The sequence below is a fragment of the Halorientalis brevis genome (assembly GCF_042678165.1).
GTDB classification, from domain to species: Archaea; Halobacteriota; Halobacteria; order Halobacteriales; family Haloarculaceae; genus Halorientalis; species Halorientalis brevis.
In genome coordinates this window covers 32,458-125,749 of sequence record NZ_JBHUDJ010000002.1, presented here as the reverse complement: position 1 = coordinate 125,749, position 93,292 = coordinate 32,458, and the positions used below count along the sequence as shown (strand labels likewise).

104 protein-coding genes, 1 tRNA gene and 1 pseudogene are annotated in these 93,292 nt (G+C 64.6%); 43 read left to right on the top strand and 63 right to left on the bottom strand.

Annotated elements, in window-relative coordinates:
• The first annotated feature begins 110 nt into the window (after window positions 1–110).
• Entirely contained in the window at window positions 111–368 is a 258-nt protein-coding gene (locus tag ACFR9U_RS04355; protein ID WP_247376372.1) for a hypothetical protein, read from the top strand.
• 29 nt (window positions 369–397) lie between these two features.
• Here the strand turns inward: ACFR9U_RS04355 and ACFR9U_RS04350 are convergent, their stop codons facing one another.
• The 4 genes from ACFR9U_RS04350 to surE form a co-directional block, all read right to left on the bottom strand.
• Entirely contained in the window at window positions 398–613 is a 216-nt protein-coding gene (locus ACFR9U_RS04350) for a YgaP family membrane protein (RefSeq protein WP_247376375.1), read from the bottom strand.
• Between the two features lie 66 nt (window positions 614–679).
• On the bottom strand, window positions 680–1,057 hold the full coding sequence (locus ACFR9U_RS04345; protein WP_247376377.1) for a DUF7322 domain-containing protein: 378 nt from the start codon (window positions 1,055–1,057) through the stop codon (window positions 680–682).
• Window positions 1,058–1,118: 61 nt separating this feature from the next.
• Complete coding sequence (locus ACFR9U_RS04340; protein WP_247376378.1) at window positions 1,119–1,379, bottom strand: YgaP family membrane protein; 261 nt, start codon at window positions 1,377–1,379, stop codon at window positions 1,119–1,121.
• Window positions 1,380–1,447: 68 nt separating this feature from the next.
• A complete protein-coding gene (surE, locus tag ACFR9U_RS04335) occupies window positions 1,448–2,326 on the bottom strand; it encodes a 5'/3'-nucleotidase SurE (RefSeq protein WP_247376381.1) in 879 nt (292 codons plus the stop codon).
• 132 nt (window positions 2,327–2,458) lie between these two features.
• On the opposite strand from surE, the gene ACFR9U_RS04330 reads away from it, so the two are divergent.
• On the top strand, window positions 2,459–3,007 hold the full coding sequence (locus tag ACFR9U_RS04330) for a DUF6789 family protein (RefSeq protein WP_379813839.1): 549 nt from the start codon (window positions 2,459–2,461) through the stop codon (window positions 3,005–3,007).
• Between the two features lie 77 nt (window positions 3,008–3,084).
• On the opposite strand, the gene ACFR9U_RS04325 is transcribed toward ACFR9U_RS04330, so the two are convergent.
• From ACFR9U_RS04325 to ACFR9U_RS04310, 4 genes are all read right to left on the bottom strand, one after another.
• A complete protein-coding gene (locus ACFR9U_RS04325) occupies window positions 3,085–3,756 on the bottom strand; it encodes a helical membrane plugin domain-containing protein (protein WP_247376384.1) in 672 nt (223 codons plus the stop codon).
• 9 nt (window positions 3,757–3,765) lie between these two features.
• Window positions 3,766–4,908, bottom strand: a complete 1,143-nt coding sequence (locus ACFR9U_RS04320) for an NAD(P)/FAD-dependent oxidoreductase (RefSeq protein ID WP_247376386.1) — start codon at window positions 4,906–4,908, stop codon at window positions 3,766–3,768.
• Between the two features lie 61 nt (window positions 4,909–4,969).
• Window positions 4,970–5,212 (bottom strand): sulfurtransferase TusA family protein, encoded by a 243-nt coding sequence (locus tag ACFR9U_RS04315; protein ID WP_247376387.1) that lies wholly within the window; start codon window positions 5,210–5,212, stop codon window positions 4,970–4,972.
• 43 nt (window positions 5,213–5,255) lie between these two features.
• Window positions 5,256–5,654, bottom strand: coding sequence for a DsrE/DsrF/DrsH-like family protein (locus ACFR9U_RS04310; RefSeq protein ID WP_247376389.1), 399 nt, complete (start codon window positions 5,652–5,654; stop codon window positions 5,256–5,258).
• Window positions 5,655–5,795: 141 nt separating this feature from the next.
• On the opposite strand from ACFR9U_RS04310, the gene ACFR9U_RS04305 reads away from it, so the two are divergent.
• The 3 genes from ACFR9U_RS04305 (at window position 5,796) to ACFR9U_RS04295 (ending at window position 8,045) form a co-directional block, all read left to right on the top strand.
• Complete coding sequence (locus ACFR9U_RS04305; protein WP_247376390.1) at window positions 5,796–6,374, top strand: magnesium transporter; 579 nt, start codon at window positions 5,796–5,798, stop codon at window positions 6,372–6,374.
• Window positions 6,374–6,931 carry a magnesium transporter gene (locus ACFR9U_RS04300; RefSeq protein WP_247376392.1) on the top strand — a complete coding sequence of 186 codons (558 nt, stop codon included), beginning with the start codon at window positions 6,374–6,376 and terminating at the stop codon, window positions 6,929–6,931. The genes ACFR9U_RS04305 and ACFR9U_RS04300 overlap by 1 nt, the downstream gene beginning before the upstream one ends.
• 70 nt (window positions 6,932–7,001) lie before the next feature.
• Window positions 7,002–8,045 (top strand): nucleoside recognition protein, encoded by a 1,044-nt coding sequence (locus ACFR9U_RS04295; RefSeq protein WP_247376393.1) that lies wholly within the window; start codon window positions 7,002–7,004, stop codon window positions 8,043–8,045.
• 304 nt (window positions 8,046–8,349) lie between these two features.
• On the opposite strand, the gene ACFR9U_RS04290 is transcribed toward ACFR9U_RS04295, so the two are convergent.
• Together ACFR9U_RS04290 and ACFR9U_RS04285 are read right to left on the bottom strand one after the other, a co-directional pair.
• Window positions 8,350–8,745 (bottom strand): hypothetical protein, encoded by a 396-nt coding sequence (locus ACFR9U_RS04290; protein WP_247376395.1) that lies wholly within the window; start codon window positions 8,743–8,745, stop codon window positions 8,350–8,352.
• 49 nt (window positions 8,746–8,794) lie between these two features.
• On the bottom strand, window positions 8,795–9,703 hold the full coding sequence (locus tag ACFR9U_RS04285; protein ID WP_247376397.1) for a CBS domain-containing protein: 909 nt from the start codon (window positions 9,701–9,703) through the stop codon (window positions 8,795–8,797).
• Between the two features lie 130 nt (window positions 9,704–9,833).
• Here ACFR9U_RS04285 and ACFR9U_RS04280 point away from each other — a divergent pair, with 130 nt between their 5' ends.
• Entirely contained in the window at window positions 9,834–10,751 is a 918-nt protein-coding gene (locus ACFR9U_RS04280; RefSeq protein ID WP_247376399.1) for a lamin tail domain-containing protein, read from the top strand.
• 53 nt (window positions 10,752–10,804) lie between these two features.
• Entirely contained in the window at window positions 10,805–11,872 is a 1,068-nt protein-coding gene (locus ACFR9U_RS04275) for a molybdopterin-dependent oxidoreductase (RefSeq protein ID WP_247376401.1), read from the top strand.
• On the opposite strand, the gene ACFR9U_RS04270 is transcribed toward ACFR9U_RS04275, so the two are convergent.
• The 3 genes from ACFR9U_RS04270 to ACFR9U_RS04260 are packed head-to-tail and all read right to left on the bottom strand — an operon-like array spanning window position 11,864 to window position 13,451.
• Window positions 11,864–12,475 carry an HAD family hydrolase gene (locus tag ACFR9U_RS04270; RefSeq protein WP_247376403.1) on the bottom strand — a complete coding sequence of 204 codons (612 nt, stop codon included), beginning with the start codon at window positions 12,473–12,475 and terminating at the stop codon, window positions 11,864–11,866. The two genes, ACFR9U_RS04275 and ACFR9U_RS04270, sit on opposite strands and share 9 nt — an antisense overlap.
• Entirely contained in the window at window positions 12,472–12,891 is a 420-nt protein-coding gene (locus ACFR9U_RS04265; protein ID WP_247376405.1) for a coaE operon protein, read from the bottom strand. Before ACFR9U_RS04265 ends, ACFR9U_RS04270 begins: the two co-directional genes overlap by 4 nt.
• The gene (locus ACFR9U_RS04260) at window positions 12,888–13,451 is read right to left on the bottom strand and encodes an AAA family ATPase (protein WP_247376407.1); all 564 of its coding nucleotides are present in this window, start codon (window positions 13,449–13,451) and stop codon (window positions 12,888–12,890) included. Before ACFR9U_RS04260 ends, ACFR9U_RS04265 begins: the two co-directional genes overlap by 4 nt.
• A 278-nt stretch (window positions 13,452–13,729) precedes the next feature.
• Here ACFR9U_RS04260 and ACFR9U_RS04255 point away from each other — a divergent pair.
• The 5 genes from ACFR9U_RS04255 to ACFR9U_RS04235 all read left to right on the top strand — a co-directional run bounded on the left by ACFR9U_RS04255 (window position 13,730) and on the right by ACFR9U_RS04235 (window position 17,007).
• A tRNA-Arg gene (locus ACFR9U_RS04255) sits at window positions 13,730–13,804 on the top strand.
• Window positions 13,805–13,987: 183 nt separating this feature from the next.
• On the top strand, window positions 13,988–14,116 hold the full coding sequence (locus tag ACFR9U_RS04250) for a hypothetical protein (RefSeq protein ID WP_282594185.1): 129 nt from the start codon (window positions 13,988–13,990) through the stop codon (window positions 14,114–14,116).
• Window positions 14,113–14,292: a hypothetical protein gene (locus ACFR9U_RS04245; protein ID WP_247376409.1), complete on the top strand. Its 180-nt coding sequence runs from the start codon at window positions 14,113–14,115 to the stop codon at window positions 14,290–14,292. The genes ACFR9U_RS04250 and ACFR9U_RS04245 overlap by 4 nt, the downstream gene beginning before the upstream one ends.
• Window positions 14,289–16,130, top strand: a complete 1,842-nt coding sequence (locus tag ACFR9U_RS04240; RefSeq protein WP_247376411.1) for a DUF8148 domain-containing protein — start codon at window positions 14,289–14,291, stop codon at window positions 16,128–16,130. Before ACFR9U_RS04245 ends, ACFR9U_RS04240 begins: the two co-directional genes overlap by 4 nt.
• An 85-nt stretch (window positions 16,131–16,215) precedes the next feature.
• Complete coding sequence (locus ACFR9U_RS04235) at window positions 16,216–17,007, top strand: hypothetical protein (RefSeq protein ID WP_247376413.1); 792 nt, start codon at window positions 16,216–16,218, stop codon at window positions 17,005–17,007.
• A 24-nt stretch (window positions 17,008–17,031) separates the two neighbouring features.
• Here ACFR9U_RS04235 and ACFR9U_RS04230 read toward each other — a convergent pair whose 3' ends face one another.
• The gene (locus tag ACFR9U_RS04230) at window positions 17,032–18,045 is read right to left on the bottom strand and encodes a DUF7961 domain-containing protein (protein ID WP_247376415.1); all 1,014 of its coding nucleotides are present in this window, start codon (window positions 18,043–18,045) and stop codon (window positions 17,032–17,034) included.
• A 139-nt stretch (window positions 18,046–18,184) separates the two neighbouring features.
• On the opposite strand from ACFR9U_RS04230, the gene ACFR9U_RS04225 reads away from it, so the two are divergent.
• The 7 genes from ACFR9U_RS04225 (at window position 18,185) to ACFR9U_RS04195 (ending at window position 23,786) form a co-directional block, all read left to right on the top strand.
• Window positions 18,185–18,517: a hypothetical protein gene (locus ACFR9U_RS04225; protein WP_247376417.1), complete on the top strand. Its 333-nt coding sequence runs from the start codon at window positions 18,185–18,187 to the stop codon at window positions 18,515–18,517.
• Window positions 18,517–18,915: a hypothetical protein gene (locus ACFR9U_RS04220; protein WP_247376419.1), complete on the top strand. Its 399-nt coding sequence runs from the start codon at window positions 18,517–18,519 to the stop codon at window positions 18,913–18,915. The genes ACFR9U_RS04225 and ACFR9U_RS04220 overlap by 1 nt, the downstream gene beginning before the upstream one ends.
• Window positions 18,912–20,387, top strand: a complete 1,476-nt coding sequence (locus ACFR9U_RS04215) for a hypothetical protein (RefSeq protein ID WP_247376421.1) — start codon at window positions 18,912–18,914, stop codon at window positions 20,385–20,387. Before ACFR9U_RS04220 ends, ACFR9U_RS04215 begins: the two co-directional genes overlap by 4 nt.
• A 42-nt stretch (window positions 20,388–20,429) precedes the next feature.
• Window positions 20,430–20,939 (top strand): hypothetical protein, encoded by a 510-nt coding sequence (locus ACFR9U_RS04210; protein ID WP_379813831.1) that lies wholly within the window; start codon window positions 20,430–20,432, stop codon window positions 20,937–20,939.
• Window positions 20,936–21,775: a DUF8125 domain-containing protein gene (locus ACFR9U_RS04205; RefSeq protein ID WP_247376424.1), complete on the top strand. Its 840-nt coding sequence runs from the start codon at window positions 20,936–20,938 to the stop codon at window positions 21,773–21,775. Before ACFR9U_RS04210 ends, ACFR9U_RS04205 begins: the two co-directional genes overlap by 4 nt.
• Window positions 21,768–22,760, top strand: a complete 993-nt coding sequence (locus ACFR9U_RS04200) for a hypothetical protein (RefSeq protein ID WP_247376426.1) — start codon at window positions 21,768–21,770, stop codon at window positions 22,758–22,760. The genes ACFR9U_RS04205 and ACFR9U_RS04200 overlap by 8 nt, the downstream gene beginning before the upstream one ends.
• Before the next feature lie 105 nt (window positions 22,761–22,865).
• Window positions 22,866–23,786 (top strand): hypothetical protein, encoded by a 921-nt coding sequence (locus ACFR9U_RS04195; protein WP_247376428.1) that lies wholly within the window; start codon window positions 22,866–22,868, stop codon window positions 23,784–23,786.
• 314 nt (window positions 23,787–24,100) lie between these two features.
• Here ACFR9U_RS04195 and ACFR9U_RS04190 read toward each other — a convergent pair whose 3' ends face one another.
• Window positions 24,101–24,400: a hypothetical protein gene (locus ACFR9U_RS04190; RefSeq protein WP_247376430.1), complete on the bottom strand. Its 300-nt coding sequence runs from the start codon at window positions 24,398–24,400 to the stop codon at window positions 24,101–24,103.
• Window positions 24,401–24,928: 528 nt separating this feature from the next.
• Window positions 24,929–25,195, bottom strand: coding sequence for an ArsR family transcriptional regulator (locus tag ACFR9U_RS04185; RefSeq protein WP_247376432.1), 267 nt, complete (start codon window positions 25,193–25,195; stop codon window positions 24,929–24,931).
• Between the two features lie 354 nt (window positions 25,196–25,549).
• On the opposite strand from ACFR9U_RS04185, the gene ACFR9U_RS04180 reads away from it, so the two are divergent.
• Window positions 25,550–26,599 carry a site-specific integrase gene (locus ACFR9U_RS04180; RefSeq protein WP_247376434.1) on the top strand — a complete coding sequence of 350 codons (1,050 nt, stop codon included), beginning with the start codon at window positions 25,550–25,552 and terminating at the stop codon, window positions 26,597–26,599.
• A gap of 251 nt (window positions 26,600–26,850) precedes the next feature.
• On the opposite strand, the gene ACFR9U_RS04175 is transcribed toward ACFR9U_RS04180, so the two are convergent.
• From ACFR9U_RS04175 to thpR, 8 genes are all read right to left on the bottom strand, one after another.
• Window positions 26,851–27,621, bottom strand: coding sequence for a hypothetical protein (locus tag ACFR9U_RS04175; RefSeq protein ID WP_247376436.1), 771 nt, complete (start codon window positions 27,619–27,621; stop codon window positions 26,851–26,853).
• A 114-nt stretch (window positions 27,622–27,735) separates the two neighbouring features.
• Window positions 27,736–27,951 carry a heavy-metal-associated domain-containing protein gene (locus tag ACFR9U_RS04170; RefSeq protein WP_247376437.1) on the bottom strand — a complete coding sequence of 72 codons (216 nt, stop codon included), beginning with the start codon at window positions 27,949–27,951 and terminating at the stop codon, window positions 27,736–27,738.
• A gap of 164 nt (window positions 27,952–28,115) precedes the next feature.
• On the bottom strand, window positions 28,116–28,622 hold the full coding sequence (locus ACFR9U_RS04165; RefSeq protein WP_247376439.1) for a hypothetical protein: 507 nt from the start codon (window positions 28,620–28,622) through the stop codon (window positions 28,116–28,118).
• A 12-nt stretch (window positions 28,623–28,634) separates the two neighbouring features.
• A complete protein-coding gene (locus tag ACFR9U_RS04160; protein ID WP_247376441.1) occupies window positions 28,635–29,300 on the bottom strand; it encodes a translation initiation factor IF-6 in 666 nt (221 codons plus the stop codon).
• 2 nt (window positions 29,301–29,302) lie between these two features.
• Window positions 29,303–29,578 carry a 50S ribosomal protein L31e gene (locus ACFR9U_RS04155; RefSeq protein WP_247376443.1) on the bottom strand — a complete coding sequence of 92 codons (276 nt, stop codon included), beginning with the start codon at window positions 29,576–29,578 and terminating at the stop codon, window positions 29,303–29,305.
• Window positions 29,578–29,730 carry a 50S ribosomal protein L39e gene (locus ACFR9U_RS04150; protein WP_247376445.1) on the bottom strand — a complete coding sequence of 51 codons (153 nt, stop codon included), beginning with the start codon at window positions 29,728–29,730 and terminating at the stop codon, window positions 29,578–29,580. The genes ACFR9U_RS04155 and ACFR9U_RS04150 overlap by 1 nt, the downstream gene beginning before the upstream one ends.
• Window positions 29,731–30,047: 317 nt before the next feature.
• Complete coding sequence (locus ACFR9U_RS04145; RefSeq protein ID WP_247376447.1) at window positions 30,048–30,857, bottom strand: ZIP family metal transporter; 810 nt, start codon at window positions 30,855–30,857, stop codon at window positions 30,048–30,050.
• 113 nt (window positions 30,858–30,970) lie between these two features.
• Window positions 30,971–31,528: an RNA 2',3'-cyclic phosphodiesterase gene (gene thpR / locus ACFR9U_RS04140; protein ID WP_247376448.1), complete on the bottom strand. Its 558-nt coding sequence runs from the start codon at window positions 31,526–31,528 to the stop codon at window positions 30,971–30,973.
• Between the two features lie 150 nt (window positions 31,529–31,678).
• Between thpR and ACFR9U_RS04135 the strand changes: the two are divergent.
• From ACFR9U_RS04135 to ACFR9U_RS04120, 4 genes and pseudogenes are all read left to right on the top strand, one after another.
• Window positions 31,679–32,416 (top strand): annotated as a pseudogene (locus ACFR9U_RS04135) (tetratricopeptide repeat protein); the annotation flags it as partial.
• Complete coding sequence (locus ACFR9U_RS04130) at window positions 32,416–32,706, top strand: DUF424 domain-containing protein (RefSeq protein ID WP_247376452.1); 291 nt, start codon at window positions 32,416–32,418, stop codon at window positions 32,704–32,706. The pseudogene ACFR9U_RS04135 and the gene ACFR9U_RS04130, both read left to right, overlap by 1 nt.
• Window positions 32,707–32,774: 68 nt before the next feature.
• Window positions 32,775–33,872 carry a mandelate racemase/muconate lactonizing enzyme family protein gene (locus ACFR9U_RS04125; protein ID WP_247376454.1) on the top strand — a complete coding sequence of 366 codons (1,098 nt, stop codon included), beginning with the start codon at window positions 32,775–32,777 and terminating at the stop codon, window positions 33,870–33,872.
• Between the two features lie 54 nt (window positions 33,873–33,926).
• Window positions 33,927–34,334, top strand: coding sequence for an acyl-CoA thioesterase (locus ACFR9U_RS04120; protein WP_247376456.1), 408 nt, complete (start codon window positions 33,927–33,929; stop codon window positions 34,332–34,334).
• 36 nt (window positions 34,335–34,370) lie between these two features.
• On the opposite strand, the gene ACFR9U_RS04115 is transcribed toward ACFR9U_RS04120, so the two are convergent.
• A complete protein-coding gene (locus tag ACFR9U_RS04115; RefSeq protein WP_247376458.1) occupies window positions 34,371–35,030 on the bottom strand; it encodes a helix-turn-helix domain-containing protein in 660 nt (219 codons plus the stop codon).
• Window positions 35,031–35,295: 265 nt separating this feature from the next.
• On the opposite strand from ACFR9U_RS04115, the gene ACFR9U_RS04110 reads away from it, so the two are divergent.
• Window positions 35,296–36,540 carry an aminotransferase class V-fold PLP-dependent enzyme gene (locus tag ACFR9U_RS04110; protein ID WP_247376460.1) on the top strand — a complete coding sequence of 415 codons (1,245 nt, stop codon included), beginning with the start codon at window positions 35,296–35,298 and terminating at the stop codon, window positions 36,538–36,540.
• 170 nt (window positions 36,541–36,710) lie between these two features.
• Window positions 36,711–36,887, top strand: a complete 177-nt coding sequence (locus tag ACFR9U_RS04105) for a hypothetical protein (protein WP_247376462.1) — start codon at window positions 36,711–36,713, stop codon at window positions 36,885–36,887.
• A 2-nt stretch (window positions 36,888–36,889) separates the two neighbouring features.
• Here ACFR9U_RS04105 and ACFR9U_RS04100 read toward each other — a convergent pair whose 3' ends face one another.
• From ACFR9U_RS04100 to ACFR9U_RS04090, 3 genes are read right to left on the bottom strand one after another with little or no spacing between them, the layout of a single operon-like run.
• Complete coding sequence (locus ACFR9U_RS04100) at window positions 36,890–37,237, bottom strand: AzlD domain-containing protein (protein ID WP_247376463.1); 348 nt, start codon at window positions 37,235–37,237, stop codon at window positions 36,890–36,892.
• Entirely contained in the window at window positions 37,227–37,925 is a 699-nt protein-coding gene (locus ACFR9U_RS04095; protein WP_247376465.1) for an AzlC family ABC transporter permease, read from the bottom strand. Before ACFR9U_RS04095 ends, ACFR9U_RS04100 begins: the two co-directional genes overlap by 11 nt.
• Before the next feature lie 59 nt (window positions 37,926–37,984).
• Window positions 37,985–38,182 carry a hypothetical protein gene (locus ACFR9U_RS04090; protein WP_247376467.1) on the bottom strand — a complete coding sequence of 66 codons (198 nt, stop codon included), beginning with the start codon at window positions 38,180–38,182 and terminating at the stop codon, window positions 37,985–37,987.
• A 105-nt stretch (window positions 38,183–38,287) separates the two neighbouring features.
• Here ACFR9U_RS04090 and sufU point away from each other — a divergent pair, with 105 nt between their 5' ends.
• Window positions 38,288–38,713, top strand: a complete 426-nt coding sequence (sufU, locus tag ACFR9U_RS04085) for a Fe-S cluster assembly sulfur transfer protein SufU (protein WP_247376468.1) — start codon at window positions 38,288–38,290, stop codon at window positions 38,711–38,713.
• Between the two features lie 521 nt (window positions 38,714–39,234).
• Here sufU and radA read toward each other — a convergent pair.
• From radA to ACFR9U_RS04060, 5 genes are all read right to left on the bottom strand, one after another.
• On the bottom strand, window positions 39,235–40,284 hold the full coding sequence (radA, locus tag ACFR9U_RS04080) for a DNA repair and recombination protein RadA (protein ID WP_247376470.1): 1,050 nt from the start codon (window positions 40,282–40,284) through the stop codon (window positions 39,235–39,237).
• A gap of 110 nt (window positions 40,285–40,394) precedes the next feature.
• The gene (gene pspAB, locus ACFR9U_RS04075; RefSeq protein WP_247376473.1) at window positions 40,395–41,042 is read right to left on the bottom strand and encodes a PspA-associated protein PspAB; all 648 of its coding nucleotides are present in this window, start codon (window positions 41,040–41,042) and stop codon (window positions 40,395–40,397) included.
• A 25-nt stretch (window positions 41,043–41,067) separates the two neighbouring features.
• Complete coding sequence (locus ACFR9U_RS04070) at window positions 41,068–41,964, bottom strand: M48 family metalloprotease (protein WP_247376475.1); 897 nt, start codon at window positions 41,962–41,964, stop codon at window positions 41,068–41,070.
• A 36-nt stretch (window positions 41,965–42,000) separates the two neighbouring features.
• Complete coding sequence (gene htpX, locus ACFR9U_RS04065; RefSeq protein ID WP_247376476.1) at window positions 42,001–42,879, bottom strand: zinc metalloprotease HtpX; 879 nt, start codon at window positions 42,877–42,879, stop codon at window positions 42,001–42,003.
• A 92-nt stretch (window positions 42,880–42,971) separates the two neighbouring features.
• Window positions 42,972–44,009 (bottom strand): NAD(P)-dependent alcohol dehydrogenase, encoded by a 1,038-nt coding sequence (locus tag ACFR9U_RS04060; protein WP_247376477.1) that lies wholly within the window; start codon window positions 44,007–44,009, stop codon window positions 42,972–42,974.
• Window positions 44,010–44,148: 139 nt separating this feature from the next.
• Between ACFR9U_RS04060 and ACFR9U_RS04055 the strand changes: the two genes are divergently transcribed.
• Both ACFR9U_RS04055 and ACFR9U_RS04050 read left to right on the top strand, forming a co-directional pair.
• A complete protein-coding gene (locus tag ACFR9U_RS04055) occupies window positions 44,149–45,276 on the top strand; it encodes a 60S ribosomal export protein NMD3 (protein ID WP_247376479.1) in 1,128 nt (375 codons plus the stop codon).
• A complete protein-coding gene (locus ACFR9U_RS04050; RefSeq protein WP_247376481.1) occupies window positions 45,269–46,312 on the top strand; it encodes a class I SAM-dependent methyltransferase in 1,044 nt (347 codons plus the stop codon). The genes ACFR9U_RS04055 and ACFR9U_RS04050 overlap by 8 nt, the downstream gene beginning before the upstream one ends.
• 12 nt (window positions 46,313–46,324) lie before the next feature.
• On the opposite strand, the gene ACFR9U_RS04045 is transcribed toward ACFR9U_RS04050, so the two are convergent.
• From ACFR9U_RS04045 to ACFR9U_RS04025, 5 genes are all read right to left on the bottom strand, one after another.
• The gene (locus tag ACFR9U_RS04045; RefSeq protein WP_247376482.1) at window positions 46,325–46,528 is read right to left on the bottom strand and encodes a hypothetical protein; all 204 of its coding nucleotides are present in this window, start codon (window positions 46,526–46,528) and stop codon (window positions 46,325–46,327) included.
• Window positions 46,529–46,944: 416 nt separating this feature from the next.
• A complete protein-coding gene (locus tag ACFR9U_RS04040) occupies window positions 46,945–48,684 on the bottom strand; it encodes a helicase C-terminal domain-containing protein (RefSeq protein ID WP_247376484.1) in 1,740 nt (579 codons plus the stop codon).
• Window positions 48,685–48,755: 71 nt separating this feature from the next.
• Entirely contained in the window at window positions 48,756–48,971 is a 216-nt protein-coding gene (locus tag ACFR9U_RS04035) for a DUF7561 family protein (RefSeq protein ID WP_247376485.1), read from the bottom strand.
• A gap of 42 nt (window positions 48,972–49,013) precedes the next feature.
• Window positions 49,014–49,757 carry a MinD/ParA family ATP-binding protein gene (locus ACFR9U_RS04030; RefSeq protein WP_247376487.1) on the bottom strand — a complete coding sequence of 248 codons (744 nt, stop codon included), beginning with the start codon at window positions 49,755–49,757 and terminating at the stop codon, window positions 49,014–49,016.
• Window positions 49,758–49,815: 58 nt separating this feature from the next.
• The gene (locus ACFR9U_RS04025; protein ID WP_247376489.1) at window positions 49,816–50,241 is read right to left on the bottom strand and encodes an HIT family protein; all 426 of its coding nucleotides are present in this window, start codon (window positions 50,239–50,241) and stop codon (window positions 49,816–49,818) included.
• A gap of 78 nt (window positions 50,242–50,319) precedes the next feature.
• On the opposite strand from ACFR9U_RS04025, the gene ACFR9U_RS04020 reads away from it, so the two are divergent.
• The gene (locus ACFR9U_RS04020; protein WP_247376490.1) at window positions 50,320–51,159 is read left to right on the top strand and encodes an amidohydrolase family protein; all 840 of its coding nucleotides are present in this window, start codon (window positions 50,320–50,322) and stop codon (window positions 51,157–51,159) included.
• On the opposite strand, the gene ACFR9U_RS04015 is transcribed toward ACFR9U_RS04020, so the two are convergent.
• Window positions 51,156–51,536, bottom strand: a complete 381-nt coding sequence (locus ACFR9U_RS04015; RefSeq protein WP_247376492.1) for a DUF5658 family protein — start codon at window positions 51,534–51,536, stop codon at window positions 51,156–51,158. The two genes, ACFR9U_RS04020 and ACFR9U_RS04015, sit on opposite strands and share 4 nt — an antisense overlap.
• Window positions 51,537–51,716: 180 nt before the next feature.
• Between ACFR9U_RS04015 and ACFR9U_RS04010 the strand changes: the two genes are divergently transcribed.
• From ACFR9U_RS04010 to ACFR9U_RS03995, 4 genes are all read left to right on the top strand, one after another.
• Window positions 51,717–52,139 (top strand): hypothetical protein, encoded by a 423-nt coding sequence (locus ACFR9U_RS04010; RefSeq protein ID WP_247376493.1) that lies wholly within the window; start codon window positions 51,717–51,719, stop codon window positions 52,137–52,139.
• 1 nt (window position 52,140) lies between these two features.
• Window positions 52,141–52,794 carry a hypothetical protein gene (locus tag ACFR9U_RS04005; protein ID WP_247376495.1) on the top strand — a complete coding sequence of 218 codons (654 nt, stop codon included), beginning with the start codon at window positions 52,141–52,143 and terminating at the stop codon, window positions 52,792–52,794.
• A 146-nt stretch (window positions 52,795–52,940) separates the two neighbouring features.
• On the top strand, window positions 52,941–54,092 hold the full coding sequence (locus ACFR9U_RS04000; RefSeq protein ID WP_247376497.1) for a thiolase family protein: 1,152 nt from the start codon (window positions 52,941–52,943) through the stop codon (window positions 54,090–54,092).
• 257 nt (window positions 54,093–54,349) lie between these two features.
• A complete protein-coding gene (locus ACFR9U_RS03995; protein WP_247376499.1) occupies window positions 54,350–55,132 on the top strand; it encodes a hypothetical protein in 783 nt (260 codons plus the stop codon).
• A 92-nt stretch (window positions 55,133–55,224) separates the two neighbouring features.
• Here ACFR9U_RS03995 and ACFR9U_RS03990 read toward each other — a convergent pair whose 3' ends face one another.
• The 5 genes from ACFR9U_RS03990 to ACFR9U_RS03970 form a co-directional block, all read right to left on the bottom strand.
• The gene (locus tag ACFR9U_RS03990; protein ID WP_247376500.1) at window positions 55,225–57,036 is read right to left on the bottom strand and encodes an LEA/WHy family protein; all 1,812 of its coding nucleotides are present in this window, start codon (window positions 57,034–57,036) and stop codon (window positions 55,225–55,227) included.
• Window positions 57,037–57,123: 87 nt separating this feature from the next.
• Entirely contained in the window at window positions 57,124–57,957 is an 834-nt protein-coding gene (locus tag ACFR9U_RS03985) for a ZIP family metal transporter (protein ID WP_247376501.1), read from the bottom strand.
• Between the two features lie 45 nt (window positions 57,958–58,002).
• Window positions 58,003–59,181, bottom strand: coding sequence for a DUF7344 domain-containing protein (locus tag ACFR9U_RS03980; protein ID WP_247376502.1), 1,179 nt, complete (start codon window positions 59,179–59,181; stop codon window positions 58,003–58,005).
• Between the two features lie 83 nt (window positions 59,182–59,264).
• Window positions 59,265–64,670, bottom strand: a complete 5,406-nt coding sequence (locus ACFR9U_RS03975) for a PAS domain S-box protein (RefSeq protein WP_247376504.1) — start codon at window positions 64,668–64,670, stop codon at window positions 59,265–59,267.
• 165 nt (window positions 64,671–64,835) lie between these two features.
• Window positions 64,836–65,474: a uracil-DNA glycosylase gene (locus ACFR9U_RS03970; protein WP_247376506.1), complete on the bottom strand. Its 639-nt coding sequence runs from the start codon at window positions 65,472–65,474 to the stop codon at window positions 64,836–64,838.
• Window positions 65,475–65,863: 389 nt separating this feature from the next.
• Here ACFR9U_RS03970 and ACFR9U_RS03965 point away from each other — a divergent pair, with 389 nt between their 5' ends.
• From ACFR9U_RS03965 to ACFR9U_RS03950, 4 genes are all read left to right on the top strand, one after another.
• Complete coding sequence (locus ACFR9U_RS03965; protein ID WP_247376508.1) at window positions 65,864–66,904, top strand: hypothetical protein; 1,041 nt, start codon at window positions 65,864–65,866, stop codon at window positions 66,902–66,904.
• Between the two features lie 223 nt (window positions 66,905–67,127).
• The gene (ileS, locus tag ACFR9U_RS03960; protein ID WP_247376510.1) at window positions 67,128–70,325 is read left to right on the top strand and encodes an isoleucine--tRNA ligase; all 3,198 of its coding nucleotides are present in this window, start codon (window positions 67,128–67,130) and stop codon (window positions 70,323–70,325) included.
• A 294-nt stretch (window positions 70,326–70,619) separates the two neighbouring features.
• Window positions 70,620–71,552: a DUF726 domain-containing protein gene (locus tag ACFR9U_RS03955; protein ID WP_247376512.1), complete on the top strand. Its 933-nt coding sequence runs from the start codon at window positions 70,620–70,622 to the stop codon at window positions 71,550–71,552.
• Between the two features lie 279 nt (window positions 71,553–71,831).
• The gene (locus ACFR9U_RS03950; protein ID WP_247376514.1) at window positions 71,832–72,662 is read left to right on the top strand and encodes a DUF726 domain-containing protein; all 831 of its coding nucleotides are present in this window, start codon (window positions 71,832–71,834) and stop codon (window positions 72,660–72,662) included.
• Between the two features lie 35 nt (window positions 72,663–72,697).
• Here ACFR9U_RS03950 and ACFR9U_RS03945 read toward each other — a convergent pair whose 3' ends face one another.
• The 16 genes from ACFR9U_RS03945 to hemB all read right to left on the bottom strand — a co-directional run bounded on the left by ACFR9U_RS03945 (window position 72,698) and on the right by hemB (window position 86,179).
• The gene (locus ACFR9U_RS03945; RefSeq protein ID WP_247376516.1) at window positions 72,698–73,132 is read right to left on the bottom strand and encodes a hypothetical protein; all 435 of its coding nucleotides are present in this window, start codon (window positions 73,130–73,132) and stop codon (window positions 72,698–72,700) included.
• Window positions 73,133–73,186: 54 nt separating this feature from the next.
• Window positions 73,187–74,035 (bottom strand): ribose-phosphate diphosphokinase, encoded by an 849-nt coding sequence (locus ACFR9U_RS03940; RefSeq protein ID WP_247376517.1) that lies wholly within the window; start codon window positions 74,033–74,035, stop codon window positions 73,187–73,189.
• Window positions 74,036–74,120: 85 nt separating this feature from the next.
• Window positions 74,121–74,921 carry an HVO_0234 family beta-propeller protein gene (locus ACFR9U_RS03935; protein ID WP_247376519.1) on the bottom strand — a complete coding sequence of 267 codons (801 nt, stop codon included), beginning with the start codon at window positions 74,919–74,921 and terminating at the stop codon, window positions 74,121–74,123.
• Between the two features lie 41 nt (window positions 74,922–74,962).
• Window positions 74,963–75,667 carry a hypothetical protein gene (locus ACFR9U_RS03930; RefSeq protein ID WP_247376520.1) on the bottom strand — a complete coding sequence of 235 codons (705 nt, stop codon included), beginning with the start codon at window positions 75,665–75,667 and terminating at the stop codon, window positions 74,963–74,965.
• A 21-nt stretch (window positions 75,668–75,688) separates the two neighbouring features.
• The gene (locus ACFR9U_RS03925) at window positions 75,689–76,546 is read right to left on the bottom strand and encodes an ABC transporter permease (protein ID WP_247376522.1); all 858 of its coding nucleotides are present in this window, start codon (window positions 76,544–76,546) and stop codon (window positions 75,689–75,691) included.
• A complete protein-coding gene (locus ACFR9U_RS03920; RefSeq protein WP_247376524.1) occupies window positions 76,543–77,493 on the bottom strand; it encodes an ABC transporter ATP-binding protein in 951 nt (316 codons plus the stop codon). The genes ACFR9U_RS03925 and ACFR9U_RS03920 overlap by 4 nt, the downstream gene beginning before the upstream one ends.
• Window positions 77,494–77,647: 154 nt before the next feature.
• On the bottom strand, window positions 77,648–78,988 hold the full coding sequence (hemL, locus tag ACFR9U_RS03915) for a glutamate-1-semialdehyde 2,1-aminomutase (protein ID WP_247376525.1): 1,341 nt from the start codon (window positions 78,986–78,988) through the stop codon (window positions 77,648–77,650).
• A gap of 53 nt (window positions 78,989–79,041) precedes the next feature.
• Entirely contained in the window at window positions 79,042–79,167 is a 126-nt protein-coding gene (locus ACFR9U_RS03910; protein WP_282594193.1) for a hypothetical protein, read from the bottom strand.
• A gap of 255 nt (window positions 79,168–79,422) precedes the next feature.
• The gene (gene lrp, locus ACFR9U_RS03905) at window positions 79,423–79,890 is read right to left on the bottom strand and encodes an HTH-type transcriptional regulator Lrp (protein WP_247376527.1); all 468 of its coding nucleotides are present in this window, start codon (window positions 79,888–79,890) and stop codon (window positions 79,423–79,425) included.
• Between the two features lie 10 nt (window positions 79,891–79,900).
• Window positions 79,901–80,254, bottom strand: a complete 354-nt coding sequence (locus ACFR9U_RS03900) for a P-II family nitrogen regulator (protein WP_282594194.1) — start codon at window positions 80,252–80,254, stop codon at window positions 79,901–79,903.
• Window positions 80,251–81,660 (bottom strand): ammonium transporter, encoded by a 1,410-nt coding sequence (locus ACFR9U_RS03895; RefSeq protein ID WP_247376529.1) that lies wholly within the window; start codon window positions 81,658–81,660, stop codon window positions 80,251–80,253. The genes ACFR9U_RS03900 and ACFR9U_RS03895 overlap by 4 nt, the downstream gene beginning before the upstream one ends.
• Window positions 81,661–82,137: 477 nt before the next feature.
• Entirely contained in the window at window positions 82,138–82,635 is a 498-nt protein-coding gene (locus ACFR9U_RS03890; protein WP_247376530.1) for a DUF7519 family protein, read from the bottom strand.
• The gene (locus ACFR9U_RS03885) at window positions 82,632–83,915 is read right to left on the bottom strand and encodes a DUF58 domain-containing protein (protein ID WP_247376532.1); all 1,284 of its coding nucleotides are present in this window, start codon (window positions 83,913–83,915) and stop codon (window positions 82,632–82,634) included. The genes ACFR9U_RS03890 and ACFR9U_RS03885 overlap by 4 nt, the downstream gene beginning before the upstream one ends.
• Window positions 83,912–84,457: a DUF7269 family protein gene (locus ACFR9U_RS03880; protein ID WP_247376534.1), complete on the bottom strand. Its 546-nt coding sequence runs from the start codon at window positions 84,455–84,457 to the stop codon at window positions 83,912–83,914. The genes ACFR9U_RS03885 and ACFR9U_RS03880 overlap by 4 nt, the downstream gene beginning before the upstream one ends.
• Window positions 84,458–85,120 (bottom strand): DUF4129 domain-containing protein, encoded by a 663-nt coding sequence (locus ACFR9U_RS03875; protein WP_247376536.1) that lies wholly within the window; start codon window positions 85,118–85,120, stop codon window positions 84,458–84,460.
• 78 nt (window positions 85,121–85,198) lie between these two features.
• Entirely contained in the window at window positions 85,199–86,179 is a 981-nt protein-coding gene (gene hemB, locus ACFR9U_RS03870; protein WP_247376537.1) for a porphobilinogen synthase, read from the bottom strand.
• Window positions 86,180–86,276: 97 nt separating this feature from the next.
• Here hemB and ACFR9U_RS03865 point away from each other — a divergent pair, with 97 nt between their 5' ends.
• The 4 genes from ACFR9U_RS03865 (at window position 86,277) to ACFR9U_RS03850 (ending at window position 88,440) form a co-directional block, all read left to right on the top strand.
• Entirely contained in the window at window positions 86,277–86,909 is a 633-nt protein-coding gene (locus tag ACFR9U_RS03865; protein WP_247376539.1) for a DedA family protein, read from the top strand.
• 69 nt (window positions 86,910–86,978) lie between these two features.
• On the top strand, window positions 86,979–87,644 hold the full coding sequence (locus tag ACFR9U_RS03860; protein WP_247376540.1) for a helix-turn-helix domain-containing protein: 666 nt from the start codon (window positions 86,979–86,981) through the stop codon (window positions 87,642–87,644).
• A 124-nt stretch (window positions 87,645–87,768) separates the two neighbouring features.
• Complete coding sequence (locus tag ACFR9U_RS03855) at window positions 87,769–88,152, top strand: DUF7344 domain-containing protein (RefSeq protein WP_247376541.1); 384 nt, start codon at window positions 87,769–87,771, stop codon at window positions 88,150–88,152.
• Window positions 88,153–88,155: 3 nt separating this feature from the next.
• Window positions 88,156–88,440: a HalOD1 output domain-containing protein gene (locus ACFR9U_RS03850; RefSeq protein WP_247376542.1), complete on the top strand. Its 285-nt coding sequence runs from the start codon at window positions 88,156–88,158 to the stop codon at window positions 88,438–88,440.
• Between the two features lie 44 nt (window positions 88,441–88,484).
• On the opposite strand, the gene ACFR9U_RS03845 is transcribed toward ACFR9U_RS03850, so the two are convergent.
• From ACFR9U_RS03845 to ACFR9U_RS03835, 3 genes are all read right to left on the bottom strand, one after another.
• Window positions 88,485–88,631, bottom strand: a complete 147-nt coding sequence (locus ACFR9U_RS03845) for a hypothetical protein (RefSeq protein ID WP_379813807.1) — start codon at window positions 88,629–88,631, stop codon at window positions 88,485–88,487.
• Entirely contained in the window at window positions 88,618–90,135 is a 1,518-nt protein-coding gene (locus ACFR9U_RS03840; protein WP_247376543.1) for a hypothetical protein, read from the bottom strand. Before ACFR9U_RS03840 ends, ACFR9U_RS03845 begins: the two co-directional genes overlap by 14 nt.
• A 114-nt stretch (window positions 90,136–90,249) precedes the next feature.
• On the bottom strand, window positions 90,250–92,448 hold the full coding sequence (locus ACFR9U_RS03835; RefSeq protein WP_247376544.1) for a heterodisulfide reductase-related iron-sulfur binding cluster: 2,199 nt from the start codon (window positions 92,446–92,448) through the stop codon (window positions 90,250–90,252).
• A 163-nt stretch (window positions 92,449–92,611) separates the two neighbouring features.
• Here ACFR9U_RS03835 and ACFR9U_RS03830 point away from each other — a divergent pair, with 163 nt between their 5' ends.
• Window positions 92,612–93,214, top strand: coding sequence for a conditioned medium-induced protein 4 (locus ACFR9U_RS03830; protein WP_247376545.1), 603 nt, complete (start codon window positions 92,612–92,614; stop codon window positions 93,212–93,214).
• Window positions 93,215–93,292: the final 78 nt, after the last annotated feature.

Below are 93,292 nucleotides of genomic sequence, written 5' to 3'. Positions count from 1 at the left end.
CGCGCCGCAGGCGCGCGGATGCTAACCCCGTTTGGTGTCCACAGAACGCGACCGCAATCTTCCACCTTTGATTCCCAGCCCCTTTTCGCGTTCGAACGGCTACGGAACGTATGGTCAGCTCTCGGACGGCCACTGCAATCGCGGGACTCGTCGGTAGTGTGCTGCTGAGCGTCGTACTCTGGTGGTACTTCGACACCTTTGCGTTCTTCCTGTTCCTGCCGTTCGTCCCGTTTCTGTTTCGTCGGTCAGAGCAAGCGTCGCGCGAGGAGCGGCTTCGGACTTGTCCGACGTGCGGGTTCCAGACGCGCAACGACGCCTACGACTACTGTCCCCGCGACGGGACGCGATTGGAACGGCCCAAGCGATAATTTCTCGAAAAATCAGCAGTGCTGTCTGCTTACTCGTCGCTCGTCGTGTCGATGCCGAGTGCCTCGTTCAGGCCACAGAAGCACACGGTCGCGTTGAAGCCGAACCCGAGCGCGGCGACGCCCGCGACGAGGCCGGTCGAACGTTTCCCCTTTCGGAGTGCCGTGACCGCGACGACGGTCAGGACGGCTGCGAGCAGTGCACGGCCGATGCGGTCGATACCCCCGACGTTCTTGTCGAGTCCCATGGGTCGTCGTTACACGTTCTCTCCCTTAGATTTCACCCCTCCGGCAGCCTGGAACAATACGCGTTCTCACAGGTCTCTGAGGAGGTCCCGATACACCAGGTATCGGTGTGCGGCGTACGTACAGGCGACGACGCCGATGCCGGTGATGAGCTGTCCGTAGAACCAGTCACCGCGCAGGAACATCAGCATCGGGCCGAGTGCGAGCGCGAACAGGCCGATCCGAACGACGCCGAGGAGCGCGAACATCGCGGTCTGTATCCCGGGCGGGACAGCCGTGTCGGCCGTGTCCTCGGTGCGCTCGTCCGGTTGGTCCGGGCGTCCGGACTCACCGTACTCCGGAAACGGGTCCCGATACTCCGGATACGGGTCGGCGTACTCCGCGAACGCGTTCCGGTACTCCGGGAACGGCTCGGTCGGTTCGTCGGGCCACGACTCTCCGAACATGTCCTGACAGATGCTACCGAGTGTCAAAACTGTTCAGCAGCGATCGGGTCAGGGGTCGCCGCTACGGTGGCACTTTTTTCCGGAGCGTTTCCGTCGAGGTGTCGGGCGCTGCTCGCTGGCAGGTGTCTCGTCCGAGGAGTTCGTTCAGCGGGCAGTACCTCGTGAACACCGTAAACAGGATGGGGACGGCTGCGAACCAGATGACCGTCCCGCGCGTGCCCTGCCCTCGTTCCAGTGCTCTGACTGCGACCACGGCCAGGACCACTCCGACGATGGCTCGGAGCTTGCGGTCGGCGCCGCCGACGTTGCTCGGAAGTGCCATGGTCGTACGTACGGAACCAGCCAGTTAACGTCACGACTGGCGCACTCAAGGCGTTTATACGGTCACCCTCAGAGGCCTTCCTCGGTCGCACGCTCGCGGGCCGCTTCGCTGTCGTTGAACCCGGCGACGAGTTCCTCGACGGCCGCCGTTTCCACTGCAGCGGCCGGGGCGGTCAGCGGCGAGACCGACACTTCGCCCTCGATGAGCGCTCGCCGATCCGTGCCCACCGGGTAGCGCTCGCGGACCTCGTCGTCGGCGGGGAACGGGTTCTCCCAGCCGATTGTGTTGGGCCAGACCACGTCCCGGATGGCGATGTCGCCGTCGCGTGGTTTCCCGAGGTCGACCTCGTCGCGGTCGGTGACGTCGTGTTCGACGTGGATGTCGTAGTCGTGATGAGGCTCGGTCAGTCGCATGTCAGACTCCGGAACGTCGACGGGGGCGTTGACGTTGAGCATGTCGACCGTGTCGAAGATGTCTCCGGAGAGCGACCGAACGAGGAGTTCGCGGGTGACGCGTGCCGGCCGCCCGAAGTCGTACTCCTCGGGCGGGTGGACGAAGAAATCCCGGTTGTGATACGCCGAGATGGCGATGCCGGGCGTATCGAGGAAGGCGGCCTCGATGCAGGCGCCGACGGTCCCCGAGCGGCCGACGACGTAGTTGCCGGCGTTGGGGCCGTGGTTACAGCCCGACACCACGAGGTCGACGTCCCCGTCGAGGCCGCGGAGGCCGTAGGCCACGCAGTCGGCCGGGGTGCCGTCGATGGCGTACCCCCACGGATGCTCTTCGCGGGCGGTCCGGTGGGTGCGGGTTCGGCCGGTGCCGCTCTGGTTGTCCATCGGCGCGACGACCGTCACCTCGGCCGCACCGGTGAGTTCCTCGTAGAGTGCCGCCAGACCGGGCGCGTCGATACCGTCGTCGTTAGTCAACAGGACGTGGGGCTTGCTCATCCAGTTGTGGGTGCATTCGCGTCCGAATGCGTGAGTCTTTCGACGCACTGTCGGACGGTACCACGAGACAGTATCGGGCGCGCGTCAGTCCAGCAACGGACGAAGATCGGTGTGTAAGCGGTGAGAACGGCTATGTCTGGGACTAGCATCAGTTCACGTAGGAGATTCTCGATGGCACAATCGACGACACAACGGAGAGTTCAGAAATACACGACAACTGGTCGCTGGTCGGCGGCGTTTACCGGTGGGCTCCTCGCCGGGCTCGTAATGGGTTTGCTCATGCAGTTCCTCGCAGAGATGATGCCGATGGTCGGTGCGCTCTACGGCATGCCGACCGCGACGGCCGGCTGGATCGCACACATCTTCCACAGCGTGGTCCTGGCGCTGGTGTTCGCCGCGATCGTCACCAGTCCCCCGCTCAACCGCTACGCGAGGAGTTCCCGAGGGATCGTCGGCCTCGGACTGGCGTACGGTGCGGTCATCTGGTTCGCCCTGGCCGGGTTCCTCATGCCGGTCTGGCTCGGTGCGGTCGGCGTCCCGGACGTGCCGGTCCCGAACCTGGCGGCGACGTCGCTCGTCTTCCACCTCGCGTACGGCGCCATCCTGGGGATCGTCTACGCTATCGCTCGCGCACCCACTATGCGGCGCATAGCGGACAAGACTAGTCCCGACGCCCAATAGAACAGAGTCCGCTTTTCTTTTCGACTGCACGCAGCAGCCCTGTGCTCACCACGGGCGGCGAGCGCGGGCCGGTGCGGTTACGATTCATCGTCGATCTCGGCGCCGAGCGCCTGGGCGAGCGCGAGCAGGAAGCCCAGGCCGCGCTTGGTGTCGGGGTCGCGCAGTGCGTTGGCCATGCCGACCAGGCCTGGCGTCTCGCCCGATTGCTCGCTGGCCTCGCCGACGGCGGTGAGCATCGACTCCAGGCCGCCGGCGACGTCGTCGTCGGCGGCCGTGTCGGCGAGTTCGCCCAGGCGGCTGCCCGTCGCGGTGAGGTTCATCACCATCTCGTCGTCCATCGCGGCCGTGACGAGCGAGAGCGTGTCGGTCAGCGCCAGCACGTCGTCGAGCGTGCCCGAGCGTTGGAGTCGCGCGAGCGTCTCGATGGCGTCGGCGAGGTCGTCCGCGTTCTCGCCGGCGGCTTCCCCGAGGTTCGCCAGTTCGGGCGTCGCCATGCCGTCGGCGGCGGCCCCGAGGTTGTTCGCGGTGCCCGCGAGCGAGGTGACCATCTCGTCGTCCATCGCCGAGGTGGCGACGGCGGTCCCGTCCAGCAGGTCGTTCACCTCGCCGAGGTGGTCGAGGAAGCGCGCGACCTCCTCGGGGTTGTCGGCGATGGCCTCCTTGACGTCCGGCGGGAGGTCCGCGTCGTCGGACTCTTCGGGGGCTGTCTCGCCGTTTCCGGTCGTCTCGTCTGTGTCTGATTCGGACATACTAACACCTCACAGGAGTCCCCGGGCGGTGAGCCAGTAGGACTCGTTGTAGCCGAGTTTCGCCCAGTGGACGGGTTTCGAGGGTTCCCGTACCGTGGGCTGGGTGCCGTACTCGAAGTCCACGAACGTCGCCTCGTCCATGCCTGCTTCGATGAAGCAGATGGTCTTGCCCTGGTAGGTCGCGGTCGGGGTCTGGCCCCGGACCTGGCTGGCCAGGCGGTCGGCGACGGCGCCGGCCTCGTAGTGGGCGACGCTGCCGGCCTTGCTCGTCGGCACGTCCGCGACGTCGCCGATGGCGTAGACGTCCTCGGCTTCGGTGGCTTCGAGCGTGTGTTTGTCCACGTCGACCCAGCCGTCCTCGGAGAGCCCGGCGTCGATCACCAGGTCGCTGCCGTGGTGGGGCGGGATGCCGACCAGCAGGTCGTAGTCGAGTTCCTTCCCTTCCATCGAGTGGAGGACGCCCTCGTCGGGATCGACTTCGTCGGCGTTGAAGAACGTCTCCAGGTTGATGTCGCGTTCCTCGAACTCCGCGCTGGCCCAGTCGGCGATGTTCTGGATCGCGTGGGCGCGCTGGATCGGATAGGTGTAGGTGATCTCGACGTCGTCGCGCAGGCCCCGCTCGCGGAACCAGGCGTCGGCCATGAGGACGAACTCGACGGGTGCGGCGGGACACATGTGCGGGGTCCCGATGACCGACAGCACGAGGTGGCCCTCGGTGAAGTCGGCGAGTTCGTCGCGGAGGCGCTCGGCACCCTCCGGACCGTAGAAGTGGTGCCCGCCCTCGGCGAGGCCGTCCAACTCGTCCGGCACGAGCTGGGCGCCCAGACCGAGCACGAGGTAGTCGTAGCGCATGGGCCGGCCGTCGCGGAGCGTGAGCCGCTTGCCGTCGGTGTCGATCTCCTCGACGCGGTCGTTGCGGACGTCGATGCGTCTGTCGACGAGGTCGGCGAGGGGCCGCCTGGCGTCGTCGACCGTCTTCTTGCCGAAGGGAACGTAGAGGAAGGTCGGCTTGTAAACGTGATCCTCTCCGTCAGAGAGGAGCACGACCTCTACGTCCCCGGATTCGAGTTCCGGTTTCAGTTCGTCGGCCAGACGGTTGGCGAGCACGGTGCCGCCCGTCCCCCCGCCGACGATTGCGATAGTTTGTGTCATTGTCCTGGTGAATGGTGTGGTGATCCGGTACGATGCGCGGGTGGGGCGACGGCGCGACCGGTCACGTCGTCTTGACGTACATGCTCCAGTAGTCGCCGTTGTCGACGGTCTCGAGCATCTCGTGGCCGGCTTCGTCGATCCACTCGGGCACGTCGCCCTTCGAGCCGCTGTCGGACGTCTGGAGTTCGATCACGGTGCCTGCGTCGACTTCCTTGACCTTGCCGATGAGGTCCATTAGCGGACCGGGGCAGGTCGAACCGCGGGAGTCGATCGTCACGTCGGGGTCGTAGTTTGATTCGCTCATTTGTCTCTCTCCTGTGTGTGGTGTGTTCGCTCGTGGCTGTTCTTCAGACGAAGACGACCTGCTTGTCCTGGGCTCGGTTGAGGAACCCGGCGACGCCGAGTTTCTCCTCGAAGACGTCGACGTAGTCGTCGAGCGTCGTGTCGAGCAGGTCCATCGCCATCTCGCAGGCGTACAGGTTCAGCGGGCCGATCTCCTGGGCCTGCTGGAACTGCTCGGTGAACAGCGGGACGTCCGCGTCCTCGGATTCGAGCATCGCCTGCCCGACGGGTCCGACGTCGAAGTCGCCAGTCTCGACGACCTCCTTGTCGAACGCGAGCAGGCCGTCCATCGTCACGAACACCTCGACGGGGACGTCGGATGCGGCCGCCACCGAGCCGATCGTGCCTACCGCCTGTACGCGTGCGAGCTCGTTCGACGCCAGCACGATTGCGTATCCAGTCATGATCCTCTCACACCTATTACTTCGATGTCACCCTATATAATATTGTGCAGCAATTCCAATACACTGGGAATCGAGGGTGAGAACGACACCCGTGGGCTGTCGCGGGCGTTTTTTGGTCCCCGGGGTCGTTGCACCGGCCACATGACCGTCCGCGAGGTGGCCACGGAGGCCTACCGGGAGGGACTTCCCGCGCTCAGTGCCAGTCTCGTCGGCGGTCTCATCGCGGGGGTCGTCCTCGGCGGGATGCGCGGCGAGTTCCGCGCCGTGCCCGGTCTGCTGGTGCTCGTTCCTGCACTCCTGGCGACCCGCGGGAACGTCTACGGGTCGCTCGGGGCGCGCATCGCGACGGCGCTCCACCAGGGGTTAGTCGAGCCACGGCTGCGGACCGACGACGACCGCCTCCAGCGAGCGGTCGCAGCCGCCATCGCGAACGGGTTGATCGCGAGTACGTTCGCCGCCGTCGTCGCCTACGTCATCCTCGTCGGGCTGGGGTCCCAGCACGCGCCGCTGGTGACGCTCGTCTCCATCGCGGTCCTGGCGGGCCTGCTGTCGGGGATCACCCTGTCGCTGATCGTCGTCGGCGTCGTGTTCGCGGGCTACCGACGCGGGTACAATCCGGACACGCTCGTCGGCCCCATCGTCACGACGGCCGGTGACGTCTTCGGTATCGCCTTCCTGTTGCTCGCGGTGCGCGTCGTCCTACGGCTGGGAGGAACCTGATGCCCACGGACTGGACTGTCAGGGCGATCATGCGCGCAGGGCTGCCGGTGTTGCTCGTTCTCACGCTCGTCGAGATCGGCAGCGGGCTCGTCCTCGGGAGCTTCCAGGCGTCGCTCCTGCGATACCCGACGTTGCTCGTGCTGGTGCCCGTCACGATCGGGACCGCGGGCAACCTCGGCAGCATCCTCGCAGCGCGGCTCTCGACGGTGTTTCACCTCGGTCTTCTCTCCTTCGAACCGGACGACGAGTTCCTGCTGGGGAACGCGCTGGCGACGATCGGGCTGGCACTCACGCTGTTCCCGGTCGTCGGCGCTGGCGCGTGGGTGCTGCAGGCCATCGTCGGCGGGACGACGCTCCCGTTCGGCACCGTCGTCGTCGTCGCGTTCACGAGCGGTGCGATCCTCGCCGTGTTGGCCGTCGTGGTCACGTTTGTGACGACGTACGCCGCCTACCGGTTCGGGCTCGATCCTGACGACGTCGTCGTCCCCGTCGTCACCAACGTGTGTGACGTCCTAGGCGTCGTCGTGCTCGTGCTGGTCGTCGGACTGCTGGTGTGACCACCACCCGCCGGACGTGTCAGCGCCGATAGTCAAGGCTTTCCCGGCCAGGTCCGTAGCGGGGACAGACATGGCCACGCCGGTCGAGACGCTGCTCGTTGACGTCCTCTTTCGGGTGGCGAAGATCACCGTCTTCCTCGGCGTCGGCGTCGGCCTGGCCAACGTCGCCATCCAGTTCGGCGCCGTCGAGTACGTGACGGCGCTCGCCAAACCGCTCACGCGCCCCGCGAACCTCCCGTCGGAGGTCGGGACGGCGATCCTGGCGACGACGGCCTCGCCGACCGCCGGCTACGGGATGCTCGCCGAGTATCGTGAGTCCGGCCTGCTGGACGACCGGGCGACGCTCGTCGCCGTCACGATGAACACGTTCTTCGGGTTCGCCCAGCACATCTTCACGTTCTACGCGCCCGTCCTCATCCCGATCCTCGGGCTGCAGGTCGGGCTGCTGTACGTCGGTGCCCGGGCGCTCATCGCGCTGGCGATCACCCTGACCGGCGTCGCTGCCGGGGCGCTGTTGCTCTCGGAGACCAACGTCGACACCACGGTCGATCACGATGCGGCGGACCCGGAACTGACTGACGGCGGTCCCGCGAGTGGGACCTCGTCGGGCGGCCAGCCCGACGGCGGGGAACGCCAGAGTCGGTCAGCGAAACTCCGAGCGGCGGGCGAGGAAACCGTCTCGAAGATCAGGGAGATCGTCCCGCGCCTGCTGGGCGTCTATCTCGTCGTCGTGATTCTGGTCGACCGTTACGAGCAGATCGCGAGCGCGCTCTCGCTCCCCGACGTCGCCGGCGCCGTCGAACCGCTGACGAGTGCACTCGGCTTGCCCAGTGCCGCAGTGCCGACGATCGCCGTGTTCGCCATCGACACCACGAACGGCGCCATCTTCATCGCTCCCTTCGTCGAGAACGGGACGTTCACCGCCCGGCAGGCCGTCGCGACGATGCTCGTCGGCGGGATCGTCTCCTTCGCCGTCTCGACGTTCAAGCGTTCGATCCCCTTCCAGTACGGGATCTGGGGCGCGGAGTTCGGCTCGAAGGTGATCCTCGTCAACACGGCCCTGAAGGTCGTGTTCATCGCCGTGGCGCTGGTGCTGTTGCTGGTGCCGATGTGAGGGTCGCCCGTGCAATCGCGCGGGCCTGAAAACTGAGACGTGAACTCCCGGTCGCTTAGAGGGCGTGGCCGGCCACTGGCTGTTTCTTCTCGATCTCGGTCGCGTGGCAGACCTCGCACGTGTACTCGTTCAGCTTCGTGGTCTCGTCGTTCAGTGCCATCCGCGAGCCACAACGGGGGCAATACATTATAACTGTATAAGGGATGGACACCACCTTAATTCTTTGTATCTGATAGGTGTGACAGGGTCTCGCATGGTTGTTCATTACAAATGTCGGCAAACGGACATAGGGTTTGTTCCGCAGCTATCGGCCGTTGTGAACGATTGTCAGGTACGCAAGCAGGAGGCAGATCGGGAACAGTCCCGTCCAAGTGAGTATCTGCGTGGACGGATCTGGTGGGCTAACCAGTGCGCCGATGAGAAACGAGACCACCCCCGCACTCGCCCAGGTCGCCGCCCAGCGCTCACGGTGGGTCGGTGGCCGAGATCGCGGGCTGAGTTGTCGGCGCTTGTAGAGGTAGTACGGGAGGCCGATGGGCGTGAACACCGCGGCAACTGCCCACGTTCTGGGCTGGGCACTCCCGCGCGCTGCGGCGTCGGCGGCCACCCAGGAGGCCAGACTGACGGCCATCGACAGCCAGAGCGCTCCCAGGGCTATCGGGAGGACCAGGGCAAGGACCGCTGGCGGGGACACTGCCATCGTCTGTTGGGACCGTCGCGAAAACGGCGGGTAAGTCTTCCGCTCGTTCTCAGGCGGTGTCGGGGATGTCGTCGGCGAGGACGACGGCTTCGCCGTCGATGACCTGTTGACCGTCCTCGCGGGTGACGGCGGTGGTGAGCCGATAGCGGTCGTTGCCGAGGTCTTCGACGACTTCGCAGACGGCGGTGACGCGGTCACCGACGTCGACGGGACCGAGATAGCTCACTTCCTGGGAGAGGTAGACGATGAGGCCGGGCAGGCGAGCGAGCGCGGCGCTGATCGTGCCGGCGACGAGCGTCCCGTGGACGATGGGGTGGCCAAAGCGCGTGCCCGCCGCGTACTCGGCGTCGAGGTGGAGGCGGTTGGTGTCGCCGCTGGCGTCGGCGAACGCCTGGACGTCGTCCGCCGAGAGCGTCTTCGAGAACTTCACCACGTCACCCAGGTCGATGTGGGTTTCGCGCTCGCCGAAGCTCTCGAAGGACCACGCCTCGTTCTCGTAGGCCGTGTCGACTCGGGTCCGGTTGCGCCGTCCCGCGGTCGCGTCGGTCGGCGGCGGCCGCTCGGTCGCTTTCCGGGTGAGATGTGGCAGATAGTACGAGAGATCGGTCGTCGTCACGATGCCGGCCAGCTCGTCGCCGTCCATGACGGGCAGTTTCTTCACGTTGTACTCGCGGAACTGCTCGACGGCGAGTTCGAGCGCGTCGTCGACCCCGACGGTGATGGGCGGCGCCGACATGCATTCGGCGGCCGTCAGCGAGGTCGCGTCCTTCTGCCGGGCGAGCAGCCGAACCACGTCCGATTCGGTGAGGATGCCGACCGGGTTGCCGTCGCGGACGACGACCACCGAGCCGATGTCCTCCTCGTACAGCAGCTGTGCCGCCTCGATCACCGGGAGATCGGGAGGGATGGTCTCGACGGTCGGGTTCATGACCTCGCGGATCGTGACGGGTGCCAACATCGGTTGGTGGGTCTGTGGCTCGGCGTGGTTCTATCGTTTGGGGTGTGTCATCGCTTCTATGCTTCAGTCCGCGCTCTCGAGCGGTGATCGCGGCCCGGGTTCTGAAGTAGCCCGGGTGCACATGCCGTGTATGGTTCGCGGATCGGTCGTCGCTATCGCTGCGCTGGTCGTCCTGAGCGGGTGTACTGGTTTCGTCCCGAGCGACGAGCCGGCGACCACGTCGGCGGTCCTCGGCGAGACACACGTCGTCACCGTCACGTCGGTCGTCGACGGCGACACCATCAAAGTGCGCTTCTCGAACGGGACGCTCGATACGGTCCGGCTGCTCGGGGTCGACACGCCCGAAACGCAGAGCGCGACCAGCCCCGACGAGTTCGAGGGCGTCCCCGAGACCGACGCGGGACGCGCCTGCCTCCGCGAGGCCGGCCACGACGCGACGCGGTTCATGACCCGTCGCCTCCTCGGCGAGACGGTTCGGATCAGCACCGACGGAATCGCCGACGCCCGCGGCTACTACGGCCGCCTCCTCGCTTACGTTTCACACGAAGGCACGAACGTCAACTACCGACTCGTCGCCAGCGGCCGTGCCCGCGTGTACGACAGCACGTTCTCGAAGTCAGACCGGTTCTACGCCGCCGAACGGCGCGCGCAGGCCAACGGCACTGGCGTCTGGACCTGTGCCGACGATCCCAGCGTCGCCGCTGACGGTGGCGACGGTGGACTCGTCGTCGCCGAGATCCACGCCGACGCGGACGGTGACGACCGCGAGAACCTCGCCGACGAGTACGTGGTCCTCGCGAACCGGGGTGAGTCCACCCTCGATCTCTCGGGCTGGTCGATCAGCGACGAGTCGGGAGCGACCTACACCTTCTCCGACGGCACCGAACTGCCTCCGGATACGGCGCTGACCCTCCGAACGGGCGCTGGGACGGACACGAGCGGAGAATACTACTGGGGCAGTGCCCGGCCGGTCTGGAACAACGCCGGTGACACCGTCACGATCAGGGCCGCTAACGGGACCGTGATGACGCAGCGAACCTACGGCTAGTTGGCACTGGGCCGACCGTGCCAATCAAGCACACGCAGCCCCTTCGCCAAGCTATGGGACCGGGACTGTTGCCCCGGCTGGAACCGCCACCGCGGCTCGTCGATTTCGCCATCCTGGTCGTGGTCTGTTTCGAGGTGTCGTCGGGGATCGTGAGCCTCACCGTCGGTCGACCGGCCGGGGCGTGGCTGTTCGACCTCCACGCAGTCGCCGGCTTCTCGCTCGTCGTTCTGCTCGCCTGGAAGTTCCGACGCGTCCGCGTTCGCGTGACCGACCGCACGCTGTGGGACGGCGGAACGCCGGTGTCGATCCTGCTCGGCACGCTCGCCGTCGCAGCACTCGTCTCCGGCGTCGGCTGGGCAGTCACCGGTCCGGTTCGCGTCGCTGCCTGGCCGCTCCTGATGATCCACATGGGCCTCGGACTGCTCGTCGTCCCCGTGCTCCTGTGGCATCTCCGTCGCCGATTCCGGCTGCCCTCGAAGGAATCTGCGAGTCGGCGAACCGCGCTCCAGTACACTGCCCTCCTGGCGGGCGGTGCGCTGGCCTGGCGCCTGCAGTCGGTCGGCTCGTCGGCGCTCGGACTGGCGGGCGCGGATCGGCGGTTCACCGGCTCGAAGGCCGACGGAAGCGGCGCGGGCAACGACTTCCCCGTCACGAGTTGGGTCGCGGACGATCCCGACCCGATCGATCCCAGCGACTGGACGCTCACCGTCACCGGCCGCGTCGAGCGGGACCTGCGGTTGACGGACGCTGACCTCTCGCCCGGCGACGAACAGCGGGCAGTCCTCGACTGCACGAGCGGCTGGTACTCCGACCACGACTGGCAGGGCGTCCGGGTGGGCGACCTGCTCGAGAAGGCGGGGCCGACGGACGACGGCCGCTGGGTCCGCTTCCGGTCGGTCACCGGCTATCGATGGAGTCTCCCCATCGAGGAGGCTCGGCATGCCCTGCTGGCGACGCACGTCGACGGTGACAGGCTCGCCCACGGCCACGGGTTCCCGCTCCGGCTGGTCGCGCCCGGGCGCCGCGGCTTCCAGTGGGTCAAGTGGGTGACGAGCGTCGAAGTGACCAGCCAGCAGGACCTCGGGCAGTGGCTCGCGATCTTCGTCAGCGGTCTAGACTAGGGCGTTGAGCGTCTGCCAGAAGTCCGGCCCCTCCCGCTCGAACCGCACGGGGACGAACCCCGCCGCGCGAGCGCCCTCGACGTCTCGCTCGTAGTCGTCGCCGACGAGCACGTACTCGTCGGCGGGCAGGCGCTCGCGGGCCAGCTCGAAGGGCGCGCCGTCCGGTTTGTGGGTGCCGGCCTCGTAGGACGCGACGACGGCGTCGAACTGCTCGGTCAGGTCGTGATGGGCGAGTTGCCGGTCGACCCAGTCCCGGGGGCCGTCGGTCAGGACCCCCAGGTCGTTGTTCGCGGCCAGCTTCCGGAGGCTTGTGCGTGCGTCGTCGCTCACGGTCGTCGTCGCGAGCAATTCCTCGGTTAGCGTCGCGGTCAGCCGCGTCGGGTCGGCGTCCAGGTCGAACGCTTCACACACGTCGGCCAGTGCCCGCTCGCGCGGGTTGTCGACGAGGTCGCCGAAGTACGTCTCGACCTGCTCGTCGTAGTGGTCGAGCCAGGCCTGCTCGACCGCGTCGAGTTCAGTCTCGAAGACGGTTCGGAGCGGCCGGCTGTCGGCTGTGCGCTGGAGAAGCGTCCCGTCGAGTTCGAAAAAGATCGCGGTGGTCATTCCTGGTCGTCGGGGCGAACCGGCTTGCCTTCCTCGGTCGGCGGGGCGATGTGGTCGACGTACGCCTCGACCGAGGGGTCGTTCACGCGGACGCGCACGTGGATGTCGCCGAGTTCGCTCGGGTTCCCGACGGCGAACGTGACGGTGTCCTCGAACGCCGGCTGTTTCTTCAGGTCGAAGCTGAAGGTGTCGCCGCGGCGGTTCTCGAAGAACACCTTGCGGGCGGCGTCGAGGATCTCACGCCGGTGGAGGTGCTCGGAGAACGTCTCGAGACTGTGGGTCTCGCCGACGAGTTCCCCCGGCTGTTCCTCGACGGTCGCGTTCGGGAACACGTTCAGGATGGCGTCCGCGACGCGGTCGGTCACTTCGGTGTCGTTGACGGGCGCCGTGATCTGGACGTCGACGCTGTAGATCATTGTTCCTGGTACTGCTGGGGACCGTCTTCGATGATCGTCCGGATCTGTTCGCGGAACGCGTCGAGCGTGTCCGTGTTCTCGATGGTGACGTCCGCTCGCTCCATCACCTCGCCCATTCCGAAGCCGAGTTCGCGCTCGTCGCGCTCTTTCAGGCTCTCGCCGTCGTCACCGGTCTCGTCACGGCCGCGGTCGGTGATGCGCTCTTCGCGGACCTCGAAAGGCGCTTCGATGCTGACGAGGAAGAAGTCGTCGCCGAACCGCTCGCGGAAGGCGTCGAGCTCCACGTCCGACCGCAGGCCGTCCACGAGGACGGTGTCGGTCTCTTCGAGGCGGGATTCGAGCATCGGCAGCGACCGCTCGGCGATGGCCGCCGGCCCGTTCTCCTCGCGGAGCGTCTGGGCGATCGTCCCGTGGCTGGTCGCGGGATCGAGCCCCCGATCGCGGCACTCCTGCCGGATGACGTCGCCCATCGTCACGACTGGCACGCCGAGGTCCCGTGCGACTTCGGCCGCTTCGCCTTTGCCGCTGCCGGGGAGCCCGACGGTCCCGATTACAGTCATTGCCTCCCGGTAGTCGAGAAGCGCGCATAAGCGCTGTGGACTCCACTTTTTTACGTCACCGGGTTTCCTCACGCGCCGGAGGCGCGTTGCGGGAACCCGGATCGTAAAAACCTGGACTAAAAACTCGCTCCGCACTCGGCTCGAGAGCCTCGTGCGGAGTGAACCGACTCACGCCGCTCGTCGGATGCGTATTTGAACACTCAACGGTCTGTGAACCGCCCCGCTCTGCTAACGGAAACCCGATTCTTTTTGCTGGAGAACGTTTTACGTCGGCGCGAGGGCACGTAGCTCAGTCTGGAAAGAGCGTCGGACTTCTAATCCGACGGCCGTGGGTTCAAATCCCATCGTGCCCGTCCCGAAACCGTCGGTTTAGGACTTCTATCCAGAAGTCCGTCTGAGCGTTTTTCCGGGCGATATTCGACAGAAAGAGGATTTACCGTTCGCTCTCGGATTTCGAAGTTCGTTCAGCACCTGAACGGCCCCCGCTGCCTGCTGTCGATTTCCATTGTCGGATCTGAGCGCCGAGGTGGTTCGGCGTGATCGAAGCCGACGACGTTCCCTGGCCGGTCAGGTTTGTCCGTGCGTCCCAGCTCGTCGATGACGGCGCGACCGACCAGGAGGTACGCCACGCCATCGAGCGCGTCGAGGATGGTGATCAGGCGTGACGGACTTCACGCAGTACCGCTGGTATCGCTGTCACGTCTGCCACGAACCTTGTATCAATCACGTCGATGAGTCTCGGACCCAGGACACCGAGTGCGCCGACTGCTACGCGATCCCGGCGCTCGAACAGGCTCCCGAACTGGGCAGTGACGATCGACAGGTTCAGTCTGCGGAATGAGTGTCGTCGACGAGCCGGGGTATCTGTCTCCGCTCGATCTCGCGGACAGATGTAACACTCCCGTCTTAGCGGACCTCCTCGACGACCGCGATCTCCTCGGCCACGGTCCACTGATCGACGGAACCCTCACATCACGCGACGAAGACCGCGTACGGATAGCGAAGTTCATCGCGTCGAAACCAGAGGGTACGCCGCTCTCTCACGTCGTTTCCTACGCAGTCAAAGGAGTGTCCCCAGATGCCTGCGAGCGTGTCGAAGGCTCCGACGCAGATTACCAGTTTGCCTACCGGTTCGTCGACGATCTCGTAGCCCCGGAAGACCCCTACGTGCGGAAATCCCGGTCTTCAGGGGCTCTCATGGTCACGCCGACTTTGCGCCTTCTTGACTTGATTTCAGAAGGCATTACTCAAACAACCGCCGGCTCAGACGAGGTGACCTATGATCGCCAATTCGTCCGCAACTACCTCGCACGTGTCGATTCCATCCAGGAGAGCCACCGCGAAATGCTCGTGGAGAGTTTTACATCCTACCTGAACCGGATCAAAGACTACCGGCTGCTGTTCGACGTTCACATGGTCGGACGCACCGGCGGCGAGACCACCCGCCGGATGACCAAGAGCTACAAAACCCGTTTCAACGACTCCGGCCGTATTTCCAAGCAGTTCGCCCGTTTCAATGACGCCCTCGAATACGCCTACGAACACGCCGACAACGCAGTTTTAGCTACCTTCACCACCGACCCGAAACGCCAGTCGTCCCTGCTCGACGGGATCGACTCGATCAACGAGAACTTCAACCGGCTGCTCTCCTACTTCGACTCCGACCCTTCGACGAAAGCAGACACCCGGGATTCCGACGTTCCTGGCTGGCGATCCGAACTCAATAGCGACGTTACCGGACGTCCTCGCTGCCGCCCGGACTATATCAAGGCCCTGGAGTTTACCGAAAAGGGTTATCCGCACCTGCACGTGCTGTTTTTCGACGTACCAACCCGCGAATCTGATGGGCTCCCCTGGCTCTGCGACAAAGCCGAAGTGGCCAAGAAGTGGGCCGACTACGGCCAGGGCGAGATCGTCGACATGTACCCGCTCGTCTATCGCGACGACCTGGACGACCTCGACCCCGACTTCCAGAGCGACGAAGGCTTCGTCGACTGGTACCGCTTCGGTGACCACGATCACGGCGAAGAGTGGGTACGCGATCGAACCCGCGCACACGAGCTGATCGAGTTCAACGACGACACTAACGCGATGGAGTCAACAGCCGGCGCGTACCTCGGCAAGTACCTCAGCGCCACGTTCGGCTCGTTGCTCGACGCCACCGAGTCATTCGAGAAAGACGACGACGAACGCGACAGCTACGCCGACAAAGCCGCGACGTGGAAACTGGCGCTCTACTGGGCCACTAACCGCCGGTTCTGGTCCTGCTCCGAGTCGATCACGAAGGGAATCGACCCGAACGACCACTTGGAAGAACCCGACGTTCGTGAAGCAGTCCGGTGGTGTTCGCTCGACTCGGTACGAGCTGCCTGCGAGACTTCTATCCGTGACGATCTCGCTCGACTCCGGTGGGACAATCTCGACGACCTGGATGCCGCAATTGATCGGGCGATCTCCGACGTAGAAAATCCAACAGTCCGCTCTACGCTCCCTGATGAAGCCTCTTTTCGGTGTGTTGTCGACTATATTGGAGCGTATGCATACTGGGACATCCCGAGTGGCGAAGTAGCCGATCAGTCTTGCAATCTTGAAGCTGTGGAAGAATTCATTAATTCTGATTATGATACTGCGGAGATACACAAAGAAAATGATCCACCGATCACGGACGTATGGGCCTAACTTGATCAGATGATGCTTAGAAAGGTATCTCTGTATTCCCAACGCTATAGTTTCAAGAACAATCCGCTCATACAGATTGTATAGAATGACAACATCTGGTAGCGCATTTGGACAACTTTCGTACGGGGTTTTCTATGTCCCTTCTATCGTATTTGGCTATCTTCTTTCAAATCCACAAGATCCAGCGATTGACTTTCTACCTACTATTGGATTTATGTCCCTGTCTCGCCTAGATATTCTGAGTATTCTAGCTATCGTGTCATTTCTTGGAGCCATTCAAGGGCATGGAATTGCCCGAGCTGTATATGGTCCAGATGGGCCTGTTTATAGGCCTAAGCAGGGGTCTATCCAATTACAACATACCCTTGCAATTATTCTTAATGTGAAGCCAGATAGAATCCCAATTGTTCTTTGCCGCGTTCCTCAAAATGGTTATTTAATAGAAATGCTGGGATATGTTGACAATCTAAGCCGCAAATTTCTCTACAATTCCTCCAAAGGTGAAGTCCCACTAGATATTGACCCACCCTTACCAAAACACCGTTTGGAAATAGCTTATGAACAGTTGTTTGATGTGTTTGGTCTAATGTCTATTTGGAAAGTACCGCGAATTATATTTTTTCTCCCTGCTGGACTTCAAAAGATAACTGGATGGATCGCTTTTCTGCTAATGTCTGCTTCTCTATATTTCAACGGCATTAGATATGTGCCAATGTTTCTTGGGGGTGTTCTGTTTCTGCTTTTGTTCAGGGCAAAGCTTTGGGGTCCGATCCCTGACATTGCTGACCCTGATGCACTGAAAGATCGGTTCACTCCAGAGTACAAAATGCATTTGGACGATAATAGATCCAGAAAAAGGATAAACCGCAACAAATGAAGCCATCTCCTACATTTGAACCGGTTAGTCTAATTCTGTAAATTCGATTTCGTCAATAGAGTAGCTATATGTCGAAATACTCTCTTCTTTACAGTGTATTCCGAGATTGCTCGGCTCGATCTGCCTATCGAGCTGTCCTTTGTATACGACACTGACTTCACCACTCCCATCAGCGACCTCGACGACAACTGCGGTATCGGGATCGTCGTGAGATGATTTGATGACGTAATCACCGACGGTGTACGGATTCTCTGCAAATCGCAGGTTCTCGTGCTTGTACGTGTATAGTTTGATGTCCTGGTCGTCACAGTACGACGAGAGAAGTGCCGGATCGATGTCTCGCCAGTCTCCAGGTCCTTCGTCGAGTGAGCTGGGGAATGCAACCCGGACACCCTCACCGTCGAGTTCCTGGCCGTACAGTTCGACCTGGGTCTCCGGCGGCAGTACCTCGACGACGACCGCGACTGAAGCATCATCATCTTCTCGCTTCTCGACTCGATCTCCTGGCTGAAACGGATTCTCCGGCGTCTGGTTCATGTGAGCCGTGTTCGGTCCCAGATTGAGTAGATCGTTCATCGGTCGCGTCGCGAGGTGTTCCAACTTCTCGGGTGAGTCTCCGGAATACTGGTTCTCCGTCTCGACCTTCGATTTGAGCGTTTCAACCCGCTCCCACCCGAGTAGAATTAGACTGTCCTCTCGATCTCGGTGCCATACCATGACGATAATATCGTCGTCGGCATCCTTCTCGATCAGTGCCTTCGGGTGGAAGGCCGACACGTCACGGGAGGTCTTCACGTCGACCTCGTAGCCGAAGATCTCGAAGTCGTGTCCCGAGTAACTCTCGGGATTACACCGCCGCATCGCTTCCTCGTTCTCCCACTCCCACATCTCCGTCGGCAGATACTCACGGCAGAACTGCTCGAAGGCGATCTCGCCGAGATTCCCGATTCGCTTAACATCCACATCTTCAGCGTCTTGCTTCACTGCTTGGTGGTGGGCACGGCTTTGGTCGATCTCATCAGGGCTGAACTGGTACACTCGTTGTACTGCTCAGCCAATCGACAAATATATTTCCAATATATCAGCCATATACACCCCCCCAAAATCGCTAGACTGGACTACTTTCACCGAGGCTCAAATCCCGTTTAAAACACCTACATCTAGTTTATTCTAGCGCATGGCTACAGATGATGCCCCTGCGGACCTCGACTCGTTCGAAGAACCGACTGTTGACAACGACAATTCGGAAGGTATCGACCTCGAACCCGGCGACCACTACATCGGCCAGATCACCGGCTTCAAGCCGTGGGTCGGTGACTACGGCCTTCTGCTGATCGACGGCGAACCGGTCTACCTCAACCAGACGCTGCGCGACCAGTTGGTGAGTGGCTGCGTCGTCGGCTCGCAGATCATGTACGCGAAAAGCGAAGACGAGGAGTCGTTCACCGACGGCGACGGCGAAGAGGTCACGTACAACCCGCGTTCGTTCCGCTTCCAGGGTGATGACTGATGGCGACGGCACGCAAGAGCGTCATGCAGATCGTCGGTGATCGCGCCCAACTCCGAACCATTCCGGCACTGCTCTCGCTGCTGTTCGCACTGTCGTCGCTGTTCCAGTTCGGCGGCCTCGCAGCGCCGAAGTTCCTCTGGCTGAACTACACCATGACCCCGCTGCACGCGACCGCTGTCAGTGCCGCTGCCTACTTCGTCGCGTTCATGTCGTCCGAAACCCGCCAGTGGGAGAACTACGCCAAAGGCGAACAGGCGTTGATCGCGATCTCTGGCGGCGTGATCTTGGGCCAGCAGTTCGTCCCGATCGTGAGTAACACGATTTCCTCTGCTGGTGCAGCTGGTGGGATCTTCGCCTGGATGCTCTCGCTGATCGGTTGGGGTGTTGCCATCCGATGAGAGAGTCAGCCCGGCGAGTCGCCTCGATCTCCCTGGCGCTCCTGGTCCTGTCCTCGGCTGGCCTGAGTCCAGTCGGTACAGCGGCCGCATCCCACAACTGCGGGTCTGTCGACCTGACGGCAGGGCTCGCGATCACTGCAGGCGGTGAAACCGCTGAAGCGCTCGGTCTCGGGAACAACAAGGACTTTGATGGTGACCTGCTGCCTGGCTGTGACCTTCTTCACGGGTCAACTGACACAGGTGCTCTCAAAGATGTCGACAAAGCCCAGGCTCGCAGTGAAATCAAGACCGCCGCAGCTACTGCTGCACAGCACGCCCGCGACGAGCTGAAATGGTGGAACAACGGGCTTCAGGGCCTGCCGATGCAGGCCCGCAACGACGCCCTCGCTGCGTACGGCCGTGCGCTCGATAACGGTACTTCGCAGGCCGCTGCCCAGGTCGAGGCCAACGAGACCGTCGACGAGTTCTACAGCGCCCAGGTGACGAACTTCGTCGCTGACTGGAACAAGATGATCCTGTCCTGGGACGACTACGATAAAAAAGAGACCAACGAGAGCCTGGCAATTGACTACGTTGGTCGTCTCCGTCCAGACGGCGAAACCCGTAAATCTACCACCATTGAGGCCACTGAAAGCGTATCACTGTCTAACGGCAGTACTGCTGATGCTTACCGCATCAATCAGTATGGCCTGGTCAGTGAAACCGGGAACGTGACGCTGATGGTCAACAGGACTATCGAGTCACCGACCTCCTGGGAGTGGCGTCAGGTCCTGGAGAAGATGCGCCAGCAGCGCCAACAGACGAAGGCCGAGGTCAAGACCTGGATCGATCAGACCTACTCGAAAGTCGAGTCTGGTGATCTCACCTGGTCGCAGGCCGTCGGTGCTTCGACAGTTGCCCGCAACTTCGCTGCCGAAGGTGACTTCCAGTCGTGGGCTGCGGTGCGCCTCGCAAACATGAAAGGCGTCTCTATGCCCGAGAACATGTCGCAGGTCGGGTACTGGAACATCACCCACGGTCACCACACGACCAAGGGCATCCTGGCCTCAGACGGCAACCCGCCGAGCGGTGCGTTCGAGGCCGGGAAAACGTACAACGGTAGTGAGCTACCCGGCCCGCAGTACCTGATCTCCGACTCGGGCGTTACCAAACTGGACGGTCAGTTCACCATCGAGGACATCACCAACTCCGACGGTGAGAAGGTGAACAAGACCGTCATCAAGGAGGTCCACTACGAGACCGCGAACGTCTCGAACCTGAAAGCGATTCTCGAACGACAGCAGAAGCGGCGAGCCGAGCTTGAAGCTCGCGAGCAGAAGTTACTGAATCGCTCTCAAGGAGGGAGCAGTGGCCTCCTTCCCGAATCGCTACCGTTCGGAGGTGCCGGCGTCGCGGCAGGTGTCGCGATCTTCCTGCTCCTCGCGATCGTCGCATCGAGGAACCCTGCTGGTCCTGCCGCCTACAGAAAGTAACTCACAACTATGCGCTTTTTCGTGAAAGCAACCCTGATAGTCGTGCTGCTCAGTAGTATCGCCGGTCCTGCGGCTGCAGCGAACAATTCGACAGCGACGTCTTCGAATAGTTCCGCTGCTCCGCCAGGGACCTACATCAGTGAGAACGTTCGCCTCCTCGACTCAGGCTACAACCAGTCGAGTGGTGAGGCGTTCGTCGAACTGCGCTCGACCAAGACCATGGCGGTGACGATCTCCGACGGCGGAGCGTTATCGACTGGTTCTGGTGAAATTGCCTCTCGGACGTTCGTGCTCGATGCCGGTGAAACCACTCGTGTCGTCCTCCCGGTGACGAAGACAGGCGGCCGGGTCGCCGTGGTGATCGACACGCCAGGAGTCCTGTACGGTCACATCATCAAAACCAGCGACTCGATCGTCGGTCCTGGCGGTTTCACCGCTCGCGACGCTCAGATCACTGCCGCCAGCGGTGCCCTCGTCGTGGCGATCGTCTCGATCGTGATGGTCGTCCGCTACCTGGCTGGGACCAACGACGCTCCGGAGCGGATAGCATGAGATACGACGATTATCACGAGCGACGGCCTGAGACACTGACTGAATGGACGCTCTGGTTCGTGAAAGAGCGATTCCTGAGTATCATCGCGGTGATCGTCCTGGTCGGTCTCGCGTTCGTGCTGGTCGGCGTCGATCTCGGTATACCCCGATGGCTACGCCTTTCGGGACTAACCATGATCGTGCTGAGTCCGTTCGCGTACCTCGTCGGCTCCTCGATCACCGGCATGCTGCCGGACCCGCCCGGTGAGATTCTCGTCGATATTGACGCTCGGAAAATGGACGGTGCCGTGTTCTGGTTCCCGACCGACGATTTCCGTCAGCTGACCGTCACCGAAGGCGAACTGAACCAAGTCGCTCCCTCGCTGTACTTCGGGAAGCAGGTCGATCTCGATGAGATGACCGCGATCGGCACCTGGCGCGGGACACTCTCTGATCGGCAACTGCTACGCGGTCTCCAGAAAGTCTACGAATGTCGTGGCCAGCTCGAGGACGACGCGAAGAAAGGCTTCGTCCTGGAAACCCAGGCGTTCACGCTGCTCCGAAATGCAGTGCGTGAAACTACCGCTGTCGTCGTCGAGACGTTCCAGCGTGGGACGCTCCCCGACGAAGGTGAAGGACTGGACCACCAGATAGAGCAGGCGCTCGAACAGTTCGATCTCGATGATCGCATCGATGACGAACTGAGCGACCTGGACGACCTCGATGCAGACGAGGCCCTACTCGATCCGGACGGCGACCGTGACCTCGACGAACAGGCTGCTGAACAAGTCGGCGACCGCGTCGATCACGACGCAGCTCGTGCCGACGCTGCCCAGGAGGTTCCCAGCGATGACTGATATTGACGAAAAACTGCTGACTGCTGCCAAACTTCGCGAGCAAGTCCGTGGCGATCTCGATGGCGGTGATCCGCGTCTCCTTCCCCATACTGGAATGGTCACGAACGAGCGAGATCGAGCGGTTCTTTCGTTCCTCGAAACCGCTGACGTGCCTGGATCTGCTGACCTCAAGGGATGCAATAGCTTCGCTGAAACGGACCTCGGCGACACGGTGACCTCGAAAGTTCTCACCGACGAACTCTCAAAGGCCGTCGTCGACGGGAATGCCTCGATGCTTGCCTACGCTGTCGGTGTCACTGAACAAGATCTCGACGGCTCTGCACTGCGACTCCCGATGATGCTGAACGACCAGCTGCACAACAACGATGCTCCAGCATTCATTCTTGGTGCTGGCAACCCCAACACTGGGAAGACGAACACCATGTCGCTCCTTGCAGAACTCCGCAGCTATGCCCTCGATGACTACCTCGTTCTCTCGAACAGTCGATCGTGGGATCTAACCGACGTGGTGGTTACTTCTGCCCACGATCTCGCCGTCGCGCTGCTCGAACACCGCGACGTGCCGAAGTTCCTGATGATCGACGAAGCCTCGACGCACTTCGACGCCCGGACTCATCGGCGCGAGGTCGCAACCCAGTGGACTCCACTGGCAAAGCGGTTCGCCAAGATCGGTGTCGATGCCTGCGGGCTAGTCGTTCATACCGGTAAAGACTGTCACCCCGAGGCGAAGCGACTTGCGACGCTGGCGTACTATAAGACGCAGAAAGACGTTGTGGAATTCTATGAACGGTGGCCTGCTGACGGTGACTTTCCCGCCGACCAACTGTTTAATGGCTCCATTGAGGATCTGGAACCGACTAGTGTCCACTACGATCCCGACGACGCCGCACCGTGGGACTGGAACCTTGAATCAGAGTTGTTTACTCTTGACTTATCCTGGTCCAAGATCCTTGATAGGTTGTCTAATGATGGCGAATATGACTAATGGATTAATATTAAATTGCTGCAAACTCCAAAAAACGCAGGTTGATTGAATTAGATACCGGTCTTTCCCAAAGGAGTTTAATTTCATGGCTACCAACACTATCTCATGTTTGATTTCCTACCCTGGAGTAAACGAAATAGCGAACCTGAACAACGCATACATGAAGAAATAACACCTCCTGCCAGAAAACGGATCGCGCATTCTCTCCGTTTCGTAGAAAAAGAAGACATCTCCTCGGCATATGACACGTTAGTAGAACTGACTGGAAATGATCCACATTGGTTTGAGTACTCCCATAAAAGAAAACAGGAGCAATATAATTTCATCCTAAATGTAGATGATCAAGACATTTTGTTAGACTATTTAGAATTTCTGTTAAACACCATCTGGCGAAGCAGGGGGTCATATAGTACGCCTACTTATAGCACGAATGATTTGATTGAGGCCTGTCTGAAGGTTGAGATGGCATTAATTGAAGAAGGAATTTTAATTCAAATGAAACCCTCCCCTTCTGAGGAAATGATAAAAGATGAATGGAATCGAAATGACTATCATAAAATCATCTTTCAACAATTGTCTGATGAAACTATAATAGAATCGGACCAAGAACTTCGCGTCTTAGCACTTGGTGATACTTGGAAAGAACCTCTTGAAGGCTACAATGAAGCTTGGCAATTGTACAAGGAAGGAACATTCACGTATGTAATTCCAGAAAAACTCTATAATAGTCTTGAAGCAGTTTGTGAAAGAATTTGTATTGACAATGAAGAGTGGTTGGATGAGAGTGCTGGACTCGGTGATTGCATTTCCGAACTTCGGGAACAAGGTCTATTTAAACCAAATGATGAGATGGTAGCAGAATGGCAGAAAATAGCTTCCGGGATACAAGTTGGCGTTCAGAGAGCTGGTGGAGACCGAAAACGACATGAAAAAATTGATCAAGATTACTTAATATTGTTACTTCATCAGGTATCATCATTCTTGACATTTGTCATAAAGAGATACGAAAAGGAAATTCGAGAATAGAGGCTTAGAAAATTGCATTTATCGATCAATATGGGTAGATGGTTCCCTCTGATTCCTAACGGTTCAATCTCCCAGCTCGTTGTATGCCTCAATCAAGCCGCATCCACCAACCACCGAGCGACCCACCCAAACTGTCGGTCGGCTCGACGCGATCTCGATACACTCGAAATTGAATGAAAGGTTACTCTGAATTCCTCAGCAATCTATGGGAGGCCTGGAACCGTCTGTGCCCCCCTCACATGGGGGGTACACACGGAAGCCCGGCCGTTTTGAGGGACCGAAGGGACCGATATCATCGGCTGTGACAAAATCTGTTAAGAAGCTTTTCTATTGTCCTTGGTCTTTGTGCCTTCAGTAATTTCGTATTTTACACCGGTTTTTGAAGATTCTGTTACAATAATGTCTGCGTTTTTATATTCTAACGATTCGCTCATTTTATTGATCCTCTGAAGCCCTACATAAAGACTCCCGACTAGTACTATTAAAACAACACCCATGATCACAATAAAGAAGTCGCTTTTCCCATTAAGAGACCAAGTTGCAATAAACCCGCCAGATGCTCCACTCATGATATCTCTGAATGCTCGTTCAAACTGCTCTTCTTTGTTTATCATAATTTGGTCAATGTATCTTCATTAGTTAAGTGCTATATTACTATTTGTGCATAGAGTATGATTCTTTGACATCTATAGTACAAGTACAACAGTTAAGTCCCAATATTCCATAGATCTCCTGGCCCATTCTCCATGGAAGCTTAAACCGACATCTTTGTGTACGAAATCTGGCAAACTCCGACTCGCCAATTTAATATTAATTTGAACTCATCCGCTGTATAACTGTTCCAAAACCCGCGGATGGCGCGGTCGTGGATACAGCTCAACGTCGATCTCACCATCGAGATATTGCTGACCTCTTGTCGTCAACTCGACTAAATCCATGTCGTCGGTCAGGAATCCGACGAGATCTGCGTCTGCGAGGACTCGACAGCGCTCTTGAATCTGTGACTCAGTCGCGTGGAAGCCCGCTATTTTCGACATTAAACTTGGCGTCGACATATCTTCATCTCGGAGGTGTTCCAGGATTCGGTCATCCAGTGCTTCTTGCCAACTTGCGGTCCTGCGAATCGTCATGATGGAGGGTCGTTATACGTCGTTCGTCTCTTGTTCCGATGCGATACCTTCGCTGTTTACTCCGTTTTCGTCGATATAGACGCCTTCCTCCGCGTCGTATCGTTCTTCGAGATACGCTTCTCCTTCCTCGGTGATCACGTAGGCTCCGTTCCCGACGTGCTTGAGAAGCCCATGTTCGGACAACTTCTTCATGCGCCGTCCGATCTGAGTCCGCGACACTCTGATCAGACCGCTGTCGTGGATCTCTTTCGGTGTCCCTGTCCCCTCGTTTTCTCGCATCCACTCCAGTATCCGGTCATCCCAGACACTTTGCCACGAACCAGATAGACGCATTGGAGATGTCTATACATCCGCGCCCACCTAATTCACTCTTTATACAATCTTGTGCCCGCTCTAGTACTATTTGGTTGTTCGATACATTTATGCACTCTACGACTAATTGTGATTCTGCGGGCCACTGGCTGGTGGCTCAGTGTCGCCAGAAAAGGCCGTGCTGGAACACGGCCCGAAGGTGGTCCGTCCCTCGACCATGAACGACGGAACCTTGCAGGGGCGTACGCCCCACGAGAGCGTAGTCGCATCATCCGATAAAAACAGTTGGACTACCAGCTGTCGCGCTCGCGGGGGTGAGAGATGACCGACCTCGACCCGATCTCTCCCGTCGACGCTGTGGCGATGTACCACGATGCCATGCGCGACGAACACGCTGAATCCACACGCAAGAGCGCGAAGCACCGCCTTCGTGCTTTCATCCAGTTCTGCGACGAGGAAGAGATCGAGAACCTGAACGAACTCTCCGGCCGCGATCTCTACAAGTATCGGACTTGGCGACGCGAAGGCCAAGGAGATGGTCGCGACCCGATCAAGCTCGTCACGCTCAAAGGACAACTCGCGACGCTTCGCCGGTTCCTCCGTTTCGCGTCGAACATCGACGCCGTCCCGCCGGAGCTGTACGAGCAGGTCACCCTGCCGGTGATGAAAAATGGCGAGGACGTGTCAGATACGACGCTGAAACCTGCGCGGGCGATCGACATTCTCGACTATCTCGAAAACGCGCAACCCGCTTCTCGCGACCACCTGATCGTGCTGCTGCTCTGGGAAACCGGTGCGCGTACCGGCGCGATCCGCGGCCTCGACCTCGGCGATCTCGATCTCGACGGCTCCCACCCGCGACTCTCCGGACCTGCGGTTCACTTCGTCCACCGCCCGGACACCGGGACGCCACTCAAGAACCAGGAGAAAGGAACTCGGTGGAACCGGATCAGCGAGAAAGCCGCCCACTTCATCGCGGACTACATCGAGTACCACCGGCCCGACGTGACCGACGAGTACGGTCGCGACCCGCTGATCACGACTCAGTACGGTCGTCCGTCGGGCAATACGTTTCGGACCACTCTCTATCGCGTCACCCGCCCGTGCTGGCGCGGTGCCGAGTGCCCGCACGATCGCGACATCGACGACTGTGAAGCGACTCACCTGGACAAAGCGAGCCGGTGTCCCTCGGCTCGATCACCCCACGACGTGCGTAGCGGTCGGGTGACCTACTATCGTCGAGAAGACGTGCCCCGTCGAGTCGTCAAAGATCGACTCAACGCGAGCGAGGATATTCTCGATCGGCACTACGACCGTCGGAGCGACCGCGAACAGGCCGAACAGCGCAGCAACCACCTTCCTGACCTGTGAAAATGATGTGTGCTAACATTCCAGTCTCACAATCCCGAAAGTCCTGCTCCCATCGTGCCCGTCCACCTTTTTTCTCGTCGGGTTCGCCTGCGGCGAACCGCTCCTCGCAAAAACGTGGGCGAAAAAGGGCTGCTGGCTCCCGCTGGTCGCCAGCAGTGAAACGCCTCGCTTCGCTCGGCGTATGCTCTGTGATCAACGGAGACTTCTAGAGTAACAATATACTGTCGTACCACTGTCTAAACTACTCTCCGTTAGGATTCGCCGAGTTTCATCCGCTCGGGAACCACCGTCCCGTCGGCCCTGCCGAGTTCGATCAGGCCGGACGTGAGGAGGACGCCACCGATGCCGGCGACGAGGAGCGCACTGGCGGCCGGTGGGAGCAGGTCTGTGCCCGCGGTGCCGACGACCGCGCCGGTGGCGAAGCCGAGTTGTGGGGCGGTCACGCCGACGAGTCCCCAGCCACGGCTGGCCGTTGCGTAGAGGCCGCCGACGGCGACGGTCTCGACGACGGCGTGGCCAGTCAACAGCGCGACGGCGGCGAGACCGAGGCCAGCGTCCGCTGTGTAGACCCCGGCGACCAGCACGCCTTCGACGGTTCGGTGGGTGAGGATCGCGCCGAACGTGCTGTCCGCACAGGGACCACAGTCCGTGAGGGCTCTGTTCCGGACGAGCCAGGCGAGGCTGATACCGGCGACGCCGCCGACGACGGCGTATCGCCCCCGATCGACTCCCGCCGCGACCAGCCCGAGGGCGCCCAGAGCGACGACGAGCCACACGATCCACTGGGGCTGGGACGGGGACGGGGTCTGTGCGGGACGCGCCCGCCGACGGGTGACGACTCCGAGGCCGACGAGGAAACTGACGAGCACCGAGAGGGAGACGACGACGCCGAACGCGACCGGTGACTGGGCGGACGACGTCCCAGGGTCGTGACCACTGGCGACTCCCGGGACTCGCGTCATCGCGAGCAGAACGCCGATCGCCACGCCGAGGCCGCTCGGTCTGAGTCTCTCAGCACACATGTGTCCTCCCTCCGCTGTCGTCCGCCCGTCGGCTGGCACGCCGATGACGGGGGAAGCCACACCTTCTCCTCGCCGATCGACGTGGGTGCTGTGGGGTCACACCGACGCCGGTACTTACCGGTTCGCAGAGAACCCGAGTTCGTTGATCTCATCCACGAGCGCGTCCACGTCCAGATCGTCGTCGCCCTCTACCTCGACGGTCCCTTCGATGTAGTTGGCACTGACCCGCTTGACACCCGGCTTGTGGCGGAGTTCGTCCTGTATCGTGTCTTCACACCCGTTGCATTTCATGTCCGAGACGTTGATCTGGTGGGTCGAAATCGAAGCCATGTGTCACAGTACCTAACGCACTACCGCTCAAAAGCCGTTGTTCCGATATTGATGCGCCTGTGGACGGACTGATCGGCTGTTTCTCACCGATCGAAGCTCCTTGGAACCGAATACATCTCGGAGTTCTTCCCCTCCCCTCTCCGCGAACTCGCCACCGCGTATCGCTAGCCCGTCGCGTTGATCGGGTTCGGGAGCGGGTAGAGGTTCGCCGTGGTTTCCTCCTGATCGACGGTGCGAACGGGGCGGCCGTTCATCGTGACCACGAAATCCGGGTCCGGCAGGTCCGTCGCGACGTTGACCGTCGTCGCTGCCCGGCAGCTCTCGTTCTCGAATTTCAGGCTGTTTGACTGGACCGTTTCGAGGGCGATCTCGTAGTCGCCGGTCTGTCGCTGGGAGACATCGACGGTGACGTCCGTCCCACGCGGGTGGACGACGGTCGCGTTCAGCGTCGTCGTCCATCGCTCGCCGCTCGCGATGACGTGAAGCCAGCCGGCGTTCGCTCGCGGGCCGTCGTAACAGGACGGGCCGCCGCTACTGACGCTGGTCGGGAGCGTCGAGTCGTCCAGGGGCGCCGAGTTCGCGCCGCTAACGACGATTCCACCCACGAACCCGATCAGCAGGCCGGCAGCGAGAACGAAGAGAAGAGAACTGGCAGCAGCACTGTCGCGCATCGAAACGGGCTCTCAGTCGATGTAGTCGAGCGCGGACTCGATACGCCCCAGTTCCGGTCCGGTGGTGTCCTGGCCGACGACGTAGCCGGACTCGTTCGCGAGCAGTCCCGACCCGACGAGGGGACCACCGTAGTTGATGGTCCCGATGTCGGCGGGGACGTCGAGTAGCTCCTCGAGGAAGTCGAGTTCCTCGTCGGTCGATTTCGGGTGGCAGAGTACGCCGCGGTCGGTCGCGACGGCTGCGGTCCCGACGGTGCGGACGCCGGCGAGCGTCCCGCGTTCGACGGGCACGTCGAGGCCGTCTTTGACGGCCTGCACGGCCTCTCGCGGGAGGTCCGGGTGGACGTACGCGCCGCTGTTGTTGGCGAGGACGACGTTCCCGGCGGCGTTGATCCGGCCCGGGAGCTCGGTGATGGGTCGCTCGTACTGCTCGGCGATCCGCTCGCGCTCCATCTCGGAGATGCGGCTACTGACCAGCAGGCCGCTGTCGTTCCCGGTGGCGAGGGCGCCGACCGTTCCCGAGCCGCCGACGGTCGTCGGGATCGCCGGCACGTCGAGTTCCTCGGCGACGTCCTCGCGGACCTGCTCGTCGATGTCCGGCCGGATCAGGAGACAGTCGTCCGTGGCCCGGGCGAAGACGCCGACGTACGCCGAACCGGCGAAGGCCGCGCGAAGCAAAGCTATGCCGTCTCTGCCTCGACGACGCTCTCGCCCTCTTCCTCGAAGCGAGCGGCGCGCACCCGAAGCTTGCTCGGGGGCTTTTTCTGGCCCTGCGACCAGACGTCCTCGTTGATCGAGGCGTCGAGGCGGACGTCGTCTTCGTCGACGTTGAAGTGCTTCGCGAGGTGCTCGCGGATGATCGTCATCGCTCGGCCTGCACGCTCGTGTTTCGGTACCGCGTTGACGTCACGGAGCGGGACGGTGATGACCCGCTCTTCGAAATCACTTGCGCTCATTATTCGTCAGTGTCGCTGCTGCGCCAGTTGCGGCGCTTGGGGTTTCGCGAAACGTCGCGATCCGTCTTCATCATGATCCAGGCAGGCACACGGCTGTTCTGCCGGTCCTTCTTGGCGAGGCGCTTTTTCTTGGCCTTCGACTTCTTACCCATAGTGCGCTCTTCTTCCTCGCCACCGCTTAAATTTGTGTTCTTTCGAACCCACGTTTTTCTTCGTCACCAGAACGCCCGCGTTCTGGTTGGCTCACGAGAACTTTGTTCTCGTGAACGTCGGGTGTCCTCGCGAGCTAAAGCTCGCTGCGGGACCTGCGTGGCGGCTTCGCCGCCACGTTTTGAGGTTGCGGGCCAGCGGCCCGCAACCCACTCCTCGAAAAACGTGGGCGAAAAACTGCTGCTGACTCGGCCTTTGGCCTCGCCAGCAGTGAACCGGCGGCCAGCGGCCGTCGGATGCTATCAGCGACGGTTCTTGATCAGATGAACGCCAGCGGCACCATCACGAGGACGCCCACGACGAGTCCCGAGATGAGTTCCCGGTGACCGCGATTCGGGAGTCCGGCCCCGTGTTCGAGGGCCTCGGGGATGAACTCCGAGAGCACCAGATACACCATCGCGCCGGCGGCGAAGCCAAAGCCCGCGGGCAGGAACTCCTTGGCGATGCGGACGAAGTAGAAGGCGAGCACCGCCCCGATAGGCTGGGGGAGGCTGGAGAAGACAGCCCACCACACCATCTTCCAGTTCGAGATGCCCATCGACCGCAGCGGGATGGAGATGGCCAGTCCCTCCGGGATGTTGTGGATGGAGATGGCCACGGTCATGAAGATCGCGAGGAGCGGGACGACGAACGGCCCGAACGTGAGTCCGCCCGCGAGGTTCAACTCGGCGAACGAGACGCCGACGGCGACTCCCTCGGGGAAGCTGTGGACCGTCAGGATTCCGAGAATGAGCACGAGCTTCTGGAAGTCGGCTTGCTCGAAGTCCTTCGAGTCGAAGTGGTGATCCGAAATGACTCTGTTTGCGACGATGACGAGGACGACGCCGGCAAGCAATCCGCCGATCATCAGGTACACGTCGAACTGGCCGTCGGCTTCTGCCAGGCCCTCCATGACGAGCCCGAACAGCGACGCGGAGACCATGATGCCCGACGCCAGTCCCCAGAGCCCGACCTGCAGTCGCTCGCTGACGTCGTCGAGGAAGAAAAACGGGAACGCACCGATCCCCGTCGCCAGTGCCGTGATCAACCCCGCAACGAAGACTAACACCAGATTCGCCAGCAGTCCCATACTCGTCCTCGACTTGCCCCTCACGCGGCTTAAGAATTATCACTAATGTGATTGTTTTGGGTGGCCTAAACCGGGGGACGCGCGCTGGCCGTCTCGCCAATCGGTCAGCTGATTTATAACTCGAACCGTTCGAGCGTCGCGTACTCGGGACCGTCCGCAGTGAGGACGCTCTCGGTCAGTCGGACCTCCTCGACGTGCATCGTCCCGACGGTCGGTTCTGCCTCCCTGACTGTCTGTTGCACCAGTTCTTTTCCGCCAGCGTGTTCCATGCGTGCGAGCGTGACGTGGGGCGTGAACTCGTGGTCCTCCTCGTCGAATCCCAGGTCGACCAGTCGCGGTTCGATGGCCGACTGGAGGGTCACCATCTCGTCGCTCCCGGCATCGACGCCGAGCCACACGACGCTGATGTAATCCAGTGAGGGAAAGACGCCGAGGCCGCCGAACTCGGCCGTGAACGGTCCGACGCTCGCGTCAGCGACGGCGGCGTCGAGCGCGTCGACGATCGCGTCGACGCGGTGGGACGGGGTGTCGCCGAGGAACTTCATCGTGACGTGGGCCTGCCCGGGGTCGGTGAAGTTCAGGCCGGGTGCGTCGGAGAACAGGTCCTGCACGGTGGCGACCTCGTCTTCGAGCCCGTCGAGGTCGATGCTCACGAACAGTCGCTTGCCCATGGCGTCCACTACAGTCGATTCGTGCTTGAACCCACCGGCGATTTGTCAGATCGCCGCGGGTGGTCCCAGTGAGTCGGCGCGACCGTCACGTCCGAGCGCCGGCCGGTCGGGGACGTAGCCCTTAACCGGCTCCCCGCCCAAACCGGGCACATGACCGACAGAGACTCCGAGGAGCACGACTTCTCGGAGGGGCAGGGTTTCGACGACCCCTACGAGGAGTTCGATCTCGATCCGCCGGAACTGGCGGTCGACCCGGACAAGGTCGACCCCGTCGACTCGCGTGTCCTCGCCGACATGCTCGACGACCGCAACCTCGCCAGCGAGGAAGTCGACGCCGAACAGCTGCTGGAGGTCGGCCTGGAGTACATGCACATCAACCGCTTCGAGCAGGCCGCCGACGCCCTCGAACGCACAGCACGGTACGCCGAGGACGACCGCATCGCACAGGAGGCCTGGACCAACAAAGGCGCCGCTCACGCCCAGCTCGAAGAGTACGACATGGCGATCGGCGCGTACAAGGAGGCCATCGACATCGACGCTTCCAGCGATCACACCGCGACCGCCGAGACCAACCTCGCATACGCGCTCTGGGAGTCCGGCCGCTCCGAACAGGCCTTAGAGCACGCCGAGCGCGCCGTCGAGATCGACGAGCGGTTCGCCGAAGCGTGGTACAACCGTGGCTTCTTCCTGCTGGAGCGCGGCCTCGCCGAGGACGCCCTGAACTGCTTCGACAACGCCATTCGCCTGGGCCACCGCAACACCCAGGTCCTCGAAGAGAAAGCGATGGCGCTGGAGGAGATGGGCGAGTACGACGAGGCCGAGGAGGTCGCCGCGGAGGCCGAAGAGATGCGCGAACGGGCCGAACAGGACCTCGTCCAACAGCGAGAATGATCCTCAACGAACGCGACACGGACGAAGGACTGCTGGTGTCGGTCTGTGACCCCGACGTGCTCGGGGAGACCTTCGAGGATGGGCCGATCTCGCTGACGGTCGACGAGGAGTTCTACGACGGGGACCCAGTCGACGAGGACGCCGTCGTCAACAGCCTCGCGAAGTGCGCGGTCGCCAACCTCGTCGGCACCGAAGCGGTGGGCGTCGCCATCGAGCACGGCTTCGTCGACGAGGCGAACGTCCTCGACATCGAGGACACCCGCCACGCCCAGATGCTGCGGATGTGAGCGGTTCCTTTTGAAAGCCTCGTAACACCGGCTGAATACTTATTGAGATACCCGTTGGGGTACGTGACATGCAGATAACGGGTGTCAATCAGTACAACCTCGAACACCAGGCCGAGGGCGCGTTCGAGCCGACCTGGATTCCGGAGTATCCGCAGGGGACACACGAGGTGGCGCTGTTCGAGATCGAGACCGACGCAGGGATCACGGGGTACGGCGCGATGCCGAGTTTCGCCGGCGGCATGGACTTTGCCGAGCCGCTCTCGCTGTTCTTGCTCGGCGAAGACCCGCACGACGTGGAGGGTATCCTGGGGAAATTAGAGAGCGTCAACCTCATCGGGCCGCGCCCGTGGGGCGTCGAGATCGCGCTCTGGGACGTCATCGGCAAGGACGCAGGCAAGCCCATCTACGAACTGCTCGGCGGGAGCGCGAGCGAGATCCCGATCTACGCCTCGACGGGAGAGGTCATGCCCGCAGACGAGCGCATCGAGTACGTCGAGGACCGGCTCGACGAGGGCGTCGAGGCCGTCAAACTGCGGGTGACCGAGGTCGAACACCTCGACATCGTTCGCAAAGTGCGGGAGGCGTTCCCGGACCTGACGCTGATGGTCGACGCAAACAAGGGGTGGGCCGTCCGGGTCATGGACGACGAAGTCGCGTGGTCCTACGGCGATGCCCTCGAATTCGCGCGCGGCCTCGACGAAATCGGCGGCGTCGAGTGGCTCGAAGAGCCCCTACCGCGGCACGACTACGCGCAGTACGCACGCCTGCGCGACGCGGTCGACGTGCCCATCGCCGGCGGCGAGTTCAACAACGGCATCCACCACTTCCGCGAGTTCGTCGAGCACGGGTCGCTGGACGTGCTCCAGCCGGACGCTGCCCTGGCGACGGGGATCAAGCGTGCCAACGAGGTGGCGGCGATGGCGCGCCAGCACGGCCTCCGGTACGTTCCCCACACCTGGACGAACGGGATCGGGTTCGTCGCGAACCTCCACGTCATGGTCGCCAACGACTCGCCGTGGTGTGAGTTCCCCATGGAGCCGCCGTGGGACCCCGAGGTACGCGACTTCCTGCTGACCGAGACCCTGGATCACGAGGACGGCTTCGTCACGCCGCCGGACGGTCCCGGACTCGGCGTCGAGATCGAGCCGGACCTTCTCGCGGAGTAGTCGATCCTGCAGCGAACCGTAAGGGGGACAACCGCGCACCTCTCGGTTCCGGTAATGACAGACGCCGCATTCGAGTTCGTGACGGAGATGGAGATTCGCTATCGGGACCTCGATCCCTGGGACCACGTCAACAACGTCGTCTACGGGACGTATCTCGAACAGGCCCGCATCGAGTACATGGACGCCGTCATCGACGAACCGCTGGAGGACCGGGACTTCGTGCTCGCCCACCTCGAACTGGACTACCACCAGTCGGTCGAGTACCGCCACGACCTGACCGTCGCGGTCCGAGCCAGCGACATGGGCACGTCGAGCCTCTCCTTCGCCTACGAGGTGCGCGCCGACGGTGACGTCGCTGCGACCGGCGAGACCACGCAGGTCCACATGGGCGCGGACGGCCCAGCGCCGTTGCCCGAGTCCTGGCGGGAGACGATCGAGCGCTTCGAGCCGGCACTCGACTGATACCTGGCTGCCGACGGCTACAACCGACGGGTGTGGTCACGCTGGATCGTTCATGAGGCGACCCTCGACGAGGTGCTGTTCGATGAGCCGTTGCTGGGCGCGTTTCAGCCGCTCGGACAGCGACGGCGGGGAGATGCCGAGGGCGCCTGCGACGTCTGCCTGCGTGGCTCCTTTCGGAACGTCGAAGTAGCCCATCTCGTAGGCCGTGATGAGCGCCTCGAACTGTTCGTCGGTGAGGCCGTCGTCCGGGTTGGCTTCCGTGGCGTCCTGGAGGCGGACGACTTCCATCGCCATGTCCTGGTCGGTGATGAACTCGCGGGTTCTGATGAGCTCCTCGCGGTCGGCGAGATAGCCGGTCACGTAGATGCCGTCGGGTTCGATGCGGACGTGGCTGATGACGCCGTTGACCGACGAGTTCTCCGGCAGGTGCGTGAGCGTCGAGTCCAACCGCACTCGGTAGAGACGTGCCGTCTGGCACTCGGAGACGATGTCGGTGCCTCTGCTGTTTGGCAGGTCAGCGAACGCCGCTTCGAGGTCGTCGAACTGGTCGCCCTCGGCGCGGACGAACAAGCAGAGCACGTGTTCGGATTCGATGCGCCAGCGCTCGACGGTGAGGCGCATTTCGGGCACCGTCGCCGCGACCTCCGTGATGTACAGTCCTTCTCCCCACTGCCGGTACTCCACGATGAGGCCCATACCCTACTCACCTCAGACTGCGTTCCGTTCCCTGACCACGGTCTTCGTACTGATCTCTGACGCTGTGCGCTCCCCACCCACACTCATGCTCACCCCTTTTCATTCTCGTGAGATAATTGTTTGGATATGACACGCTTGGCGTGGTTCCACACACGACGGGCGAACGGTACCGTTCGTGCCAGTCCGAGCCCACCGTCGTGGGTACTTCCGGCGGGACTCAGTTGGACCGAAGAACAGTTCTGTCCCCAACTCTTAGGCGCACCTAATGGAAACTCCGCAGACCGAACCGCTCGACGTCGAGCGCATCCGTCGGGACTTCCCCGTCCTGGAGCGGGAGTTCGACGGGACGCCGCTCGTGTATCTCGACAACGCGGCGACCAGCCAGACGCCCGAACCGGTCATCGATTCGATCACCGACTATTACCGCCGCTACAACGCCAACGTCCACCGCGGACTCCACCAGCTCTCCCAGGAAGCCTCGATCGCCTACGAGGAGGCCCACGACCGCGTGGCCGAGTTCATCGGCGCGTCCGGTGGTCGCGAGGAAATCGTCTTCACCAAGAACACGACCGAGTCGATGAACACCGTCGCGTACGCCTGGGGTCTGGCGAACCTGGAGCCGGGCGACGAGGTCGTCCTCACGGAGATGGAACACCACGCGTCGCTCGTGACCTGGCAGCAACTCGCCAAGAAGACCGGTGCCGAGGTGAAGTACATTCAGGTCGACGACGAGGGCTACCTCGACATGGACCACGCCCGCGAGCTGATCACCGACGACACCGCGATGGTCAGCGTCGTCCACGTCTCGAACACGCTCGGGACGATCAATCCCGTCTCGGACCTCGCCGATCTCGCCCACGACCACGACTCGCTGATCTTCGTCGACGGCGCCCAGTCGGTCCCGCACATGTCCGTCGACGTGGAGGCGATCGACGCCGACTTCTTCGCGTTCTCGGGCCACAAGATGTGCGGCCCGACCGGCGTCGGCGTTCTCTACGGGAAGCGCCACCTCCTCGAAGAGATGCAGCCCTACCTCTACGGCGGGATGATGATCTCGAAGGTGACCTTCGAGGACTCGACCTGGCACGACCTCCCCTGGAAGTTCGAGGCCGGCACGCCGGTCATCTCCCAGGGCATCGCGCTCGCCGAGGCGTGCGATTACCTCGACGAGATCGGCATGGACCGGGTCGAACAGCACGGCGAGCGACTGGCGGAGTACGCCTACGAGCGCCTCAGCGAGTTCGACGACGTCGACATCCTCGGGCCGCCGGGCGACGACCGCGCTGCCCTCGTCTCGTTCAATCTCGATACCGTCCACGCCCACGACGTGTCGGAGATCCTCAACAGCCACGGGGTCGCCGTCCGGGCCGGCGACCACTGCACCCAGCCGCTCCACGACAAACTCGGCATCCCGGCCTCGACGCGTGCGTCCTTCTACATCTACAACACGCAGGAGGAAGTCGACGTAATGGTCGAGGCACTGGCGGACGCCCGCGAGTTGTTCGCGTAACTGCGAGCGAACGGAGTGAGCGAGCGATTTTTTGGTCCAGCTTTTTGCACGAGTGATTCGTGAGCGGTGCGAACGAATCCGAGTGGAAAAAGGTGGTCTCTACCGAGTGACCTCTCGACGTGTCGTCGGGTCCGTAGCTTCTACTAGGGGGCTGTGGTACGGTGTATCGTATGGCACTCTGTCCGCACTGCGACGCCGACGTCACCGAGTGGGCACAGCGACTCGAACAGGCACCGGCGGCGAACACGCCGAAGGTGTGGACCTGTCCCGAGTGTGAAACCATCCTCGGGATCTCGGACTGGGGGACGACGGAACGGGACCAGCGACCGCAACAGCCGACGCAGTAGTTCTAGAGGGCTGGCAGCACGAGAAACCGGACGATCCAGAGCGCACCCATGCCGGCGGCCATCGTGGCGAACACGTTCTCGGTGCGCCAGGCGACCGCCCCAGCGGCGCCACCGGCGAGGAGCTTGTCGAGGGCCAGGTCGCCGGACCCTGGGTGCACGGTGACGAACGCGGGCAGGACGAGCGCTGCGAGAACCGCCGCTGGGACGTACCGAAGGGCGCGTTCGAGTCCCGTGGGAATCTCGTCGAGGCGGCCGAACAGCGCGATGAAGGAGAGCCGGATGGCGTACGTGAGGACGCCGATGACGACGATGACGCCCCAGATCGTCGGGTCGGTGTAGCTAGTGGCCATCGCTCACCTCCACGTCCATGCGGGTCTCGGCGGCGAGCCCGACGACGATGCCGACCGTCGCGCCGACGAGGAGGCCGAGGTTGAGCGGCAGTCCCGCGCCCGCGACGGCGACGCCGCCGCCAGCGATCGCGGCGACGGTCGTCGGACCGTCCTCCATGGCGGGCACCAGCAGCGCCAGGAAGACGAGCGGGACGGCGAACTCCAACCCCCAGGCGTCGGGGACACCGCTGCCGAGGACGACGCCGGCGGCGGTCGTGAGCTGCCAGACCACCCAGAGCGTGAACGCGACGCCCAGATAGTACGCTTTCCGGTCGAACGAGCGCTCGGAGCGATAGCTGGCGACCGAGAGGGCGTACGCCTGGTCGGTGAGGAGATAGGCCAGCCCGCTTTTCCACTTCGCGGAGAGGTCCCGGAGGTAGGGGGCGATCGACGCCGAGTACATCAGCATGCGGAGGTTGATGACGGCGGCGGTGACGACGACGACCGACAGCGGTGCGTCACTGCCGAGGAGGTCGAGCGCAGCGAGCTGGGAGGCGCCCGCGAACACGACCACGGACATGCCGAGCGCCTGCGACAGGTCCAGACCCGCGTTCACGGCAGCGATGCCCGCCACGAGACCGAACGGGGCGACGCCGAGCAAGAGCGGGGAGACGTCCCGGACGCCGCGACGGAAGTCGGCGGAGTTCATGTTCGGTCCTCGCAGTCCAAGCGGTCTAAACGTAGCTATTCCGCTTCGAACCGCCCGCTTCAGTCGCCGCGTCTGCCCTGAGTCAACGCCCAGAGGACGATCGCGAGCCCCTCGATCCGTGCGGCAGTGTACACCCACGGACGCAGTTCGAAGTCGCTCTCGGGCGTGACCGCACGGTCCATCCAGAAGTCGACGACGCGTCGCGGAACGAGTAGTTCGAGGAGGCCGAGTGCCACGAACAGCGGTCGGAATCGCATAGGTGACGTTGGGGCTCTCACTGAATATCGTTTCCCCCGGCACAGCACGTGCGAACGTCTCCCTCGGAACGCTTATCCGCGACACGCCTCTATGAATGGCTAACAATGGTCGGCGGCTCCGATATGTACCGACAGCAGATCCTCGACCACTACAAGAGCCCCCGCAACTACGGGGAACTCGAGGATCCCACGTTCACCCACGTCGGCGAGAACCCGATGTGCGGTGACACTATCGAGATGCAGGTCAAGCTCGACGACGACGAGGAGACCATCGAGTACGTCGCGTTCCAGGGCGACGGCTGTGCGATCTCCCAGGCCTCCGCGTCGATGCTCTCCGAGAAGTTACAGGGCATGGACGTCGACGAACTCCAGGAGATGGACCGCGACGACGTCACCGACATGCTCGGCGTCGACATCTCGCCGATGCGCGTCAAGTGTGCAGTCCTCGCCGAGAAGGTCGCCCAGGACGGCGCCGACATCTACTTCGGCGAACTCGACGTCGACAAGACGACGACCGAAGACGACGACTGAGACTGATTTTATCCACGTCGGATTTTCTGCTGATAGTATCTATAGTCTCACGGCTGCTCTCAAATGTGAATCACTCTCTAATTCCCATTATTGCGGCGGCTACAGTAGATTCCTGTCAGAGAGGTCTGCAACCTTAATATGTTAGTGTGACTATCATTTGTATGCATGGATGCTATCGGTGAAACTCTTGGCGTAGTGGTCGCTCTCCTTCTACTCATTGCGATTTTGGGTGTTCTGTGGCCACTTCTCCCCGAAACGGGGTCGTTCAGCGGCTTCAAAAATTCCTTGCGAACAGTAGTACAACTGCTTCCTCTGCTTGTACCGACGGGTGTTGGGATAATATTATTGTACCTAAAGAATTTCTGACCTGTTGAACAAGCATCCGCGCGAGCGGAGCGAGCGTGGTTCACTCCAGGCGACCAACGGGAGCCTGGAGCAGTTTTTAGTCCAGGTTTTTGCGAGAGGGGTGCCCGCAGGCCCCTTCGAGGCCGAGGACACCCCTCGAAGTAAAAAAGTGGTTCTTATTCGTCCATCAGACCGCCTTCCTCGACGCGCATGACCCCCTCGCCGTCAGGCAGGTTCGGGGCGTCGACGAGCTTGACGATCCGCTTGTCGCCCTTGGACTTGCGCAGGTAGATCCGGAAGGTCGAGGTGTGACCCAGGATGTTGCCACCGATGGGCTGGGTCGGGTCGCCGAAGAACGAATCGGGATTGGAGGCGACCTGGTTCGTGACGACGACGGCGGTGTTGTTGAGGTCGCCGACGCGCATCAGATCGTGGAGGTGTTTGTTGAGCTTCTGCTGGCGCTCGGCGAGTTCGCCACGACCGACGTACTCGGCGCGGAAGTGCGCGGTCAGGGAGTCAACCGCGAGCAGGCGGACGGGGAACTCGTCGTCCTGGCTCTCGCTGGCCAGGTCCTTGGCCTTCTCGGCCAGCAGGATCTGGTGGTTGGAGTTGAACGCCTTCGCGACGTGGATGTTGTCGAGCATGACGTCGACGAGTTCCTCCAGCAGCGCCTCGTCGGTGGGATCTGCGTCCTCGTCCTCGCCGACGAGCCCGTGGAGCTCCATCGTGTCGGCGATGACTTCGTCGTCCTGGCCGCGAACCATCTGATCGATCCGTTCCGGACGGAACGTGTCCTCGGAGTCGACGAAGATCGCGCTGCCTTCGAGGCCGCCGTGTTCCTTGGGGAGCTGGACGTTGACCGACAGCTGGTGGGTGACCTGGGACTTGCCGGCCCCGAACTCACCGTACACCTCGGTGATGGACTGGGTCTCGACGCCGCCGCCGAGGAGTTCGTCGACCTCCTCAACGCCCCAGGTGAGCTTGCCGATCTGCTCGCGGCGCTCCAGGACCGTTGCACCCGTCTCGAACCCGCCGATGTCGGCGGCTTCGCGAGCCGCCTGAATGATGTCCGAGGCGCTGGACTCGCCGATGTCGGCAGTGTTGGAGAGTTCGCCGGGGCTCGCGACGGCGATGCCCTGGTAGGAGTCGAAGCCGTTGTCTTTGAGCTTCTCTGCTGTCGCCGGACCGACGCCCGGCAGGTCCTCGAGATTTTCCGTTGTTGCCATACAACCGGCTTGTCCCCCCTATCACATAAAGGCTCGTTAACAGCAGAGTGAAAGTGAAACTGCCGGACTGCACAGTGGTCGGTCGTTGACCCGTCCAAACGTTTAGATAGTTATTCCCAGGGATGGGTACCTGGCCGGTCGGGCCAGAGCGGGTACCAGTACTCCTTGTCCGGTTCGAGGTCGAGTTCGCCGTCGAGGACACTCTCGAGTTTGAACTCCGCGCTGCTGTCGCGCTCGTGCCCGCCCGTGGGCGCGAACGGGTAGTACGACCCCCGACGGAACGAGTACACCCAGTAGACCGGCTGGTGGTCCTCGGCGGTTTCACCGCCTCGATTTCGATGGCTCTGCGAGCCATCGCGGAACGCGAACAGCGCCGCGAGCAGTCGCGACCCGAAGCCCGTCTCCACGAGGGTGTCGGCGGCGAAGTGGACGCTGGTGACGAGGTCTTCGACGTCGTCGTCTTCGAGCACGACCCAGTCGTAGCCGTGGTCGTCCTTGACGAACCTGGCGCTGGTGCCGGTTTCGACCTCGCCGGCGTCGAGGATGGCCTCGACCTCGGCGACGGCGTCCTCGAAGTCGGTGCTGTCGACCGCGGAGAAACAGAGGGCGGCCTCGCCCGCCGGCTCGTAGCCCAGGTCGGCCTCCATCGTCACGTAGGCCGTGCTCATCCCGAACAGGTCCTCGGGGTCGGCGTCGCGGGTGGCGTCGGCTTCGGCACGGAGGCCGAGGACGGATTTGATGCCGTCGAGCAGTCCCATGGTTTCCAGTCGGTACGCTGGCCCCTTAGCTTCCGTCGTCCGGCGGGGCGGTCCCCTCTAACTCGGCGGCGAGGTGGCGGAGGCGGCGCATCCGGCGGTGTGTCGGCGGGTGCGTCCACGGGACGAGCAGGCGACCGCGAGGCGGGACGATGCAGAACGCGTTCAGGCCGGCGACTCGCCGGAGGTCGGTCTCGGGTTTCGGGTCCGCACAGTGGATCTTTCCGAGTGCCAGCGAGAGCGCAGTGGGGTTCCCGGTGATCGCGACGGCGCCCCGGTCGGCGGCGTACTCGCGGTACCGCGAGAGGACGAGCGTTCCGGGCAGCGAGACGACGAGCAGCGGAATCCCCAGCAACACGAGGTAGATCGCTGCACCGGCATACCCGAGCAACAACGCCCTGCTACCGAGATTCCGAATGCCGCCGTTGACGAGCGTAACGGCCACAGTCGCTGGGAAGTTGGCGGTCGTTAGCACCGCCGAGTCGCCGTTTTTGAGATGTGCGAATTCGTGGGCGAGCACTGCCTCCAGTTCTTCGTCGTCGAGCGTCTTCAGCAGGCCGAGCGTGACGCAGATGACGGTCCGGTCGCCGATGCCCGCCGACAGTGCGTTCGGGTCGTCGGTCGGGATGACGGCGACGGCGGGGCGGGCCACGTCGGCCTGTCGTGCCAGTCGCGCCGTCGTCTCGAACAGCTTCGGGTAGTCGTTGTGGGAGATGGCGATCGCTTTCGTGATGAGATAGGCCAGTCTGTCCGCTTCACGGGCCAGGACGAGGACGAAGAGCAGGACGACGCCGGCGACGACGAGCCCCAGTTCCAAGCCGAGGACCCAGAACACCGGGCCGAGGAGGCCGGCCCAGCTTACGACCGTCAGCGCGAGGGCGAGGACCATCCGGCGTTGCAGCCGTCGGTCGCGGTGCCACTCCATACGTTCCCTTTGACTGGTTAGCTCAAAAACAGTTCGTCAGAACCGCTCCAGTTCGCGCTCCATCTCGCGAAGCCGCTCGACGCGCTTCTCCGTCGAGGGGTGCGTGCGGGCGATCTTCCCGATGAAGCCGCTCTTGATGGGGATGATGAAGAACGCGTTCATCTCGGCCTGCTCGCGGAAGTCCTCCTTGGGGACCTTGTCCATCCGGCCGTCGATTTTCATGAGCGCGGAGGCCAGCGCCGAGGGACGGCCGGTGATGAGCGCGCCGCCGCGGTCGGCTGCGAACTCCCGGTAGCGACTCAGCGCCCGGATCAGGACGAACGAGACGACCCACACCAAAAGCGAGACGACGATGGCGACGACGACGCCGCCGCCCTGGCGGTCGCCGCCGCGGTTGCCGCCGAACAGCCAGCCCCACCGGACGATGAGGAAGGCGATCGTCGAGAGGAACGACGCGATGGTCATCACCATCACGTCGCGGTTCTTGACGTGGGCGAGTTCGTGAGCCAGCACGCCCTCCAGTTCCTCCTGGTCGAGGGTATCGAGGATGCCGCTGGTCACGGCGACGGTCGCGTTCTGCTGGGATCGCCCGGTCGCAAAGGCGTTGGGCACCCGGGTGTCCGCGACGGCGATCGTCGGCTTCGGCAGGTCGGCCTGCTGGGCGAGGCGTCCGACCGTCCGATGGAGGTCGGGGTACTCGTTCTCGCTGACCTCCTTTGCTCCCATACTCCGGAGCGCGAGCTTGTCGCTGAAGAAAAACTGGGCGAACGAGAACAGCCCCATGACGACGGCGACGAGCAGCAGGCTCTCGAAGTAGAGGCTCAGGACGCCGATGAACACGAGATAGAGGGCTGCGAGCAGGAACATGGTCAGGCCCATGCGCGCTCGCAGTCCCCAGTCCGCTTGCCACTGCATGGCCGCACCTAGGTGACGACGGCAATTAAGTTCGCTGTCGGCCCATTCGCCGGCGAAAGGGCCCGAACGTCGGTCCGGGCTCTCGTCCGTGCTCAGGGTTTGATTACCGCTCGTCCCTCGATCTCCCGGTCTTCCAGCCGCTCGGCGACCGCGTTGATCTCCGAGAGGTCGTACTCTGACGTTTCGAGGTGGATCTCGCCCTGTTCGACCAGCGCGACGAGTTCCTGGAGTTCGGTGTACTCGCCGACGAGCGTGCCCCGGAAACTCATCTCGCCGTCGACCAGCGTCTGCGTGGGTTCGTGGATGTGCCCGCCGTACCCGACGACGTGGTGGTCGCCGCCGGCTGCCAGCAGGTCGGGACCCATCTCGGTCGTCCCGTCGCTCCCGACGAAGTCCAGCGTCTGTCGAGCGCCGACGCCGTCGGTGATGGCGTCGACGGCCTCGACGACGTCCTCGTCGGCCGAGTTGACGGTGTGGTCGGCACCCAGCCGTTCGGCCAGGGAGAGCGCCTCGTCTTTGACGTCGACGGCGATGGTCTGAGCGGCGCTCATCGCGTCGACCGCCTGGAGGCCGATGTGGCCCAGGCCGCCGATGCCGACGAGGACGGCGTAGTCGCCGGGGACGAGTTCTGCCACGGCCTTCTTGGCCGCGTGGTAGGCCGTGATCCCGGCGTCGGCGTGGGGCGCGATCTCGACCGGATCGACGCCTTCCAGCGGGATGACAGCCCGCTCGTTCGTCAGGAGGTACTCGGCGAACCCGCCGTCGGTCGTCAGCCCCGGGAACGCCAGTTCGTCGCAGTACATGTCGTCACCGAGCCGGCAGGCCCGACACGTCCCGCAGGTCATCACGGGATGGCAGATGACCTGGTCTCCTTCTTCGACGACCGTCACTTCCGGGCCGACTTCGGCGACGGTGCCCGCGTTCTCGTGGCCCAGCGTCTGCGGGAGTTCGGTCGGTGCGTACTGCTGCCACATGCCCTCGATGATGTGGTTGTCCGTCTGGCACCAGCCGGCCCCTTCGATCTCGACGAGGACTTCGTCCGAGCGGGTGATCTCCGGGCGGTCGATCTCGTCGATCGACAACGCCTCGCTCATGTCGTCCGTGAACTCGTGGAGTCGCGCAGCGCGCATACCTCCCCTATCGGGCCGCGACGCTCGTCAATCCTTGCCGTGTGGTTTCGATTCACACATGTCCGGTCGCTGGATCTCACGGGGAGAGGGCGCGGACGGGAACGCGCCATTTAACCGATGCAGCGGCATATCACGGACAATGACTGAGTCACGCGAGTTCTGTCCGCGGTGCGGGGACGCCGTGGCAGCGCGGCCGGAACCACGGCCTGGCGAGCCGCGGGACCCGGACCGCGTGCTCTGTAACGACTGCTACTTCGAGGAGTTCGACCTCGTGGACGCCCCCGACCGCATCGAAGTGCGGACCTGTTCGCAGTGCGGGGCCGTCCACCGCGGCAATCGCTGGGTCGACGTCGGGGCCCAGGACTACACCGACATCGCCATCGAGGAGGTCAGCGAGGCGCTGGCCGTCCACGTCGACGCCCACGACGTCGACTGGCAGGTGATGCCCGAACAGGTCGATCAGACGACGATCCGCATGCACTGCCAGTTCACGGGTCTCGTCCGCGGGTCCCAGCTCGTCGAGGAGGTCGTCGTTCCCGTCAAGATCGCCAAGCAGACCTGCAACCGCTGTGGCCGCATCGCCGGGGACTACTACTCCAGCATCGTTCAGGTCCGGGCCACCGAGCGCACGCCCACCGCCGAGGAGATCGAGGGCGCCGAGGAGATCGCCCGCGAGATCGTCGCCGAGATGGAGGAGACCGGCGACCGCAACGCCTTCGTCACGGAGGTCGGCGAGACCGACGAGGGCCTGAACATGAAGCTCTCGACCAACAAGATCGGCAAGAAGGTCGCCCAGCGCATCGTCCAGGCCTACGGGGGATCGTTCTCCAGCGCCGAGACCCTCGTCACCGAGGACGAGGACGGTAACGAGGTCTACAGAGTGACCTTCGCCGTCCGGCTCCCGCGCTACCGCCAGGGCGAGATCATCGACCCCGAGGACGACGACGATGGCCCGGTGCTCGTCCGGAGCGTCCGCGGCAACCTCAAGGGGACCCGGCTCACCACCGGCGAGGACTACGAGGCGTCCCACGAGGTGGGGGACGCCCCCGACGCGGATCGGCTCGGCACGATCGAGGACGGCGAGGAGACGACGCTGGTCGCCGTCGAGGACGAGCGAGCAGTGCAGGTGCTCGATCCCGAAACCTTCGAGGCCAAGACCATCGCCCGCCCGGACTACATGGACCCCGACGCGGATACCGTGCCCGTGTTGAAGAGCCGTGCCGGCCTGCACGTCCTTCCCGAGGCCGACGAACCCGACGATGAGTGACGACGACTCGCTCCCCGGGCCACTGGACACGGCCGAGCAACCCCTGGCGGCCGTCGTCCCGAAACCGGACACGGAGGACGCCATTGCCGACCTGCGAGCGGAGGGCGTCTACGACGACGACCGACGCATCCGGGAGTTCGGCGCCGACGCCGTCGCCCTGCCCGTGACGGAGCCACCGCAGCGGACCCAGGTCCGGGAGGTCGTCCGCCAGGAACCGGCTCGACGGCTCCGCACGCTCGACGACCACCTCCGCGAGCAGGGCTGGTCCGAGGACGAACTCGACCGGGCGCCCGGCTCCTGGGCCGTCATCGGCACCGTCGTCCTCGTGGACGTCGGCGACGCGCCGCGACCCGCGGAGGTGGGCGAGGCACTGCTGGCCCTGCACGCCAACGCCGACACCGTCCTCGCTCGCCACGGCATCGACGGTCAGCACCGCGAACCCGACGTCGAGTTGCTCGCCGGCAGCGGCGACACCGAAACCGTCCACACCGAACACGGGACCAAGTACGCGCTGGACCTCGCCCAGGTGATGTTCTCGCCGGGCAACAAGGCCGAACGCGCCCACATGGGCGACGTTGTCGACGCGGACGACCGCGTGTTCGACATGTTCGCCGGCGTCGGCTACTTCACGCTCCCGATGGCCCGAGCGGGCGCGCACGTCACCGCCACCGAGCACAATCCGACGGCCTTCCGCTACCTGCTGGAGAACGCCAAGCTCAACGACGTCCACGACCGGGTGGACATCTACCGGGCGGACTGCCGGGACGTGGCCGACGGGGTCGAGGCCGACCGCGTCGTGATGGGGTTCTACGACGCGTACGAGTATCTGGACGCGGCACTGGCAGCCCTCGAACCCGGTGGTATCCTCCACATGCACGAGGCGACGCCCGAGGGACTCGTGTTCGACCGCCCCATCGACCGCATCGAGGATGCGGCGGCCGCGGTCGATCGGACGGTCGAGGTGCTCGACACGCGGCGCGTCAAAGGCTACAGCGAAGGGGTCGCCCACGTCGTCGTGGACGCTCGCATCGAGTGAGTCGGCGGCCAGTCACTCCACGTACCCGAGCTCACTGAGTCGCTCCCACAGCTCCGAATCCTCGTCGGCGACTTCCTCCAACTGAGTGAGGTCGCTCTGTTGCACTTCCACTAACTGCAACGCCGTCCTGAGCTTGTAGTGCACCTCGGCGTCCTCGGTCTCGTCCAACAGGGATTCGAGTACCGTCCGTATCGTCTCGAGTGTTTCTCCGCTCATACTCTCAGATGTGAATATTCGCCGAATATAATTTACGATCGGAAGCTAATTTGCGTATTTTTACACATAACGTGAATATAACGTTGATATGGGTTACATATGGGTGATGCGTATCGGATAGCTGGGCAGACGTCGGGGTGTCTCGGTCTCGCTTATCGCGTCGCACAGCCGGGTGACTACGTGGAGCGAATGGTCTCGGCACGCGGACACTCGGATGCGATCGGCTCGGGTCGCTACCTGGGTGGTGAGAAATCCGGGCCGATGGGCGAGGGCTCGGGACGGCGGAGTCTGTCCGCTCGAAAGGCATAATTGAGTGGGCGGCTGAATGCGGGTATGGATCGCCAACAGATCATCGCACTCATCTTCGTGTTGCTGATGGTCCTCTCTCCCGTCGCGTACGCAGCCTACTCGGCCTTCTAGCTGTCCCAGACGTCGGAGAGGGGGTGGGAGTCGTCCGACGCGGACGACCGCCGACGTGACCGGGACCGCGAGCGACCGGTGTTCCCGCCGCCGTCACCGACCGCCGCCGCCGGATCGAACACGGGGAGTTCGGGCTCGGTCATCCGGTCGACCTGGGCGGCGAACCAGTCGGGCATGTCCGTCCGGGCGCGCTCGAACAGGTCGAGCAACGAGGAGTCTCCGAGGTAGGTCGCGCCGTGGTCGTCGGGGGCGCGGACGACCCGACCACACGCCTGGATGACCGTTCGCAGCGCCGCCCGGTAGTACCAGCCCCACTGTCCGTCCTCCAGGCGGCGGGCCACCCGCGAATCGCGGGTGTTGGGATACGGCGCTTTGCACAGGAGCTGCCAGCGCGCCAGATCGCCCTCCAGGTCCAGCGCTTCCTCCATCTTGACCGAGAGGAACACGTCAGCGCCGTCGCTGCGCTTCCAGGTCGAGAGGACGGCGTCGCGGTTGTCCTTGGTGTGCTGGCGCACGCGAGCGTCGACGCCCATGTCCGCGAGCTGATCGTACAGCCGTTCCTGGATGCCGTAGGAGTGGCAGTGAACGATCCCCTTCTCGTCGGGATGGGCCTGCATGAGGCGGACGAGCGTGCGGGCGATGGCGGGCAGCGTCTCGTCGCGGTGTTCGTAGGTCATCTTCCCCTGGGTCACGTCGTACAGCGGCCGGTTCTCCACGGGGAACGTGTGAGGCACCTCGACGAGCGCCACGCGGTCGGGGGCCAGCCCTGCGCCAGCACAGAAGGCGTCCTTGTTGAGAATCGTCGCAGAGAGGAGCGCGAACTTGTTGCCCCGGTCCCAGACGGTGTGTTTGAGGTAGCGCTCGGGTGCCATCGGCTTGATGGTGACTGCACTCCCCTCGCCGTCGGGCTGGTCGACCACCCACGTCGTCCCGCTGTCGGGGTCGCGGTAGTCTTCGAGGAACCACTGCAGCTCCGAGATGAGTTCGGTCAGTCGGTCGCGTTCGGCGACCTCGTCCGGCGTGAGTTCGGCGTTCCCCCGGAGCTCTTCCTGCCGACGCGAACAGACTGTCATCACGCGGTCGGCGTACTTTGCGGCCGCGTCGAGGTCGTCGCCGATGGCCGGGGGCTGGACGTCGTTCCAGACGGGCACCCGACCTGGCGAGAGGTCGATCGTCGCGTACATCTCGGCCCATTCGGAGAGCCCGTGGGCCTCGTCGACGACGACCACGTCGCGTTTCCCGAACACGTCGGAGCCGGCGGTCTGCATGAAGTAGGCGAGCGTCATCGCGGCGATGTTGCGGTTGGAGGCGATCGACCGGTCCGAGAAGTACGGACAGCGGTGTTTCACCTGACAGTCGAACATTCGCTCGCGGGCACACGGCGCCTGGTTGACCGGCGTGTCCGTCTCGCCGGGGAGGATACAGGAGTAGTTGTTCTTCCCGCGGATGATGTTTAGATCCTCCAGCAGTGCGTCCGAGGCCACGTCGTCGAGTTGGGAGACCTGCGGCGTGGTGTAGTACGCGCCGATGGTCTCGTGGGCCTCCGCTTCCCCTGCACGGCGGGCGCAGCCGGCGATCGCTCTCGCCAGGAGGGATTTCCCGCTCCCGGTCGGTGCGCGCACCAGCACGACGTCCTTGCCGGCCTCGAAGGCGGCGCGGATGTCGTCGAGCGCCTGCTCCTGAGCACCACGGTAGGAGGGCGCCGGGAAGGCGTCGTGGATCCGGGCGGGGTTCACGTTCCGGGAAACAAACTCGGATAGCCTAAAGTCATCGGCTTCGGCTGGTTCGGGAGCCCCGCGAGCGGCGGCTAGCCGTCGCCGGGCAACTCCCGGACGTCCGCCGCGGTGACGTCGCGGTCATCCGGCAACTGCTCGATGCAGTCGTTGCACAGAAACCACTCCGAACCGTCGGCGAGTTCGAGCAGCAATCCCTCCGTCTTGTCCCGCGAGAGCGACCAGAAATCGCTGATCCCCCCTGCGATCGTGACGGTGCGACCACACCCGTCACAGGACTCCTTCGCCATACTCCCACTACTGGCAGCGGACGATAAAGGGGTTTCCCGGCGTCACCGGTACGTCCCGAGGAACCCGTCGTCCGGGAACGTCAGGTCGAGCGTCGTCGCCAGCGCCGTCTCGACGGCATCGGCGACCGCCGGCGCGAACGCCGCGTCCGGGTCGGCACAGACCGGCAACTCCCCCACGGCAGCCACGTCGCTCTCCGGGACGGTCGCATCCACGCCCTCGACGGTCTCGTCGGGTGCAACGCGGTTCGCGACGGTGGCGTGGGCGGGCGCGCCCACGTCGTGCAGTCGGTCGCGCATCGTCGGTAACCGGTCGAACCCGCGCTCGGTCGCCGGGACCACCGGGACGACGCGATCGGCCGTCGTCACTGCCGCGACCGCCTGGTTGCTCGCGATCGGCGGGACGTCGAGGAGCACGTAGTCGAACGATCGGCTGGCCGCCGCGACGCGGTCCTCGAACTGGCGGGCGGCCTCGGGCGTCTTGGCTCGCGCCAGGCGCTCGAACGGGGCCCGTGCCGGACAGACCGCCAGTCGACCCGGGAGGTCGACGGGGTACTCGAACAGGCCGGCGTCGAGGGCCACGTCGCTGGCGTCGGTCACGAGGCTGGTCACGTCGGGTTCGATCCGTCCGGGGACGTGGGTGGCGAGTCCCTGCGTCGCGAAGGCGGCGTCGACGAGCGCCACGTCCGCCCCCGCCCGGGCGAGCGTCGCGCCGAACTCCACTGTCAGTCGCGTCGTTCCCGCACCCCCCGTCACCCCGACGAGTGCGAGCGTCTCACTGCTGGTCACAGGCCCGAGTCCCTCGTTCTCCGGGAAAAACCTACGGTTCTTCGAGTGACAGGTTGCGCTACTGGTTGGCCGCGACGTCCTCGGCGATCGCTGCGAGTTCGTCGTCGTCTAAGTCCGGCGGGGAGCCGCCGACGGCGTGGATGGGGTGGCCGCCGTCGTCCTCGAACCGCGGGATGATGTGGCCGTGAACGTGCGGGACCTCCTGACCGCTGGCTTCGCCGTTGTTGAAGCCGACGTTGCTCGCGGGGGCGTCCACGGCGTCCTCGACGGCGGGGATCAACTCGTGGAGCGCCTCGTAGAGGTCGTCGGCCAGGTCCGCCGGGAGGTCGTTCAGGCGCTCGTGGTGGTCCTTCGGGATGACGAGCGTGTGGCCCGGCGCCAGCGGGTTGACGTCGAGGAACGCGAACACCTCGTCGTCCTCGTAGACGGTGTTGCTCGGGATCTCTCCGGCGACGATCTGACAGAAGATGCAGTCCTCGGGCATGGGCGAGACCTCGACCGCCCGCCCCAAGAAGGTTTCCCGGCCTGCGGATTTATTGGGCGGGTCGCCGTGGGTCCGGGTATGTCCGAGGGCCAGTTCGCGCCGGCGACCGACGCCCACGTCCACCTCATGCCCGAACGCCTGCTCGCGGCGATTCGCGAGGCCCTCTCGGCCGAAGCCGAGTGGTCGTTCGACCATCCCACGTCGCAGGCGGCGATCGAGACCCGCCTGCGAGACGCCGGCGTCGACCGGTACTTCGCGCTCCCGTACGCCCACGAAGCCGGCGTAGCCGCCGAGTTGAACGAGTGGGTGGTAGATCGGGCGGCCGACTCCGACATGGCGGTCCCCTTCGCGACGGTTCACGGGGAGGACCCGGTCGAACAGGTCGTCCGCGACGCGTTCGAGGCGGGGGCGCGCGGTCTGAAGTTCCAGTGTCCGGTCCAGGGGTGTGGCCCGGCCGACCCGCGCCTCGATCCCGCCTTCGAACTGGCCGCGGAGTACGACCGTCCGATCCTGTTCCACGCGGGGACGGCGCCGATGTTCGAGGACAGCCCGCACGTCGGCGCCGACCAGTTCGCACAGTTCGTCGCGTCCTACCCCGAGGTTCGGGCCTGCGCTGCACACATGGGGACGTACGAGGTCGACCGGTTCCTCGAGTTCGCTCGCGAACACGACCAGGTCTTCCTGGACACGACGATGGCGATGTCGCCACGGTCGCCCGAGGCCATCGGGTTCGATCCCTCGACCATCGCCGACGAAACGCTGGTCGAACTCTCCGAGTCGATCATGTACGGGTCGGACTTCCCGAACATCCCGTACGCCTACGAGCAAGAGCGTGCGGGGCTGCTCGCCCGCGACCTGCCGCAGTCGGCGCTGCGGGACCTGTTCTGGCGGTCGGCGACGCAGTTCCTCGGTGATTAAGCGAGGATCGCGACGACGTTGATCAGCGACGTGGCGGCCCACGGGAGCGCGAGCCCTAACGGGACGACGATGCGGTTCGGACGGGGCGTGACGACCCAGGCCGAGAACGCGAAACACACGGTGGCGAGCTTTAGCGTGGTGAACGCGACGAACCCACCGTCCGCGAGGACCGACCGAACGATCGGGTTCCCTTCGGTCAGTCCGTGGTGGACCCCGTGGTACGTCGACAGCAGGTCGGCACAGAACACCGCTGCGACGAGTCCCCACAGGCTGCGCTCGTGGCGTGCGATCCGGCTCCAGGCTGATCCGAACCGTGTGCTGCTCGTGGTCGGCTGGCGATTCGACGGACGGTCGGTTTCCAGGGCATCAGATGGCATTGCGAACGGAACGGGGTCTCTCGACGCTGCTGGCCTCCCCACCGAGCCCAGTAGCGCGAACGTAGCAGGTGACTTAATTTAAAACTGTAGCGTATTGAATAATTTGTGGTTACAGAGTTGTTACGACGGGCCTGAAGCGTGCAAACAGTTATTACTGACTCGCCTGAATCTCTCATGAGAATGGCACGTACTGTTGGCAGGCTGGCACGTAATCTCGGCCTAACGGTGTGTCTCGTCTGCGTCGGAAGCGTCGCGTTCACCACGCCGGCGCTCGCTCAGACCGGAGCGAGCGGAACGGAGGAGCCCGGACTGTGGTACGCGACGAGTCTCATCGCGCAAGTAATGCTCTCTATCGGCGCCGTCGGGTTCGTCGTCCAGGCTGCACGCGCCTACGGTGGCGAGATCGGCAAGGCCCTCTACGTCGCCGGCGGCGGCGTGATCGTCTTCGCCGTCTGGCGCCTGCTCGACGGGGCCACGCAGATCCTGAGCCTGGAGCGACCGCCGGGCAGCGTCGAGAGCGCGGTCTACCTCGTCGCGACCGCGCTGCTGCTGGCGGGGTTCTACATGCTGTGGGAGACGATGAGCAGTCACTCCACGGCCTAGGATGAGTAGCTACGAGCGCCTCGCCGAACGACTGATCGAGACCCAGCGGACGATGCTCGGCAAACGGGCCGTCGACATCGCCCGCTCGGTCGAGGGCATCGAGGTGACCGACGACGGACAGGTGGCGAACGTCGTCGACGACGACCGCGCGACCGTCGGCGCTCTCGTCGACTCCTACGTCGACGTCATGGGCGTCACCGCTCAGAGCCGCCTCACCGAGGTCGCACAGGAGTACGAGGACCTGGTCCTCCCGGCGAACCTCGGCGGCCCCGGCCCCGACGACGAGGACGCGGCCGACGCCGAGACCGACTCGGCGGTCGTGACGAACATCTGGGGCGAGGAGTACGCAGCGGACAGCACGGACCCCGACAGTGCGAATCCGATCGACGTCGTCGAGACCGATCTGAACGCGATCTACGTCGCCGTCGACGACGGGACCGGCTCGGCGGCGCGAGTCCCGCTGAGTCAGGCGATCGTCGACACCGTCGTGGCCGAGACGGACCTCGAACGGGACCAGTTGGACGAGCCCGGCACGTACGTCGACGCGATCCAGGTCGTCCGCCTGGTCGACGCCGATCCCGGAACGTATCTCTCCTTTACCGTCGAAGAGCAGGAGCTCCACCTCCATCAGGACGGAACCATCACCGTCGAGTAGCGTCCGACGCGGCCTCTAGTTCGTCGTTCGTTAACCCTCTCTCGCGCTCGCTGGAATCCTGGCAACTCCACTTTCGTTTCTATGAAGTTTGTTAAGGGATCGAAGAAACACTGATACTCCTCGCGCCTGTATGACAGTTCACAACCATGCGTAACGCAGTGATCGTCGACGCGGTACGGACTCCGTTCGGCAAGCAGAACGGCTCGTTCCGGGACACGCACCCGCAGGACCTGGCGGCTGAACCCCTCAAAGCGCTGGAAGACCGCAACGGCTTCGACGCGCCGAACACGATCGAAGACGTCATCTACGGCTGTGTGACGCCGATCGACGAGCAGGGACTCAACATCGCCCGGCTCGCACCGATGGTGGCCGGGTGGGGCGACGACGTGCCCGGCGTCCAGCTGAACCGGATGTGCGGCTCCGGCCAGCAGGCGATCAACTTCGCTGCCAGCATGGTCATGGCGGGCCAGCACGACGTGCTCATCGGCGGCGGCGTCGAGCACATGACCCGCGTGCCGATGGGCTCGGACGGTAACAGCGTCACGGACACCTACTTCGAGCACTTCGACGAGGTGACCACCCAGGGCGAGGGTGCAGAGCGCATCGCCGAGGAGTACGGCTTTACCCGCGAGGAACTCGACGAGATCGCCGTCGATTCCCAGCAGCGCTGGGGTGAGGCCTGGGAAGCCGGTCACTACGACGACCAGATCGTCCCGGTCGAGACGGAACTCGACGGCGAGACGGTCACCGTCGAGCAGGACGAACACCCGCGGCCCGACACCGACGTGGAGACGCTGTCGAACCTCCCGCTGTCCTTCCGCGAGGAGGGCAACGGCGTCCAGCACGCCGGCAACTCCTCGGGGATCGTCGACGGCTCCTCGGCCGTGCTCGTCGCCAGCGAGGAAGCCGCCGCGGAACACGGCTGGGACCCGATGGCCCGCATCGTCCAGACGGAGGTCGTCGGCGTCGACCCCCTCACGATGCTCAAAGGCCCCATCCCGGCCACCGAGCAGGTCCTCGACAAAGCCGACATGGACGTCAGCGACATCGACCTCTTCGAGGTCAACGAGGCGTTCGCCGCGGTCGTCGCCGCCTGGCTCGAAGAGACCGGCGCGTCCTGGGAGGACACCAACGTCAACGGCGGCGCGATCGCTCACGGCCACCCGCTGGGCGCCACCGGCTCGATGCTCCTGACGAAACTCGCTCACGAACTCCAGCGCACCGGACAGGACTACGCGCTCTCGACGATGTGCATCGGCTTCGGTCAGGGCATCGCGACGATAATCGAACGGATGTAATCCGCGGCGAGACCGCCGACTGCTGGACGTCGGGCCGACGATCAGTGCGCTCGGAACGGACCCGCTTCCGCGACCGAAATCTTCCGTTTGCGAACGCTCACACGTCAGTCCCGGAACATAATACGCGTCTACTGCGCCTCGATCGCTTCGTTTTTCGGCCACAGCGGCCCGCTCCGGGTGGCCGGTGGACTGGTACGCAAACAAACTGGTAACGAGGCGACTGGTTTTGACGGCGGCTGGTGGACGTGTGGCGTGTTATGGACGATGGGATGACGCGACGGCGGTATCTCTTGACAGTCAGCACGGCCGGCGTGGTCGGTCTCGCCGGCTGCGGACAGAACGATGGCACCGACGACGCGAAGACAGCCGCGAACGACGACAGTTCTGGCGACGGCGGGCCATCGCCCGCGGACGGGGGCGACGATGACGACGACGAGGAAGCCGCCGAGCGCGACCGCAGTACGACCGACCGAGACGACGCAACCGAGACCGCCGGCGACCCAGAGGACGGCGGCGAGACGACCGCGACCGAGGAAGGCACTGCTGACGGCGGGGAGACGACCGAAAGCGGGGACGACGACGGGGACGCGAGCGGTGACGGAGCGGAGACCGACGACGGCACCGACGAATCGGGCGGCATCGTGACGCCGATCGCGCAGTTCGCGTTCTCGTACACGCCCGACGGAACCGGTGGATCGGGGACGCTGACGATCACGCACGACGGCGGTGACGCGATCCAGGCCGCGGAACTGTCCGTCCGCGGCAGCGGCTTCGGTGGCTCCAGTTCGAGCACCGGAACTGCGTCCTCCGCTTCGGCGGTCACGAGCGCTGACACGACGTGGCAGGCGGCAACCGACGCCGGCGCCGCCACCGCGACCGGGACGAAAAACGGCGAGACGGCGGTCGTCTCCGGCGACCAGCTCACGGCCGCGGTGTCTGCGGACTACGAGATCCGCGTGGTCTGGGAGTCCTCCGAGGGCAAGAGCTCCGCCACGCTCGGGTCGGACACGGGGTCGAAAACCACGGAAACCACCCCCTGATCGGCGCCACCGAGCGACGGGTCAGACGGACGCCGGACGTGCCGGCCGCGACTCGACGACCGGCCGGAACCGCCGGAGAGAGGGATGCGCCGTCAGTTCCCGTTCGAATCGAGCACGTCCGTCTCGATGGTCGTCGACTGGCCCAGCGAGTCGAGTTCCTGGGTCGCGCTGCCGGCCCGTGAGTCGACGGTCACGACGACCGAGACGTCCAGCGACGACTGTTCGTCGTTCCGGACGTGCGTGACCCACCACTCGTCCATCTGCTGGTTGTCGAGCGCCATCGTCAGCGAGACGGTGCCGGTGGACTCCGCTCCGATCGCGTCCACGTTCCGGGTCGTCTTGTCGGCCAGCACCACGTCGTTCAGCGACACCGTGTACTCGACTTTGCTGACCTCGACGCGCGTCGGGAGGTCGTTCTCGACGGTCGCTTCGACGTCGATCGGTGCGGTCTGGGCGGTCGCCTCGCCCCACTCGGACTGGACGCTGCGGACGGTCAGCGCGTCCTGCCCGCTGATGGTGACTTTCTCGTTGCGGTCGCCGTTCATGCCCGCCAGCAGGTCGGTCTCGACGGTGCTCTCCCGGTCGTTCATGGTCACGTCGAACTTCGTGAAGCCGACGTCGGCGAGCGCGGTCGGCGTCGTCCGCACCGTCGATCGCTCGCCGCGGTTGAGGTGGCGCGCCCACCAGGTCGGGACCTCGCCGTTGTCCATCTCGGCCGTCAGTTCGACCTGGTTCGCGCCGGCCGAGAGGGCAGAAACCCGCTGGGAGCCGCTGGCGACAGTCACGTCGTTGATGGTCGTCTCCTGGCTGAACGCGAGCGTCAGCACGTCGGTCATGTCGTTGTCGGGGGCGTCGATGGTCGACGTCGACTCGATCTCGGTCGTGGCGTCGGTGACGGTGCCCCACTCGCGGCTCGTCTCGGTGACCTCGGGCCACGCGACCGCCGGGGCGCGTGGGCTGCCGACGTTCGTGACGTTCGTACCGCTCCCGCCGAGCATGTCGGTTTCGAGCCGGAGCGTCTCGTCGAACAGGCGGATGGGAATCCGTTTCTGCTCGCCGTTCTGCTCGACGATGCCGTACATCGCGACGGTGAGGTCGCTCGTCTCGTCGTCCCTGACGTGTTCGGCCCACCAGTCCGCCATCTTCGGGGTGTCGAGCGCGACCGTCACGTCGAGGTCGTCCCGCTGCCCGGGTTCGATGGCGACGCCCGTCGTCTTCCGGTCGCGGCCGAGTTCGACGCCGTTCATCGTGACGACGTACTCGACGCCGTCGAGCGTGACTGGGTAGTCGTGGGCGTTCTCGATCGTGGACGCGAAGGTGATCGGCGTCCGCTCCGCGGTGGCCTCGCCCCACGCGGCCGACTGGTCGCTGACGCGGAGGAACGTGTCGTTCTGGACCGTGACCGTGCGCTCGCCCTGCTGGGTGAATCCGCCGAGAATGTCGGTCTCGATGCGCTCTTCCTTGGCGGGGATCTGCTTGGAGAACCCGGGGGCAGCGACGGTCGCGTCGATCCTCAGCGTCGATTCCTCGCCGCCGTTGACGTGGCTGACCCACCAGGCGGCGATGCGCTCGTTTCGCATCTCCGCGGTGAGGTCGATGGTGTTCGTCCCGGTGCCGAACCCGACGCCGGATCGCTGTCCCGTCGCGAGGGTCACGTCGTTCAGCGTCGCGGTGTACGAGACGTCGACGATGCCCGGCAGTCCGACCGGGTTGGGGTTGTTCACGACGACCGTGGTGTCGATTTCGGTCGTCGCGTCGGTCACCTCGCCCCAGGCGTACTCCGACCCTTCGACCGTCGGTCGCTCGAAGGTCGTCACCGCGACGCCGACGCCGACGACTGCCACCAGCACGACCACGCCGAGCACTGCCCCGCCGAGTTTCAGCCAGCCACTGCGCGTTCCCATTTGCCGTTTCAATGGGTCCCGTTACCAAGAAGATTCAGGCTGGTTTCGCGTTTCGTGCGTCGAGAAAAACGGTGTACGGGGTCGCGACTACCCGAGACTCACGTCGAGATACAGCATGACGACGACGCCGGCCATGGTGCCCAGCGTCGCGATGCGCTCGTGGCCCCTGGTGTGGGTCTCGGGGACGATCTCGTCTGAGATGACGAACAGCATCGCGCCGGCGGCGAACCCCATCGCGTAGGGCAACAGTGGGCGGGCGACCTGGACGGCCAGCGCGCCGAACAGCGCCAGCGGAATCTCGACGATCCCCGAGCGCAGGCCCGCGAACATCGCGTAGAACTTCCGGTCGAGCCCCGCGTTGATGGCCGCCACGGAGACGGCCAGTCCCTCGGGGATGTTCTGGATGCCGATGGCGAGCATCAGCGGGATGGCCGTTTCGACGTTGCCCGAGCCGAAGCCGACCCCCACGGCGAGCCCTTCGGGCATGTTGTGGAGCGTGATCGCGAGGATGAACAGGACGACCGGCGTGACCCGCTCGCTTTCGAGCGGAACCGATTCGCTGGGGTTCGCGGCGTCCGTTCGCTTGGATCCGGTCAGCAGGTAGTGGGCGTGTGGCACCACCACGTCTGCGCGGTCGAGAAAGAGGACGCCGAGGACGACCCCGACAAGTACCGGGATCGGATCGCCGCCCGAGTACTGCTCGATGCCGGGGATGATGAGGCTCGTGAACGCCGCCGCGAGCATCACGCCGGCGGCGAAGCCCAGCGCGCCGTCGAGCGCGCGCTCCGAGGGGTCGCGCCAGACGAGGACGAGCGACGCACCGAACAGGTTGAGCGCTGCGATGACGATGCCACCGACCAGCCCCTGGACGACCGGATCCGTTCCTGCGACCTGCTGAAACAGGTCGACGACCGACACCATGTACTGACCAGTTGTCGGGCTGGCGAGTTAACGCTCCCGGCGCGGTTACGGCGACGCCGGTGACTGATGGTCGGGCTGCCGGTTGCCGCCGGCGTCGAGTCGCGAGTCGACCAGTTTGCGGACTGCCGTCACCAGGCCGTTGTCTCGTCCGTCGCCAGTGACGGCCGTTTCGGACGCCACCCGGTTCCGATCGATCGTCGCCAGCATGGCCGCCCGGGTGTCGGCGACGACCAGCCGACTCAGTCGGCCTTCCCCGCCGAGCGACGGGAGGTGCCACTGCTGCTGTGGGTTCCAGACTGTTGCCTCGGGGACCGCTGCGTCGATCCGGTCGCGCACGGCCGCGTGCGGTGTCCCGATGGCGACGTCGACGCCGCGCTCTGTCGCCACTCGCAGGTGGATGAGACAGCCGGGCGTCAACAGCCCCTCCGCCGCGAGGACGACGACGAGTTCGTCGTCCGCGTGGTCGGCCAGTGCCCGCATCCGCTCGACGACGTCCTCGTGGGCGTCGATGCTCCAGACGTTCTCGTCGGCCGCTGCTGAGGCGTCGTGGCCGCCGTCACTCGCCACCGAGCTGAGCGGTTCGGTTTCGGTGAGCCACGCCGAGCCGATGCGCTCGATTCCCTCGTCGGCGATCGTCCGCGTCTCGGCGTCGTACTCGACGAATCTGGCCTCGTCCAGTTTCGGGAGGTGGACGTGGTGGAGCGTCGTCTGGACTTCTTCCAGCGTCGACTGATCGATCCGCGTGAGGTCAGCGTCTTGCTCGACGGTCGCCACGGCGACGGCGAGGCCGGTCAGCGTCACGCGTTCGTGGGGCGTGCGCGCGAGGACCGACGCGACGGTGCGCCGTCGGTCGGAGTTCATTACTGACAGGAGTGCGTCCCCGTCGACGTCCGGTGGGATGGCGTCTTCGACGGTTCTGACCGCCGCGATCCCTTCGTCAGTCGCGGTTGCAGTGTCGCCGTCGTATTCGATCAGGTCGCTGGCCGCGAGCCGGGGGAGCTCGCCGTGCACGAGGTCGATTCGGTGCTGCCGTATCGCTCGTTCGCTGACCGCGGCCGGCGCTCCGGCGTGGTCCTCGACGGCACGAACCACAGCCAGGGCCGCCGGTGAGAGGGGCGCTGACTGGGCGGCGAGGAGACGGACCAGGCGCCGTGACTGGGCCGACGAGAGCGGCTCGTACTGCCTGAGCACAGTTGCTGCCGGGGGAGTTTCCGCTGTTCTCATCTACCGCAAACGGACCCGCTATGGTGGCAAAAGGGGATTCCCTAAACGGTTAGGATCGACTGCCTGAAACGCTGGACGGGGCGCTACGCGGTGGTGTCTCCCTCGATGATCGTGTTCAGGAGGCGTCGTTCGGCGCCCCGCAGGTGCTGGTGGAACGTGGGCGCTGAGATGTCGAGCGCGTCGGCCACGTCCTCGCCGGTGCTCTCGCGGGGCCACTCGAAAAAGCCCGCGAAGTAGGCGGCCTCCAGGGCGGCGAACTGCCGCTCGGTCAGGAGGTCGGCGAGGTCGAACTGGTGTCGGCTGACGATTTCCCTGTCGGCGGCCGTCCGGCGCTGGGCGAGCAGTTCCGTGGCCGGGTACGCGTTTTTGACCGTCTCGACGACCTCGCGAACGGGTGCGTTCGGCGGGAGTTCGGCCGTCATCCGGTAGTCGCCGTCGGCGAACGTCGCAGACGGGATGTGGCCACCGTGGGCGGTGATGATGCTCAGCGCCGGTGGCTCCGCGAGCTTCAGCTCGAATCGGCGGGTGCCCTCGGCTTCCTCACTGATGAACGACACGTCCGCCCAGGCTGACAGCTGTTCGACGAGTCGCTTCAGCGTCTCGGCGCCGTCTGCGCTGGCGGTTCCGTAGGCGAGATACCCTCGGCTGGTGGGGATGGTCTGTGCGATGGAGAACTTCCCTTCGGGGGTCCCTTCGAGGCCGAGTTCCTCGAACATGTCGCGGATTCGGAACTCCACCTCGACGACTTCGTCGCTCATCAACAGCCGCTTTCGCTCGATGGCGTTGATAGCGTGGCCCATTACCTCGCCGAGTTGCTCGACGACGGCGCGCTCTTCACCGCTGAAGGCGTACGGCCGTTTCGCGTAGACGTTCAACACCCCGTAGGTGGTGTTCTCGTAGATGATGGGGATGGCCACCGACGAGCGATAGCCGTGTTCGAGCGCCCGGTCGCGCCACTGTTCGTACGCCGGGTCCTCCGTCACGTCTTGACAGACCTGGACCTCGCCGGCTTTGATCGCCCGACCCGTCGGGCCCTGGCTGTCCGAGCTGTCGTCGACGGTGATCGTGATGTCCTCGAGATAGCCCTCGACGCCGGCCTCGGCTCGGACGACCACTTCGTCGGTGTTGGTGTCGACGTCGCCAGTCCACGCGAACGCGTAGGAGTCCGAGTCGGCCAGCCGCTCACAGACCAACTCCTCGATGTCCTCGCGCGTGGACTGCTGGATAAGGACGCTGATGATGTCCCTGATGATGCCGTTGAGGTTGTTGAGCGCGGCCAGGCGCTCGCGCTGGCGCTCGATCTGTTGTTCGTGTTCGATGCGGTCGATGGCCGTCGTGAGGATGTTCGCGACCGACTGGACGAAGTTGACGTCCTGGTCGCTGATCGCTCGCTTCTCCGTGTCGTGGATGCCGAGCACCCCCCACGGCTCCTCCGGCGGGCCGATGACGACGCTGATGCCGCTCGCCACGTCGTGGCTGGTGAGTAGCTCCGGGCCGGAAAAGCGGGTCTCGGCGTCCATGTCGGGGACGACCACGGGCTCCTCGGAGGCGAGCGTGTAGCCGGCCTGGGACTGGCGGTCGGTCGGGACGCGTGCCGACCCGACGAGCCCGTCACGCCAGCCGACCCCAGAGCGGAGCAGCAGGCGGTCACTGTCCGGTTCCAGTTCGAGGACCTTGCAGTAGTCGTTGTCGAGGGTCTCGGCGACGAACTCGACCGCCTCGTCGAACAGGTCGTCGAGGTCGTCCGCCGCGAGTGCGCGCTGGCCGAGCTGAGTGACGACCTGCTGCTGGCGGACGCGTCCCTGCAGTTCCGATTCGCGCTGGCGCAGTTCCGTGACGTCCTGGGACATCGCCAGCCCGGCGATGACGGCGCCGTCGTCGTCTCTGACGGGGACCGTGTGGAGCTTCCGGATCTGGTCACCGACTTCGAGCTCCACGGTGCTCGCTTCGCCGTCCAACGCGGTCTCGAACAGCGGCCGCAGCTCCTCGGAGAGCGATTCCGGCAGCACCTCGTCCATCAGCCTGCCTTCGAGTTCCGACGCTGTCCTGCCGACGTCGGTCGGCATTTCGCCGCCGAGAACGAGATAGCGCAGTTCCTCGTCGAACAGCGTGACGCCGCCGTTCGGGAAGTTGTCGACCAGCGTCCGGAGCCGCCGCTGTGACTCTTTGAGTTCACGCTCGCGGTCGAGGCGGTCGAGCGCGCTCTCGGCGTTCGTGGCCAGCAGCTCCACCAGTTGCTCGGTTTCGGTGTCGAACGCGTCGACTTCGCGCGAGCCGACGATCGCGATGCCGTGATCGCCCAGCGGGACGAAGACCCCGGCACGCATGTCCGTCTCGTCGGCATTGAGGTGCGGTGAGTTCCGCACGTCAGCCAGGCGGACCGACTCCCCGCTGGCGTAGACGTGTCCGGTGAGGCTGGACTCGTCTGGGGGTACGCGCGGCAACGACTGGCCGCGCATGAACGCCGCCTCGCTCGACACGGCGGCGGGATACAGCTCGTCGCGCTCTCTGTCGTAGAGATACACGGCGACCCCGGAGAGGTCGAGCACTTCCGTCGCCGCGTCGACGATCCGCTCGCTCACCGCCTCGTCACTGGTCGCCTCGTAGAGGTCGCGCGTCGTGCTGTGGAGCGCCTGGACCGTCTCTTCGAACTCCTTGCGTTCGGTGATGTCGCGGACGACGCCGACGCGACCGACCCGGCCGTCGTCGAGTTCCATGACGGAGAGCGTCCCCTCTGCCATGAACTCGGTCCCGTCGGCCCGCTGCATGGGTCCCTCGACGGTGAGCGTCTCCTGGTCGCTGGTCCGTACCGTCTCGTAGGCGTCCTCGACCCGGTCGGCGGTCTCCTGGCCGACGACCCTCGCGGCCGGGGCACCGATGAGTTCCGCCCGGGTGTACCCGGTCATCTCCGCGTACGCCTCGTTGACGAAGACGAACTCGCTCGCTTCGTCGATCACGTAGACGCCGTCGTCGATCGTCTCCATCACCTGCTCGTACTCTTCGAGTTCGCGCTCGCGCTGTTTTCGACCGAGTTCGTAGCCGATCCACTGCGAGAGCAACGTCATGACCGTCCGGTCGAGTTCGGTGATCTCCCGGTCACGCGGGTCCGGACTGGCGAAACTCAGCGTCCCGTACAACTCGCCGTTGACGTGGACCGGCACGCCGAGGTACGACTCCAGCTCGAACTCCCGATAGCAAGGATGGCTGGTCAGGTCCGCGTCGGAGGCGGACGCGAACCCGAGGGGCTGGGTCTGCTGGAGGGTCACTTCGCAGTACGTGTCGGCGAGCGAGTAGGTGTCGCCGACGCCGATATTTCCGGTTTCGTCGCTCACATGCCGTACGTGGTAGTCGTCGCCGTCGATCTCCGAGAGGATTCCGACGTCGAAATCGAGGAACTCGCGCCCGGAGGCGAGCAGTCGCTCGACCTTCTCCTCGAAGTCGACGTCGGCCCGCGTCGAGGTGTGATAGAACTGGTTCAGGTAGTCGCTGTAGCGCTGGAGGCGCTCCTCGCGGTGGATCCGCTCGGTGATGTCCGTCCCGGCGCTCAGGACGCTCGCGTCCCCGTCGGCTCTCAGGACGGTGTTGTTCCACTTGATGAGCCGCTCGTTCCCGTCGGCGGTGACGACCGTTCCGACGCGGGTGTCGGCCTCGTCCGAACCGGCGAGTACGTTCTCGAAGACGTCCCGAACGTCGTCTCTGTGACGCGCTGGGATGCAGGTCTCGAACCAGTCCGCGCCGAGCAGTTCGTCCTTCTCGTAGCCCAGCAGTTCGCACCCGCGCTGATTGACGTAGGACACCGTGCCGTCCGGGTCGATGATGACCATCACCGACCCTGCGAGTTCGAGGATCGTCTGCGCGCGGTTGCGTTGCTGACGCACTTCGGTTGCCCGCTCCTTGCGGTCGGTGACGTCCCGGAAGTACACCGACAGCCCGCTCTCCGAGGGATACGCGTTTATCGCGAACCAGGTGTCGAGCGGGGCCAGGTACTGCTCGAAGCTCACCGGCTCCTGGGCCACCATCGCGCGCTCGAACTGTTCCTGAAACGTCGAGCCGACGGTTTCGGGGAACACGTCCCAGATGGTCGCTCCGAGTAGCTCCGATTTCGACGCGTCGAGCAACTGCTCTGCCTGCGCGTTGACGTAGGTGAACTGCCAGTCGTCGTCGAGTCCGAAGAAGGCGTCCGTCACGCGCTCGAACACGTCCGTCATCTCCGACTCCAGGGTGTCGCGCTCGTGCTGGAGCTGTTGTTCGTACTCGCGGCGCTCGGTCATGTCTCGCGTGACCTTCGTGTACCCCTGGAGCGTGCCGTCGTCGTCGCGGACGGCGGTGATGGTGACTTTCGCCCAGAAGCGCGACCCGTCGCTCCGGACGCGCCACCCCTCGGTCTCGAGGCGCCCCTCGCTGGCTGCGTCGGCGAGGTTCTGGTCCGGACGGCCGGCCTCCCGGTCCTCCTCGGTGTAGAACGTCGCGATGTGCTCGCCGACGACCTGGTCTCGCTCGTAGCCTTTGAGTCGCTTTGCGCCCTCGTTCCAGGTGACGACCCGTCCGGCGGGGTCGAGCATGAAGATCGCGTAGTCCTCGATGGCGTCGACCATCTGCTGGAACTGCTCGTCGTGTTGCCACCGCGTGTACCCCGCGTGTAACTCCTGGAGCACCTCCCCGAGCTGATCGACCATCGTCGTGAGGAGGTCGATCATCTGCTCGTCGACGGCCTCGTGCGCTGGCAACAGGAACGTCAGCACGGCGATGACGCCCGCGTCGGCGACGACGGGGACGCCGAGCGCCGTCGTGAGCCCGCTCTCACGAGCGGCGGCCGCTCTGTGGAACTGCGCGTCCGCGTCCGTCACGTCCCGGATCCACTCCGCCTCGCCGCTCTCGTACACCCGTCCCACGAGTCCCTCTCCCGGCTCGAACGTCGTGGCGCTCGACGCTGCAGCGAACTCCGCGTCCGCGTCCCGGACGTCGGCGCTCGAAACGAGCGCCAGTTCCCCGGACGCCGTCGGCATCCACGCGTCGCCGTAGACCCATCGCGTCTCCCGACAGATGCGTCTGAGCGCCCTGGAGAGACTCTCCTCGAACGAACCCACGCTCGCTTCCCGGGGAGACGAGGACTTGAAATCAGAGCCAGTGGGTGCGGTGGGCTGGTTCGGACGGAGCACGCCGATCGTGGCGCCCCCGTCCTCGCTATCAGCCGTCCCGACCCGGAGGGTACAGGGTACCGCGTCGTCGGTTGCGGTCGTGACCTGCACGTCGATCGCCTCGACGCCCCGGTCGTCTCCGCTCAGCAGCCGCCTGATCGCCAACTCGGCCCGAGCGAACGCATCGGGTTCGAACAGCACGGAAACGTGCTCACCGAGCAGTTCTCGCCGGGAATATCCCGTCACCTCGACGAGCGCGTCGTTGACCGCGGTGACGTGCCGGTCACCGTCGAGTCGATACACGCCGTCCCGGATCGCGTTCGCGAGCCCGGAACACCAGCCGTCGTCCACTGCGTCCCCTGTTTGTCGGTGACTAACGGACCGACCCTCCCCCTGGTCCCCAGACTCTCTCGACATGGTACCACAGTTATCCCATCAACGGTGATAAGCACCGCGACGAATGAATGTTATCTGATGGTTTTAGGAAGCGGTTAAAACCATAATAGAGTCCTTAATTCAGACGTTTCTGGTGACTCTGCCTATCTCCTTGACATACTCGTCGCGGTCGTATCCGAGTCTGCCGAGCCAGACCGCCTGGTAACTCGGGTGGAGGAGCGGCAGCACGGTCGTCTCGAGCGGCGGGCAGTCGATCGGCTCCAGTACCAGATCAAGGAACCCGTCGACGTCGCTGCCCGTGAACGCGAGCACTGACCGTGTCGCGTGCTTGCCGGTCGTGACGACGGCGTCCGGGTCGACAGTCTCGATCTCCGCTCGGAGGTACGATCGGCAGTGGTCCCGTTCGCCGGGCGTCGGCGCCCGGTTCGTCGGCGCGTCCGCGTCGGGGTTCTCGGCGGGGAAACACTTCACCGCGTTCGTGAAGTAACAGCGTTCCAGCCCGTAGCCTGCGTCGGCGAGCAACTCGCGGACGCGTCGCCCGGAGTGACGCGAAGTGTAGGCCATCCCCGTCCAGTTGCCGCCCTGCCACCGGGTCGCGTCGGGGTCGCCTGCCGCGGGGGCTTCACCGACGACGACCAGGTCGGCGTCGAGCGGACCGTTTCCCCAGGCGATGCACTCCCGGGCGTCGACGAGCGCGGGACAGCGCTGACAGTCGTCGGCGAGGACGTGCTGGCTGTCGGGGTCGGGAAACGGGGGCATCGGTCGCTCGTTCGTGCCCGGGGGGTTTGAGCGGTTCGCCGCCGGCCGAACCGCGGACCGTCCAGCTGCGAACGGTTGCTTTCGCGAGCCGTTCCGGATGGTCGAACACTGCATCCAGCGTCTGGTTCAGTTGCTCACGCGGCATAAGCGACGATTGTTCACTCCGGCGTCGGCTACGGGCGCGTTCTGTTCCGGTCACTTGCGGCACGGCTGTCGGTTCATCCACGCTATTCTACGCGCTCACCGACCCATTACCCGAGTAAGCTGTCCTAGTGGCGAGATTCCGGAGCCAGATAACCAAACGGGTGGACGGACTGCATCCCACTGCATGCCAGTGCTGACCCGGTCGGCAGCGACCGAGACTGATCGGACGTGCAATCACGAAAACTATGACTGAGAAATCAACGGAGTCTACGGACGGCGGTACGCTCGACGACCTGCCACTGGAAAACACCCGACGGACGCTCCTTCGCGCCCTCGGCGGCGCTGCTGCCGTCGGCGGCATCTCCGGCGTCGCAGCCGGCGTCGACGACGAGGGTGAGGAGAACAAGGACGACGACGAGGGAGAATGGAACGACGGCCCCGGTGAGGATGACGAGGACGAACGAGACGACGGCGGCGGAGACGACAACGGAAACACCGGATCCGGACAGCGCCTCTCCTTTACGCTGCTCGACCTGTTCGACGTGAACGGGTTGGCGGTCACCGACGAGGCGATCTCGGCCCGGGAAGTGACCCTCGAGGTCTCGAACGGTGGGTCCGCGATCGAACTGGTGACCGCTTCGGGCGTCCGGATGAACGTCGTGGGCGACGCCATCGCCGGAACCAGCGTCGACTCCATCGACCTCCACAACCTGCTCGAACCCGAGGTCGAAAGCGCGATCGCGACGCTCGCGAACGGCGACACGCCCGAGGAGGTAAACGCGCTGCCCGACCCCCTCTCTGAGCAGGTCGAATCGACCGACAGGTCCGTGTACAAGGAGATCGACGCGCGGACGAACGGCTCGCGGTCGGTCTCTGACGTGGCCGAGAACGAGCTGTCGACCGCTGGGAACGACAGGCACAGGAGCGACCCGCTCATCGTGGTGATCGTGATCATCATCGCGATCATCCTGTCCTTCGGGGGCGGTCTCCCGCGACTCGACGTCGGCTCGGGCGCCTCCAGCGACTCGGCTGGGGCTGGCGACTCGGATGAATCCGGCGAAGCCGGTGGGGCCGAGGAAGCCGGTGGAGCCGACGAATCGGAGGAAGCGGACGAAACTAGCGGAGCCGGTGGATCGAGCGGATCTGGCGAGGCTGGCGACGCAGGCGGCATCGTCGAAGACGACGAAGACGAGGAAGACGAGGAAGGGACCGTCGGATCGGACGGCATCGGCGAAGACGGTGGCGAACTCGACGATTCCGAGGAGCCTGGCGCAGGAATGGATTGATCTGCAAATCTGGGACCTCCAATACGTCGATCTCCCGATTCTTTTCCGTGCTCGGTTTTCACCGCTGCTCGTCTCGGACCGTCCCGTGACGGCCGCGTTTCGACGGCGCGCCTGCACAGTCCGACGGGTGTTCGTGGGATATGTTCGGATTGCCGTCGCGTCGCAGTACTGACGCCGTTGTCGGACCGATTTGCCTTTAGTCCCGGCCCCAATTGGAGGACACATGAGCAGGTTCGATCCGGTGGACGACCAGTACGACCCTCATTCGGTCGAGGAGGAGATCTTCGACTACTGGGACGCGGTCGACGCCTACGAGCAGACCAAAGACCACAGGGCCGACGGGGAGACGTACTTCTTCGTCGACGGCCCGCCGTACACCTCCGGGTCGGCGCACATGGGGACGACCTGGAACAAGACGCTCAAAGACGTCTACATCCGCTTTCTCCGCATGCAGGGCTACGACGTCACCGACCGCCCCGGCTACGACATGCACGGGCTCCCCATCGAGACGAAAGTCGAGGAACGGCTGGGCTTCGAGAACAAGAAGGACATCGAGGAGTTCGGCGAGGACGCCTTCATCGAAGAGTGCAAGGAGTTCGCCGAGGAGCAACTGGAGGGACTCCAGGACGACTTCAAGTCCTTCGGCGTCTGGATGGACTGGGACGATCCCTACAAGACGGTCGACCCCGAGTACATGGAGGCCGCCTGGTGGGGGTTCCAGCAGGCTCACGAGCGGGGCCTCGTCGAGCAGGGGCAGCGATCTATCTCCCAGTGTCCCCGGTGTGAGACGGCGATCGCCAACAACGAGGTCGAGTACGACCACGTCCAGGACCCGTCTATCTACGTGAAGTTCCCCCTCAGCGACCGCGACGGCTCGCTCGTCATCTGGACCACTACTCCCTGGACGATCCCGGCCAACACCTTCGTCGCCGTCGACGGCGAGGCGACCTACCAGGCCGTCCGCGCCGAGCAGGGTGACGACGAGGAGGTCCTCTACCTCCACGAGGAGTGCGTCGAGGACGCCCTGGAACAGGGCGGCTACGACGACTACGAGATCGTCGAGGAAGTCTCGGGCGAGGAGATGGTCGGCTGGGAGTACGACCACCCGCTCCGCGAGGAAGTACCCGACGCACCCGACTTCGACGGCGCATTGCAGGTCTACACCGCCGACTACGTCGAAGCCGACCGGACGGGCCTGGTCCACAGCGCTCCCGGGCACGGTGAAGTCGACTTCCAACGCGGCCGCGAACTCGGCCTGGACGTCTTCTGTCCGGTCGGTCCCGACGGTACCTACGAGGACGCCGCGGGCAAGTACGCCGGCGAGTTCGTCAAGGACGCCGACGAGCGCATCATGGACGACCTCGACGCCGAGGGACACCTCCTCGCCCGGGGTACCGTCCACCACGACTACGGCCACTGCTGGCGGTGTGACACGGGCATCATCCAGATCGTCACCGACCAGTGGTTCATCACGGTCACGGACATCAAAGAGGAACTGCTCGACAACATCCAGGACAGCGAGTGGTACCCGCAGGAAGCTCGGGACAACCGCTTCACGTCGTTCGTCGAGGACTCGCCGGACTGGAACGTCTCGCGCCAGCGCTACTGGGGCATCCCGATCCCGATCTGGACGCCCGAGGACTGGAGCGGAGAGATGCAGGAGGCCATCGTCGTCGGTACTCGCGAGGAACTCGCAGAGCGCGTCGATCAGGACGTCGACCCCGAGACGGTGGACATCCACAAGGGGACCGTCGACGACCTGACGATCACCGAGGACGGCACCACGTACACCCGCGTCGGCGACGTGTTCGACGTGTGGCTGGACTCCTCGGTCGCCACGTGGGGCACCATCGGCTTCCCCAGCGACGAGGAGACCTTCGAGGAACTGTGGCCCGCCGACCTCATCATGGAAGCCCACGACCAGACCCGCGGCTGGTTCTGGTCGCAACTCGGCATGGGCACCGCCGCGATGGGCGAGGTGCCATACGACCAAGTGCTGATGCACGGCTGGGCACTCGACGAGGACGGCCGGAAGATGTCCAAGTCGCTGGGCAACATCGTCGAACCCGGCGAGGCCATCGACCGTCACGGCCGGGACCCGATGCGACTCTTCCTGCTGTCGGTCAACCCGCAGGGGGACGACATGAAGTTCTCCTGGGACGAGATGGCCGAGATGAAGCGCCGGCTCAACATCCTCTGGAACGTGTTCCGGTTCCCGCTGCCGTACATGCGGATGGACGAGTTCGATCCCGACGCGGTCGACGTCGAAGACGCGGAGACGGAACTCGTCGACGAGTGGGTGCTCTCGCGCCTCCAGAGCGTGACCGAGGAGATGACCGAACACATGGAGGACTTCGAGCAGCACAAAGCGCTGGACGCGCTGCTCGAGCTCGTCGTCGAGGACGTCTCGCGGTTCTACGTCCAGACCGTCCGCGACCGGCTGTGGGAGGAAGACGACAGCAGCTCGAAGGAAGCGGCGTACGCCACGCTGTATCACGTCCTCGAACAGGTCGTGACGCTGTTCGCGCCGTTCTCGCCCTTCGTCGCCGAGGAGATCTATCAGAATCTCACCGGCGACGCCGGCTTCGACACGGTGCACATGCGCGACTGGCCCGACCGCGACGAGTTCTGGCACGACGAGGCTCTCGAAGCCGACGTCGAAGCGGTCCGCGCTGCAGAGGAAGCCGGCTCGAACGCCCGCCAGCAGGCCGAACGGAGCCTTCGCTGGCCGGTCACGCAGGTCATCGTCGACGTGACGACCGGCGAGGACCTCACTGCCTCGCTGGAGAGCCAGACCGATATCCTCGCCGAGCGACTGAACGCCCGCGACGTCGAGGTCGTCGATCCCGACGAGGACTGGGGCGAGATCACCTTCTCCGCCGAGGCGGACATGAGCCTGCTCGGGCCGGAGTTCGGCGACGAGGCCGGCCGCGTGATGAACGCGCTGAACGAGGCTCGGGTCACCGAGCAGTCCCTCGACGCGCTCGAAGCGGCCGTCGAAGACGAACTCGGCCGTGACGTCGACCTCACGGAGGAGATGGTCGAGTTCGTTCGCCACACGCCCGACGACATCAGCGGCTCGGGCTTCGAGGCGCTGGACGGCTCGGGCGTCGTCTACGTCGACACCGAACTCACCGAGGACATCGAGAGCGAGGGCTACGCTCGCGAGGTCATCCGCCGCGTTCAGGAGATGCGCAAGGACCTCGACCTGGACATCGAGGAGCGCATCCAGGTCGAGTTCGACATCGACGACGACCGGATCGCCGACCTCGTCCGCGAACACGAGGCCCTCATCGCCGAGGAAGTCCGCGCCGACGAGTTCGGTGGCGTCGAAGACGGCCACCGGAAAGAGTGGGCGGTCGAGGACGTGGCGCTGACGATCGCGGTCGAACCGTTGGCTGCTGCTGAAGCGTCGGACTAGATCGCTGTTCGGACCCGAGCGAAGCGAGGGTCCGTTTTTCGAGGTGCAGGCTGTAGGTGCCATTCGTGCCTTCGAAGGAATAATTACCGCTCGAGGTTGCGTGGCTCCGCTCCGCGTTCAGTGAACGGGGTTTGACTAGTTGCTGAATCGTCACTCTCGCGTCCTGTACTCATTTAAGTCACCTCATATTCGGGCCTATTTATAAACACGCCGCTAGTTTCAACCTATAGTATAAAAATTAAAAATATATAGCTAGCGAAAAATTACAATAGCTACCCTGTTGCTTGCAAGGACGTGAATCGCTCACACGAATCACGGGCTGGGAGCACAGACAACGATCAGAGCGCGACCGGTCGTCGCGGCTTCCTCAGGGGTGCCGCCACGGTGGGGACTACACTCGTCGGGTTCGGTGCCGCGACGGGTACTGCCGCGGCCGGCGGGAGCGACGGTGACTACGAGGCGCCACACGACTATCCGCTCATCAGTACGCGGGACCATTATGCGATCAACTGGTACGGCGACCCGTATCTGACGGACGGACACACCGCGACCGACTACGATACCGTCGGCGACTGGGACAAGTACGACGACGCCACCGAGATCTGCGTGTTCGTCCACGGCTGGAACGCCGACGACGGCAACGACGACGACATCGACTCGGCGTACACGTGCGAACTCGCCCTCGACCAGAACGGATACGACGCTTTCAACGTCGGATTCTCGTGGGATTCGGACAAGGGCGGCGGCATCGACCAGGGCTGGTACGAGGCCAAGGAGATCGCCCGGAACAACGGGCCGAAACTGGCGAACTGGATCACCGACACCGACCGTCCGGTCAGGCTCATCGGCCACTCGCTGGGGGCTCGCGTCGTCGGCAGCGCGCTGGAGACGTTAAACGAGTGGGGACGTCACGACGCCGTGCGGTCCGCCACCCTGCTCGGCGGTGCGATCGACGACGAAGACGTCGAACTGGACGACGAATACGGCACGGACATCAGGGACGTGGCCGGGCAGTTCGACAACTACTACAAAACCGACGACGACGTCCTCGCCTGGGCCTACTCGCTCGGTGAGTTCAACAGCGCCGTCGGCCGATACGGCATCCAGGACGAGGCGGACGCACCGGCCAACTACGAGGACCACGACGTGACGGACGTGGTCCCCGACCACGGCTCCTACTACGAACCGGGTGACGGCTGCATCCCGCAGGTGGTCTCGGAGTTCTAACAGCGGCCGCGCGGTTTGCAGCCGCTGGCCTTCGGCCAGGAGGACTCGCGTCCTCCGCGGTCCCGGCTGCTGCCATGACTCGAGATGATCCAACGCCCAGAAAACATAACATACTTTTATTATATATAGCTAGCGAAAAATTACATTTGGTTGCTTGTTACACGGTATCCTGTGACGCGAGACAGTCACACATCGGTTGGGGGAATTGGACGGGAAACTGCGGATTCGCTCAGCAGACGGCGGTTCTTGCGGGGGGCGTCGGTCGCCGTGGTGGGCACGATGGGGGTCGTGTCCGCCAGCGGCACTGCGGCTGCGGGTTCGTCGACCGCGAACGCGGACGCACCGAGCGACTATCCGCGGGTGACCACGCGAGACCACTTCGACGACGACGCGAATCTCGCCGACGGGGAGACGGCGTTCTCCTATCAGAAAGCCGGTGACTTCGCCGGAATCGGCGACGAGCCGCTGACGTTGTTCGTTCACGGCTGGATGAACAGCGAGGACGACGCGCTCGACGGCGCCTACGAGTGTCAGCTGGCGCTCGAAGCGAACGGCTACGGGGGCGACACCGCGGCGTTCTCCTGGGACTCCGACCAGGGCGACAGCCTCGATCTCGGCTGGGCCGACGCGAAGGACATCGCCGAGAAGAACGGGCCGAAACTGGCCAACTTCGTCACGGACTGGAACGCGAACGTCGGGACCGACGTCCGGCTGGTCGCACACTCGCTCGGGGCGCGCGTGACGATCTTCGCGATGGAGTCACTGGAGACCGACTTTGGTGCCGCCGACGCCGTCACCTCGGCGACGCTGCTGGGAGGTGCCGTCGCCGAGGACGCCGTGTCGCTCGACGCCGGCTGGTTCGACAGCGAGTACGGCGACCACATCGAGTACGCCGCCGAGCAGTTCGACAACTTCCACGACGACGGCGACCCGATTCTGGAGTACGTCTACGAGACGCGCGAGTGGGAGGACGCCGTCGGCGAGAAGGGCTGTGACGGACCGGAGCCGGACAACTACACCGACTTCGACGTGACGGACCAGGTCGACGCCCACGGCGACTACTACAAGCGTGACGTCGGCGTCGCCGATCAGATCGTCGCCCAGTGGTGACCACGCCACTGCGACGCCGCGGTCGCGAACGATCGCTAGCTGCGGAAGCTGACGGGCAAGGGCGACACGCCCCCCGCCCGGTAGACCACGTAGTACGCGATCGGATAGGACGAGAGAACGATCGTCGCTCGGGCGAGAGCGGTCAGGTCATCGCCGTTGGCTGCTGCAACCACCAGTAGCCCGAGCAGGGTGACGACGATCTGGACCAGCGCCGCGACGATGACGAAATCGGCCAGGCGGCTGATCGAACCGCCCTGGCGGACGAACGTCCGGGCCGTCGGTGCGGCCAGCAGCATCGACCCGACGACGATGACCGCAAGTGACGGCAGCGTCACCGACAGCAACACCCGCGCACACACGACCGACGGCTGGCCGTACACCAACAGGAACGCGGCGAACGCGAGCAGCAACTCACGACGCGGTGACTCCGGAATCGTCCGGCCCGCGATTCCCGCGGGATCCATGTCCATGGGAACGACTAACGCGCCCGATCGTCTTATAACGATGCTGCGCTCTCGCGGTGGTCAGAGCGCGTCGGCGACGACGGGGGCGACGCTCACCGCGCTGACGGGTCGTTCGATGGTGTCGGTGCCGTAGATGGTCTCGACGCCGGCCCGGGCGAGTTTCGTGTGCGCGTTGGCCGCCAGCATGGGGTGAACGCAGGTGACGAACACGCGGGCAGCACCGCGCTCGTCGAGGACGGCGACGGACTCGCTCATCGTCGAGCCGGTGGCGATGATGTCGTCGGTCAGAACGACGTCCCGGCCCGCCACGTCCGTGTCGCTGGGTTCGATCTCGACCTCGCTGCCCGACAGCCGCGTCTTCTCGAAGTAGTCCGTCTCGCCGCTTCCGTAGGCGTCCCGGACGGTGGCAGCGATGTCGATCGCGCCCTCGTCGGGCGAGCAGAAGACGGGATCGGTCAGGTCCGCAGGGAGCGGATCGGCCAGTCGCCCGGCGGCGTCGACGGTCTCGGCCGGGACGGTGAAGTGCTCGGTCACGTCCGGCTCGTGGGGGTTCACGGTGAGGACCCGATCCGTGCCGGTGCTGATGGCGCGGGCCATCGCACGGACCGACACCGGTTCACCTGGCTCGAAGGCGGCGTCCTGGCGGGCGTAGCCCATGTACGGCAGGACGGTGACGACCTCCTCGGCGCCGGCCTCGCGGACGGCGTCCTGAAGCTGGAGCAGCTCGACGTGTGCGTCGCTGGAGTCGGTCGACGCGACGACGACGGCCCGGTCGGCCGAGAAGTCCGGTACTTTCCCCATCAGTTCGCCGTCGGGGAACCGCTCGAACTCGACGTGCGCAAGCGGCTCGCCGGTCGCCTCGGCGAGCGCCGCCGCCAGCGACTGTGACGTGGACCCACTGACAATCATATCTGAGCCGTCTACACCCGGGGTAAAACCACTTTTTCTTCGCTCCGCGGTACGTAGCTCCCGCGAGACACCGCGCGCTGGCCCCTCAGGGCGCGACGGCCAGCCCTGCGACGTCGCGCAGTCCCAGCGCCCGATCGCGCCAGCCGTCGCCCACGTCCACCAGCACCGTTCCGTTCTCGGTGAGCGCGTAAGTGCCGGGTCCGTGCGCCAGTGCGACGACTGGCCCGTCTCGCGGAACCTCCCGCTCGGTCCACTCGCCGTCGACCTGTTCGTAGAGTGCGTCCACGGTCGCGGCGTGTGCCTGCGACTCGTCGCGGTCGACGGTCGTGAAGTCGCCGTCCCGCGCCTTCGCCCAGCCGGGACCCAGATAGTACAGGCCGTCGCCGGTCGCGGCTACCGGCGTCCCGCTCGTCGTCACGTCGCGCACGTCGTCTAGGCCGACGTGACTGAGTCCGTCGTCGTCGAGCCGGAACGCGCCGTCGCTGGCCGCGACCAGGTCGCCGTCGATCGCGCGGACCTCGCCGACCGTCCCCAGCTCCGTCCACTCGCCGTCGTCGTAGCGGGCGACGCGGCCGTCGTCGTCGCCGGCCAGGAGTGCGCCGTCGGTCAGTGCGACGGCACTCGCCGGGCCGAAGCCGGTCTCCCGGAACGTCTGGTCCGTCCGGTCCGCGACGAGTACGTCCTCGTCGGTGGCGACGACCAGGCGGTCGGCGTCGGTGGCGACGTCGGTGGCCGTACAGCGCCGGACCAGCGAGAACTCGCCGACGATGTCGTCCGACACCGAGACGACCGCCAGCCCGAGGCCGGTCGCGACGTACAGCTCTGTCACGCCCGATTTCGCGGCGTAGACGCGCTTCTCGTCGATGCTGATGTCCTCGTCGCTCATACTCGAAGCCCGGGCGGCCGCCGAGGAAAGGGTACCGACTCCTACGGTCGCGAGGTGAGATAGCCGCCGACGCCGATCGCGAGGACGCCCACGACGACCGAGAGGAGTCGCACGAGGTTCGACGAGGCGGTCAGCGGCGGCGGGCCGGTCCGCGTCTCCATCAGGTCGTAGCGCTCGATCTCTCGTCGCTGTTCCGCCAGTTGTTCCTGCCGTTCCTCGCTGGAGGGCGTCGGTTCGGTGGCCGGCGTCGCGGTCTCGTTACCGGCCGTGGCGGTGCCGTCTGCGGGCGTCGCTTCGGCCTGTTTGCGTTCGGCGCGCTCCTGGGCGCGTTCTGCCCGCTCACGGGCTTCCTCGGCGTGGTAGCTGGGTTCGTCGGCCGGCGGCAGGTCGGCGTCCGGCGGTCGTTCGATGGCGATCGTGCCGGGCCGTCGTTCGCTGGGGCCAGCGTCATCGTCCGAGTCCTGGTTCGTCACGTAATGGAAATCGTCGGGTGCACCCTGACCGAGCGGGACGGCGTACTGGCCGTGGTTTCTGAGTGCCCTGACGTACAGTTCCTGACCGCGCTCCGAGAGGTTCTCGTAGGCGACGACTCTGACGCCGTGTTCTTCGAGCTCCGTGCCGTTTGCGGTCGTTCCGGCGCCCGTGTTGTGGAAGTGCATGGCCTGGACCGGGGCCAGCGCGGGAGCGATGAGCAGGACGATACCGATGGCGACCAGCACGCGGGAAACCGAGATGTGTTGGATCATGGTTGGAGTGGAGTGGGCGGGTTATTCGAGATCGGTACGGTCGAATCGCAGGTAGCCGACGACGAGCGGGACCACCAGCCAGGCGGCGAAGACCAGCAGCGCGAACTCGTCGGAGAGGTACACCGGGAGATCGGTGGCTGTGTCCTCGCTGGCCCGCATGAACACCTGGCGCTGGAACGCCTCGGGAAACACGAGGTTCTGCGCCTTCCGGAAGGCGATGTACGGACTGGTGTAGGTGACGGCGTTGTAGAGGTCGGGGTTCGTCTCCATCCCAAGCATCGTGTGGTGGACCCACTGGACCAGCGTGCCGATCCGGATCGTCGGTACCACGTACAGTACGACCAGCACGAAGTACGAGCCGACGGCCGCGCCGATGGCTCGACTCCGCGACCCGATCGCCGCCGAGAGCGCGACGGCGACGCAGACGAACACCGCGCCGTACAGCAGCGACACGGCGAACAAGCCGAGCACGGTCCCGATCGGGAGCGTCCCGTGTCTGGTGACCGCGACGGACGTGGCCGCCACGAACACCAGCACCAGGCCGCTGCTGACGAGGGCGAGTCGACTGAGCAACTTCCCGAGGAAGACGTCGCGGCGCGTGTTCGGGAACCCCAGCAGGAACTTGATCCCGCCGCTCTCGCGCTGACCGGCGATCGACATGTAGCTGGCGACCAGGGCGATGATCGGCAACAGAATCCCCAGGACCATCCCGAGCGTCCTGAACAGGTTCTGGACCTGTTCTGCAGGCGGGAGCCGGTACCCCTGCGTGCCGAAGGCGATCAACGCGGCGAGCAGCGTGAACAGCGTCGCGGCCGTCCAGAGCGCCCGCGACCGACGAGCGCTCTTGAAGTCCTGTTTGGCGACGGTGAGGACGCTCATCGCGCCACCTCCGTCGCCGCCTCCTCGTTGCCTGCCGTCGAGCCGTCACGACCGCCGCCAGTGAGGTCGTTGAACAGCGATTCCAGGGAAACCGACTCAGAGAGGACGTCGCGCACCTGCGTCCGGGCTGCGACGTGCGTGACGACGTCGGCTTTCACGCTCGGGTCGGTGCAGGTGACCGTCAGCGTCCGGTCCTCGACGGTGACGTCGGTGACGCCGTCGAGGTCGGCGACGCCCAGCTCGGTCGGCGGCGTCGCACAGTCGAGCGTGATGGTCGCGGGGCCGCCGGCGTTCTCCCGGAGGCCCTCGATGGTGTCGACCGCTTCGAGCCTGCCGCCTTTCATCACGGCGACGCGGTCGCACACCGCTTCGACTTCGGCGAGGTGATGACTGGAGAAGAAGACGGTCGTGCCGTCGCTGGCCTGCTCGCGAATGATCTCGCGCATGTTCTGGATGCCGTTCGGGTCCAGCCCGGTCGAGGGTTCGTCGAGGATCAGCAGGTCGGGGTCGTCGACGAGCGCCATCGCGAACGCCAGGCGCTGTTGCATCCCTTTCGAGTAGTCGGCGGCCATCCGGTCGGCGTCGCCGGCCAACCCGACCAGTTCGAGCAACTCGTCGGGATCGTCGTCGGCGTTTTTCGACTCGATGGCCCAGTCGAGGTACTCCCGGCCGAGCAGCGGGTCCTCGAACCCGAAGCCTTCGGGCAGGACGCCGACGCGCCGGCGCACTGCGGCGGGATTCTCCTGGGCGTCGACGCCGAGCACCTCGATGTGCCCGCTCGTCGGCCGGATGAAATCCAGGAGCATGTTGATCGTCGTCGACTTCCCGGCGCCGTTCGGGCCGAGGAAGCCGAAAATCTCGCCTTCCTGCACCGAGAGGTCCAGATCCTCGACGGCGTGGAAGTCGCCGAACGTCTTCGTGAGGCCGGTGATGTCGATCGTCGCCACGGTCAGACCACCTCCGCTCTGCGAGTAGACTGGCAGTGGCTCAAGAGCGATGCTCGTCGGGGAGGGGCGGTGGACAGGGGACCGTCCATACCCAACCCCTCATACTCCGTACCGATTAGTTTTCTGATTAGTACTCGGGCGGGGAAGGAAGGCGCTACAGCGCGTTTTTGTACGCTTCGAGCGTCTCCTCGACGTCGTCTTCGGTGTGTGCGTACGTGACGAACTGGGACTCGTACTGGTTCTGTGAGAGGAACACGCCCTCCTCCTTCATCTTCGGCCAGAAGACCCGCCGCCAGCGGTCTGTCTCTCCCGCGGCCACGTCGCTCGCGTTCTTGGGACACAGTTCGTAGCGCGGACAGTCTTCGCGTTGCTCGCAGCCGCCCTCGCAGTGGTCATCGAAGGTGTCCGGACTCTCCCGCGTGAACACGAGCTTGAACATCCCCTCGGTGCCGGTGACGGTGTACTCGGGGGCCTGGTCCTGGACGATCTCCTGCAGGCCGGTCCGGAGCTGCTCGCCCAGGCCGTTGATGTGGTCGTACACGTCGTGTTCGGCGGCGTAGCGCAGGGATTCGAGCCCGGCGGCCATCGTCACGGGGTGGCCGGAGAAGGTGCCGGCCTGGAACACGTCGCCGGAGGGCGTGAACTGCTCCATGAGCCTGGCGGGCCCGCCGATCGCTCCCACGGGGAAGCCGCCGCCGATGAGCTTGCCGAACGTGGTCAGGTCCGGTTCGATGCCGAACTTGCCCTGGGCGCACTGGAGGCCGCCGACGCGGAAGCCGGTGATGACCTCGTCGAAGATCAACAGCGAGCCGTGGTCATCGGTGAGGTCGCGCAGCGTCTCGTGGTAGCCGTCGACGGGCCGGACGATGCCGTAGTTGGCGAGGATCGGCTCGACGAGGACGGCGGCGATCTCGTCGCCGTAGTCCTCGAACACCCTGTGCGCGGCCTCTTTGTCGTTGAACGGGATGGCGAGCGTCTCGTCGGCAAAGGACTGGGGAATGCCCGGACTCGACGGACTGGTGTCGTCGTACTCGCCGTCGACGAGGGTGGTCTCCTGGGCACCGTGGTAACCGCCCTGCATGACGACGATCTTGTCGCGACCCGTGTGCGCACGGGCCAGCCGGCAGGCCGAAACGGTCGCCTCGGTGCCGGAGTTGACGAACCGGACCATCTCGACGCTGGGGACGTGTCGGGCGACGAACTCGGCGTGTTCGACCTCGATCTCGGTGGGCATCCCGAACATCGGCCCGTCGGTGGCGCGGGACTGGATGGCCGCTTCGACGGGCTGTGGCAGGTCGTGGCCGTACAGCAGCGGGCCGAGGCCCATCACCCAGTCGACGTAGCGGTTGCCGTCGGCGTCGATGACGTGCCCGCCGTCACCGCGCTGGACGAACTGGGGATACGGTTCGATCGCGGCGCGGACCGCGGAGTTGACGCCACCGGGCATGACCGAGAGCGCTCGGTCGTACAGATCTCGCGACTGCTCGTGGTTCATACGCCGGCGTTGGAACCCCCTGCTAAAAGAACTGCCTCACTTCGCCCCCGCAGCTATTGCTCGCGCGCGATCGACGACAGGTAGTGGTCGGGGGCCAACAACTGCATTCCGTACACGTACTGCTGGTTGAACCGCCGCTCGATCTCCAGTTCGGTGACGTCGGGCACTTCGATCGGCATGACTGTACCGTCGTGAACGCACTCGTCGCTTATTTGTATGCGGCGTATTCTCGGAAACAACGTCGTCCAGTGCCAGAAACGGTCGACTTTTCAGTGGCGTGGCGCTCGGCCGTGTCGGCCAGCGAGCGCGGCTGTTCCCCGGTAGTGAGGTCCTACTCTCGTTCGACGAGTAGCCGGCGTCCGGTCGCTTCTACAAACTGGGACGACGGCCGAAAAACGCGGGCCGCTGGGGTCGCTGAACCGACCTCGCGGGCGTCAGGCTTCGCCGTTTTCGAGGTCGAGGGGGAACTGCTCGTACTCCCGGACGGTTTCCAGGACGACGTTGGTGTTCGTCGCCGTGATCTTGGGGTTCGTGAGCAGGTCTTTGATCTCGGTGTTCAGTTCGTCGGTGCTATCGAACTTCCCGATGGCGATGACGTCGTGGCTCCCGGTCACTTCGTAGACGCCGACCATCTGGTCGTGGTCGCGGAGGCGGTCGACGACGGGTGCGAGGCCGCTCCCCTTGACGCCGAGTCGGAACACGGCCGTCACGTCGTATCCGAGCGCGTCGTAGTCGACGGCCGGATGGTACGAGTCGACGATGCCGCGGTCTTCGAGCGCCGAGAGGCGTTTGGTGACTGTCGTCGCCGCGACGCCGGCTTCGGCGGCGATGTCGCGGGAACTGGCGCGGCCGTCTTTCAGTAGCGCATTCACGATACGCCGATCGGTGTCGTCGACGGTCATCGGCGGCTGGTCAGACCGCCTCGGGGCCGGTCTTGCCGGTCCGGATCTGGATGGCGTCGTCGACGTCGAGGACGAAGATCTTGCCGTCACCGGCGTCGCCCGTGTGGGCGGCCTCCTGGATCGCGTCGATCACGTCGTCGGCGGGGACGTCCGCGACGACGCACTCGACTTTGACCTTCTCGTGGAGGTCCACGACGTACTCCTCCCCGCGCCACTGCCCTTTCTTGACCGGCTGGCTGCCGCGACCGCGGACGTTGTTCACCGTCAGCGAGGGCGCGCCGACTTCCGCGAGCGCCTTCTTGACGGCGGTTAGCTTGCCCGGCCGGATGTACGCGACGACCATCTTGATCTCGTCGTCGCTCATTTCTCTTCACCTCCCAGCACGCGACCGCCGTCGGAACGGAGTTCCGACGAGGGTTGCCCTTCCGGCACGAAACCGCCGTCCGTGCTGACGCTGCTGTCGGGCACCGTCATCTCGTCGCCGTCGCTGAACTCGGGGTAGGTCTCGACGCCGTGCTCGGAGATGTCGAGGCCTTCGCGCTCGTGTTCGGGCGTGACCCGCATCTGGCCGAGGGCCTTCAGGACGCCGAACACCGTGGCCGTCGCGACGACCGTCCAGCCCGTGATGAGGGCGACGCCGGCGACCTGTGCGACGATCGCGCTCGTGCTGATCGCTCCGACCGAGAGGAACGGGTACGCGAGTGCACCGAGCATCCCGGCGCTGCCGTGGACGGGGAAGACGGCACACACGTCGTCGATCTTCAGGCGCTTCTCGACGAAGCCGAACACGATCGGGAGCTGGCCACCGGCCAGCAGGCCGACGACCATCGCGCCCCACCACGTCGCCGTGTCGGGGAACGCCGTGATGCCGACCAGGCCCGCGAGCAGGCCGTTTGCGACGTACAGCGTGTCGACTTTCCCGGTCTGGAGCAGCGACATCGCGCTCGCCCCGATGGCGCCCATCGCCATCGCGAGGGTCGTCGCCATGGCGACGCGGCCGACGTAGCTAAAGGCGCCGAGTTCGACGACGCCGGCGTCCGTGATCGTCAGCACCGAGGCCGCCGTCCCGACGTTGAACCCGTACCAGCCGAACGCCAGCACGAGGGTGCCCAGCACCGCGAAGGTGATCGAGTGGCCCGGGATGACGTTCGCCGAGCCGTCGGCGTTGTAGCGCTCCAGGCGGGGACCGAGCATCCACGCGGCCGTGAGGCCGGCGACGCCGCCCATGCCGTGGACGATCATGCCGCCCGCGAAGTCGTGGAAGCCGACGCCGGCGACGCTCGCCAGGAACCCACCGGCCCACGTCAGGCCGGTCACGACCGGGTAGATCACTGCCGCCAGCAGGATGGTGTAGGTCATGTACGCGCGGAGTTTCGCGCGGCCGGCGACCGCACCGGAGACGATGGTCGCCGCGGTCATCGCGAACACCGCACCGAACAGCCAGGACACCCAGCCGGCAGAGCCGGCCGTCAGCGCCCCGACGAGGCTGTACTCGCCGCCACCGCCGGTTATCGACCCGACCATACTGGAGACGCCGGCGCCGATGAGGAAGAACATCGTCACGCCGACGCTCCAGGTCAGCAGGTTCTTGGTCAACTGGTTCGCGACGTTCTTCGAGCGCACCTGCCCGGCTTCGAGCATCGCGAACCCGGCGTGCATGAAGAAGATCAGGAACGTCACGACCAGGACCCACAGCAGGTTGATCCCTTCGACCATCGCCTGAATCTCGGCGTCACTCAGCTGCAGGGGGACGAGGAACTCACCTACCATCCTGGGTCACCCCGTTCAGTTTTCGCGAACTCACCTGGGTGTTTGTACGTAATACAACCGAATTCTGAACCATTCGTTTGGTAGCTCACGGGAATAGGTCATGGAATACCACTACATAAGTGTTTGCTTGACATCCGTCATATTTTCAAGGATGGGGTAGACGATCGTCCAGATTACAATAGACTATTATCGATATAAGGTTGTATTCCGTCCAGTCTCTGGGCGTTCGTCAGGCCGTGTTTCGGACGTTTGTCTACCGGGGTCCGGCGTAATTTCCGAGAATCCTCTACTGCGCGCGGAAGCGTGCGTGTCTGGGCACTTATGGGCTGATCTAGATAGAATTCCGCTTCTAAATGCCGGAAACTGGTTGAACATCGGAAAAATATAGGGTGCTTTTTGACGCCTTGCCGGTTCGAGCGGAGGCCAGTTTGACAGTGTCGCATGGCGTCGCGAGATTCCCTGGGGGTCGATAACCGCTCAGGCACCGTCGGTTCGGGTCGAGCCGAGCAACTGGGCAGTCAACACTACGGCACCGCCGAGGACGAGCGTCGTCCCGAGTGGCGAAGGATCGACGGTGATTGCCCTGGGGACCAGCGCGATCCCGACGACACCGGTTCCGACGAGGGTCGTCCCGGCGACGTGGACCAGTTCGAGTCGGCGTGTGCGCGTCCCGCCGTCGAACGCCGACTGAAGTTCGGTCGCCGTCTGGCCCGCCGTCCAGGCCACGAGCACGGCCCCGCTCGCACCGACGAGCGACGGCCCACTGACCCCGCTGACGCCGGCTGCGACGACGGCGAGGAACAGACCGACGGCCCCGAGCGTGACGACCGATCGCGACCCCGCGTAGCAGCCGGCGGCCAGCCCACACAGCCCGGCGACCCCGAGGAGCGTCGCGAGTCCGCCTACTGCGACGAGAACGAAGCCGACCGCCCCGCTGCCGACCGCACACGCGCCGGCCACGCGGCCGGGTGTCACACCGACCACCTCGCGGTCGCGAGGGTCCGCCGGAGGTCCTCGCTCGGGTCCCAGTCGACGACCGGAATCCCGGCCGCACGGAGGCGCCGGAGACGCACTCGTCGCTCCAGTCGGGCGAGTTGCTGCCCCGCAGACTCGGTCGCCGTCGGGTCCGGGCTCAGGACTGTCACGGTCGTTCCGGTCGCGTCGAGTCGCCGTATCAGGTCCACGACGCCGTCGTCACAGGCCGGCATCAGCAGGACGACTGTCGCATGGGGCGGCAGGCGGTCGCGGAGCCATGCCCCGGGCTCGGGCTCACCGCCGTCGGCCGACAGCGCGGGCGGACGTGCCGATAACAGCTCTCTGGCACGGTGTTCGTGCGCCGCGCCCCGACCGGGCGCCAGCCACGCCCGTTCGGGGCCGAGCGTCGCGATTCCGACCCGATGCCCCTCGCCGAGTAAGCCGCCGAACAGGGGCGCGGCCGCCGCCTGCGCTCGCTCGATGGCTGTCTTTTCGTTCGGTGTGGGTGCCAGAGCGGCCGCCGACCGCGTGTCGACGACCAGAACCACTTCCAGAGACCGCTCTTCGTGGAACTCGATCGTCGCCAGTTCGCCGGTCCTGGCCCGTCGCCGCCAGTCGATGCGGCTGACCGAATCCCCCCGGTTGTACTCTCGAACTGACCGGAAGGTCAGCCCCGGCCCGGCCCTGTCGGTGGTGTGCTGGCCCGCGTACCGCGCTGCAGTGGTAGGGAGCGACGGCACGTTTCCCTCCGAGACCGACGGGTGGCGACCTACGGCGTCGTCGCCGGTCACCGCGACCTGGACGCGACGTTCGACGACGCCGGTCACGTCGCGGCCGATCGCCGTCGCTGGTCGGAACTCCTGGCGACCGTGACCCGCCTCCACCTCGTAGCGCAGCGTCGTCGCCGCCCCGGGTCTGAGCGCCGTCCCGACGCTTGCCGCCCCGTCGACGACGCGCAGCGTGGGCGGAACGCCGTCGACGAACCGAAGCTCTGGAACCGTGCGCTCGCCGACGTTCTGGATCGTGAGCGTGACGGTCACGTCGTCGCCCTGCTCCGGGTCATCCTCGCTGACCGTCCGCGAGACCGACAGCGAGATGGGTGGCGGCGAGACGACCCGGACGTATGCCAGCAGGCTGACGCCGGCCGCGCTGACGAACAGCAGCGCCGGCGTCCGCGTCATCAGCGCGAACGCACTCGCCAGCAACGTCGCGGCGCCGATTCCACGCCAGCGGTCGGTTCGCTGGACGCCGGTCGCCGATGTCTCCACCGCCGCGTTCATCCGCTCTCGTCCTCCCGAATGACCGCCAGTTCGTCGACGACGCGTCGCGCTCGCCGAGCGGCGGTCGGCTCACCGGTCAGCACTGTCCGGACTCGATCCCTGAGCGAGGCCGGGTCGCGCCTGAAGAAGGCGGTCGCCTGCGGATCGTCGGTCCACTCCCCTTCTTTCAGCCGGGCACGGGCCGTGTCCCGTGACCAGTCCCGTCGCTCGACCAGTACTCCCAGTGCCACGGCTTCGAGTCGAGCGTGCAGGGCATCTCGGTCGGCCCCGTCGCCAGCAGAGAGGTTTGCAAGTTGGTGATCGAACCCGTCGCCTGGCGTCCGGACCCCCGGGCGCCCGTCCGGCGTCGGCAGTCGTCCCGACGCCGTGCTGGTGACGGACCGCTCCAGTCCGGTCAGGACGCCTGCACCGAGCGCGACCACAGCGACTGCGGCGAGGACGAACAGCGTCCACCCCGATCCCGCGACCGAGAGCGGCGTCACCGTGAGCAGGAGTCCCGCACCGATCATCGAGATCCCGACTGCCAGCAGCACGCGCCCCATTCACCTCTCACCTCCGTCGTCGAGTCGCTCGGCGGCGTCTCGTGCCTGCTGTTCCCGCGTCTCGGTCGGGGCCGCGTCGCCGTAGCGAACCTGATCGAACAGCTCGGTGAGACGCTCGACCGCCGCGGCGTCGAGGCCGGCGTCGACCGCCCGTCTGGCGTACTCTCGCGTCGTCGTCGTCTCGGGGTCTGCCACGTCCACGCGCTCGACCAGCTGCTGCCAGGCGCGATACACGTCGTTGGTCACCGCCGCGTCCGGCACCTCCCAGTCGGTCGCACCTGCTCGGTCCGGCCCGAGGGCCAGTTCGGCCTCCGACTCCGCGCGTTCGGCCTCGTCGACCACTGTCCCGTCCTGTCGGAGAGCCACGATGCCCATCCCGATGACGATGAGGCCCGCGAGGCCGAGCAGGAGCGTCCCGTCGAGGCCGGGAAGGAACCCTTCGACGAGCGACCGCACGTCGAGGGTTCCACAGTCCGCACAGCCGCCGCCACCGCTGTCTTTCGTCTGGACGGCACCCGCAGTGTCGTTTTTTCGCTCCGTCTCTCCGCCGGGCGAATCGACCGACAGCGAGGGCGAGACGTCGGCAAGGGCGGCCGCTCCGACCCCGAAAGCGACCGCTGCAGAGAGGGCGGCCAGGGCGGCAACCAGTGCAGTTCGGTCCACGCCCGTCGTTACCACGGGCAATCATTTCAATCGACGGCGACGGTTTCTGGCTCAGAAACCGAACGAAACCGCTGTCAGTTACAGCCTGTCCGCCACGTCTTCGGCGAAGTAGGTGAGAATCAGATCCGCCCCGGCGCGCTTGATCGACAGCAGCGACTCGTAGGCGGCTGCCTCAAGATCGAGCCAGCCCTTCTCGGCGGCGGCGTGGAGCATCGCGTACTCGCCGCTGACGTTGTAGGCCGCGACGGGGTGGTCGTACTCCTCGCGGATCGCGCTGACGACGTCGAGGTACGGGAGCGCTGGTTTCACCATCAGCACGTCGGCACCCTGCTCGACGTCGAGCGCCACCTCACGCATCGCCTCGCGCGCGTTGGCGGGGTCCATCTGGTAGTGGCGTCGGTCGCCGAACGCCGGCGCGCCGTCGGCGGCGTCCCGGAACGGCCCGTAGAAGGCGCTCTCGTACTTCGCGGCGTAGCTCATGATGGGCACGTCCGTGAACCCGTCCGCATCGAGTGCCTCGCGGATGGCGCCGACCATCCCGTCCATCATCCCGCTGGGTGCGACCATCTCCGCGCCGGCTTCGGCGTGAGAGGTGGCGATTTTCCCCAGCAGGTCGAGGGTCTCGTCGTTCCTGACGGTGAGCTCGGGCTCCTCGGCTGCCGTGTCTTCGAGCAGGCCGCAGTGGCCGTGGTCGGTGTACTCGCAGAGACAGACGTCGGTGATGACGTACGCGTCGGTCTCGGCGGTGATCGCGCGGACAGCGCGCTGGACGACGCCGTCGTCGGCCCAGGCGCGGGTGCCCTGGTCGTCCTTCGCGTCGGGGATGCCGAAGACGACGACCGCCTCGACGCCGGTCTCGCGAATCTCTTCGACGCGGGTGACGGCCTCGTCGACGGGGACGCGCTCGTGGCCGGGCATCGACTCGATGGGCCGGCGCTCGTCGGTGGTCGCGTCGACGAACACCGGCGCGATGAGGTCGCTGGCCGAGAGGTCGACCTCGCTGACGAGCGACCGGATGCCGTCGCGACGGAGCCGTCGCGGGCGGTGCGTGAGGTCCATACCCGGTGGTATCGCCGGTGTGCGCAAAAACCCACTGTTCACCATCGTTCCACCTGTCTCACAAGACCTTTATTCGTCGTCGGCGACGCACTAAGTAATGTCGTCGGAGGTCACCGCCAACAGTCCCGTCCGTCAGTTCCTGTCGGACTACGGCCCCTTCATCCTCGCCGGCATCGCGCTGGTGCTGGCGATCGCCGGCATCACGCTGGCGATGGTCGGCGACGCGGCGGCGACCCAGCAGTGGCTCGACCAGTACGGCCTCGCTGCGCTGTTTTTCATCCTCATCCTCGAGGGCGCGATGTTGCTGTACTTCGCGCCGAGCGAGAGCCTCATTCCGATCACCGTGTTGTTCGTGATGGACTCCGTGCCCGGGTACGCCGCAGCGATCCTCGTGTCGGTCGTCGGCGCGACCATCGGCCAGTTCTGTCTGTTCCAGCTCGCGAAGCGCGGCGGCCGAGAGTACCTCCTCCAGAAGCCGTGGTTCCGCGTCAGCGAGACCGCCCTCGATCGCTTCGACAGCTGGTTCGATCGCTGGGGACGCGTCGTCGTTCCGGTCAGCAACGCCCTCCTCTTTACGCGGGGCATGCTGACGGTCCCGGCCGGTCTCGCGGAGATGCGCGACTGGGAGTTCCTGGCGCTCTCGGCACTAGGCTCGCTCGTCTTCCAGACGTGGCTCGCGATCTTCGCGCTGTACTTCGTCGAGTATCTCCCCGATTCGGTCCCGGTCTGAGGGGACTCGGAAACAAAGTCGCTTCCAGGCCGCTACGAACGGTTTTGGATCGGCCGTCGTACAAGCCGTATGAGCGTTATCGCGGAGTTTACCATCGAGGCTGAAGAGTTCCTCCTGGGACAGCTCGTCGCAGCCCATCCGTCGGTCACCGTCGAGCTCGAACGCGTGGTGCCCGCGGCCAGACGCGTGATGCCGTACGTCTGGGGGTACGGCGAGGAGCTCGACGCCTTCGAGAACCACCTCTCGGCCGACGAGGCCGTCAGGCGCTTCGAGACCCTCGACCGACTCGACGGGAGTGCCCTGTACAAGATCGAGTGGGAGGAACCGACCGAGGAACTCGTCACCGGCATCGCCGAGACCGACGCGACGATTCTGGAAGCACACGGGGCAGACGAGTGGCGCTTCCGGATCCGCTTCCCGAGTCACGAGGGCCTGTCCGAGTTCCATACCTTCTGCCGAACCCACGGCATTCAGTATCTGCTTACCCGGGTGTATGCACTTCCTGACCCGGTCTCGGACCGCCCCTACGGACTGACCGACGCCCAGTACGACACGCTCACGCAAGCCGTCGAACGCGGCTATTTCGCCGTCCCTCGGCGAGTGACGTTCGCCGAACTCGCGTCCGAACTCGACATCTCCGAACAGGCGGTCTCCGAGCGGGTCCGGCGCGGTGCCAACGCGGTTCTCACTCGGGTCCTGCTCGACGAACCGCCCCGACGAGCGGAACGTGACTGAACCCGTCCCTGTCTACGATGCAATTATCACCGGAACGGTCGGCTGTCAGGTCGCGTTTGGGGATAATTAAACGCCATGACTGCTCATGCAGTCGAGTGATGCTCCGGGCGCCGGTATGTGAGGCATGGATTCAGCATCCGATGCCCGTCGTCTCGACGAGCGAGCAGTAACGGACGCGCTCTTCGACTCGCTCGCCAACGGCACCCGCCGCCGCGTCCTCCGATACCTCGACGCCGTCGGCGGGACGACGCCCCTTCCGCAACTCGTCAGCGCCCTCGCTAGCGAGGAGTCGTCCCGGTCGCTCGACGCTGAGCCACGGCCCCGGGACGACCGGATTCGCCTCTCGCTCCGCCACGTCCACCTCCCGAAACTCCAGGCTGCCGGCCTGATCGAGTGGGAGGACGACTGTGTCGCGCTCTCCGCAACGGCGACGGCGTTGCCGCTCTCGCGCCCGCTCCCCCGCGGCTTGCTCTACGAGTCGTTCACCGACGGCCGAACGCGGGTGTGACGGATGGCGACGCTCGCGTTCGACCCCGCCGCCCGCGATATGCCCAGCGTTGCCGTCGTCCAGGCGGTCGCGGCCGAAATCGACGCGAAAATCGACGATTTGGAGTGTACGCTCGAGGACGTGATCGACCCGAAGGCACTGAACGGGCTGTTCGCTCCGACGGCCGCCGGGATACCACGCACGCCGGGCGACGCCACCGTCGAGTTTCTGTTCTGTGACTGTACCGTGACGATCTACAGTGAGGGCTCGGTCGTCGTCACCAGGCGACCGGCTGCGACCGATCGGTAGGAAGCGTCAGGCGACCGTCTCCGCCCGAGGCCGTGCGACGGGCGCTATTTACCGCTCGTTTTCAGTTCGTTCTGGCGCTGGCGGATGATCTGGGCGATCTCCTCGTAGTTGCTGATGCCGCCGAAGGTCATTCCGTTGACTGCGAGCACGCTGAGCCCTGGGATACTGCCGGTCCGCTCAGAGGTAGCCAAACAGCGGCATCGCCAGCCCGGCGAGCCAGCCGGCGACTCCGACGAGGAGGAGGCCGCCGCCCCGCTCGTCGATGCGGGTCGCACCGGCGGCGATCAGTCCGAGCGCCACCGCCAGTCCGATCCGGTGGAGCGCGAGCTGGACCGGGATCGACGTGATCCCGAGGCCGCCGAAGTCGAGGACGAACGCGCCGCCGAGGCCGACCACGGTAAAGCCCAGCGCCGGCAGTGCGCCGATCGGCGGCCCGAGCCAGCGGGCGATCCGCTGGAGCCGCGTGAACCGACTGGTCGCCCCGAACGGCTGGGCGAACACGAACGCGACGATGGGTAACCCGACGGCGATCGCCGGGTAGAGTACGACGATGTACGTCCGCGGGTCCAGTTCGGGGTTCACCGACTCCAGCAAGATGGCCGCGCTTCTGACGCCCAGGTACTGGCCCGCGAGCACCGTCGCGAGGACGATCCCGCGCACGTTCTCGCGCAGCCACCCGAGGACGAGGCGACCGTCCCGCCGTAGCTCCCGTCGCGTCTCCGTCGAGACGAACCCGAACAGGAGCACTACGGCCAGGCCTGGGCCGAGGACGATCTCCGAGAGCCACCCGTCGTTCCAGCCGCCGTTGACGCCGTAATACTCTCGGCGGACGTCCGTCACGTAGGGCTGTTCGAGGAAGTCCGATTCGAGCGCGTGCCGCGAGTCGCGGATGTCCGTCACAGTGTGGCGCAGGCGGAACCAGTCCCAGTACTCCTGGTGGATCTGGATCGCCGTCCAGTCGGTCGCCGGCACCGTGTACGCGCGGATGTGGTGCCGACTCCCGAAGTAGTCGCCCGCGTGGATCTGGTAGGACTCGTCGAGCCAGCCCGCCTGGCCGCCCTGCGGTCGGGCGTCGACGTACGAGTAGCGGGTCGACCCGTGGGCGTCGTTCCAGGTGATCGCCGCGTCGTCGATCCGGATCGACTGGACCTCGGTGGTGTTCCCTCCGCTGGTACCGTTGGTCGCGTTCGACTCGGCGCCCGCCCCCGTCTGGGTAGCCGGCGTACTCACCGTCCCCCGCGCACTCCCGTTGGCGTCGGTCTGCTCACCGGTGCCCGTAACCGTCCGGGCCGGTGTCGTCGGGTTCCCTTCCGCCTCCGCTGGCTGGGCGGTTGAACTGTTCGTCTCGTTGCCCGCCGGCACCGTCTCGTTCCGTGGCCGCTGCGTGCTGTTGTTCGTCGGAACGGTGAGTTCCCAGTCGAGCGTGGTTTGCTCGGTGAGGACCGTCTTCACCCGCTCGTCGTCGCCGTGAATGACGAGGTTGATCGCGAGCGTCCGTCCGGACGTCGCCTTCCGACGGGACGTGTACGGCCAGAGGTAGCTGCCGTTCGCCACGGGCTGGACGAGTTTGGCGTCGCTCATGTCGCGCTCCGTCGGTGTTGGATTCGCGGTCGGGAGACCGAGGCCACCGGCGGCGACGTAGCTGATGCTGAACGCGACGAACCCAATCACGATGAGCTGGCGACGACTGACCACTGTGTTCCTCGCTGTTCGTCTCAGGACGTAAATTGGTTTGCCGCGGTCGGTCCAATCGCAGTCCGCGAATTCGTAGCGTCGAAAAGGGAAGGAGAACGCGTCCGTCCGAACCGATCAGTCGTCTGCGGGTGCCGCGTCGGTGCTGGCGCTCGAGCCCGCGGTCACGCCCTTGGACTCGACTGCTTCGACCAGCAGTTCGGCGACGTCGACGATCTCGATGTCGTCCTCGAAGCCGCCGGTCTTGCGACCGTCCTCGTACATCGTCATGCACATCGGGCAGGCGACGACGAACTTCTCGACGGCGTTGCCGGCGTCGGTGTCTTCGAGTGCTTCGCGGAGGCGGTCCTCGCTGGGCTTCTGTTCCTCATCGAGTTCCATCCAGAGCCCACCGCCGCCACCGCCACAACAGAACGAGTCGTCGCGGTTGCGCGGCATCTCGTGGAGGTCACACCCGGTCGCCCGGACGAGTTCGCGCGGCGCTTCGTACTCGTCGTTGTACCGACCGAGGTGACACGGGTCGTGGTAGGTGACCGTGTAGTCCAGTTCCGTCCCGTTGAGACCGAGTTTGCCGTCGGTGACCATCTCCTCGACGGCCTGGGTCCAGTGGTAGACGTCGACGTCGCCGTCGTCGTTCCAGAAGCCCTCGTACTCGAAGGGCATCATCGGGTCGTCGGCGAACTCGTCGAAGTCGACCTCGGGGTACTCGTTTTTGAACGTGTTGTAGGAGTGTGGGTCCGTACAGACGATCTTCTCGAACTCGCAGTCCTCCCAGGTCTCGACGTGGTGGCCCGCGAGTTCGACGTAGAGGAACTCCTCGCCGAGACGACGGATGTCGTTGCCGTCGTACTTCTCGTCGTCGAAGAGGATGCCGAAGGAGACGTCGGCCTCCTTGAACAGCTTCGCGAGCGAGCGGGCGACCTGCTTGTTGCGGTCGTCGTAGCTCGGGTAGTCGCCGACGTACCAGAGGTACTCGACTTCCTCCTCGCGGGCGTCCGTGATGTCGAACTCGAGGTCGTCGGCCCAGTCGCCGCGATTGCGCTGGGAGTCGCCGAACGTGTTGCCCTTCTGCATGAGGTTCTGGAAGACGTCCTGGACGCTGGGCTGGAGTTCGCCCTCGTCGGTGAGCTGGCGGTTCAGCCGGGTGAACGTCTTCAGGTGCTCGATCTCGACCGGGCAGGCGTCCATGCAGGCCATGCAGGCCATGCAGGACTCCATCGTCTCTGCCTGGATCACCGCGTCGTCGCTGTCGGCGACGATGTCTTTCTCGTCGCCGCCGTTCTCGACGTGCTCGCGGTAGTTCTTCAGGTCGAGGATGACGTCACGCGGTGAGAGATTGCGCCCGGAGTTGTTAGCCGGACACACCGACGTACACCGGCCGCACTTGGTACAGGCGTCCTGGTCGAGCTTCTCCTTCCAGGAGAAGTCGTCGATGGAGTTCGCGCCCGTGTCGGCGTCCAGGTCCGCGGGGATGCCTGGCAGGCGCTTGCCGGCTTTCTCGTCGCGCGTGACGACGTTCGCGAACGAGGAGATCATGTGGAACGGCTTGGCGTACGGGATCGACGCGATGAAGACGAACGCGATCAGTGCGTGGGACCACCAGGAGATGGGATAGACGAACAGCGCCGCTTCCTGGTCGACGCCGACTGCGGTGAGGACGTCGGCGACGAACCAGCCGACGAAGCTCACGGTCTCGAAGCTCGGGAAGTCCATCGCGACGATGCGGATGCCTTCCTGAACGAAGCCGCCGACGCCAAGCAGGAACAGCGACCAGATGAACAGGTCGTCTTCGAGACTGCTGTTCGGCCCCCAGAGGCGCTCTTTCCGGATGGCGTAGCGCCGGTACAGCGCGATGCCGATCCCGACCACAAAGAGGAGACCCATGAAGTCCATCACGAGCGAGTACGACAGGTAGAAGTCGCCCTTGAAGATGGAGTAGCTCTGCCCGGTCAGGAGCTTCCCACCCTTCTCCAGGATGTCCATGTCGATGGCGAGGATGGTCGTCCCGATCAGCAGGGTCAGGAAGCCCCACATGATAAAGGAGTGCATCAGGCCGCCGACCAGGTCGCGGTCGAACTGTTTCTCGTTCGTCGCGACGATCTTCGCGGCGCTGACGACCCGCTCACCGAGGTTGTCCAGACGCTCGAACCAGTCTTCGCTGCCGTCCGTATAGCGGTTGAACCGTCGATAAACGCCCCACAGGAACACTGCGACTGTGACTGCTGCGAGGTAATAGAAAACTACCTCTCCGACGTGGCCGATCCGCCACATCGTCGGACGCGTGATCGGTTCCCCCGCCTGCAACGGGAATACCATATTTTATCACCGTGGTTCCTTCGCGCTTAAGTCTTGCCAACCAGTAGATGAACATCGTTGAGAAACGGCAAACGAGTTGTTCCTCTGGCCGATACCGGTCGGCTCTGAATTGACACGTTCCCCAATAGGTTTATGGTGTCACACCCACCCTTACACGGTCACCATGGACGAAAAAACCGAGGAGCTTCGGGACCTCTTCATGGACGTCACGGACGAGGCCACCGTGACCGAATCTCAGTCCGACGAGCGGGGGTCACTCGCCGAAACCGACGAGGGTGCGATCGACGACCGCCTCAGCGCCGTCGTCGAGCGGATGCGCGACCGCTACGAGTTCGACACCGAACTCCCGACCGAGGCGCTCACGCAGGTGGTGCGGGGCTTTTACGATGGGGACGACGACGCGACCATCGCCAGCACCATCGACGCCGATCCGAACACGGTGTTTCGCGCCCGCATGGACCTCCACCTGCTGGACGACGCCGACACGGACTTCCCGTTCGAGTTCGCTGCCCTTCGGGAACACCGCGACGGCGACCCCGACGTTCCCGACCTCGCCGAGTCACTCGACACCGACCCCGCAACCGTCGCCCGCGCGTTGCGCGTCGTGACCACCCAGGAGCAGATCCGCCGCGTCAGCCACCGCTTCCAGAGCGAGTTCGAGGACGCTATTCCAGACGCCGCCCTCTCCGTCCACCTCACCGAATCAGCGAAGGAGGACGGTCTCGACGAGGCCGCCGAGGACATCGAGACGAACACGCAATTCTAAGACCACTTTTTTACAGCACGGGGGTTTCCTCGACCCCTTCGGGGTCTGCGGGAACCCTCGTCTGCAAAAACCTGGACT

Excerpts from the sequence above, each read along its gene's own strand:
- ACFR9U_RS04355 (WP_247376372.1), top strand. The coding sequence starts at position 111 with ATGGTCAGCTCTCGGACGGCCACTGCAATCGCGGGACTCGTCGGTAGT.
- ACFR9U_RS04350 (WP_247376375.1), bottom strand. The coding sequence starts at position 613 with ATGGGACTCGACAAGAACGTCGGGGGTATCGACCGCATCGGCCGTGCA.
- ACFR9U_RS04345 (WP_247376377.1), bottom strand. The coding sequence starts at position 1,057 with ATGTTCGGAGAGTCGTGGCCCGACGAACCGACCGAGCCGTTCCCGGAG.
- ACFR9U_RS04340 (WP_247376378.1), bottom strand. The coding sequence starts at position 1,379 with ATGGCACTTCCGAGCAACGTCGGCGGCGCCGACCGCAAGCTCCGAGCC.
- surE (WP_247376381.1), bottom strand. The coding sequence starts at position 2,326 with ATGAGCAAGCCCCACGTCCTGTTGACTAACGACGACGGTATCGACGCG.
- ACFR9U_RS04330 (WP_379813839.1), top strand. The coding sequence starts at position 2,459 with ATGTCTGGGACTAGCATCAGTTCACGTAGGAGATTCTCGATGGCACAA.
- ACFR9U_RS04325 (WP_247376384.1), bottom strand. The coding sequence starts at position 3,756 with ATGTCCGAATCAGACACAGACGAGACGACCGGAAACGGCGAGACAGCC.
- ACFR9U_RS04320 (WP_247376386.1), bottom strand. The coding sequence starts at position 4,908 with ATGACACAAACTATCGCAATCGTCGGCGGGGGGACGGGCGGCACCGTG.
- ACFR9U_RS04315 (WP_247376387.1), bottom strand. The coding sequence starts at position 5,212 with ATGAGCGAATCAAACTACGACCCCGACGTGACGATCGACTCCCGCGGT.
- ACFR9U_RS04310 (WP_247376389.1), bottom strand. The coding sequence starts at position 5,654 with ATGACTGGATACGCAATCGTGCTGGCGTCGAACGAGCTCGCACGCGTA.
- ACFR9U_RS04305 (WP_247376390.1), top strand. The coding sequence starts at position 5,796 with ATGACCGTCCGCGAGGTGGCCACGGAGGCCTACCGGGAGGGACTTCCC.
- ACFR9U_RS04300 (WP_247376392.1), top strand. The coding sequence starts at position 6,374 with ATGCCCACGGACTGGACTGTCAGGGCGATCATGCGCGCAGGGCTGCCG.
- ACFR9U_RS04295 (WP_247376393.1), top strand. The coding sequence starts at position 7,002 with ATGGCCACGCCGGTCGAGACGCTGCTCGTTGACGTCCTCTTTCGGGTG.
- ACFR9U_RS04290 (WP_247376395.1), bottom strand. The coding sequence starts at position 8,745 with ATGGCAGTGTCCCCGCCAGCGGTCCTTGCCCTGGTCCTCCCGATAGCC.
- ACFR9U_RS04285 (WP_247376397.1), bottom strand. The coding sequence starts at position 9,703 with ATGTTGGCACCCGTCACGATCCGCGAGGTCATGAACCCGACCGTCGAG.
- ACFR9U_RS04280 (WP_247376399.1), top strand. The coding sequence starts at position 9,834 with ATGGTTCGCGGATCGGTCGTCGCTATCGCTGCGCTGGTCGTCCTGAGC.
- ACFR9U_RS04275 (WP_247376401.1), top strand. The coding sequence starts at position 10,805 with ATGGGACCGGGACTGTTGCCCCGGCTGGAACCGCCACCGCGGCTCGTC.
- ACFR9U_RS04270 (WP_247376403.1), bottom strand. The coding sequence starts at position 12,475 with ATGACCACCGCGATCTTTTTCGAACTCGACGGGACGCTTCTCCAGCGC.
- ACFR9U_RS04265 (WP_247376405.1), bottom strand. The coding sequence starts at position 12,891 with ATGATCTACAGCGTCGACGTCCAGATCACGGCGCCCGTCAACGACACC.
- ACFR9U_RS04260 (WP_247376407.1), bottom strand. The coding sequence starts at position 13,451 with ATGACTGTAATCGGGACCGTCGGGCTCCCCGGCAGCGGCAAAGGCGAA.
- ACFR9U_RS04240 (WP_247376411.1), top strand. The coding sequence starts at position 14,289 with ATGAGTGTCGTCGACGAGCCGGGGTATCTGTCTCCGCTCGATCTCGCG.
- ACFR9U_RS04235 (WP_247376413.1), top strand. The coding sequence starts at position 16,216 with ATGACAACATCTGGTAGCGCATTTGGACAACTTTCGTACGGGGTTTTC.
- ACFR9U_RS04225 (WP_247376417.1), top strand. The coding sequence starts at position 18,185 with ATGGCTACAGATGATGCCCCTGCGGACCTCGACTCGTTCGAAGAACCG.
- ACFR9U_RS04220 (WP_247376419.1), top strand. The coding sequence starts at position 18,517 with ATGGCGACGGCACGCAAGAGCGTCATGCAGATCGTCGGTGATCGCGCC.
- ACFR9U_RS04215 (WP_247376421.1), top strand. The coding sequence starts at position 18,912 with ATGAGAGAGTCAGCCCGGCGAGTCGCCTCGATCTCCCTGGCGCTCCTG.
- ACFR9U_RS04205 (WP_247376424.1), top strand. The coding sequence starts at position 20,936 with ATGAGATACGACGATTATCACGAGCGACGGCCTGAGACACTGACTGAA.
- ACFR9U_RS04200 (WP_247376426.1), top strand. The coding sequence starts at position 21,768 with ATGACTGATATTGACGAAAAACTGCTGACTGCTGCCAAACTTCGCGAG.
- ACFR9U_RS04195 (WP_247376428.1), top strand. The coding sequence starts at position 22,866 with ATGTTTGATTTCCTACCCTGGAGTAAACGAAATAGCGAACCTGAACAA.
- ACFR9U_RS04190 (WP_247376430.1), bottom strand. The coding sequence starts at position 24,400 with ATGATAAACAAAGAAGAGCAGTTTGAACGAGCATTCAGAGATATCATG.
- ACFR9U_RS04185 (WP_247376432.1), bottom strand. The coding sequence starts at position 25,195 with ATGCGAGAAAACGAGGGGACAGGGACACCGAAAGAGATCCACGACAGC.
- ACFR9U_RS04180 (WP_247376434.1), top strand. The coding sequence starts at position 25,550 with ATGACCGACCTCGACCCGATCTCTCCCGTCGACGCTGTGGCGATGTAC.
- ACFR9U_RS04175 (WP_247376436.1), bottom strand. The coding sequence starts at position 27,621 with ATGTGTGCTGAGAGACTCAGACCGAGCGGCCTCGGCGTGGCGATCGGC.
- ACFR9U_RS04170 (WP_247376437.1), bottom strand. The coding sequence starts at position 27,951 with ATGGCTTCGATTTCGACCCACCAGATCAACGTCTCGGACATGAAATGC.
- ACFR9U_RS04165 (WP_247376439.1), bottom strand. The coding sequence starts at position 28,622 with ATGCGCGACAGTGCTGCTGCCAGTTCTCTTCTCTTCGTTCTCGCTGCC.
- ACFR9U_RS04155 (WP_247376443.1), bottom strand. The coding sequence starts at position 29,578 with ATGAGCGCAAGTGATTTCGAAGAGCGGGTCATCACCGTCCCGCTCCGT.
- ACFR9U_RS04150 (WP_247376445.1), bottom strand. The coding sequence starts at position 29,730 with ATGGGTAAGAAGTCGAAGGCCAAGAAAAAGCGCCTCGCCAAGAAGGAC.
- ACFR9U_RS04145 (WP_247376447.1), bottom strand. The coding sequence starts at position 30,857 with ATGGGACTGCTGGCGAATCTGGTGTTAGTCTTCGTTGCGGGGTTGATC.
- thpR (WP_247376448.1), bottom strand. The coding sequence starts at position 31,528 with ATGGGCAAGCGACTGTTCGTGAGCATCGACCTCGACGGGCTCGAAGAC.
- ACFR9U_RS04130 (WP_247376452.1), top strand. The coding sequence starts at position 32,416 with ATGATCCTCAACGAACGCGACACGGACGAAGGACTGCTGGTGTCGGTC.
- ACFR9U_RS04125 (WP_247376454.1), top strand. The coding sequence starts at position 32,775 with ATGCAGATAACGGGTGTCAATCAGTACAACCTCGAACACCAGGCCGAG.
- ACFR9U_RS04120 (WP_247376456.1), top strand. The coding sequence starts at position 33,927 with ATGACAGACGCCGCATTCGAGTTCGTGACGGAGATGGAGATTCGCTAT.
- ACFR9U_RS04115 (WP_247376458.1), bottom strand. The coding sequence starts at position 35,030 with ATGGGCCTCATCGTGGAGTACCGGCAGTGGGGAGAAGGACTGTACATC.
- ACFR9U_RS04110 (WP_247376460.1), top strand. The coding sequence starts at position 35,296 with ATGGAAACTCCGCAGACCGAACCGCTCGACGTCGAGCGCATCCGTCGG.
- ACFR9U_RS04105 (WP_247376462.1), top strand. The coding sequence starts at position 36,711 with ATGGCACTCTGTCCGCACTGCGACGCCGACGTCACCGAGTGGGCACAG.
- ACFR9U_RS04100 (WP_247376463.1), bottom strand. The coding sequence starts at position 37,237 with ATGGCCACTAGCTACACCGACCCGACGATCTGGGGCGTCATCGTCGTC.
- ACFR9U_RS04095 (WP_247376465.1), bottom strand. The coding sequence starts at position 37,925 with ATGAACTCCGCCGACTTCCGTCGCGGCGTCCGGGACGTCTCCCCGCTC.
- ACFR9U_RS04090 (WP_247376467.1), bottom strand. The coding sequence starts at position 38,182 with ATGCGATTCCGACCGCTGTTCGTGGCACTCGGCCTCCTCGAACTACTC.
- sufU (WP_247376468.1), top strand. The coding sequence starts at position 38,288 with ATGGTCGGCGGCTCCGATATGTACCGACAGCAGATCCTCGACCACTAC.
- radA (WP_247376470.1), bottom strand. The coding sequence starts at position 40,284 with ATGGCAACAACGGAAAATCTCGAGGACCTGCCGGGCGTCGGTCCGGCG.
- pspAB (WP_247376473.1), bottom strand. The coding sequence starts at position 41,042 with ATGGGACTGCTCGACGGCATCAAATCCGTCCTCGGCCTCCGTGCCGAA.
- ACFR9U_RS04070 (WP_247376475.1), bottom strand. The coding sequence starts at position 41,964 with ATGGAGTGGCACCGCGACCGACGGCTGCAACGCCGGATGGTCCTCGCC.
- htpX (WP_247376476.1), bottom strand. The coding sequence starts at position 42,879 with ATGCAGTGGCAAGCGGACTGGGGACTGCGAGCGCGCATGGGCCTGACC.
- ACFR9U_RS04060 (WP_247376477.1), bottom strand. The coding sequence starts at position 44,009 with ATGCGCGCTGCGCGACTCCACGAGTTCACGGACGACATGAGCGAGGCG.
- ACFR9U_RS04055 (WP_247376479.1), top strand. The coding sequence starts at position 44,149 with ATGACTGAGTCACGCGAGTTCTGTCCGCGGTGCGGGGACGCCGTGGCA.
- ACFR9U_RS04050 (WP_247376481.1), top strand. The coding sequence starts at position 45,269 with ATGAGTGACGACGACTCGCTCCCCGGGCCACTGGACACGGCCGAGCAA.
- ACFR9U_RS04045 (WP_247376482.1), bottom strand. The coding sequence starts at position 46,528 with ATGAGCGGAGAAACACTCGAGACGATACGGACGGTACTCGAATCCCTG.
- ACFR9U_RS04035 (WP_247376485.1), bottom strand. The coding sequence starts at position 48,971 with ATGGCGAAGGAGTCCTGTGACGGGTGTGGTCGCACCGTCACGATCGCA.
- ACFR9U_RS04025 (WP_247376489.1), bottom strand. The coding sequence starts at position 50,241 with ATGCCCGAGGACTGCATCTTCTGTCAGATCGTCGCCGGAGAGATCCCG.
- ACFR9U_RS04020 (WP_247376490.1), top strand. The coding sequence starts at position 50,320 with ATGTCCGAGGGCCAGTTCGCGCCGGCGACCGACGCCCACGTCCACCTC.
- ACFR9U_RS04015 (WP_247376492.1), bottom strand. The coding sequence starts at position 51,536 with ATGCCATCTGATGCCCTGGAAACCGACCGTCCGTCGAATCGCCAGCCG.
- ACFR9U_RS04010 (WP_247376493.1), top strand. The coding sequence starts at position 51,717 with ATGGCACGTACTGTTGGCAGGCTGGCACGTAATCTCGGCCTAACGGTG.
- ACFR9U_RS04005 (WP_247376495.1), top strand. The coding sequence starts at position 52,141 with ATGAGTAGCTACGAGCGCCTCGCCGAACGACTGATCGAGACCCAGCGG.
- ACFR9U_RS04000 (WP_247376497.1), top strand. The coding sequence starts at position 52,941 with ATGCGTAACGCAGTGATCGTCGACGCGGTACGGACTCCGTTCGGCAAG.
- ACFR9U_RS03995 (WP_247376499.1), top strand. The coding sequence starts at position 54,350 with ATGGACGATGGGATGACGCGACGGCGGTATCTCTTGACAGTCAGCACG.
- ACFR9U_RS03990 (WP_247376500.1), bottom strand. The coding sequence starts at position 57,036 with ATGGGAACGCGCAGTGGCTGGCTGAAACTCGGCGGGGCAGTGCTCGGC.
- ACFR9U_RS03985 (WP_247376501.1), bottom strand. The coding sequence starts at position 57,957 with ATGGTGTCGGTCGTCGACCTGTTTCAGCAGGTCGCAGGAACGGATCCG.
- ACFR9U_RS03980 (WP_247376502.1), bottom strand. The coding sequence starts at position 59,181 with ATGAGAACAGCGGAAACTCCCCCGGCAGCAACTGTGCTCAGGCAGTAC.
- ACFR9U_RS03970 (WP_247376506.1), bottom strand. The coding sequence starts at position 65,474 with ATGCCCCCGTTTCCCGACCCCGACAGCCAGCACGTCCTCGCCGACGAC.
- ACFR9U_RS03965 (WP_247376508.1), top strand. The coding sequence starts at position 65,864 with ATGACTGAGAAATCAACGGAGTCTACGGACGGCGGTACGCTCGACGAC.
- ileS (WP_247376510.1), top strand. The coding sequence starts at position 67,128 with ATGAGCAGGTTCGATCCGGTGGACGACCAGTACGACCCTCATTCGGTC.
- ACFR9U_RS03950 (WP_247376514.1), top strand. The coding sequence starts at position 71,832 with ATGGGGGTCGTGTCCGCCAGCGGCACTGCGGCTGCGGGTTCGTCGACC.
- ACFR9U_RS03945 (WP_247376516.1), bottom strand. The coding sequence starts at position 73,132 with ATGGACATGGATCCCGCGGGAATCGCGGGCCGGACGATTCCGGAGTCA.
- ACFR9U_RS03940 (WP_247376517.1), bottom strand. The coding sequence starts at position 74,035 with ATGATTGTCAGTGGGTCCACGTCACAGTCGCTGGCGGCGGCGCTCGCC.
- ACFR9U_RS03935 (WP_247376519.1), bottom strand. The coding sequence starts at position 74,921 with ATGAGCGACGAGGACATCAGCATCGACGAGAAGCGCGTCTACGCCGCG.
- ACFR9U_RS03930 (WP_247376520.1), bottom strand. The coding sequence starts at position 75,667 with ATGATCCAACACATCTCGGTTTCCCGCGTGCTGGTCGCCATCGGTATC.
- ACFR9U_RS03925 (WP_247376522.1), bottom strand. The coding sequence starts at position 76,546 with ATGAGCGTCCTCACCGTCGCCAAACAGGACTTCAAGAGCGCTCGTCGG.
- hemL (WP_247376525.1), bottom strand. The coding sequence starts at position 78,988 with ATGAACCACGAGCAGTCGCGAGATCTGTACGACCGAGCGCTCTCGGTC.
- ACFR9U_RS03910 (WP_282594193.1), bottom strand. The coding sequence starts at position 79,167 with ATGCCGATCGAAGTGCCCGACGTCACCGAACTGGAGATCGAGCGGCGG.
- lrp (WP_247376527.1), bottom strand. The coding sequence starts at position 79,890 with ATGACCGTCGACGACACCGATCGGCGTATCGTGAATGCGCTACTGAAA.
- ACFR9U_RS03900 (WP_282594194.1), bottom strand. The coding sequence starts at position 80,254 with ATGAGCGACGACGAGATCAAGATGGTCGTCGCGTACATCCGGCCGGGC.
- ACFR9U_RS03895 (WP_247376529.1), bottom strand. The coding sequence starts at position 81,660 with ATGGTAGGTGAGTTCCTCGTCCCCCTGCAGCTGAGTGACGCCGAGATT.
- ACFR9U_RS03885 (WP_247376532.1), bottom strand. The coding sequence starts at position 83,915 with ATGAACGCGGCGGTGGAGACATCGGCGACCGGCGTCCAGCGAACCGAC.
- ACFR9U_RS03880 (WP_247376534.1), bottom strand. The coding sequence starts at position 84,457 with ATGGGGCGCGTGCTGCTGGCAGTCGGGATCTCGATGATCGGTGCGGGA.
- hemB (WP_247376537.1), bottom strand. The coding sequence starts at position 86,179 with ATGGACCTCACGCACCGCCCGCGACGGCTCCGTCGCGACGGCATCCGG.
- ACFR9U_RS03865 (WP_247376539.1), top strand. The coding sequence starts at position 86,277 with ATGTCGTCGGAGGTCACCGCCAACAGTCCCGTCCGTCAGTTCCTGTCG.
- ACFR9U_RS03860 (WP_247376540.1), top strand. The coding sequence starts at position 86,979 with ATGAGCGTTATCGCGGAGTTTACCATCGAGGCTGAAGAGTTCCTCCTG.
- ACFR9U_RS03855 (WP_247376541.1), top strand. The coding sequence starts at position 87,769 with ATGGATTCAGCATCCGATGCCCGTCGTCTCGACGAGCGAGCAGTAACG.
- ACFR9U_RS03850 (WP_247376542.1), top strand. The coding sequence starts at position 88,156 with ATGGCGACGCTCGCGTTCGACCCCGCCGCCCGCGATATGCCCAGCGTT.
- ACFR9U_RS03835 (WP_247376544.1), bottom strand. The coding sequence starts at position 92,448 with ATGGTATTCCCGTTGCAGGCGGGGGAACCGATCACGCGTCCGACGATG.
- ACFR9U_RS03830 (WP_247376545.1), top strand. The coding sequence starts at position 92,612 with ATGGACGAAAAAACCGAGGAGCTTCGGGACCTCTTCATGGACGTCACG.